The organism is Ectopseudomonas alcaliphila, from assembly GCF_900101755.1.
Taxonomy (GTDB): domain Bacteria; phylum Pseudomonadota; class Gammaproteobacteria; order Pseudomonadales; family Pseudomonadaceae; genus Aquipseudomonas; species Aquipseudomonas alcaliphila.
Genome location: NZ_FNAE01000006.1, coordinates 1 through 114,547 on the forward strand (window position 1 = coordinate 1; position 114,547 = coordinate 114,547).

Below are 114,547 nucleotides of genomic sequence, written 5' to 3' on the forward strand. Positions count from 1 at the left end.
ACGTGTTGTTCAGCCCGCAGCGCATCAGCATCGGTGGCCTCAGCTCGGTGCGTGGCTTCAAGGACCAGTCGCTGTCCGGCGACACCGGTGGTTACTGGCGCAACCAGTTGCGCTGGCGTCGCCCGGTCACCTGGGAGGCACTGCGCCCCTTCGTGCACGAGTACAGCCTGGCCTTCGCCTATGACGTTGGCGTGATCCACGGCGGCCGGCACAACCCCGAGCAACGCGGCCGCATGACGGGCAACGCCCTCGAGTTCGCCCTGCGCGGCCAACACCTGGCGGCCTCGGTGAGCTTCGCCCATGCCCTGGAGCGCCCCGACGTCATCGAGCGTGACGAGCGCCCGGTCTATTTCCGATTCGACCTGTTCTTCTGATTGCCCGGCCGGATGGCTGGTTGGAGTATCGACATGGACGTACGCAGTCCCCTGTTTCAGAACATCGCCCTGATCGTTGCTGGCGTGCTGTTTCTCAATCCCATCGTCGCCACTGCGGCGCAACTGACGGTTGACCAGGCCGCAGGCGGCAACACCGCCGTGACCCAGGCGCAGAACGGCGTGCCGATGGTCAACATCGCCACGCCCAATGGCAGCGGCCTGTCGCACAACAAGTTCACCGACTACAACGTCGGCCAGCAGGGGCTGATCCTCAACAACAGTGCGCAGAACCTGGTGCAGACCCAACTGGGCGGCTACGTGGTCGGCAACCCCAACCTGAAGAACGGTGCCGCTGGGCTGATCCTCAACGAAGTCACCGGCGGCAACGCCAGCCAGCTCAAGGGCTACACGGAAGTAGCCGGGCGTTCGGCAGCGGTCATCGTCGCCAACCCGCATGGCATCACCTGCGATGGCTGCGGCTTCATCAACACCCCGCGCGTCACCCTCAGCACCGGCACCCCGATCATCGAGAATGGCCGCCTGCAGCGCTTCGATGTCGACGGCGGGCAGATCAGCATCGAAGGCCAAGGCCTCAATGCCGGCAACGTCGACCAGTTCGACCTGATCACCCGCAGCGCGCAGATCAACGCCGAGCTGCACGCGAAGAAGCTCAACATCATCACCGGTCGCAATGAGGTGGATGCCACCACCCTGGCCGCAACCGCCAAGGCCGACGACGGTTCGAACAAGCCGATGCTGGCCATCGACAGCTCGGCCCTCGGTGGCATGTACGCCGGCGCGATTCGCCTGGTCGGCACCGAGCAGGGCGTGGGGGTGAAACTGGCCGGTGACATGGCTGCCAGTGCCGGGGATATCCAGATCGATGCCAATGGCAAGTTGAGCCTGAATCGCGTGGCCGCCAGTGGTGATGTCGCGCTCAAGGCCAACACCATCGACCTCAACGCTGACACCTACGCGGGCCGCAACGCCACGCTCGAAGCGCAGCAGGTCGAAGTGCGGGAAAGCCTGGCCGCCGGCCAGCGCCTGACCGTGCAGGCTGAGCAACTGAACAACGCCGGCATCATCGAGGCGGGTGTGCGCGCCAATGGCAGTGTCAGCAGTGCAGGCCATCTGCAGCTCGATGGCGGCAAGGTGCGTAATGCCGGAGAGATGACCAGCCATGGCAGCATGGCGACCGACCTGCAAACGCTGGACAACGCGGGCGGCAAGATCGCCACTGCTGGCAGCGCCACGCTCAAGGCTGAGCAGCTCGACAACCGCGAAGGCGAGATCGTGGCCCAGGGCAACCTGATCCTCGACACTGCAAAACTGGACAACCGCGCCGGCAGCACGCTGGCTGGCCAGGCCTTGGCTATCGAGGCCGAGGCAGTGGATAACCGCGCCGGTACCCTGGCGGCTGGCGGTGCAATCGAGGCGCGTATCACCAACGCCCTGAACAACGACGGCGGCCTGGTGGAAGCTGGCGGCCGTCTCGATGTCGAAGCCGACAGCCTGAGCAATACCGATGGCCGCCTGCGTGCCCTGGGCAGTGGCGGTGAAAGTCGCTTCGCCATCGGTACCCGCCTGAACAACGATGAGGGCGTCCTCGAAGTAGCCAGCGCGACGCTGACCTTCGACACCGAGTCGCTCAGCAACCAGGGTGGTGTCGTGCGTCACCTCGGCAGCGGCGGACTGGGCCTCGACATGCAGCTGCTCGGCCAGGCGGGCGGTGAATTCATCACCAACAGCGCGGTGAGCCTGAGTGCCGAAGAGTGGGTCAACCGCAGCCTGCTGCAGGCCGCGTCCATCGAACTCGATGTACAACGTCTCACCCAGACCGCGACCGGTGGCCTGCTGTCCGTGGCTGGCCTCGCGGTCCAGGCAGATAGCTGGACCAACGATGGCCGGATCGAGACCGATGGTGACCTGAGTCTGATCCTCAGTGGCAATTACCGTGGCAACGGTACGCTGATCAGCAAGGGGCATCTCGAGCTGGAGGCGGACAACATCGAACTGGGCGATCAGGCTCGTTTGCAGAGTGGAGGTAGTGCTCGGTTAGCTGTTCTGGGCGAGCTTGTAAGTCGCGGGAAAATGACCGCTGGCGCTTGGCTGGAGATAGCTAGCAAGTCCTTGGAAAACCGTGGAACCATAGGAGCAGGCGGTGAGCTCTTGCTCGTATCGGAGAGTGTTCGTAACGAAAATGGTTTGATCTTCAGTGGTGATGACCTTCTTTTACGTGTTGATCGCTTGACTAACCGCTTTGCCAATATCTACAGCATGGGGCAATTGAGTCTTGCTGGATCGGAATCATCTAGAGCTCAGTTGCTAGAAAACATTTCAGCGGAAATAGAAAGCGTTCAGGACATGAGCTTGAATGCCGCTGCGCTCGTAAACAGAAGAGATGCATTTTCGGTTTCCGAACGTCTTGTGTCAGGTGATATTCGTTACCAGTGCCTGGATTGCAAGGGACGTCATTACGATCTTTATTACTATGTTACTGAGAATCTGGAGCGTGTCGTTACGTCCGATTCGGCTGCCTCCGTTATCACTGCCGGCGGGAACCTCAACTACGTCGGCGTAAGCTTCGATAACCAGCAAAGCGTTTTGTCGGCGGCAGGTAATATCGATATTAATGTTGATACCTTTATCAGTCAGGGCGCCTCTCAGGAACGCGTGGTCAGGACGCGTACATTCCGTAATCCGAATGATTCTGAGCGGAGCAATGTGTTCTATGGATTGGTCCGCGAAGGTGGGGAGGTATTTAATTATAATAAATATAATTCTCTATACGTGCATCGGTACTTTGACGATAGTGATCGTGATGGTTATGTGTACTATTACTCGCCTGCTCAGCAGGTTACTAATCGATCCAATCCAAACTTCAATCCTGCTGCAGGTTATGGGGTGCCGTCGAGAATATTGGGCTATACACTGGTTAGTTCCAATGAGCAGTCTACCAATATTGGTGTTGCCGCTGATGCAGTGATACAGGCTGGTGGTAATGTGCGGGTTAACGCAGGTAGTCGTCTTGAAAATGGCGTTACTCGTGAAAATGTAACCTTCGCCGATGGTCAGCAACAGTTCGTTGAGACCAGCGTGGGTCATAATGTCAATCAGCCTATAACGTTCAATTCTCAGTTGCCACCCGATCTGGCCCAGCGCGCGGTTGACCCCATAGGTCTGCCCAGCTTCTCCTTGCCTTCAGGGCAGAACGGACTGTTTAGCCTGAATGCCAATATTCATCACCCATATTTGATAGAAACCAATCCTAGCTTCGCCGATCTCGGGAAGTTCCTCAGTTCTGATTACATGTTCGGTTTGCTGGGCATCGGCACTGACCAGATGCAAAAGCGTCTGGGCGATGGTTTCTACGAGCAGAAACTTGTTCGTGATGCTGTAATTTCCCGCACGGGGCAGCGCTTTTTGGCGGGGATAAACAGCGATGAGGAACAATTTCGATATCTGATGGATAACGCCATCGTCAGTAAGGAGTCACTTAATCTTTCTGTAGGTGTGGCTTTATCTGCAGAGCAAGTAGCTGCCTTGACGCACGATATCGTGTGGCTGGAAGAGCGTGAAGTCGCTGGGCAGAAGGTCTTGGTACCCGTTCTGTATCTGGCCCAGGCCAGCGGCCGGTTGGCACCAACTGGCGCTCTGATTCAAGGTCAGGACGTTGCGTTGATTACAGGAGGACAGCTAACCAATCAAGGAACTTTGCGGGCTCAAGACCTGAATCTTGATGCCGGCAACGTTTCCAACAGTGGTCTCCTGGAGGCCGCTGAAACCCTGAGAATCATGGCTACTGAAAGCATTCGTAACGCTCAAGGCGGCATCATCGCTGGTCGCGATATCAGTGCTATTGCGTTGTCGGGGGATGTGCTGAATGAACGCACTGTTTCGACTAATACTGGACGCTGGGGAGGGCAGCAGTGGCAACATGATTATGTTGATAGCGCTGCTAGATTCGAAGCAGCAAATGAACTGGAGATAAGTGCAGGTCGCGATGTATTGAATCGCGGTGGCGTGCTTTCCAGTGTAGGGGATATGGCTCTTGTGGCTGGCCGCGATGTTGAGTTGAGCTCAGTGAAGACTGTGCAGCGCCAAACACGAGGGAGTCACTACCAAGATGAACGCATCACCCAGCATGGCAGTGAGAACCGCGTGGGGGGCGATCTATCTATTAGTGCTGATAGAGACCTCAGCGTAATTGCCAGCCGCATCAGCTCGGGCGGTAGTCTCGATATGCAAGCCGGTAGTGACCTGTTGATAAGCTCTGCGGCCAATGAAAGCCACTTTCTATCGCGTAGCAAGAAAGTCACTCAAAGTCGTGATCAAGTTACCCAGCAGTCGAGTGAGATTCAGGCTGGAAACGACATCAGCCTCGCGGCAGGCAAGAACCTGACAGTGGTCGCCAGCAAGGTACAGGCCGGCAATGATGTAGATATTGATGCTGGAGAGGATGTACAGATTCTCTCGGCCATGGATGAAAGCGCTTCCTACTACTTCAAGAAGAAGAAGGGCTCGTTCGGACGTAGCAGCAGCAAGCAGCAGGAGAGCTATAACAGCACTAACATCGCCTCGGTGATCGAGGCGGGCAACGACCTGACGATCAACACCAGCAAGACTGATGGCGGTGGTCTGAGCATCGACGGTGGTCGTGATGTCACGGTTATCGGCAGCCAACTCAGCGCTGGCAACGATCTGCTGGTCGGCGCTACTGGCGATGTGGCGATCCTGTCCGGGGTTGAGGAGCATGGCTCCTACAGCAAGAAGACCAAGTCCGGTTTCCTTGGCATGTCGAAGAGCGGCAAGAGTCAGCTCAAGACCAGCGCCACTCAGGTCGCCAGCGAGCTGGATGCCGGTAACGACGTGGTGATCGCGGCGGGTAATGACATTCGTCTGCGTGCCAGTACCACTGAGGCTGGTAACGATGTAGAACTGCGTTCGGGGCTGATCAAGGACACCGGTGATATCAACCTGGTCTCGGCCAATGACACGGCTTACAGCCTGACGGAGCAGTACAGGAAGAAGACTGGGCTGTCGGTTTCTGGTGGCATGCTGTCTGTCTCTTCGGCCAAGAAGGCAGGGCAGGAAGCTCGTAGCAGTACCAGTGTCGGTAGCTATATCGCGGCTGAACGGGATGCCAGCCTGCTGGCCGAGCGTGATATCAACGTGATCGGCAGTTCGGTGAGCGCCGGGCGTAACCTCCTGCTCGACGCTGGGCGTGACGTCAACGTTGCCGCTGCTCAGAACCAACAGGGTAGTACCGCGTGGGAGCGTGAGCGGCGAACCGGTATCGGCCTGGACAGCGACCGTAACGGTTTCACTGCTTTCGTCGGCAACGACGTGCAGATCGAGAAGGGATTGAACACTCGGCAGACTGCAGCTGCCAGCAGCCTTGAGGCCGGCAATGACCTTGACGTGAAGGCTGGCCGGGATGCCAACCTTTCGGGTTCCGACTTCTCAGCCGGGCGCGATATCAACGTGCTTGCTGAGCGCGACATCAACCTGGATGCAGCTACGGAGCGCTACTTTCAAGAACAGCAGGAAATACACCAGCGTAACGGCCTGACCGTGAACGTCAGCCACAACTTCGGCAATACAGTCGACGCTATCAAGGGGATTGGCCAGGGCGAGAATCTTGTTAGTCAGGTCTCAGGTGTTCTCAAGGCCGCTGACGCGGTAACGCAGTTCGTCTCCGGGCCAACCACGGCGAATCACCTTGGCACTACTCGCCAGCAGACTACTACGACCGATGGTGCCCTCAGTAATCGGCCGACGACTATGGATGCGGGCAGAGACGTCAACCTGCAGGCAGGTAATGACATCAATGCCAAGGGAAGCCAGATTCAGGCTGAGCGCGATATCAACATGTCCGGGCGAGACATCACTCTGGATGTTGCCCGTGGTCAGCAGACGAGCAGTACCAAGCAAGTCATCAGTCAGAACGGTATCAATGGCGGTAGTACCTTTAACAGTGCCAGGGCCGGGGTTGGTGGTAGTCACGGTGTTCATACCGAGAAGGGAGCGCAAGGTACAGCGCTTGCGACTCAAATACAGGCGGGGCGTGACATTCACCTGGATGCCAGCCGGGATCTTGAACTGATCGGCACTCGGGCTGAAGCGGGGCGAGATATCAGCCTCGTCGCTGGAAACGATATTGATATCCGTGCTGCGCAGAACGATTCCGAGCATGAGATGCGGCGCAAGAGCGGAGGCGGCGAAGTCGGGGTTGCCCTGGGTGGCCAAGACTTCATCTCTGTCTATGCCAGCGTTGACATCGGCAAGGGCCGCCTGGATCGTGAAGCAGGAAAACAGCAGGAAGCCTACCTCTATGCCGGCAAGCAACTGAGTTTCGAAAGCGGGCGTGACACCACGGTCGCTGGTGCTCGCCTGGAAGGGCTGGATGTCGTTGGCAAGGTCGGTCGCGACCTGCTGGTCTCCTCGCTACCGGACACTGGCAAGGTTAGCGGAAAGGAGCTGGACGCAAGTTTGACTGTCAGCGTTGGTCTGTATGGCAGCGTAAGCGTCAGTGGCTCGGTCGGTGTAGGCAAAACCAACGGCTCCACCAACTGGGTGGAGAATCAGACAGGCATCGTCGCCCGTGATCGGCTCGACATTCGTACGGAAAACCACACTCAACTCGACGGTGCCCTGCTGGCATCGGACAGCGGCAATCTCAAGCTGGACACCGGTACCCTGGGCTTCCGTGATATCGAGGGACATGACAGCGAGCATGCCTGGTACATCAATGCAGGCGGTACCTACAGCTGGGGCGGTGATGGTGGCTCTGGTGGGCAGCCGGCAGACGGTAATGCCGCCGCAACGGGGGCAGTGGTAGATCCCAGTCAGCAGAACAAAGACGGCTCGAACAATTGGAACCTGAGTGGTTATGACTATCGCAAGGAACGCGAGCAGATCGTGCGGGCCACAGTGGGCGAGGGCGATATTGTCGTCAGGGCCGACGAAGAAACCGGCCATGACTCGACAGCGGGTTTGAATCGCGATGTCAGCAAGGCCTATGAGGTCACTAAGGATAAGGAAGATCGTACCGATCTGTATGTGAGCAAGTCGTCGGTGGATGCGGTATCGGATCCGGTCGTGACGCTGGAGCAGTGGAAGAATGGCGCTGAGAACTATGGGCGCAATTCGGTTGAGGCGTTTACCAATCTAGCTGCATTGAAAGAGCATGCACGCTCTGCCGCTGAACACGATAGTTTGGTTGCTGCTCTGGCATGGGCACCAGAACTGTTAGTCGATGCTATGGATGCAATGGGAACGCCGACACTAGGCATATTCCCTGGAGCAGCCAATCATGGGGGGCTGATTACACAATTGCCGGTATTGGTCGCCGGCGACTTGCAGCCTTTGCGAGTGACAGGAACATTTAAAACGGATAAGGGTAAGCTAGTACTGGAGGACGGTAAGCCGGTTTTGGATTCGGAAAGCCTGCAAGTGCAGCAGTTTGCGGGATTTAACGAGGAGGAAGATAGAATCTTCACCAACGGTATTATGAATAGCATGATAGAGGCTCTGGCTAACGGCTTAATGCAAAGCGGCAGCGCTAATGGAGACGTCAGTTTCGTCTTAGCCTACAATCCAACTCACGGTTTGATCGGAGATTTGATCGAGTCTGCCTTCGATAAAAATTTGCAAGGTGCGATCCGGTCTGGCACAGCGAGGAATTTGAATGGATTGTTTCAGCAAGGCATTGATGCCGGACCGGATACTCTACATATCTATGGCCATAGCCAGGGCGGCCTGTTGACTTGGGTAGCCATCAAGGGCTTGGATTTTTCCAACGGCGAAAGCCCTACTGCAACGCTGAACACCATCCAACTCTCCGGGGCGCCGGTGGATGCTATTCAGTTCCATAAGGATGCAGAGACTGCTGGCTTCGGAAAAGGGCAAAGCGTTTTTCAAGTGAACCGACCTGATGACACAGTATTCTTCGGTCTTTTGCCCAAGACCGATACGGTCTCCGATTTGCCGCTATTCCTGGGAGGCAATGCGCAGTATTCGGATGATCCGGTGGCGCGCACCTTGGGGGCGTTGTTTAGCGTGACCAGCTTGTTTGGCGAGGGTAGTCCGCACAGCAATTATGCGTGTGCCTCCTGCAAGCCTTCGGCACCGGGCAGTGCGGATGCACAGATCCGTGACATTGTAATCAAACCAACACTGATCGATAGTCAGGGTGACTTTAGGAAGCTTGAATGAGTAAATACTTCTTAACTTTGGGCTTTCTGCTTATGTTGCTAAGCGGTTGCAGAGGTTATCAAATGGAATATGGGGTGGTGGAGAATGGAGTGGCTTTTTATCCCCTGTGTGAAAGAGCAAAGCAGCGCATCACCGATATGCAGCGTATCAGTTTTGAGTTGCCACTCCTATTCAGGCAGGCCCCCTGCCGTAATTGGCCTGACTATAGCTATAACTCCCGAACCGACAGTCTCTCTGTAGAGGTCCCCGGCATTATTGCCAACGAGTCACAGATGTCCGTTGGCAGTGTCTATTCTATGCTCTTTCGTGCGGGACATGCACGCACAGAATACTATTTGCCACCTGAGGTTTTTTTTGAAGATTACAAGCAATATCTCAGTGAGCGCAGTTATATTTCCCGTTTGGTTACCGCAAGTTGGGTGGACTGGCAAGGTGGGCGCTGTGCGCGCTTCTACTCGGATAGCGACACCGGACTGTTTCTTCGCAGGGTGCTCGACTACTTCTGCTGGGAGTCAGTCAGCGGCTCGAATTTCCCCATCCATATTGGTGCTAGCGAGAAGCTACCGCCAGGCCGCGCTCCAACCAACCTAGACAAGGAGTTCATTGAGCCAGTACTGGCCAGTTTACAGATCAACCCTGTTCCAGAACAGCGTTTAGCACTCTGGGATAATTATAGAAATGATTTTTGTAAGGAACTGAAAGGGAGTTACGATAATAAAACAGCTATGCGCAGATTTCGCGACAACCTCAATCGTCAGCGCGCTATCCTTTTCTTGCGCGAGTGCGGTTATCAAATGCCAGATCCGGTCGGGCCAAGAAGTTGGGCAGAAATTTTAAGGCCCAATGGGCAATTGATTGGTAGAGCCGATGGCGAGCGAACGCTGCGCAAAGTAACTCATGCTCAGTTTGCCGAGTTGGAGGCCAAATTGATGTCCTTGCAACTCAAACGAGGTGAGCGCCCAGAAATCCGATCTTCTCGATTGTCACGAGATGGTAATGTTCTGGTGGAGAACTATAGGGCTACTGGTTCCTATGCTGGCGAGTGGTACAGGGTTCCACCCTCTTACAGCGAGCAGAACGGAGTCGGTATTCGTAATGATCCGGTATTGGGTCGAGTGATAGATGTGCACTTAATGGATTTTCCTGCAGGCTTGAGGGTTGTAGGTGAGTAAAAATGGTTGTTGCAGAGTTTGGCAGCGGTCGCCCCTCTTTTGCGGGTTTCGAATGAGTGGCTTTTGAAGGTTATAAATTTATCTTTCGAGCAAATTTGTTGAGGGTTGTAATCGAAGTTTAATGTGGCTTTAAAATAAGGTGCCACTAGATGGAAAAACACCCATCAGTCGGCTCAACCTCAAAGTGATCCGCTGTGCTTTAGCGTCAGAGAGAATAATAGAGGGCAAAAGTAATAGGGGTAGGCTATCCCTCTGTTCGCCGAGTCTCTATAATTTACGTTTACTTGATTTTCCAAGGTGTTAGTGCATGGACGCTCGCAATAGTCACACTTCTCTCACGCTCGCACTGAGCGTCTCGTTGTTTTCTCTGGCTTTGGCCGGCTGCAGTTCCACACCCAAGGCGCCAGCGGTTCACCCGGGGCTTTCGGTGTTTGACAAGGCTATTGGCTTACCTGCGAACCCTCATTCCATTGTGCGTGAAGGCGATCAGGTGACTTATGTGGTCACGAGCCCAGACGAGCAGTTGCTTTATGCCCGCTTCGATGCGTCTTGCAGTCAAGGGCTAGCCAGCATGCGCTTCCCGACCAGTATGGGCATGGTCCCTTTCTCGGAGCGTTCTGCGCAAAGCGATTCCTTACCGGCCCCTCAGCTTCAGCAATTTTTGAGCAGTGCTCAGCTACGAGATGTCTGTGCGCAAAGGCCTTCACCTGACTGGCGTGCCCTGGAGCAGGCTCAAGATAGCGACTGGCTGTCGCTGGATCGCAACAGCCTGCAGCGTGATGACGGTCTGCTGTATGTCTGGGTCGAGCAGAATCCGCTGCATTACAGGGTTGGTTCAAAGGGTATGGGATTGAAGGGGCGCAGCCAGGAGCGCCTGGCACTGGACTGTCAGCAGAGCACCCTGATGCAGGTCAGCCAATTCTACTTTGGCATTCAGGGCGGTGTTGCAGGTGGCCAGATCCCGCGTCAGGTGAAGATGCAACCGCTCGCTGCGGCGCCCGACTATCAGCAAAAAGTGTTCAAAGCTGCTTGTCTGCCGGAAGCGGAACAGCTCCGGTTACCGATAGCTTTACCCCGCACGCCATTGCCAGCCGTGCTCCAGACGCCCGAGGTAGCCCCTCAGGTAATCGCAACTATCGATGATCTGAAACTGCCTGCCCCTGATCATGTGATGCGCAAGCTGCGTTACAGCTACGATGCGCATGTCTTGAATCGGGTGCAGGCGAAAGACTTGCCACAAGAGGTCTTCATCTCTACCGACGAGGCGTCCGGGCAGGTATTGCAGCATGTCCAGGATCCCACGGTAGACCCGGCTTCGCTTCACCTGACCTTTCGTGGCTTGTTCGATTTAGCTGCCCGCTCTATCAACAAAGAAAGTGGTGAGGAGGTGGCTGATGGTCGTCCGTTGATCGGACTGAGCTTCGCCGGGGACTGGCATGCCATGCCGTCCGGGAGCGAGGTCAGCTATACCCGTACGTTCAGCAAAGTGCCGCCGGCGCATGACGGGGCAACGAGCGACTCCAACACGGTTACCTGTCGCATCGGTCTTGAACGCCCCGCCAGCAGCATTCATCCAGCGCTCCTGGGTGCGGCCAAACCGTTCAACTGCATCAGGATCAAGACCAAGAGGATGACTTGGACCGTGGACTATTGGTATCTGAGTGATTATCAGTTGTTCGTCAGGGCCGCCGAGAACAGTCCTTTGGGCCGCTGGCAATGGCGAGTGGATTCGATTGAGTGACGTTCCGGGTCGGAGAAACGTGGCGGGGCTTTTCAGTTACGCATCAGTAGCGCAATTGATTGGCCCTCTAGATCTGTTTCCTGGAAACGGGTCGCCCACTGGTCAGTCCGGCCTCAGGGCTCAGAGGAGCCGGTAATCCCCCTCAGATCGCTACGCACCCAGTCTCGTGTGGCTCTAGTGACCCGCCACCATCCTCATCTGCACTTGTAGGGGCTTTCGCTTTTCAACTCTTCACCGCTTTTCAGGTCGCGAATGATGACCGTGGCATTCGGGTAAGTCGCGCACATGGCGTTACGCATGGTGTAGATGCCGCCGCCCTCGGCGACCATGGTCATGTTCTTGGCCATAGGCTGGCCGTTGGCGTCCTGCAGCGAGAGCTGGTAAGTGCCGGAGAGGGTCATGCAGCCGCCGAGCAGGGCGCTGGCGCTTAGCAAAACAAGCAGGTTTTTCGTTGGGTCCATCCTTGGAGGGCGGGCGCTACCAAGCCGTGTCGGCAGCGCCCGGTTTTTTAGCGTCCTACGCGGTGCTCGGTGAAGCGGTAGTCGGCCTGGCAGTCTGCAGTCGGGTCGGCCTTGATGCTGACGTATTCGACGGTATCAGCATCGACGAAGCGATAGTCGTACACCTCGGTGGTTTTCACGCCGTCGGTGGTCAGGTGGTTCTTGCCGTAGTGGGCTGTCCAGGTGCCGCGTTCTGTCTGGATCAGTCGCGTTCTCTGCTCGTCAGCGAAGAAGCTGATTTCGAAGCGACCATCGGCACGGAAACTGGAATTCCAGGTGAAGAACTGGCAGGGACCATTCTTGTCGCGTGTGCCTTGCCACTCGCCGAGCAGGCGTTGATCCAGAGGCTGGGCAGGGTGGCTGGAGCAGCCAGCGAGGAGGGCGGCAAGGCTTGCGCCGATCAGAAGTGGTTTAAGCATGGTGACATTCCTTTATCGCGATACTTCCAGGGCGTGATGGGTTGAATCACGCCCGGTTTGGCCGCCGCATGGTAGCGAAAAGCTCGTCTTGCCGACCAGTTCGACGGTCAAGTGCATGCGTATTCCGTGAACCAGGTAACCGCCGTCAAGATCGATGAGGCGTTGACCTTTCTAGCGTTTTTTCATAATTTCCTGCTTACGCAAACGTTTGCGTGTTGATAAAAACGACAATAACCACGGAGTTCGCCCATGTCCGGTTTCCGTCCTGCCCGTCTCTGCGCTGCCATTGCCCTTGGCGCCGCTGCCCTCGTCAGCTTCTCCAGTGCTCATGCCGCCGAAGGCGATACGCCTCGCGTCGCGCTGGTGATGAAGTCCCTTGCCAACGAGTTCTTCCGTACCATGGAAGACGGTGCCAAGGAGTACCAGAAAGAACATCCCGACCAGTTCGAACTGATCGCCAACGGCATCAAGGACGAAACCGATACCTCGGCGCAGATCCGCATCGTCGAGCAGATGATCGTCGCCAAGGTCGATGCTCTGGTCATCGCACCGGCCGATTCCAAGGCGCTGGTGCCGGTGATCAAGAAGGCCAGCGATGCCGGCATCAAGATCGTCAACATCGACAACCGCCTCGACCCCGAGGTGGTGAAGAGCAAGGGCCTGGACGTGCCGTTCGTGGGCCCGGACAACCGCAAGGGCGCACGCCTGGTGGGTGAGTACCTGGCCAAGGAAAAGCTCAAGGCCGGTGACGAAGTCGGCATCATCGAGGGTGTGTCCACCACCACCAATGCCCAGCAGCGCACGGCGGGCTTCAAGGAGGCGATGGAAGCGGCTGGTATGAAGATCGTCGGCGTGCAGTCCGGCAACTGGGAAATCGACCGTGGCAACGCGGTGGCCTCGGCCATGCTCAACGAATACCCGAACCTCAAGGCGCTGCTGGCCGGTAACGACAGCATGGCCCTCGGCGCCGTATCGGCCGTGCGCGCAGCCGGCAAGAAGGACCAGGTGCAGGTGGTCGGCTACGACAACATCAACGCCATCAAGCCGATGCTCAAGGACGGCCGCGTGCTTGCCAGCGCCGACCAGTTTGCCGCGCAGCAGGCGGTGTTCGGTATCGAAGCGGCGCTCAAGCTGGTCAAGGGTGAGCCCACCGACGCCAAAGACGGTGTCATAGAAACCCCCGTCGAACTCGTGACCAAACCGTGACCCAGGCCATAGCGGCCGGCGAGACCGTTCTCGCTGCTCGCAATATTGGCAAGACCTACGTCCAGCCCGTGCTGGGCGGGGTCGAGCTGGAGCTGCGCGCCGGTGAAGTGCTGGCGCTGACCGGCGAGAACGGCGCCGGCAAAAGTACGCTTTCCAAGATTTTCTGTGGGCTGGAGCAACCGACTACCGGCTCGCTGAGCTTTCTCGGCCAGCCCTATGCACCGGCCAGCCGCCGGGAGGCCGAGCGCCTTGGCGTGCGAATGGTGCTGCAGGAACTCAACCTGCTGCCCACCCTGACCGTGGCCGAGAACCTGTTTCTCGATAACCTGCCCAGTCGCGGCGGCTGGATCTCCCGTGGCCGCCTGCGCGAGATGGCGAGCCAGGCCATGGCCCAGGTCGGCCTCGAAGTGGTTGATCCGGATACACCGGTTTCGGCGCTGGGCGTCGGCCATCAGCAGATGGTCGAGATCGCCCGCAACCTGATCGGCGAGTGCCGTGTGCTGGTGCTCGACGAGCCGACGGCGATGCTCACCGCCCGTGAGGTCGATCTGCTGTTCGAGCAGGTCCAGCGCCTGCGCGATGCCGGTGTGGCCATCGTCTACATCTCCCACCGCCTGGAAGAGCTGGCCAAGGTGGCGCAGCGCGTCGCCGTGCTGCGTGACGGCCAGTTGGTGGCGGTGGAACCCATCGACCGCTACAGCAGCGACGAGCTGGTCACCCTGATGGTCGGCCGCGAGGTCGGTGAAGCCATCGATCTGGGTGAGCGGCAGATCGGCGCGCCGCTGTTGCAGATCAGCAATCTGAGCCGTCGCGGCAAGGTCGACGACGTGTCGTTCAGCGTGCGGGCAGGGGAGATCTACGGTATTTCCGGGCTGATCGGTGCCGGCCGCACCGAGCTGTTGCGCCTGATCTACGGCGCCGACCGCGCCGACAGCGGCGAGGTGGCCATCGGTAATCCGCCGGTGCCGGTGCAGGTGCGTTCGCCCGCCGAAGCGGTGCGCAACGGTATCGCGCTGATCACCGAGGACCGCAAGGGCGAAGGCCTGCTGCTTGGCCAGCCGATTGCCGCCAACCTGGCGCTGGGCAATATGCCCACCGTTTCCAAACACGGCGTGATGCGCCCGGCGGCCGAACAGGCCCTGGCGCAACGGCAGATCGACGCCATGCGCATTCGTTGTAATGGCGCGCAGCAGGCGGTGGTCGAGCTGTCCGGCGGCAACCAGCAGAAGGTGGTGATCGGCCGCTGGCTGGAGCGCGACTGCCAGGTGCTGCTGTTCGACGAGCCGACCCGCGGCATCGACGTCGGCGCCAAGTTCGAAATCTATGGCTTGCTCGGTGAGCTGGCGCGCCAGGGCAAGGCATTGGTGGTGGTGTCCAGCGATCTGCGTGAGCTGATGCTGATCTGCGACCGTATCGGCGTGCTGTCCGCTGGCCGCCTGATTGAAACCTTCGACCGCGACGACTGGAGCCAGGACCGTCTGCTGGCTGCCGCTTTTGCCGGCTATCGCAGCCGCGAAGCCATGCTTGGCGAGGTCGCCCCCCCGTTACAGGAGCTTTGCCAATGACCACTCCATCCGCCACGCCGGCCAAGCGCAGCGGCACTTATCAGGGCCTGGGCACCTACCTCGGCTTGGCCGGTGCGTTGCTGGCGATGATCGTGCTGTTCTCTTCGCTGAGCAGCCATTTTCTGTCCTATGCCACGTTCACTACCCTGGCCAACCAGATTCCCGACCTGATGGTGCTGGCGGTGGGCATGACGCTGATTCTGATCATCGGCGGCATCGACCTCTCGGTGGGCTCGGTGCTGGCTCTTGCTGCCGCGGTGGTCAGCGTGGCCACCCTCGGCTTCGGCTGGGGCATCCTCCCCGCCGCAGTGCTGGGCATGGCCTGCGCGGCGCTGGCCGGCAGCGTGACCGGGATCATCACCGTGGCCTGGGGCATTCCCTCGTTCATCGTCTCTCTCGGCGTGCTTGAGATGGCCCGCGGTTTGGCTTATCAGCTCACCGACTCGCGCACCGCCTATATCGGTGATGCCTATGCCTGGCTGTCGACGCCGTTCGCCGCGGGCATCTCGCCGTCGTTCGTCATCGCCTTGCTGGTGATCGCCGCCGCGCACCTGCTGCTCACCCGCACGGTGTTCGGCCGCTACCTGGTGGCCATCGGCACCAACGAGGAGGCGGTGCGCCTGGCCGGCATCAACCCCAAGCCATACAAGGTGTCGGTGTTCGCCCTGATGGGCCTGCTCGCCGGCCTGGCGGCGTTGTTCCAGATTTCCCGCCTGGAAGCGGCTGACCCGAACGCCGGCTCCGGCCTGGAACTGCAGGTGATCGCTGCCGTGGTAATTGGCGGCACTAGCCTGATGGGCGGCCGTGGTTCGGTGATCAGCACCTTCTTTGGTGTGCTGATCATTTCCGTGCTGGCCGCCGGGCTCGCGCAGATCGGTGCGACCGAACCGACCAAACGCATCATCACCGGTGCGGTGATCGTGATCGCGGTCATTCTCGACACCTACCGCAGCTACCGCGCCAAGCGCCGGACCTGATCCTTCATGGCCACCATCAAGGACGTCGCCGCGCGTGCCGGCATTTCCTACACCACGGTTTCGCACGTGGTGAACGGCACTCGGCCGGTCAGCGACCAGGTGCGTAGCAAGGTCGAGGCGGCCATCGCCGAGCTGGGTTACGTGCCCAGTGGCGTGGCCCGCTCGCTGCGAGCACGCGCCACCGGCACTATCGGTCTGCTGGTGCCGAACGCCAGCAACCCGTATTTCGCCGAGCTGGCGCGCGGCATCGAGGATCACGCCGAGCGCAACGGCTACAGCGTGATCCTGTGCAATTCCGACGACGACATCGACAAGCAGCTGCGCTACCTGCGCGTACTGCTGGAGCGGCGCATCGATGGGCTGATCGTGGCGACGGTGGCGAGCGACGCGGCCTTCGCTCAGGCGCTGGCTGGTTTGAAGGTGCCGCTGGTGCTGGTCGACCGCTCCCTCGACGGGGTAATGGCCGACCGCGTGCAGGTGGACCACGAGCGCGGCGCCTACCTGGCGACGCGTCACCTGCTCGAACTGGGTCATCGGCGGATCGCCTGTATCGGCGGGCCGGCCAGCACTCAGGTGGTCCAGCTGCGTGCGGCGGGTTACCGACGGGCGTTGGGCGAAGCAGGGGTCCAGGCGCTGCCGGTGGTGGATTGCGCTTTCACCAGCCCGGCAGGGCACACCGCTGCGCTGGCGCTACTGGAAGACGATGAAGTGCCAACGGCGATTTTCGCCGGCAACGACATGATCGCCCTGGGCGTGCTGCGCGCCGCTGCCGAATGCAGGGTGAACGTGCCGCAGCAGCTCTCGGTGGTCGGTTTCGACGACATCGAGGTGAGCCGCTACCTGCACCCGGCATTGACCACGGTCGGCCAATCCATCGGCCAGCTCGGGGAAACTGCCGCCGCCCGGTTGCTGGCGCGTATCCGAACGCCCGGCCTGGAGGCCGAGCACCAACTGATCGAACCCACACTGGTGCTGCGCGAGTCCAGCGCAGCGCCACTTGTTTGAACAGGTCTGAGCGCGTGAGCGCCCTGGCTGACTGAGAGGAACCCCGGTAATGCACGCAAAGGTAGTGGTGGTAGGCAGCCTGAATATGGACCTGATCGTCCGCACGCCGCGCTTTCCGGTTGGCGGTGAGACGTTGGCCGGGCACGGCTTTGCCACTGCGCCAGGTGGCAAGGGCGCCAACCAGGCGGTCGCCGCCGCACGGCTCGGCACCACGGTGGCGATGGTCGGTTGCGTGGGGGGTGACGCCCATGGCGCCGAGCTGCGTGCCGGCCTGCTGGCCGAGGGCATCGACTGCTCGGCAGTGGCGAAGGTGCCGGGGGTGGCCACCGGTATCGCGACCATTCTGGTCGACGATGCCGGCCAGAACGCCATCGTCATCGCGGCTGGCGGCAACGCTGAAATGACGGCCGAGCGTCTGGCGGACCACGATGCACTGCTGCAAGCAGCCGATATCGTCATCGCCCAGCTGGAGGTGCCCATGGCCACCGTCGAGGCGACGCTGGTACGTGGCCATGAGCTGGGGCGCACGGTGATCCTCAACCCGGCACCCGCCGTCGGGCCCTTGCCGGCGCACTGGTACGGGCTGGTCGATTACCTGATTCCCAATGAGAGCGAGGCCGCGTTGCTCACCGGCCTGCCGGTGGACTCACCCGAAACCGCACTGCAGGCAGCCCAGCGCCTGCTTGAGGCTGGCGCCCGACGTGTGCTGGTCACCCTGGGTAGCCAGGGCGTTCTCTACGCCGATGGCGAGCGCCATATGCACCTGCCGGTCGAACCTGTGGTGGCTGTCGATACCACCGCTGCCGGTGACACTTTTGTCGGTGGTTTCGCCGCCGGCCTGGCCGAAGGCCTGCCGTTGGAAGCCGCCATCCGTCTTGGCCAGCAGGCCGCCGCCCTTGCCGTTACCCGCCCGGGTGCGCAACCCTCGATTCCCCATCGCCACGAGCTGCCCGCATGAAGAAGACGTCACTGCTCAACGCCGAACTCTCGGCGGCCATCGCTCGACTGGGCCATGGCGACATCATCGTGATTGGCGACGCCGGCATGCCGATACCGCCCGGCACGCCGTGCATCGACCTGGCACTGACCGCCGGCGTGCCGGATTTCGTCACCACGCTCAAGGTGGTGCTCAGCGAAATGCAGGTGCAGGGTCATCTATTGGCTCGTGAAACCCTGGAGGTGACGCCCTATTGCCTGAAGGCCATCGAAGCGCTGAGCGCTGAAGGTGAGCTGGGCGAGCGGCAACTGGTCAGCCACGACGAACTCAAGGCAGCGTGCCGCACGGCGCGGGTGCAGATCCGCACCGGCGAGTGCCGGCCCTACAGCAATATCGCGCTGATCGCGGGTGTCACCTTCTGAGTCTCGCAGCGCCACATTGCGCAACGCTGTGCCGCATGTCGTTATTGTTCGGTAAGGTGCTGAAGGGGCGTGCACGCTAGCAGGGGCGGGCAAGCGCGCCATTCGTGGCGGCGACATTGGTTACCAGGGAGCCGTCCTGCTGGCGATTGCTGTGCTTTGTTACAGAGTGCGCGCGGGCTTCGGCTGTGTGGCGGGGGCAGAGGCATGGGAAAGAGCTACCTCAGGTGGGCGGCAATTTTTCCAGGAAGCGCATCAACAGGTTTTCTTCGGCGCGCAGGCCCTTGCGCGATGTCGATAGGCGGATACCAGCCAACTAGATGATTCTCAGATTTGAATGGCACTTACTTAGCTCTTCTTGGATGCCCCTCTTTCTGGATTTCCGTGTGTTCCGCTTGGTGCGGTCGGGTCGGTAGTGGATAGGGGTTTGGCCTTAGTTTGAGCGCTCGCTGTTCCTGTCGACCAGGCTGGCCACCTAACACGTTGCTGGGCTATGAGCATCAGTAACTGCTGGAGGCGGCCGTCAATATCCGAATCACCCAATTGCCGCCAGGCAAGCCATATCTGTTCCTTTCTTGCGAAAGCATCTGCTGTGAAGCAGCTAAATGGCTTTCTGCTCCTCTTCTAACACAAAGAGGACGGGGACATGATTCGTTAGCCAGACTCCATTCTCGGCCTGAAAAAACTTGAAGCCCTGTTGGTGCATCCGCAGGGCTTCGATCTTTAGCACCACCGGCTTTCCATAGCGCTGTCCGACATCGATGGCGGTTGGTATATCTTGCGACAGATGCACATGATGACGTGATCCTGCAATTAGTCCTTGCTGACGAATCGAATCCAGAAACCGCCTGGCGGTGCCGTGGTAAAGAAACTCGGGTGGTTCCTTCTCTATGTGTTGCAGGCTCACGTTGGGCGTTGAATGGCCCTGCACGGCTCGGATGCGCAGGCCGTCATCCGAAATGCTGAAGCGTTTCTTATCGCTGCTGCTGACCACTGCCTGTATCAATGCAATATCCAAGGCTCGTCTATCTTTGGCTGCCCCGGCTATTAGCGCCCCGATATCTGCCCACCCTTCGCTGTCTAGCTGCAAGCCGATTGCTTGTGGTTCATGCCGGAGAACATAGCTAAGAAACTTGCTGGTCTCTTGGAGTTGCTTGGTATCCATACTGCTTTATGCTCCCAGTTGCACTCATTGGCCGGCAGTCACCGCCGTTTTTATTGATAAGTAAATTTGGCTTTTTTGAGGCATATGGAGCAAGAAGTTTTGTCGTTCATTCGTCCTCCAGCGACGACTCCTCTCGCGGGTCGGCAAGCATAAAACTCTCCCCCGTAACCGCCGTTATCCGCGCAGTGCCCAGATTGAGTAGTTGCCACTGCCACTCACCATAACGAGTGCTTAGCGTGCCATGGGCCTGGCAGGGGCCGTAGAGGTACCAGTCGTGTTCCTGGCGATGGGTGATGAGAATGGCGTGACGCAGGAAGTCGGCGACCATTGCTTCGCTGACCTTGAAGTTTTGGCAGTTTTCTTGCTCCGGGCCGAGTCCATCTTCGATTACCACGATATGGCTGACCGGGCCGATCAGGCTGGGAATTGTCTCTGCGCTGGCTGTAGCGGTTGCCAGTAGCAACAAACTGAGGCCGAGTATTCGTCTGTCCATGTTCTGCGCGCTCCCTTTTCGGTCGGTTGCGCAATTCTAGATCGTCGGTGTGCTGTCCTTGACAGCCTTTTGCCAACTTTGTGCGCCGGCTCTGATCAGCCAGCAGGCGAGGATGAAGGGCATGGTCAGGGCCGGCAGGCCGAGGGCGCTGAAACCGGGCTGCAGCAGCAGGGCGAGCAGGATGCCGAGGGCGGGCACCCAGAGGTTGCGGTGTACTTGGGCCAGGGCAATGGCCGCCAGAGTGGCGTTGTAGCCGTAGAGACCGGCCAGCGCACCCTCGCCGGGCCAGCCGGAGAAGAGCGCCAGGGCGAAGCCGCCGCTGGAACCCAGCAGCGCCCACAGCGCCATGCGGCCATCGGCCAGGCGCAAGCCGAGCAGCAGGCACAGGCCGGCCAATGGCGAGTCGAGGAAGATGACCTGACCCAGACCGCGCAGCACGGCGAGTATCAGCTGCAGGATGTTTAGCTCCGGCGCGTCGGGCGCGCTGGCTGGCGGTGCAGCTGGCAGCTCCAGCTGAGCGAGCAGTGCCAGCAGCAGCCAACCCAGCAGCACGAAGGGAAAGGTGAAGGCGGGCAGCCAGCCATGTTGGCGCATGCGGCGTATCCAGGGCGCCAGCAGCAGGCTGGAAAGGGCTGCGCTGATGATGATCAGCACGGGTAGCTGCGGCGTCCACGGCAGTTTCAGGCTGAGCAGCAGACCGAGCAGGACGCCGTTGTAGCCGTACAGACCGATGGCGATATCCGCCTTCGGGTAGCCGCGGCGCTGCGCCACCCACGTCGAGGTCAGGCCGCCGAGCAGGGCGCCGGGCAGGAGCTCGGGTGCGCCGACAAGGATGGCGAGCAGTACCAGCACGCCGCAGCCGGGGTGCTGTTGCAGGAATATCTGGGCGAAGCCGCAGAGCAGGGCGCGCAGGCTTTGCAGGGCAGGGTGTGAGGTTGGTAGTGGGGGCATGATGTATGCGCCAAGAGCCCTCTCCCCCAGCCCCTCTCCCGCAAGCGGGAGAGGGGAGCCGTCCGTGTCGCTTGGGGGAGTCGTGTAGGGTGCGCCGTGCGCACCAAAATCGCCTTGCCATAGCAGGTGCGCAAGGCCTAGGCGGCCCCGCGACATCCTGCGTTGGCTATATGCGTAGCCCGGATGAAATCCGGGAATCAGGAGTCGAGCATTCCCCCGGACTTCATCCGGGCTACGGTTTTTTATTGCGCTGAGAACCTCCGGCTCAATGCAGCGTTTCGATCCTCAGGCTGTTGGTGCTGCCGGGTTGGCCGAAGGGTTCGCCGGCGGTGATCACCACGGTTTCGCCCCGCTTGGCCATGCCCTGGGCCTGGGCGATTTCCAACGCGGTGCTGGTGACTTCCTCGACCCGGCGCAGGCGCTCGTTGACCACCGAGTAGATGCCCCAGGCCACGGTCAGGCGGCGGGCCGTGGTCAGGCTCGGCGTCAGGCTCAAGATCGGCGCCTTCGGTCGTTCACGCGAGGCACGCAGGCTGGAGCTGCCGGATTCCGTGTAGTTGACCAATGCCGCCACCGGCAGGATCGAGCTGATACGGCGGATGGCGCAGCTGATGGCGTCGCTGGCGGTGGCCTCTGCCTGCGGGCGACCGACGTCGAGCTGGCTCTGGTAGTCCGGGCCGTTCTCCACCTGGCGGATGATCTTGCTCATCATCTGCACGGTTTCCAGCGGGTAGTCGCCGGAGGCGGTCTCGGCCGACAGCATCACCGCATCGGCGCCTTCGGCCACGGCGTTGGCTACGTCGGTGACCTCGGCGCGGGTCGGCGCCGGGGAGAAGCGCATGGATTCGAGCATCTGCGTGGCGACCACCACCGGACGGCCGAGCTGGCGGCAGGTGCGCACGATGTCCTTCTGGATGCGCGGCACGTTCTCGGCCGGCACTTCCACGCCCAGATCGCCGCGCGCCACCATGATGGCGTCGCACAGACGGGCGATTTCTTCGAGATGCTGCACTGCCGAGGGCTTCTCGATCTTGGCCATCAGGAAGGCCTTGCCCTGGATCAGCTCGCGCGCCTCGACGATGTCCTCGGGGCGCTGCACGAACGACAGCGCCACCCAGTCCACGCCCAGCTCCAGGCCGAAGGCCAGGTCGCGGCGGTCCTTTTCGGTCAGCGGCGACAGTTGCAGTACCGCCTCGGGCACGTTGACGCCCTTGCGGTCGGACAGCTCGCCACCGGCGATGACGCAGGTGTCTACGGCATCGGCCTGTTTGCCGGTCACCTTCAGGCGCAGGCGGCCGTCGTCCAGCAGCAGGCTCATGCCCGGCTGCAGGGCTTCGATGATTTCCGGGTGGGGCAGGTTGACGCGGCTGGCGTCGCCTGGCGTGGCGTCCAGATCCAGGCGCAGGCTCTGGCCGTTGACCAGCTGTACCTTGCCTTCGGCAAAACGGCCGACGCGCAGCTTCGGCCCCTGCAGATCCATGAGGATGCCGATGGGCTGGTTCAGCTCGCGCTCCACCTCGCGCACCCACTGGTAGCGCTGGGCGTGGTCGGCGTGCTCGCCGTGGCTGAAGTTGAGGCGGAACAGGTTGACCCCGGCTTCCACCAGCTGGCGGATATGCGCGGCATCGCGGATCGCCGGCCCGAGGGTGGCGAGTATCTTCACTTTCTTGTCGGCGTTCATTGGTCGTTCTCAAGAATCAGAATGGCGCGGAAATCGTTGACGTTGGTACGGGTCGGCCCGGTGACGATCAGCTCGTCGAGGGCAGCGAAGTAGCCGTAGCCGTTGTTGTTGTCCAGTTCGTCGCGAGCGGACAGGCCCTTGATGCCGGCACGGGCGTAGCTGTAGGGCGTCATGATGGCGCCGGCGTTGTCTTCGGAGCCGTCGATGCCGTCGGTGTCGCCGGCCAGCGCGTAGACGCCAGGCAGACCCTTGAGGCTCTCGGTAAGGCTGAGGAGGAATTCGGCGTTGCGACCGCCGCGGCCGTTGCCGCGCACGGTGACGGTGGTTTCGCCGCCGGAGAGAATCACGCACGGCGGCTTGATCGGCTGGCCGTGCAGTTGCACCTGACGGGCGATGCCGGCATGCACCTTGGCCACGTCGCGCGACTCGCCTTCCAGGTCGCCGAGGATCAGCACCGGCAGGCCTGCCGCTTCGGCTTTGGCCGCAGCAGCGTCGAGCGATTGCTGTGGGGTGGCGATCAGCTGGAAGTGGCTGCGGGCGAGTACCGGATCGCCCGGCTTGACCGTTTCCGAGCGCGGGTCCTGCAGCCAGGCGCGCACGTTGGCCGGGATGTCGATGGCGTAGCGAGCGAGAATCGCCAGGGCTTCGGTCGAGGTAGTCGGGTCGCCCACCGTGGGGCCGGAGGCGATCACAGTGGCCTCGTCGCCGGGCACGTCGGAGATGGCGTAGGTGTAGACGGTGGCCGGCCAGCAGGCCTTGGCCAGACGGCCGCCCTTGATTGCCGAGAGGTGCTTGCGCACGCAGTTCATCTCGCCGATGGTGGCGCCGGATTTGAGCAGCGCCTTGTTGATCGCCTGCTTGTCCTGGAGGCTGATGCCTTCGGCCGGCAGCGCCAGCAGCGAGGAGCCGCCGCCGGAGAGGAGGAAAATCACCCGGTCGTCTTCGGCCAGGTTCGACACCAGCTCCAGCACGCGGCGGGCGACGCGCTCGCCGGCATCGTCCGGCACCGGGTGCGCGGCTTCCACCACCTCGATCTTCCTGCAATCGGCGCCGTGCTCGTAGCGGGTCACCACCAGGCCGCTGACCTCGCCCTGCCATTCCTGCTCGATCACCTCGGCCATGGCCGCAGCGGCCTTGCCGGCGCCGATGACGATGACACGACCGCTGCGGTCGGCGGGCAGATGGTCGGCCAGCACCTGGCGCGGATGGGCGGCGGCGATGGCGGTGGCGAACAGGTCGCGCAGCAGGCGTTGCGGGTCGAAGGTCATGGCGGTGTTCTCTTGTTCTTGGCTTGAGAGTCGCGTAGCGAGGCGGGCAGGCCGCGTAGGATTCGATGCGTCGGGGTGCCTGCGCGGCATGCCCGTCAGGGTGACGCAGGGTCGATTCCAGTCCGCAGGCGCCGCATGGCAGCGCCTGGGGAGTGGAATCGACCAACCTGGCAATCGGGCCGTGACACCTCCTGCCAGGAAGGTCGAAAGGGTGGGCGAAGCGCGAGGCCTTCAGGAATTGTGGGAGGCGCTTCAGCGGCGACGGTCGCGGCTAAAGCCTCTCCCACAGATCCCCTTAGAGGGCGCTCTGTTACTCGCCGCGGATATTGAAGTTGGCCATATGCTCCAGTCCCTTGATCAGGCCAGAGTGGTCCCAGCCGCTGCCGCCGAGGGCCGCGCAGGTGCTGAACACCTGCTGGGCGTTGGCGGTGTTGGGCAGGTTCAGGCCCAGCTCGCGGGCGCCGGACAGCGCCAGGTTCAGATCCTTCTGGTGCAGGCTGATGCGGAAGCCCGGATCGAAGGTGCCCTTGATCATGCGCTCGCCGTGCACTTCGAGGATCTTCGAACCGGCGAAACCGCCCATCAGCGCCTCACGAACCTTGGCCGGGTCGGCGCCGTTCTTGGCGGCGAACAGCAGGGCTTCGGCCACCGCCTGGATGTTCAGCGCGACGATGATCTGGTTGGCCACCTTGGCGGTCTGGCCGTCACCGTTGCCGCCGACGCGGGTGATGTTCTTGCCCATGGCCTGGAACAGCGGCAGGGCGCGTTCGAAGGCGTTCGGGCAGCCACCGACCATGATCGACAGGGTGGCGGCCTTGGCACCGACTTCACCGCCGGACACCGGGGCGTCCAGGTACGCCGCGCCGGTGGCCTTGATCTTCTCGGCGAAGGTCTTGGTCGCGGTGGGGGAGATCGAGCTCATGTCGATTACCACCTTGCCGGCGCCAACGCCCGAAGCGACACCGCCTTCGCGGAACAGCACGTCTTCGACCTGCGGGGTGTCCGGGACCATGACGATGATGAATTCGGCTTCCTGGGCGACTTCCTGCGGGTTGGCCAGGGCGATGGCGCCAGCGGCGACCAGATCGGCCGGGGCCGGGTCATGATGCTCGGACAGGAACAGGGTGTGACCGGCTTTCTGCAGGTTCTGCGCCATGGGTTTGCCCATGATGCCGGTGCCGATAAATCCGATTTTAGCCATGAGAGATAACCTCGTTGTAGGTGGTGAACCAGTTGCTGCAGAGCCTGTAGGAGTGGGTTTACCCGCGAAGCAGACACCGCGGTGAGTGGCACCGGCTTCGCCGGTGTTCGCGGGTGAACCCGCTCCTACAGATGTCGCTCGTCAGATTGCGTTGTGCGCTTTCATCCAGCCGAGACCGGCAGCGGTGGTGGTTGCCGGCTTGTATTCACAGCCGATCCAGCCCTGGTAGCCGATGCGATCCAGGTGCTCGAAGAGGAAGCGGTAGTTGATCTCGCCGGTGCCCGGCTCGTTGCGGCCCGGGTTGTCGGCCAGCTGCACGTGGTTGATCGCGGCCAGGTTGCTCTCAACCGTGCGGGCCAGGTCACCTTCCATGATCTGCATGTGGTAGATGTCGTACTGCAGGTACAGGTTGGTGCTGCCGACCTTGTCGCGGATGTCCAGGGCCTGCTTGGTGGTGCTGAGGTAGAAGCCGGGAATGTCGCGAGTGTTGATCGCCTCCATCACCAGGCGGATGCCGGCACCGGCCAGCTTGTCGGCCGCGTAGCGCAGGTTGTCGACGAAGGTCTTTTCCACGGTCGCGCAGTCCAGGCCCTGCGGACGGATGCCGGCCAGGCAATTGATCTGCTTGTTGCCCAGCACCTTGGCGTAGGCGATGGCCTGGTCGACGCCGGCGCGGAATTCTTCGACGCGATCCGGGTGGCAGGCGATGCCTCGCTCGCCCTTGCCCCAGTCGCCGGCAGGCAGGTTGAACAGCACCTGTGTAAGCGCGTTGGCGTCCAGGCGGGCCTTGATCTCTTCCACCGGAAAGTCATAGGGGAAGAGGTATTCCACGCCGCTGAAGCCGGCTTCGGCGGCGGCGGCGAAACGGTCCAGAAAGTCCACTTCGGTGAACAGCATGGACAGGTTGGCGGCAAAACGGGGCATGGTGTGCTCCTTGTCGTAGCCCGGATGCAATCCGGGGCGTGTTGCGGTCTTCCCGGATTGCATCCGGGCTACGTCGTGGTGGCCAGGTGCACGTGGCGCACCCGGCGGACGGATCAATCCAGCAGCGAGATGGCGGTCGGGGCGTCGACGCCGCGCTCGGCCAGTTCCTCGAACTCGTTGATGGCGTTGATCTCGGTGCCCATGGAGATGTTGGTGACACGCTCCAGGATGATCTCCACCACCACCGGCACGCGGTGCTCGGCCATCAGGCGCTTGGCTTCGGCGAAGGCGTTCTGCAGCTCGTTCGGGTCGAACACGCGGATCGCCTTGCAGCCCAGGCCCTCGACCACGGCGACGTGGTCGACGCCGTAACCGCCCAGCTCCTCTGCGTTGATGTTCTCGAACGCCAGCTGCACGCAGTAATCGATGTCGAAGCCGCGCTGCGCCTGACGGATCAGGCCCAGGTAGGCGTTGTTCACCAGCACGTGGATGTACGGCAGGTTGAACTGCGCACCGACGGCCAGCTCCTCAATCATGAACTGGAAGTCGTAGTCACCGGACAGCGCGACGACCTGGCGTTGCGGGTCGGCCTTGACCACGCCGAGGGCCGCCGGAATGGTCCAGCCCAGCGGGCCGGCCTGGCCGCAGTTGATCCAGTGGCGCGGCTTGTACACGTGCAGGAACTGCGCGCCGGCGATCTGCGACAGCCCGATAGTGCTGACGTAGCAGGTGTCCTTGCCGAAGGCTTCGTTCATTTCCTCGTACACGCGCTGCGGTTTGGCTGGCACGTTGTCGAAGTGGGTCTTGCGCTGCAGGGTGCGCTTGCGCTCGCGGCAGGTTTCGACCCAGGCGCTGCGGTCCTTCAGCTTGCCGGCGGCTTTCCATTCGCGGGCGACTTCAAGGAAGGCGTCCAGCGCGTTGCCGGCGTCGGAGGCGATGCCCAGGTCCGGGTTGAATACGCGGCCGATCTGGGTCGGTTCGATATCCACGTGGATGAACTTGCGGCCCTCGGTGTAGACCTCGACCGAACCGGTGTGGCGGTTGGCCCAGCGGTTGCCGATGCCGAACACCAGGTCGGAAGCGAGCAGGGTGGCGTTGCCATAGCGATGCGAAGTCTGCAGGCCGACCATGCCAACCATCAGCTTGTGATCGTCAGGAATCGCGCCCCAGCCCATCAGGGTCGGTACTACCGGTACGCCGGTCAGCTCGGCGAACTCCACCAGCTTGTCTTGCGCATCGGCATTGAAGATGCCGCCGCCTGCGACCAGCAGCGGGCGATCGGCTTCGTTGAGCATGGCGATGGCTTTCTCGGCCTGGATGCGGCTGGTGCTCGGTTTGGCTACCGGCAGTGGCTCGTAGGCGTCGATGTCGAATTCGATCTCGGCCATCTGCACGTCGAACGGCAGGTCGATCAGCACCGGGCCTGGGCGGCCGCTGCGCATTTCATGGAAGGCGCGCTGAAAGGCGCGCGGTACCTGGCCGGGTTCCATCACGGTGGTCGCCCACTTGGTGACCGGGCCGACGATGCTGGTGATGTCGACTGCCTGGAAGTCTTCCTTGTGCATGCGGGCCCGCGGCGCCTGGCCGGTGATGCACAGGATCGGGATGGAGTCGGCGGAGGCCGAGTACAGGCCGGTGACCATGTCGGTGCCGGCCGGGCCGGAGGTGCCGATGCACACGCCGATGTTGCCGGCATTGGTGCGGGTGTAACCCTCGGCCATGTGCGAAGCGCCTTCGACGTGACGGGCCAGGACGTGATCGATGCCACCGAGTTTCTTCAGGGCGGCATACAGGGGGTTGATGGCAGCGCCGGGGACGCCGAATGCGGTATCGACGCCTTCGCGGCGCATCACCAGTACGGCTGCCTCGATTGCTCTCATTCTGGCCATGACCATTGTTCTCCGAGTCAGTGGTTTTTCTTCTTGGGAGCAAGGATGACGGCTGTACCGGTGCGGCGGAATTGTTGGATACTTCAGTTCTGTCGATACCTGGAGTACCGAATGGACCGTCATACCCTCATCCGCAGTTTCGTTCTGGTAGCCGACAACGGCAGCTTTGCCGCAGCTGCGCTGAGCGAAGGCGTCACCCCGGTGGTCATGGGGCGCCGCCTGGACGCGCTGGAGCGCCACCTGGGCGTCAAGCTGATGCATCGCTCCACGCGTGGCCTGCAGTTGACCGACCTCGGTGAGCAGTACCTCGATCGCGCCCGCGGCCTGCTCAAGGACTTCGACGAGGCCGACGCCAGTGTGGCCCGTGGGGGCAGGTCGGTGCGCGGGCACCTGGTGGTATCCGCGCCTGCCGCGTTCGGCAGGCGGCATATCGCGCCGCATGCGCCGGCATTTCTCAAGCGCTACCCGGACCTGAAACTGTCGTTCAACTTCACCGACAGCCTGGTCGATCTGGTGCGCCAGGGTTACGACATGGGCATTCGCATCGGCGAGGTGACCGATCCCAACTACGTCGCGGTCAAGCTGTTTCCCAATCGCCGCGTGGTCTGTGGCGCACCCAGCTACTTCGAGCTGCATGGTGTGCCGCGTACCCTCGAAGACCTGGCGCGGCACAACTGCCTGGCGTTCAACCTGCAGGGCGGCCAGCAGCGCGGCTGGACCTTCCTGCGCGACGGGCGCCAGGTGGCGGTGAAGGTGGCCGGTAACCTCGACTGCAACGACGGCGAACTGCTCTACGACTGGGTCAAGCAGGGGCTGGGAATAGGCTGGCGCTCGACCTGGGAAATCCAGGCGGAGTTGAAGGCCGGCGAGCTGGTCACGGTGCTCGATGACTACGAAATCCCGGCCTACGACATCCAGGCGGTATACCCACAGCAGCGTTACCTGCCGGCTAAGGTGCGCTTTTTCATCGATTATTTGAAAGGCATCTACAACACCCCAGGCTACTGGGAAGCCCGTAGTGGGTGAGGTTTACTCGATACTTTTATTGAGTTATTTTATTCTAATTTTTGTGCACAAAAATAATTTTAATTGTATTCATTGATTGTAATCAGTGTCTCCTTCGGCTATTTCATAGGGCGTTTCTGATGCCGCGCACTTTCGTGTGTGGATGCCCGTATCTGCAGTTTTGGAGATTGCCTCTGTGAGCAGCCTTAACCTGAATGTCGCTTTGAACATCACCCTCAATGCCCTGTTGGCGGGTCGTGACCGATCTGCTGCGCCGCTGACCGTCGCGGTGCTGGATGCTGGCGGGCATCTGATCAGCCTGCAGCGCGAGGACGGTGCCAGCCTGCTGCGCCCGCAGATTGCCATCGGCAAGGCTTGGGGCGCGCTGGCCCTGGGCAAGGGGTCGCGGCTGATTGCCGCCGACGCGCAGCAGCGCCCGGCGTTTATCGGTGCGGTAAACAATCTGGCCGGCGGGAATCTGGTGCCGGCGCCGGGCGGGGTATTGATTCGTGACGAAAGCGGCGAGGTGATTGGCGCCGTCGGTATCACCGGCGACACCTCGGATATCGACGAGCAGTGCGCAGTCAGTGCGCTGGAGTCGCTGGGCCTGCAGGCGGATGCGGGGGCGTAGAGTGTTGCGGGGCCGCCTAGGCTGTGCGCACCGGCTTGATCGCGGCTGCGCGATGCCCCGGATTACATCCGGGCTACGACTGTGGGAGGGGCTTCAGCCGCGACTGCGGCATTGAAGCGTCGCCGCTAAAGCGCCTCCCACGGTTTTCGGCTTTGCGTAGGGTGGATGTCGCTTTTTACATCCACCAGTCTGTAGGGGGCGCCGTGCGCACCAAGGATTCCCGAGCGTCCGTTTCGTAAACTCGATGGGCGCAGCGCACCCGACGAGTTCGGCGTATGCCGCTGACTCTAAGGGGTTAGGCGCTGGTCACCAGCCCGGAAGCCATCGACGGCATGGGGCTGACGTCGCAGCCTTTGAGCACTAGGCGAATGATGGTCTGTGCGGCGGCTTCGTAGTCGGCATCGTCCAGGCTGGCCTTGCCGGTGACGGTGGAGATCTGCCAGTCGAAGTCGGCGTAGGTCTGGGTCGCGGCCCAGATGCTGAACAACAGATGGTGTGGGTCGACCTGCGCCATCAGCCTTTGATCGATCCAGCGCTGGATGCAGGCGATGTTGTGTTTGGCCTGGGCGTTGAGCTGCTCGGTCTGTTCCAGCGACAGGTGCGGCGCACCGTGCATGATCTCGCTGGCGAACACCTTGGAGGCATGCGGCAGTTCACGGGAGATGCGGATCTTCGAGCGGATGTAGGCAGTCAGCACTTCGCTCGGGTGGCCCGGCTGGTTGAAGGGGGCAGAGGCGGCCAGCAGCGGCTCGATGATGCTTTCCAGGACCTCGCGGTAGAGGTTTTCCTTGGACTTGAAGTAGTAATAGACGTTGGGCTTGGGCAGGCCGGCCTTGGCCGCAATGTCACTGGTCTTGGTGGCGGCGAAGCCCTTGTCGGCGAACTCTTCGCTGGCTGCGCGCAGGATGAGCTCTTTGTTACGCTCGCGAATGCTGGTCATAAGGCCCTGTGGTTTCCTCTGCCGCCGGACGGCGGTCGGGCATGGTAGCACCGGCCTTGCGCGAGGCTCAAGGCAGCGGCCATGGGCTGCGCAGCTGCTATCTGACTCTTGGGTCAAATTTCTGTATACAAGAAAACGCTTTTCTGTTTCTATCGCGCACAGCGTTATCCATGACACAAAGTCTCGGCGCGTGACGCTGCAGGAGACCCACCGTGAGCACCCATCAGCTCGTCGATCCCTTCGGTCGGCGCATCACCTACCTGCGTTTGTCGGTGACCGATCGCTGCGATTTTCGCTGCACCTACTGCATGAGCGAAGACATGGTCTTCGCCCCGCGTCAGCAGATTCTCAGCCTGGAAGAACTCTACGCCGTGGCCGATGCCTTCATCGGGCTGGGCGTGCGGCGTATTCGCATCACCGGCGGCGAACCGCTGGTACGCAAGAACCTGCTGAGCCTGCTGCAGCGCCTCGGTGAACGTGACGAGCTGGATGACCTGGCGATCACCACCAATGGCTCGCAGCTGATGGAGATGGCAGCGCCCTTGCGCGCGGCAGGCGTACGGCGCCTGAATATCAGTCTGGATTCCCTGCAGCGCGAGCGCTTCGCCGCCTTTACCCGACGCGACAGGCTCGATCAGGTGCTGGCCGGTATCGAGGCGGCGCGTGCGGCCGGCTTCGACAGGATCAAGCTAAACAGTGTTGTGCAGAGCGGGCGCAATGACGACGAGGTGCTGGACCTGGTCGAGTTCGCCATCGAACGCGGCTTGGATATCAGCTTCATCGAGGAGATGCCGCTGGGCAGTGTGGTCAGCCATAGCCGCGAGCAGACCTTCTGCTCGAGCGACGAGGTGCGCCAGCGTATCGAACAACGCCATGCGCTGTTGCGCAGCAGCAAGGTCACCGGCGGGCCGTCGCGCTACTGGCAGGTGGTCGGCACGCAGACCCAGGTGGGGTTCATCTCGCCGCACAGTCACAATTTCTGCGGCGACTGCAACCGTGTGCGGGTCACCGCCGAAGGCAAGCTGGTGCTCTGCCTCGGCCACGACAACGCGCTGGATCTCAAGCGCCTGCTGCGTGCGCATCCGGGAGACGGCGAGCGCCTGCGTCAGGCGCTGATCGAGGCTCTGCGCCTGAAACCCGAGCGTCATCACTTCAGCCATGACGAGCAGGTGCAGGTGGTGCGTTTCATGAGCATGACCGGGGGCTGATCCTCGCGATTGATTTTCCCAGAACAACAATAAGGAGGCTCTTTATGAAGCCGGTACGACTGTGTCTGCTATCTGCCGTTCTGCTGGCGCCCACGGCCCTGGCCCAGAACTATGTGGTCGGGGTGGAGGAGCTGCCGTTTGCCCCGCACTACAGCCTCGATGCCCAGGGCGACTATCGTGGCTTCGCCCGCGAGGTACTGGATGCCTTCGCCGCCGACAGCGGTGTCAGCCTGAGTTACAAGGCGCTGCCGGTGGAGCAGTTGCTGCCGGCGCTGCAACGCGGCGAGATCGATTTCAAGTACCCGGACAGCCCGCACTGGGCGCAGGCCGAGAAGGCGAGCATGACGCTGCACTACAGCCAGGCGGTGGTCGATTACGTCGACGGTGTACTGGTGGCACCGCAGCGTCAGGGCCGGGCACTCGACGATATCCAGCGCCTGAGCCTGGTGCAGGGCTGGACGCCGCGCGGCTACGAGCAGCGCATCGGCAGTGGGCAGATTCAGTTGGGTTACAGCGACGACCTGCGACAGATGATCCGCCAGGCGCTGAAGCAGGACACCGATGGGGCCTATTTCAACGTGGTGGTCGCGGCCTACTATCTCGACAACATCCGCGCCCGGCCCGGGGCGCTGGTGTTCGACCCCACGCTGCCGCACACTCGTGGCAGTTTCCATCTGTCCAGTAGTCGCCACCCTGCGCTGCTGGCGCGTTTCGATCGCTATCTCGGCGAGCGTGCTGTCCAGGTGGCCGAACTGAAGCGCCAGCACCGGGTCGAGGCCAACCTGGATTCGGACTACCTGGGCCTGGAGCAGTGGAAGGTGGACTTCCTCGAGCGGCGCAAGACCCGCGTGCAGTACTGAGTCAGACGCGCGTTTGCAGCGCCTGGGCGGCGTGCTCGGCCAGGCCTGTACCTGCCTCGCTCATGGTCAGGTAGGTGCGGTCGGCGCCGGCCTCCTGGATACGCAGGGCAATGTCCTCGTACATCGCGTGGGAGAGGATCAGGCCGCCGAAGCCGCGGGCACGCAGCTTTTGGGTGGAGATGATCTTCGCCTCCGGGTCGTTCATCGCCAGGATCACCGCTTGCACGTCTTGCATCTGCAGGTTCTGCCAGAACATCTGGTCCTCGGCGTCGGCGAACAGTACGTTGCGCCCAGCCCGTCGACTTTGCTCGATCACCACCGGGTCGGAATCCAGGCTGACCAGCTTGAGGCCTTTGTCGGCCAGGCGGTCGTATGCGGCGCGGCCGGTGCGGCCCATGCCCATGATCAGCACCTGTGCATCGCCGAGAGAAATGGGTTGCTCGTCCGGGTGACGGGTCGCGCGCTCCATGCGGGTCAGGCGTGGTCCCAGGCGCTCGTACAAGGGATGGGCGAAGCGATTCAGTGGTGCGGAAATGACGAAGGACACTGCCACCGTGATTGCCAGCGGTATCAGCCACTGCGGCATCACCACACTGGCGACGATCAGGCCGAATTCGCTGTAGTTGGTCAGGCTCACCCCGGTGAGAAAGGCGCTGCGTGCGCGCAGGCGTAGCAGGACGAACAGCAGAAAGAACAGCGCGCCCTTGAGCGGTAGAAGCAGCGCCATTATGCCGGCGAAGAGCAGGGCGTCGGTGTCTGGCAGGCCGCCGATGCCGATCTGCAGGAAGAAACCGATAAGGAAGACTTCCTTGATACTCCACAACGAGTTGGACAGCTCACCTGCGCGCGGATGTTTGGCCAGCATGGCGCCGAAGGCCAGTGCGCCCAGCTCCGAGCTCAGGCCCACCGATTCGAAGCCATAGCCCCCGACTACCAGCGCCAGCAGCAGGCCCAGCAGCACCATCAGTTCCTCGTGGCCGCTGGCGTCGAGCAGACGAAACAGCAGCGGGCGCAGCAGGGGCAGCCCCAGCACCAGCAGTGCCCAGGCCGACGGCACCTTGCCACTGGCCAGGCTCATCACCACCAGGGCGAGCAGGTCTTGAATGATCAGTACGCCGATCGCCACGCGGCCGTGAAAGGCGCGCAGCTCGCGCTTGCTCTCCAGCACCTTGGCCGCCAGCACGGTGCTGGAGAACGACAGGGCGATGGCCAGTAGCAGTGCCTGACGCCAGTCGAGATCCAGCAGCAAGACGATGGCTGGGGTCATCAGCAGGCCGGAGATGGCGAAGTGCAGCAAGCCGCCGCCGATCACTTCGCGACGCACCAGGTTGCCAAGTTTGAGCTTGAGACCGACGGTGAACAGCAGAAGAAGCACGCCCAGGTGCGCGATATGGGCGAGGATCTGGCTGTCCTCGATGCCGACTCCGACCCGTGCGCCGAGGCCGGCCAGCGCGAACCCAGCCGCCAGATAGCCCACCAGGGGCGGCAGGCCGATGAAACGGGCGAGTAGCCCGAGAACGAAAGCGAAGGCGATCCAGGTAGCTTCGATCATCGATGATCCCTGACAGGAGGCGGCGGCGCATTGTAGCGGCAGTGCGCCTGCATCTGTCGAGGGTGAATAGTGCGGGGAGCCGGCCGGGCTCCCCGTGAACTGCCGCTCAGCTCAGAGCGGTGGCGTTGCTGGGGGCGCTCACGCTACCGCGCATCAACAGGTAATGCAGCGTAGCGCCGAGCAGCGCGCCGAGGATCCAGGCGTAGCCGGACAGCTGGGTGAGCCCTGGAGTCCAGACCGAGGCGACGGAGAACACCGAGGCGATGGCGAAGGCGATCAGCGCCTTGCGGTTCCAGCCACCGTCGAAATAGTAGGCCGAACCGACCTCGGCGCTGAACAGCTGCTGCAGGTCGAGCTGGCGCCGGCGCACCAGGTAGTAGTCGACGACGATGATGCCGTACAGCGGCGCCAGCACGGCGCCGAGGGTGTCGACGAAGGCGGCGATGCCGACGTTGCTGATGAAGGCCACCCACAGCGCGCCGATGAAGAAGGCGATACCTGCGGTGATGAAGCCGCCGGTGCGCGCGCTGATGTGCGCCGGGGCCAGGTTGGCCAGGTCATAGGCCGGCGGGATGAAGTTGGCCACCAGGTTGATGCCCACGGTCGCGGCGAAGAAGGTCAGCGCGGCGATGATGGTCAGGGTCAGGTTGTCCACCCGCGCGACGATGTCGGTGGGGTTGGTCAGCGTCTCGCCGAACACCACCACGGTACCGGCGGTGATCACCAGGGCGATCAGCGAGAAGATCGCCAGGCTCACCGGCAGGCCGAGAAAGTTGCCGATGGTCATCTGCCTTTCGTTTTTGACGAAGCGGGCGAAGTCGCCGTAGTTGATCACCACTGCGGCGAAGTAGGCGACCATGGTGCCAACTACCGCGAAGAACGCGGCTACCGGGCCAGCGGCATACTCACCGCTGCCACGGAAGATGTTGCCCAGCTCACCCAGCAGGCTCGGGCCGGCCTTGTACCAGATCAGGCCCATCAGCACGATCATCACCACGTAGACCAGCGGCCCGGCCCAGTTGAGGAAGCGGGTGATCCAGCTCATGCCGCAGACGAACAGCGCCACCTGGAACAGGCAGACGATCACGTAGGACAGCCAGCCGATGGCGGTCAGCCCCATGTATACGGCAGGGTCCTGCGGTTGCAGCAGCGAGTTGAGCAGCAGGGCCACTGCAGTGGAGGCGAAGTAGGTCTGCACGCCGTACCAGAAGATGGCGACGATACCGCGCACCAGGGCGGGGAAGTTGGCGCCGCGCACACCCATGCTGGCGCGGGCGAACACCGGGAAGGGGATGCCGTACTTGACGCTGGGTTTGCCGGTCAGCTGCACCAGGCCCATGACGATGCAGCCGGCGAGGACGATGCCGGCCAGCACCGCCCAGCCATTGAGCCCGTAGGAAATGAACAGCGTGGCCGCCAGGGTATAGCCGAACAGGCTTTGAATGTCGTTCGACCAGACGTTGAAGATCTCGAACCAGCCCCAGGTGCGTTTCTCGGGAGCCAGTGGGGCGAGATCCTCGTTGTGTAGCGAGGGATCGATGTGCTTGATGCGAAAATCTTCGGTGTTAGACATGGACAGCTCCCAGTTTTGTTCTTGCGCCGCGGCGATCTATGAGGAGATTTGTCTGCAGGTTTCGTTCCGATTTTGTATTCGCGTCATGACTGAATCTATGTATACAGCCATTTCGACAGTGTTTCGGTAGGAACCTGATCGTCTTGTACACAGAAATTACGTTGCTGAATATGGCTTTCGGATAAATTGCACACAAAAAATAGATATTTTGTGATCAAAAACTTGACCTTGCGGTCAGTTGCGTGCTTGCAAGCCGTTGATGAAAAAGCCGGATAGGGCGGCCCGATTCTGCACCGATACGGTGCCAGGTCTTGTTCGAGGGGATTAGGTTGGTGCGTCTCGCTCGGTGCTGGGCAAGGGCCGGTTGAGCCGGACTGGCAAATAAGTGTGTGCTTTTGGTGCTGGCCCTATCCATTAACGCGTCGCCTGACCTGACCGATTTCGCCCCTTACGGGCGACTCACTTTCTTTGCTTGTGCAAAGAAAGTAAGCAAAGAAACACACCCCTGCATATGGCCCCGGCTGCGCCGGGGTTCCCTCCTTCCATCACCACTCCAGGGGCACGCCGTGAAGGGCCATCCCTGGCCCATCACGGCTCTCGCGACATCCATGTCGCTCAACCCCTTCCACGGCGATTCCACTCGGCCTCCTGAAGGGGACTTGAGCGTCGTCTGTGAGATCGCAGCTGAAGAGCAAAGGCAAAGGCCAGACGCCGCCAATTCCAATTCCGCAAAGATTACGCAAGCTCGCGACCTGGTCCCCTTCAGGAGGCCGAGTGGAGGTGTTGCGTAGGGGGACGAGCCGCATGGATGCGGCGAGAGGCTTAAAGGGCCAGGGACGGCCCTTGTAAGCCGGCCCCCGGAGCAGCACCGGAACGAGGGAAGTTTCGCGTAGCGAAACCCGGATGTCGGGATGCCCTTCTTTGGCACACCTTTCTTGGGCAAGCAAGAAAGGTGTGGCGCCCGTAAGGGGCGCAACCCAAACGCTCAGCGGACTCGATAACGGATAGTGCTAAGCCAGTGAACGGTATGTACACAGAATTGCCAGTCCGGTCTCAAGCGCACCGTGCATGGAAAGACGACGATCAAAGAAAAAGGGGAAAGGGCGCGAACGCCCATCCCCCTTTTTACCCGGCCGCCGTCCCTACCGACGTTGGCCAAGTGCGTTACAGCAGCGGTCAGAAGTGATACTTGACCAGTGCCTGCAAGGCGGTCTGGTCGAAGCGATCGCCCGAACCATCCACCGGTTTCACGCCGTACTTGGCGCGCCACATGTTGATCTCGGTACCCACGTAGAGCTGACGCTCCTTGCCGAACAGGGCCTTGCCCGCATCCCACTTGACCTGGATCGAGGAACCCACCGAGGTCTGGGTGCCTGCGTCGCTGGATGGCGAGCGCCAGTCGAGAAAACCGTCCACCAGGAAGTCCTGCTGGCCAAGGCTGAAGGGATAGGCGGCGGAAACGGTCAGTTGGGTGGCGTAGCCGTTGCTGTCGGCATCCTTGAAGAAGGTGTGGTTGTTGATCTTCACCTGATACAGGTTGGTCTTGAAGTAATTGAAACCTGGCACTTCCCAGTCCAGGCCAACACCGTACAGGTAGTTCTCCGGGCCCGGGCCGCCTTCGCCCTTCTCGTAGGTGAAGGCGGCGTAGACGTCCTTGATCGGACCGGCGGCCAGCTTCTGTCCGGTCAGCCAGCTCAGGCTGATGCGCGGGGAGAACTCCATGTAGTAGAAAGAATTCTTGTCGTGCTGGCGGAAGGTGCCGTTGTCGAAACTGCCGCGCGACTGCACGTTGTCGGCGCGGATGTAGTCGAGGAAGTAGAAGACGTCGCCCCAGGCCCAGCCGCTGGCGTGCTCGAAGGTGAAGGTGGTCTGGGTGCGCTGTTCTTCACCATTGAAGTTCATGCGCTGGAAGTTCTCGCCATACAGGTACGACAGGCTGTTGTCCTGCCAGTGCAGCAGGTCGCCGGCGAGGGCCTGCTGGCCAGAGAACAGTCCGGCTGACAGGGCGAGGCAGTGGGGCAGATGCTTGATTTTCATGGGTTTTCCTTATTGTTGGAGTGCAAGCGGCTGCCTCCCGGCGATGTTCGCCGGGAGTTGTGTTGTGGTGGGGGGCAGCTTGGCCGGGCGGCCGGGTCGAGGTCGCGGCTTAGGGTCTTGAGGTTGTTATCGTCGACGACTTCATCGTCCGGACGGTTCTGCAGCACGGTGTGCAGGTGCGCCTCGGGGTCGTATTCGCTTTCATCCTCTTCTTCCAGTTGCGGATCATCCGGCAGGAAGAGATTGAGCAGAATGGCGCTGAACGCACCGATGGTGATGGGTGAGCCAAAGATGTTCTTCAGTACGTCCGGCATGTGCGACAGCACCTCCGGCACGCCAGCCACGCCCAGTCCCATGCCCAGGGAAATGGCCACGATCAGTACGTTGCGACGGTGCAGGCCGGCTTCGCTGAGAATCTTGATGCCGGCCACTGCAACGGTGCCGAACATGATCAGGGTGGCGCCACCGAGCACCGGCTTGGGCATCATCTGCAACACCGCGCCCACCACCGGGAACAGGCCCAGCAGCACCAGGATGCCGGCGATGTAGAAACCTACATGGCGGCTGGCCACGCCGGTGAGCTGGATCACCCCGTTGTTCTGGCTGAAGGTGGTCATCGGCAGGCTGTTGAACATGGCGGCGACTGCCGAGTTGCAGCCATCGGCCAGCACACCGGATTTGATCCGGCGCATGTACAGCGGACCCTTGACCGGCTGCTTGGAGATGATCGAGTTGGCGGTCAGATCGCCTGCTGTTTCCAGTGGGGTGATCAGGAAGATCACGGCGATCGGCACGAAGGCGATCCAGTCGAAGCCGAAGCCGTATTTGAACGGTTGCGGCACGCTGATCAGCGGCACCTCGGCCATGTTGGCGAAGTCCACCCGGCCGGTGAACCAGGCGACCGCGAAGCCCAGGGTCAGGCCGATGATCACCGCAGAAAGGCGCAGCACCTGCGAGGACGCACGGTTGAGCACGACGATGGTGCCCAGCACCAGGCCGCCGAGGGCCAGGTGGTGCAGGGCGCCGAGATCTGGCGCGCCATAGCCGCCGGCCAGATCGGTCATGCCCACCTTGATCAGTGACAGGCCCATCAGGCAGATGATGGTGCCGGTCACCACCGGTGTGATGACCTTGCGCAGCTTGTTGATGAACTGACTGAAGGCGATCTCGACGAAGGCGGCGCAGAAGCAGATGCCGAACAGCGTGGCGAGAATCTCTTCTTCGCTGGCGCCGCGCCCCTTGACGATGAAGCCGGCGCTGAGAATCACGCTGAGAAAACCGAAGCTGGTGCCCTGCAGGCACAGCAGGCCGGAGCCGATCGGACCGATGCGTTTGGCCTGGACGAAGGTACCGAGACCGGAGACGAACAGTGCCATGCTTACCAGATAGGGCACATGGGCGCCGAGGCCGAGGGCGCTACCGACGATCAGAGTCGGGGTGATGATGCCGACGAAGCTGGCCAGCACATGCTGCAGCGCCGCGAAGATGGCAGGGGCGAAAGCTGGCGTGTCGTCCAGCTGATAGATCAGGTCGCTGTTGCCGACGGGCGCAGCCGGGGCTTGGGTGTTGCTGTCTGTGGTCATGTCATAGCCTGCCAGTTGTTTTTATATGGTCATGGGCTTACACGAGGCTTCACGGCACCTCTGTTCCGATCAATCGAAAAATTGTCCGATCGGTCAGGATGGGGCCGACTATAGCAACTTGTGGACATGGTTAAAAACAATTTATTTTAAGATTGTGCACAAAAAATGAACCGCCGGTCAGCTTGCGCTGCCGGCGGTTCATGGGTGTAAAAAATGCCGCGCCCAGTCACGGGCGCGACATGTGTGGCAATCAGTTGATCTGAGCGCCTTTGGCGATCCAGCTGCCGATGAGGTCGCGCTCGTCCTGAGTCATCTGGGTGATGTTGCCCAGCGGCATGATCTGCGTGGCCACGGTCTGCGCGTGGATCTTCGCTGCCTGCGCCTTCATCTGCTCAGGCGTATCGAGCACGAAGCCGGCCGGTGCGGTGCTGAACATCGGGCTGCTCGGGCTGACCGAGTGGCACACGGTGCAGCGTTCCTGAATCACGCTCTCGACCTTGGCGAAGTCACCGGCAGCTGGTGCGACGTTTTCACTGGAGGATTGCTCGGCAGGCGTGGCTTCGCCGACTTCCTCGACCTTGGCCAGGGTTTCGCTGGCCGGCTGCTCGACAGCGGCCACCGGGGCGGCGCTCGGTGCACGATGCGCCGGGGCGGTGACGTAAGCCAGGCAGATCATGCCCAGTGCTGCGGCCGGCAGGGTCCAGACGTATTTGCTGCTGTCGTGGCGGGTGTTGAAGTAGTGACGCACCAGCACCGCCAGAATCGCGATACCGGCCAGGATCAGCCAGTTGTATTGGCTGCCGTAGGTGCTCGGGAAGTGGTTGCTGATCATGATGAACAGCACTGGCAGGGTGAAGTAGTTGTTGTGGCGCGAGCGCAGCAGGCCCTTCGCCGGCAGGGTCGGGTCCGGCGTGGTGTTGTCTTCGATGGCTTTAACCAGCGCACGCTGGGCCGGCATGATGGTGAAGAACACGTTGCCGACCATGATGGTGCCGATGATGGCGCCGACATGGATGTACGCCGCGCGGCCGCTGAAGATCTGGCTGAAGCCGTAGGCCGCGGCGATGATCAGCACGAACAGCACGGCGCCGAGCAGGGCCGGGCACTTGCCCAGCGGCGAATCGCAGAGCAAGTGATACGCCACGTAGCCGGCGATCATAGAGCCGAAGCCGATGACGATGCCCATGGCCGGTGACAACTCTACGCCCGGTTTGATCAGGTACAGACTGGGGTTGAGGTAGTACACCACCAACATCAGGGCGATGCCCGACAGCCAGGTGGCGTAGGCCTCCCATTTGAACCAGTGCAGGTTCTCCGGCATTTTCGGCGGAGCCAGCTTGTACTTTTCCAGGTGGTAGATGCCGCCGCCGTGAATCGCCCAGAGGTCGCCCGACAGGCCCTCGCGGGGATTACTGCGGTTGAGGTTGTTCTCCAGCCAGACGAAATAGAAGGATGCGCCGATCCAGGCGATACCGGTGATCATATGGATCCAGCGGATACCCAGGTTTAGCCATTCGGTGAAATGTGCTTCCACGATCTGTACCTCTTTCCCGGGGGAGGCACGCCAGCCCCGGGCTTCTCTTATTGGTGGGGGTTGAGGAGAAGAAGCTCGTCCTCATTGAAGAAATGCTCATCGCAGTTGTTGCCGGAACCACTGCGATCAACCACCAGGAAGTCATCCCGCTTTTCGATCGTCAGCACCGGGTGGTGCCAGACGCCGCGATGGTAATTGATGCCCTGCCTGCCATTGCTGAGGAAGGCACGGACGGACCCTGATACAGGTACATCGCCAACTGGCGCGACCACGATCAGAAAGGGGTTGCCGAGCAGCGGGATGAAGGCCTGGCTGCCCAGCGGATGGCGTTCCAGCATGCGAACGGTCAGCGGCATCTGCAGCGCCTCGGCGCTGAAGATGCTGATGATGGCCTGATCCTCCGGCTGTGCGGTCTGCACCGTGGCCAGCTTGTGATAGCGGCGGGTGGAACCGTTGTTGATCATGAAGAAATCGCTGCTTTCGGTTTCGATCACGTCACCGAAAGGGGCGAAGGCTTCTTTGCTCAGGGGCTCGATGGTCAGGCTACGCATGGCTGTTCTACTTGTTCTGTTCGATTGAATGGACGGCTGTCTTACAACTGCTGCAGGCGGAATAGGGCGATCTTGTTGATCTCGGCCAGTGCGGTGGCGAATTCCTGCTCCGGCGTGTTGTGAATGCGCTCCTCGAAGGCGGCCAGGATCTGGTGGCGATTGCTGCCCTTGACGGCCTTGATGAAGGGGAAGCCGAACTTGGCCTTGTAAGCGTCGTTGAGTTCGGTGAAACGGGCGAACTCCTCGGCGGTGCATTCGTGAATGCCGGCGCCGGACTGCTCGGCGGTGCTGGAGGCGGTCAGCTCGCCGCGTACGGCAGCCTTGCCGGCCAGATCCGGGTGCGCGTTGATCAGCGCCAGCTGCGCCTCATGACTGGCGGACAGGAGGATGTCAGCCATGCGCTGCTGCAGGCCGTCGATGTCGTCCACGCTATCGTCCAGGCCAAGGTCATAAGCCTTCTCGGCGACCCAGGGCGAGTGCTCGTAGATATCGGCGAAGGCGGTGACGAAGGCGTCGCGGCTCAGCGTGGAAGGGGTCAGGGTCTGGAAACGGCTCATGGGCTGCTCTCTCATTCGGTCGCGCGGAAGGGATGGGTGGCGTGCCAGTGCCTGGCGATGTCGACCCGGCGGGCGCACCAGACCTTGTCGTGGCTCTTCACGTAGTCGATGAAGCGCGCCAGCGAGGCCAGACGGGCCGGACGGCCGAGCAGGCGGCAGTGCATGCCGATCGACAGCATCTTCGGCGCGCCGGCCTCGCCTTCGGCGTAGAGCACGTCGAAGGCGTCCTTGAGGTATTCGAAGAAATCGTCGCCCTTGTTGAAGCCCTGCACCTGGGTGAAGCGCATGTCGTTGGTGTCCAGGGTGTAGGGGATCACCAGATGCGGCTTCTCCGCGGTGCTGGCCGGGTCCCAGTAGGGCAGGTCGTCGTCGTAGGTGTCGGAGTCGTAGAGAAAGCCGCCTTCCTCGCGCACGAGGCGTCGGGTGTTCGGGCCCAGGCGGCCGGTGTACCAGCCCAGCGGACGCTCGCCGGTCAGTTCGGTGAGGATGCGGATGGCCTCGAGCATGTGCTCGCGCTCGGTGGCTTCATCCATGTTCTGGTAGTCGATCCAGCGATAGCCGTGGCTGCAGATCTCATGCCCGGCGGCGACCATTTCGCGGATCACATCAGGGTGGCGCTGGGCGGCCATGGCCACGGCGAAGATGGTCAGCGGAATGTCGTGCTTCTTGAACAGGTTGAGCAGGCGCCAGACACCGGTGCGGCTGCCGTACTCGTAGAGCGACTCCATGCACAGGTTGCGCTGGCCCTGCAGCGGCTGGGCGGCGACCATCTCGGAGAGAAAAGCCTCGGACTCCTTGTCGCCATGCAGGATGTTGCGCTCGCCACCTTCTTCGTAATTGAGCACGAAGGACAGGGCGATGCGGGCATCGTCCGGCCAGTGCGGGTGGGGTGGGTTTGCGCCGTAGCCGATCAAATCTCTTGGGTAATCAGCGTTCACTGCAGTCTTCCTATCTGGAACGTTGCGGTCACTGCGTGCCGGATAATCGACGGCTACGCGACCGGGATGGCTAATTGTATACAAAGTTAGTTGCCGTTTGTAAATCGACTTTTCAGCATTTTCTTCTCTGCGCGCGAACGACAAAAAATTGCCTAGGTGGTCAGCAATGCACGCTGCTTGTGCCGTGGCTGCTGGCTGGCGATGGCGTGGGTGATGAGCCGCTTTGGTGCGTGCATGGCATCTGCATTGGATTTATTGTGTACAATTTGTGCTTAAAGTGTTTTATATTCGCTCTGCGTGCTATCCTGCGATTGCGTCGGAGCACTGCGACGAGCCGATTTCAACAGAGTAGAGGAGGTGTGGTGTTCGTAGGGCGCTGATCGCCACGAGCATCCGAGACCCATGGGACGTTTGACTACACATGTACTGGACGCCGCGCACGGCTGCCCAGGGAGTGACATCAAGGTCGAGCTGTACCGCGTCGAAGGCGCGCAGCTGGAACTGATCAACAGCGTTACCACCAACCACGACGGCCGTTGCGATGCGCCGGTGCTGCAAGGTGACGACTACCGCACGGGGGTCTACCAGTTGCATTTCCATGCTGGCGACTACTACCGCGCTCGTGGCGTGAAACTGCCCGATACGGCATTTCTCGACGTGGTCGTCCTGCGCTTCGGCATCGATGCCGGCCAGGAGCACTACCATGTGCCATTGCTGATTTCTCCCTACAGCTACTCCACCTACCGCGGTAGCTGAGTGACTGGCAGGCCAACAGCCTGCCAGACGAATGCTTGTCACCCTCAGACTCGTTTGAGTCCTTATGCCCGCTCACACTGCGGGCTTTTTTTCGTCCGCGTGTAGGGTGCGCCGCGCGCACCGGAACCCCACGCGGCACCGTGCAGCGCGTCGAAACTGGTGCGCGCGACCCGTAGCCCGGATCAAATCCGCGGCCGGCGATATGCATGCGAGGCGCGCGTCTGCCTGCGGTTGATGGACCAAACGAAAAGCCCCGGCACAGGGCCGGGGCTTCGATCAGCGTGGAGCGTTTGCCGTCAAAGGAAGGCGAACTTGGCGATGAAGATCAGGCACAGCACGTACAGGCTCAACGAGACCTTGTCACTCTGGCCAGTCAGCAGTTTCAGCGTCGCGTAGGTGAGAAAGCCCAGGGCGATGCCGTTGGCGATGGAGAAGGTCAGCGGCATCATCACCACGGTGACGATGGCCGGGATGGTGTCGGTATGGTCCTTCCAATCGATGTGCGCCATGCCGCTCATCATCAGCATCGCCACGTAGATCAGCGCACCAGCGGTGGCGTAAGCCGGGATCATGCCGGCCAGCGGAGCGAAGAACATCGCGGCGAGGAACAGCATGCCCACGGCTACTGCGGTCAACCCGGTACGGCCACCGGCGGCGACACCCGAGGCGCTTTCCACGTAGCTGGTCACTGGCGGGCAGCCAACCATGGCGCCCACCACGCTGGAAGTGGAGTCGGCTTTCAGTGCCTTGGACAGGTTGTGGATCTTGCCGTCTTCATCCACCAGGTTGGCGCGATGGGCCACGCCCATCAGGGTGCCGGCGGTGTCGAACATGTTCACGAAGAGGAAAGCCAGAATCACGCTGATCATCGCCACGTTGAACGCGCCGGCGATATCCATGGCCAGGAAGGTCGGGGCCAGGCTCGGTGGCATCGACACCAGCCCATTGTATTCCACCAGGCCCAGGGCCCAGCCCAGCGCAGTGACGCCGAGCATGCTGAACAGAATGGCGCCGAACACGTTGCGGTGGCTGAGCACGGCGATCAGCAGAAAGCATACGGCGGCGAGCAGCGCAGAAGGATTGCCGAACGAGCCCATGGTCAGCAGGGTCGCCGGGCTGTCGACGACAATGCCGGCGGTCTTCAGGCCGATCAGGCCGAGGAACAGCCCGACCCCGGCACCCATGGCGAAGCGCAGGCTCATCGGGATGCTGTTGAGCAGCCACTCGCGGATCTTCGACAGGCTCATGATCATGAACAGCACGCCGGAGATGAATACCGCGCCCAGTGCGACCTGCCAGCTGTAGCCCATTTCACCGACCACGGTGTAGGTGAAGAAGGCGTTCAGACCCATGCCCGGTGCCAGACCCACCGGCCAGTTGGCGTATAGCCCCATCAGGAAGCAGCCCAGGGCTGCGCCGATGCAGGTGGCGACGAAGGCGGCGCCATGATCGATGCCGGCGCCGGCCATGATGTTGGGGTTGACGAAGATGATGTAGGCCATGGTGACGAAGGTCGTCAGGCCGGCCAGCAGTTCGGTCTTGATGGTGGTGCGGTGCTCGGTCAGTTTGAAGAAGCGGTCGAGCAGGCCGCCCCTTGCCAGTTGATTCGCGTGTTGTTCTTGTTTGACGCTTTCCACAGCGGGTACTCCTCATCTCTCTTGTTGTGTACCGCCCAGAGCGTTGCGCAAGAACAATGCTCTATGAGGCAGGCGGTGTTTTCGACGGTGCTTCCTGGCTAAGTTGTTGACCGAGCGGTCAGGAAGTCACTCAGGCGCGATTATGCTGTTGTATACAAAAAATGCAATTAATGTTTTTAATGTTGCATTGATCGCACCAACTGGCTGCGCTGACATGGATGCGTGGAAATTTGGCGGCAATCCCCTCGCTCTTGAGGGGTAAGTTCTTTTAAAACAAAAAGATATGCCTGCAGTCGGTTGAGATCCCTCTACTGGCTGAGCCCCGATTCGTTCTTCGCTGAAGGCTCTTAGCCGCTAATGGACTGAAACGGTGGCTGTATATAAGGAAAGAATTTGTTGTTCTGCGCTCAGCTTCAGGCGATGAGGTGCCGATAGTCAGCTATGACGTCATACAACGAATGGTGTGGTGGCTGTTTGATTTGTGTACAATTGCCCGAATTTTTTTCTGATGTTTTTTTGCTTGGAGCTTGTCAGCTACCGGGTAGAACACAGTAGAGTCGCAGTGTCGCCGACTCTCATTGACGCGAGCCAGAATGAACGATCAATTGCAGCCTCTTAAGAAGCAGCCGCGCGTGGGCAAAAGCAGCCGCAGCGGGACTCAGGACGATGTCGTATATGCCCACATTTTCGATGCCATTCTCGAGCAGCGCCTGGCGCCCGGCACCAAGCTGAGCGAAGAGGCGTTGGGTGAGATCTTCGGCGTCAGTCGCACCATCATCCGTCGCGCGCTGTCGCGCCTGGCCCACGAGGGCGTGGTGCTGCTGCGCCCTAACCGTGGGGCTGTGGTCGCCAGCCCGAGCGTCGAAGAAGCAAGGCAGATCTTCTATGCACGTCGCCTGGTCGAACGTGCCATCACCGAACTGGCCGTCGAGCACGCGACAGCCGAGCAACTGGCCGAACTGCGCCAGATGGTCAAGGACGAGCAGGACAGCTTCTCCCGCGGTGATCGTGGTGCCGGTATTCGCCTGTCCGGCGAGTTCCACCTGAAGCTGGCCGAAGCTGCGCGTAATGCGCCGCTGGTGAGCTTTCAGCGCAGCCTGGTGTCGCAGACCTCGCTGATCATCGCCCAGTACGAAAGTGGCAGCCGCTCGCATTGCTCCTACGACGAACACAACCAGCTGATCGACGCCATCGAGGCGCGCGATTCCGAGCGTGCGGTGCACCTGATGATGCATCACATGGATCACATCGACAGCAAGCTGAACCTGGACGAGGAAAGCGCTTCGGACGACCTGCACGCGGTGTTCTCGCACCTGCTGCAGACCAAGAAGAAGCCGGGCCGCAGCGCTGCCAATCGCTGATTTGCTGCGTGTAATGAGAAAGCCCCGCTGCGCGAGCATCGGGGCTTTTTCGTTGGCGTGTCTGCGTTGAGGCGTATTTTTGTAGGAGCTGGCTTGCCAGCGATGCGCTAGTGAGTTGATCGCCGGCAAGCCGGCTCCTACAAGGCGATCAGGCTGTTCGTTTCAATCGCGCTGGTGCACCGACACGCCCGCGGCGAAGGTCTCTTTCACGGCACGGTCGTCGCCGAGCATGGTCATGGCGAACAGGCGTTCTTCCAGGCTCCTGGCCTGCTGCATGCGGTAGCTGATCAGCGGTGTGGCGTTGTAGTCCAGCACCAAGAAGTCGGCGTCCTTGCCAGGCAGGAAGTTGCCCAGCTTGTCGTCCAGGTACAAGGCGTTGGCGCCGCCCAGGGTGGCCAGGTATAGCGACTTGAACGGGTCGAGCTTTTTGCCCTGCAGCTGCATGATCTTGTACGCCTCGTTCAGCGATTGCAGCTGGCTGAAGCTGGTACCGGCGCCGACATCGGTACCCAGGCCGACACGCACGCCATGCGCTTCCAGCTTGTTCAGGTCGAACAGGCCGCTGCCGAGGAACAGGTTGGAGGTGGGGCAGAAGGCGACCGCCGAGCCGGTTTCGGCGAGGCGCTTGCACTCGTCGTCGCACAGGTGCACACCATGGGCGAACACTGCGCGCGGGCCGATGAGCTTGTGGTGGTCGTAGACGTCCAGGTAACCCTTGCGCTCGGGGAACAGTTCCTTGACCCACTCGATCTCCTTGCGGTTCTCGGACAGGTGGGTGTGCATGTACAGGTCCGGGTACTCGCCCAGCAGCTTGCCGGCCAGCTCCAGTTGCTCCGGCGTGCTGGTAGGGGCGAAGCGCGGGGTGACCGCGTAGTGCAGGCGGCCCTTGCCGTGCCAGCGCTCGATCAGTGCCTTGCTCTCGGCGTAGCCGCTTTCCGCCGTGTCGGTCAGGTAGTCCGGGGCGTTGCGGTCCATCAGCACCTTGCCGGCGATCATGCGCAGGTTGAGCGCCTCGGCCTGCTCGAAGAAGGCGTCCACCGACTGCGGGTGCACGCTGCCGAACACCAGGGCGGTGGTGGTGCCGTTGCGCAGCAGTTCCTTGAGGAAGATCGCCGCCACGTCGCTGGCATGGGCCTTGTCTTCGAACTGTCGCTCGGTGGGGAAGGTGTAGGTATTGAGCCAGTCCAGCAACTGCTCGCCGTAGGAGGCGATCATGCCGGTCTGCGGGTAGTGGATATGGGTGTCGATAAAGCCGGGGGTTATCAGCGCGTCGCGGTACTCGGTGATTTCGACGCCGGCCAGCTTCGGCAGCAGCTCGGCAGCCGCGCCGACCTGGGCGACCTGGCCGTTTTCGATCAGCAGGATGCCGTCTTCGAAGTACTGGTAGGACTGCTCGACACCGACCACGGCCGGGTCGGCGAGGCTGTGCAGGATGGCGGCGCGGTAGGCTTTGATATTGGTGGTCATCTATATACGTCTCGATTGAGCGGGCAGTGCGTAGGGTGCGCTGTGCGCACCACGGGCAATGCGGTGTTATTGGTGCGCGCGGCGCACCCTACTGGGCGCGCTGCGAATTAGGCAGAGTCAGGACCGACGCGAGGCCGGCAGCAGCTTGGCGACGCTGGATTCGCCTTTCTTCACGTCTTGGCCAAAGCTGGCGTTGTAAGTGGCGATCACTTCACCGGCGATGGAGACCGCGATCTCCACCGGCAGCTTGCCTTTTACTTCTGCCAGGCCCATGGGGCAGCGCATACGCGCCATCAGGGTTTCTTCGAGGCCGCGTTCGCGCAGGCGATGCTCGAACTTGACGCGCTTGGTCTTCGAACCGATCAGGCCGTAATAGGCAAAGTCGCCGCGCTTGAGAATCGCCGCGGTCAGCTCCAGATCGAGCTGGTGGTTGTGGGTCATGACGATGTAGTAGCTGCCGGGCGGCATGTTCTCCACCTCGTCGACCACCTCGTCGCCCACGATCTTCTCCACGCCGGCGGGGATGTGCTCGGGAAATTCGTTTTCCCGCGAGTCGATCCAGCGCACCTTGCACGGCAGGCTGGCGAGCAACGGCACCAGCGCGCGGCCGACATGGCCGGCGCCGAACACGGCGATCTGCGCCTGCGCCTGGCCCATCGGCTCGAACAGCAGCACGGTGGCGCCGCCACAGCACTGGCCGAGGCTGGCGCCAAGGGAGAAGCGCTCCAGGTGGGTGTCCTGGCTACGGCTGGCGATCATCTCGCGGGCCAGTTGCATGGCCTTGTATTCCAGGTGGCCGCCGCCGATGGTCTCGAAGATGCGATCGGCGGTGACCACCATCTTCGAGCCGGCATTGCGCGGCGTCGAGCCGCGTTCTTCGATGATGGTCACCAGAACGCAGGCTTCACCTTTTTGCTGCAGCTCGGCGAGAGCGCTGATCCAGCTCATTTGCTCAGCCTCCAGGAAGGCGTGGTCTGTCCCGGGCGCGGCAGGCGCCAGTTGCTCGGCGACGGGTCGAGAATCGGCACCGGTGCCGGGCGAGCGGGTGGATTATTCGGTTCGGTGTGTTTTGTCATTGTTGTACACCCATTAATCATTCGTTCGCAGTCTGTGGGAGGCGCTTCAGCGGCGACAGTCGCGGCTATAGCCCCTCCCACGGCAGCCTGAGGCTGTATCGGCGTCAGGCCGGCTCGACCTCGGCAGGGCTGGCAGCCTTGGCCGTCGCCTTCAGTTTGCGCATCTGCTCCACACCCCAGAGCACGCGCTCGGGCGTGGCCGGGGCGTCGATCTGCGGTTGCACCTTGTAGTCCGCCAGGCTGGCCACGGCGTCCTTGAGGGCGCACCAGGCGGCGATGCCGAGCATGAACGGCGGTTCGCCCACGGCCTTGGAGTGGAACACGGTGTCTTCCGGGTTCTTGCGGTTCTCCACCAGCTTCACCCGCAGGTCGATGGGCATGTCGGCGATGGCCGGGATCTTGTAGCTGGCCGGGCCGTTGGTCATCAGTTTGCCCTTGGCGTTCCACACCAGTTCTTCCATGGTCAGCCAGCCCATGCCCTGGACGAAGGCGCCCTCGACCTGGCCGATGTCGATGGCCGGGTTCAGCGAGTCGCCGACGTCATGCAGGATGTCGCCGCGCAGCATGCGGTATTCGCCGGTCAGGGTGTCGACCAGCACTTCCACGCAGGCCACGCCGTAGGCGTAGTAGTAGAAGGGACGGCCACGCGCTTGGTCCCTGTCATAGAAAATCTTCGGCGTGCGGTAGAAGCCGGTGGAAGACAGCGAGACCTGACCGAAGTAGGCCTTCTGGATCATCTCCTCGAAGGACAGGAAGTGCTCGCGCACGCGCACCTGGCCGTTGCGAAATTCCACGTCTTCCGGGGTGACCTTGTACTCGCGCACCAGGAAGTCCACCAGGCGCTGCTTGATGATCTCGGCTGCGTTCTTCGCCGCCATGCCGTTGAGGTCAGCGCCGCTGGAGGCCGCGGTGGGCGAGGTGTTGGGCACCTTGTCGGTATTGGTGGCGGTGATCTGGATGCGCTCGATATCGACCTGGAACACCTCGGCGACGACCTGCGCCACCTTGGTGTTGAGGCCCTGGCCCATCTCGGTGCCGCCGTGGTTGAGGTGGATCGAGCCGTCGGTGTAGATATGGATCAGCGCGCCGGCCTGGTTGAGGAAGGTGGCGGTGAAGCTGATGCCGAATTTCACCGGGGTCATGGCCAGGCCTTTCTTCAATACCGGGCTCTTGGCATTGAAGGCGCGGATTTCTTCGCGGCGCTTGGCGTACTCGCAGCTTTGCTCCAGCTCCGCGGTCATTTCGTGAATGACGTTGTGCTCGACGGTCTGGTGGTAGTGGGTGACGTTGCGCTCGGTCTTGCCGTAGTAGTTGAGCTTGCGTACTTCCAGCGGGTCCTTGCCCAGGCTGCGCGCGACAGCGTCCATCACTTCCTCGATGGCGACCATGCCCTGCGGGCCGCCGAAGCCGCGGTAGGCGGTGTTCGAGGCGGTGTTGGTCTTGCAGCGATGACCATTGATGGTGGCGTTGCCGAGGAAGTAGGCGTTGTCCGAGTGGAACATGGCGCGGTCGACGATGGAGCCGGACAGGTCCGGCGAGTAGCCGCAGTTGCCGGCCAGGTCCATCTCGATGCCGTGCAGCAGGCCGTCGTCATCGAAGCCCACGTCGTACTCGACGTAGAAGGGGTGACGCTTGCCGGTCATGCTCATGTCTTCCATGCGCGGCAGACGCATCTTGGTCGGCCGGCCGGTGAGATGGGCGATCACTGCGCACAGGCACGCGGGACCTGCGGCCTGGGTTTCCTTGCCGCCGAAACCGCCGCCCATGCGGCGCATGTCGATGACGATCTTGTTCATCGGCACGCCGAGCACTTCGGCCACCAGCTTCTGTACCTCGGTGGGGTTCTGCGTCGAGGTGTAGACCAGCATGCCGCCATCTTCGGTGGGCATTACCGAGGAAATCTGGGTTTCCAGGTAGAAGTGCTCCTGGCCGCCGATATGCAGGGTGCCCTGCAGGCGACGCGGGGCGTTTGCCAGTTTGCTGGCCGAGTCGCCAATGCGGTGGGTGTGGCTGGCGAGCACGAAGTGCTTCTTGCGGTAGGCCTCGACCACGTCGAGCACCGGCTCCAGGTCCTCGTATTCGACGATGGCGGCCATGGCCGCCTTGCGCGCGGTTTCCAGGCTGTCGGCGGCTACCGCCAGTACCACCTGGCCGACGTACTCGACCTTGCCGTCGGCCAGCAGCGGGTCGCCGGCGACCACCGGGCCGATATCCAGCTGACCGGGTACGTCATCCTTGGTGATGGCGATGGCCACGCCCGGAAATTCGTAGCAGGGGCGGGTGTCGATGCGCAGGATGCGCGCATGGGCGCGATCCGACTGGCGCGCATAGACGTGCAACTGGTTGGGGAATTCCAGACGGTCGTCGACATAGACCGCCTCGCCGGACACGTGCTTGTCCGCGCTCTCGTGCTTGACGCTCTTGCCGACGCCGCTGGTCATGCCGGCGCGAAACAGGGCGGCCAGCTCTTCCTGGGATTTGTGTTCGATATGACTGGACATCTTCGTCTCCAAAAATCTCTGCGCTTAGGCGTAGGCCGTGACCCGGGTTTCGATCTCGGGCGACTGCTGCTCGAGGAAGAACTTGCGCAGCAGGTTCTGGGCAGTGAGCAGGCGGTATTCCTTGCTGGCGCGGAAATCCGACAGCGGAGTGAAGTCCTCACCCAGCGCCTCGCAGGCGCGTTCGATCACGCCGGGATACCAGGCCGAGCCGACCAGGGCCGCTTCGCAGGCATTGGCGCGTTTGGGGATGGCGGCCATGCCGCCGAAGGCGATGCGCGCGTCTGTCACCACGCCGTCGACGATGCTCAGGTTGAAGGCCGCGCAGACGGCGGAGATGTCGTCGTCCAGGCGCTTGGACACCTTGTAGGCGCGGAACGCCTGGTTCGCCTGCTTGCGCGGCACGATGATCTTCTCGATGAATTCGGCTTCCTGGCGGGCAGTCACCTTGTAGTCGAGGAAGTAGTCCTGCAGCGGCAGGATGCGCCGGGTGTTGCCCTGGCGCAGGGCGATCTGCGCACCGAGGGCGATCAGAAGGGGTGGGGCGTCACCGATGGGCGAGGCGTTGCCGATGTTGCCGCCCAGGGTGCCCTGGTTGCGGATCTGCAGGGAGGCGAAGCGGTGCAGCAGCTCGCCGAAATCCGGGTATTCGGTAGATAGCGCTTCATAGCAGTCGGACAGCGCGGCGGCGGCGCCGATCTCGATGGCTTTGTCGGTCACTTCGATGCGCTTCATGTCCTCGATATGGCCGACGTAGATCATCACCGGCAGTTCGCGGTGGAACTGGGTGACTTCCAGGGCCAGGTCGGTGCCGCCGGCCAGCAGGCGTGCCTCGGGGTTGGCGGCGTAGAGGTCGGCCAGGTCGGCTACGGTCAGCGGCACCAGGCAGCGCTTGTCGCCACTGTTGAGCTCGGCGGTCTCGCGCGGGGCAATGGCCTGGAGCTGGGCGACAGTGGCGCTTTCGAAGGCATCGAACTGATCCGGCTGCTTCTGGCAGCAGGCCTGCTCGGCGGCGTCGATGATCGGTCGGTAGCCGGTGCAGCGGCACAGATTGCCGGCCAGGGCTTCCATGGTCTGGCCCTTGTCATAGCCGCTCGAGTTCTTCTGCAGGGCGAACAGCGACATGATGAAGCCCGGGGTGCAGAAGCCGCACTGCGAGCCGTGGCAGTCGACCATCGCCTGCTGCACGCTGTGCAGCTTGCCCTGATGCTTGAGGTCTTCGACGGTGATCAGTTGCTTGCCATGCAGGCTGGAAACGAAGGTGAGACAGGAGTTGAGGGTGCGATAGCGCACGCGGTCGCCATCGAGCTCGCCTACCACCACGGTGCAGGCACCGCAGTCGCCGGAGGCGCAGCCTTCCTTGGTTCCGGTTTTGCCGACGTGCTCACGCAGGTAGTTGAGCACGGTGACGTTGGGGTCCAGGGCATGCTCGGTGCGCAGCTCCCGGTTGAGTAAAAACTGGATCAAGGACGACCTCCAGGCACTTTATTGTTATGAATCGTTTGGCTCGCCGGGTATGTGCACGCGTTGCAAGGCCCTGGCGTGATTGGCCATGGAGGCAATCTAGGGTTTTCTGACTTTTGGGTCAATAAATATTTGACCTCGTGGTCAGCTGCTTGTCATGCGCTTCGGTTATGAGCGCGGCGGGCAGAATTCATTGCCTGAGATTAGCGGCTTTCGTGCCAGGTAGGCCTCTGCTGTGGGCCTTTCGTGGAGGCAGCATGCAAAAGAAAACCCCGGAAGCTGGAGCTGCCGGGGTTGTCTGGGAGTGCTCGAACAGAGTGCTCAGGTCAACTGCGATTCACTCAGTTGGTGCTCTTCGCCTGCGTAGTAGGCGCGCACCTTGGGGTCCATCACGGCGCGCCACAGCGGTGGGAACACTGCGAGCACGATCATTCCGGCATAGCCATTGGGCAACTGCGGGCTGTCGTCGAAATGGCGCAGCACCTGATAGCGGCGTTTGGCGTAGGCATGGTGGTCGGAATGGCGCTGCAGGTGGAAGAGAAACAGGTTGGTCAGCAGGAAGTTGCTGTTCCAGGAATGGTGCGCATTGGTGCGCTCGTAGCGGCCGTTGTGCAGTTTGCGCCGGTGCAGGCCGTAGTGCTCGACGTAGTTGACGATCTCCAGCAGGGTAAAGGCGATAACCGCCTGGCCGAGGAAGAACAGCGCGCCCAGCCAGCCGAAGGCGAGGGTGAAGCCGAGCAGCATGAGCGCGCTGATGGCGTACCACCAGATCAGCTCGTTGCGCCAATGCAGGGCCGGCAGGCCGCGCCGCTTGAGGCGTTCGGCCTCGAGTTTCCAGGCGTTGAGGAAGTTGTGCTTGTAGGCATGGGGTAGGAAGGCGTACAGGCTCTGGCCGAAGCGTGAGGAGGAGGCGTCCTCGGGCGTGGATACGTGAACGTGATGGCCGCGCACATGTTCCACCTTGAAGCCGGCGTAGCACACCGCTGCCAGCAGCAGCCCGCCGGCGTTCTGCTCCAGTTTCGGGTCCTTGTGGATCAGCTCGTGCGACACGGTGATGCCGATGGCGCCCATCACTGTGCCGACTGACAGCACCCAGCCGAGCTGGCCGACCCAGCTCCAGCCCTCGTAACTGGCGAATATCCAGCCACTCCAGACCAGCATCGCCAGCAGCAAGGGCACCGTGGCCAGGCTCAGCAGGCGGTAGTAGCCCTGAGCTTCCAGCACCGGTACCTCGTTGCGCTCATCCGGGTTGGCCGGGTCGCGACCGACGACGAAATCCAGCAGGGGAATCACGCCGAACACCACGCTGATCACCAGCCAGGGCCAGGCGTCGGCGTGAGCGCTGCCCTGTGACCAGTAATAGCTCAGGGGGATGCCCAGTACCGGGATCAGCCAGATCCAGTAGCCGACCTTTTTCAGGGCGAGCATCCAGCGCGACGGCAGGCGTTCGAACATCGGATTCTCCAAGTCATTATTGTTCTGGGTTTTACCTAGGATTGTAGGACGAATCCATTTTCGTGGCCAGACTTCCACGGCCAACCTTTAGAACGGAAGTGCCCCGCAGGGACGCTTGGCGGGGTAACACCCTGTGTTACACTCGCCGCCAGATTTTCTTGCTCCCGCCCAGCCGTGGCGGGGCTCCCAGACTCGACCGCCTGCCCCCGCATCGACGCAAATAAGGAATGTCATGACGTTCAAGGCCCCGGACAGCCTCGCCGAGCAAATTGCCCATTACCTGGCCGAACGCATCATTCGCGGTGAGCTCAAGGAACGTGAGCGCATTCAGGAGCAGAAAGTCACCCAGGCCCTCAACGTCAGCCGCGGTTCGGTGCGCGAAGCGCTGCTGATTCTCGAGCGTCGCCACCTGATCGTGATCCTGCCGCGTCGCGGTGCCCAGGTCAGCGAACTGACGCCGCACCACGTCACCAGCCTCTACGCACTGAGCATCGAGCTGTACGCCATGCTGGCCCGCGCGGTGATCGAGCGCTGGAAGGTGGAAACCGACCTGGCGCCCTTCATCGACATCCAGCAGCGCCTGCTGGCCAGTCTGGAGCGTGGCGATATCGGCGCCTTCGTCGAGAACAGCTTCGACGTGATGCGCGCGGCCTTTCCCTTCGCCGACAACCCGTACCTGCAGGAAACCCTGGAGAACCTGCTGCCGGCGATCAGCCGCACCTACCACCTGGCACTGGAGCGGCGCAAAGGCGAGATGGGGCAGTTCATGGGCACCTTCGCCAGTCTGCTGCAGGCGATCATCGCCCGTGACCATGTGCGTGCCCGTGAGGTGCTGCTGGCCTATGGCGAACACAATTGCCAGCTGGTGCTGGCAACCCTGGCCGAGCGCTAAGCCCCGATGCGCCTGAAAAGCATCAAGCTGGCCGGCTTCAAGTCCTTCGTCGACCCGACGACGGTGAGCTTTCCCAGCAACATGGCGGCGGTGGTCGGGCCCAACGGTTGCGGCAAGTCCAACATCATCGACGCCGTGCGCTGGGTGATGGGCGAGAGTTCGGCGAAGAACCTGCGCGGCGAGTCGATGACCGACGTCATCTTCAACGGCTCCAACACGCGCAAGCCGGTGACCCAGGCCTCCATCGAACTGATCTTCGATAACAGCGACAACTCGTTGGTGGGCGAATACGCCGCCTTCGCCGAAATTTCCATTCGCCGCCGGGTGACCCGCGACGGCCAGAACACCTACTTCCTCAACGGCACCAAATGCCGCCGCCGCGACATCACCGACATCTTCCTCGGCACCGGCCTGGGGCCACGCAGCTACTCGATCATCGAGCAGGGCATGATCAGCAAGCTGATCGAGGCCAAGCCCGAGGAGCTGCGCAATTTCATCGAGGAAGCCGCCGGCATCTCCAAGTACAAGGAGCGCCGCCGCGAGACCGAAAACCGCATCCGCCGGACCCAGGAGAACCTGGAGCGCCTGAGCGACCTGCGCGAAGAGCTGGAGCGCCAGCTCGAACGCCTGCACCGCCAGGCCCAGGCGGCGGAGAAATATCAGGAATACAAGGCCGAGGAGCGCCAACTGAAGGCGCAACTGCTGGCTCTGCGCTGGCAAAGCCTGAACCTGCAGGTCGGCAGCCGCGAGCAGGTGATCGGCGACCAGGAAGTGGCATTCGAGGCCCTGGTGGCCGAGCAGCGCAGCGCCGATGCCAGCATCGAGCGCCTGCGCGATGGTCACCACGAGCTGAGCGAGCGTTTCAACCTGGTACAGGGGCGCTTCTACTCGGTGGGCGGCGATATCGCCCGCGTCGAGCAGAGCATCCAGCACGGTCAGCAGCGCCTGCGCCAGTTGCAGGATGACCTGCGCGAGGCGGAAAAGGCGCGCCTGGAAACCGAGTCGCACCTAGGCCACGACCGCACCCTGCTGGCCACCCTCGGTGAAGAGCTGGAGATGCTGCTGCCCGAGCAGGAGATGACCGCCGCCGCTGCCGAGGAGTCCGCTGCCAGCCTGGAAGAGGCCGAAACTGCCATGCACGGCTGGCAGGAGCAGTGGGACGGCTTCAACCAGCGCAGCGCCGAGCCGCGTCGCCAGGCCGAGGTGCAGCAATCACGCATCGCCCAGCTGGAGCAGAGCCTGGAGCGCCTGGCCGAACGCCAGCGCCGTCTCAACGAAGAGCTGCAGCAACTGGCCGCCGACCCCGAAGATGCCGCCATTCTCGAACTGAACGAACAGCTGGCCGCCGGCGAGCTGGAGCACGAAGCGCTGCAGCTGGGCGAAGAGCAGCAGGCCGAGCGTCTGCAGCAACTGCGCGATGAACTGCAGCAGGCCGGCCAGGCGCAGCAGCAGGCGCAAGGCGAACTGCAGCGGCTGAACGGCCGCCTGGCTTCGCTGGAGGCGCTGCAACAGGCTGCGCTCGATCCGGGCCAGGGTGCTGGCGAGTGGCTGCGCGAGCAGAACCTGCTGCAGCGTCCGCGTCTGGCCGAAGGGCTGCGTGTGGAGGCCGGCTGGGAACTGGCGGTGGAAACCGTGCTCGGCGCCGACCTGCAGGCGGTGCTGCTGGACGATTTCACCGGGCTGGATTTTTCCAGCCTGGAGCAGGGCGAGCTGCGCCTGGCCAGCCCCGCGAGCGGTGGCGCTCGCCGCGCCGGCAGCCTGCTGGACAAGGTCGAGTCGAGCCACGACCTGTCGCCCTGGTTGGCCAGTGTGCGCCCGGTGGAGTCGCTGGAGCAGGCCCTGGCGGCTCGTGCGCAACTGGCGGATGGCGAGAGCCTGATCAGTCGTGACGGCTACTGGGTCGGTCGGCATTTTCTGCGCGTGCGGCGTGCCGCTGAGGCGGACAGTGGCGTGCTGGCGCGCGGCCAGGAACTGGAGCGCCTGCAGCTGGAGCGCGAGGAGCGTGAAGCGGCACTGGCGCAACTGGATGAACGCCTGCTGGGGCTGCGTGACGAACAGCGCCACCAGGAAGAGCTGCGCGAGCAGCAGCGCCGTCAGGGCCAGGAACTGGCGCGGCAGTTGAGTGAGCTAAAGGCAAAGCTGTCCGCCAGCCAGGCCAAGGCCGAGCAGTTGGGCCTGCGCCGTCGCCGTCTGCAGGACGAGTTGCAGGAAGCGGCCGAGCAACGCGAGATCGAGCAGGAGCAACTGGGCGAATCGCGCCTGCAATTGCAGGATGCACTGGACGCCATGGCGCTGGACAACGAGCAGCGTGAAAGCCTGCTGGCCAGCCGCGACAGCCTGCGTGAGCGTCTCGACCGTGTGCGGCAGGAGGCGCGTCAGCACAAGGATCACGCCCATCAACTGGCAGTACGGGTCGGTTCGCTCAAGGCGCAGCACGACTCCACTCGCCAGGCGCTGGAACGTCTGGAAATGCAGGCCGAGCGCCTGCATGAGCGGCGTGAGCAACTGTCGCTGAACCTGGAGGAGGGCGAGGCTCCGCTGGAAGAGCTGCGCATCAAGCTCGAAGAACTGCTCGAACGGCGCATGGCGGTGGACGATGAACTGCGTCAGGCACGCCTGGCGCTGGAAGATGCCGACCGCGAACTGCGCGATGCCGAGAAGCGCCGCACCCAGGCCGAACAGCAGGCGCAACTGCTGCGCAGCCAGTTGGAGCAGCAGCGCATGGACTGGCAGTCGCTCAACGTGCGGCGCAAGGCGTTGGCCGATCAGCTCGCCGAGGACAACTACGACCTGCACGGGGTGATTGCCACGCTGCCGGACGAGGCCTCCGAGGGCGCCTGGGAAGAAGAGCTGGAGCGCATGGCCGCGCGTATCGCCCGGCTCGGGCCGATCAACCTGGCGGCCATCGACGAGTATCAGCAGCAGTCCGAGCGCAAGCGGTATCTGGATGCGCAGGACGCGGATCTGGTCGAAGCGCTGGAGACTCTGGAAAACGTCATTCGCAAGATCGACAAGGAAACGCGCAATCGTTTCAAGGATACCTTCGATCAGATCAACGGCGGTTTGCAGGCGTTGTTCCCAAAAGTTTTCGGTGGCGGCAACGCTTATTTGGAACTCACCGGCGAAGATTTACTCGATACCGGTGTGACCATCATGGCGCGGCCCCCGGGCAAGAAGAACAGCACCATTCATTTGCTCTCCGGCGGAGAGAAAGCATTGACCGCCTTGGCGCTGGTGTTTTCCATCTTCCAGCTCAATCCGGCGCCGTTCTGCATGTTGGACGAAGTGGATGCACCGCTGGACGACGCCAACGTCGGGCGCTACGCGCGCCTGGTCAAGGAGATGTCGGCAACGGTGCAGTTCATCTACATCACCCACAACAAGATCGCCATGGAAATGGCCGATCAATTGATGGGGGTTACCATGCACGAGCCGGGTTGCTCGCGTCTGGTGGCGGTGGATGTCGAGGAGGCGCTGGCGATGGTGGATGCGTGATGGCAGAGTGCTGCGAGATTAACTGAATATAGGTAAAACCTTATGTGGCTCCCTGTGTAAAGTTGCCTTTCGTCGTGCTAGCTTATTGCCCACTTTTGTTACACGCGGAAAACGTCAGATAGAACATCAAGTTGGCGTCGCGTTTTATAGTTGAGTTGTGATCCGGTTGATTGGATCTTTTTTTCACCAGAATTGTTAAGGGTCAGGTATTTCATGGAATTCGGTCTGCGCGAGTGGCTGATCGTTATTGGCATCATCGTTATCGCTGGCATCCTTTTCGACGGCTGGCGCCGCATGCGCGGTGGCAAGGGCAAGCTCAAGTTCAAGCTCGACCGCAGCTTCGCCAACATGCCCGACGACGACAGTGACCCGGATCTGCTCAGTACGCCGCGCGTGGTGCAGCATGACCACGAACCGCAACTGGATGAAGACGACCTGCCTTCGATGACTGCCAAGGACCTGCCGCGTCGTCCACGCAACGAGCCGCAGCAGGGCGACCTCAATCTGGCCGTCGATGAGCCGGTACCGACCTTGCTCAACCCGGTCGATGACGAACCCGTCGAGCCGAAGAAAGCCGCCAAGCCGGCTAGCGATGCTGCTCCGGTCGAAGAAGTGCTGGTGATCAACGTGGTCGCCCGCGACGATTTCGGCTTCAAGGGCCCGGCGCTGCTGCAGAACATCCTCGAAAGCGGTCTGCGCTTCGGTGAGATGGACATCTTCCATCGCCACGAGAGCATGGCCGGCAATGGCGAGGTGCTGTTCTCCATGGCAAACGCGCTCAAACCGGGTACTTTCGATCTGGACGATATCGAAGGCTTCAGCACCCGCGCGGTGAGCTTCTTCCTTAGCCTGCCCGGCCCGCGCCATCCCAAGCAGGCCTTCGACGTCATGGTCGCTGCCGCGCGCAAGCTGGCCCACGAACTGGGCGGCGAGCTGAAGGACGACCAGCGTAGCGTGATGACCGCGCAAACCATCGAACACTATCGTCAGCGCATCGTCGAATTCGAGCGCCGGCAACTGACCCAGAAACGCTGAAACACCAGTGCATTGCAAAAGAGCAGCCAAGGCTGCTCTTTTCGTTTGAGAGACCGAGCATGACCGACGCCGCCCAACGTATTTCCGAACTGCGCAACGAACTGGACGCGCACAACTACCGTTACTACGTGCTGGACGAGCCGAGCGTGCCGGACGCCGAGTACGACCGCCTGTTCCGCGAACTGCAGGCGCTGGAAGCCGAGCATCCGGAGCTGGTCACGCCCGAGTCGCCGACCCAGCGCGTCGGTGGCGAGGCGCTCAGCGCCTTTGGCGAGGTGCGCCATGAAGTGCCGATGTTAAGCCTCGGCAACGCCTTCGAAGAGGACGATTTGCGCGCGTTCGACCGTAGCGTGCAGAGTGGCCTCGGCGTGCCGGGTGGTGATCTGCTCGGCGGCGGTGCCGAGATCGAGTATAGCTGCGAGCCCAAGCTCGACGGCCTGGCCGTCAGCCTGCGCTACGAGAATGGCCAACTGGTGCGCGGTGCCACTCGGGGTGACGGCAGCACTGGCGAGGACATCACCAGCAACGTGCGCACCATCCGCAACGTACCGCTCAAGTTGCAGGGCGATGGCTGGCCGCAGGTGCTGGAAGTACGTGGTGAAGTGTTCATGCCCAAGGCCGGCTTCGAGGAACTCAATGCGCGCCAGGCCGAGAGTGGTGGCAAAACCTTCGCCAACCCGCGCAACGCCGCTGCCGGCAGCCTGCGCCAGCTCGATCCGAAGATCACCGCCAGCCGCCCACTGGAGTTCTGCTGCTACGGCGTCGGTCAGGTCAGTGGTGAACTGCCGGGCACCCAGGTGGCCATGCTGCAGCAGCTCAAGGCCTGGGGCGTGCCCATCAGTCGCGAGCTGAAGCTGGCCAAAGGCGTCGAGGCCTGTCTGGATTACTACCACGACATCGGCCAGCGGCGCATGAGCCTGGCCTATGACATCGATGGCGTGGTGTTCAAGGTCAACAATATCGAGGACCAGCAGCAGCTGGGCTTCCGCGCGCGTACCCCGCACTGGGCCATCGCCCACAAGTTCCCCGCGCAGGAAGAACTGACCGAGTTGCTCGACGTTGAATTCCAGGTCGGCCGTACCGGTGCCGTTACCCCGGTGGCGCGTCTGAACCCGGTCAAGGTGGCGGGCGTGATGGTGGCCAACGCCACCCTGCACAACATGGATGAAGTGGCGCGCCTCGGCGTGATGATCGGCGATACGGTGATCATCCGCCGTGCCGGAGACGTGATCCCGCAGGTTATGGCGGTGGTGCCCGAGCGTCGCCCGGAGAACGCGCGCCCGGTGCATATCCCCGAGCAGTGCCCGGTGTGCGGCTCGGCGGTGGAGCGCACGCAGCTGGTCAAGCGCAGCAAGGGCAAGGAGTCGTTAAGCGAAGGCTCGGTGTACCGCTGCGTTGGTCGCCTGAGCTGCCAGGCGCAGCTCAAGCAGGCGATCATTCACTTCGTCTCGCGTCGCGCCATGGACATTGAAGGCTTGGGCGACAAGACCATCGAGCAACTGGTGGACGAGAAGCTGATCGCCTCACCGGCCGACCTGTACAAACTGACCTTCGAGCAGATCATCGGCCTGGAAGGCTTCGCCGAGGTCTCCAGCAACAAGCTGCTCAAGGCCATCGAAGACAGTAAGCGGCCGACCCTGGCGCGTTTTATCTACGCCCTCGGTATTCCTGATGTGGGCGAAGAAACTGCCAAGGTGCTGGCGCGCTCTCTGGCCTCGCTGGAACGTGTGCGCCAGGCGCTGCCGCAGGTACTCACCTATCTGCCGGATATCGGTCTGGAAGTCGCGCACGAGATCCACAGCTTCTTCGAGGACGCGCACAACCAGCAGGTGATCAGCACCTTGCTCGGCGAGTGCGGCCTCGAGTTGCAGGAGGAGGGCGAACTGAGCGCCGAGTTCTCGGCCGTCGCCACCCTCGGCGGCATGCTCGACAAGCTGAACATCCCCAGTGTCGGCCCAGGTGCGGCGCAGAAGCTGGCCGAGCGCTTCGGCAGCCTGGAAGGCGTGCTGAATGGCGACTGGCTGGACATGCGCCAGGCACTGCCGGAGAAGCAGGCCAAGGCCGTACGGGAGTTCTTCGACAACGCTGAAAACGCCCAGCTGGCTCGTGCCATCGAGCAGCAGTTGCGTGAGTTCGGCATGCACTGGCAAAGCGAGAAGAAAGTTGCCGAAGGCCTGCCCCTGGCCGGGCAGACCTGGGTGCTGACTGGCACCCTGGAGGTGATGAGTCGCGACGTGGCCAAGGAGAAGCTGGAAAGCCTGGGCGCCAAGGTGGCCGGTTCGGTATCGGCCAAGACCCACTGTGTGGTCGCAGGACCGGGCGCCGGCTCGAAGCTGGCCAAGGCCAGCGAGTTGGGGGTGAAGGTATTGGACGAAGCGCAGTTCCTCGAGCAGCTCAAGGTCTACGGCATCGAACTCTAGCGAGCTATTCGCGAGCAGAGCTCGCTCCTACAGAGGCAGGCGAAGAGACGCCGATCTTGTAGGAGCGGCTTCAGCCGCGATACGGGTAGCACCACTCGAGCGATCCCGGATTGCATCCGGGCTACGGTCCTGAAAGCCTACAGGGCTGGACGAAGTTTAGGTGTCGAGCTCTGAACCTGTAGGAGCCGGTTTGCCGGCGATCCGTTACGCCGAAGCATCGCCGGCAAGCCGGCTCCTACGAAAAGCTTGGTTCAACTCGCGAAGCGCTGATCCAGATAAGCGATGATCGCCTTGGACTCGTACAGCCAGGTGCTCTGACCGTTTTCCTCGATGCGCAGGCACGGCACCTTGATGCGGCCGCCGTGCTGCTCCAGCGCCTGCCGGTGTTCGGCGTCGTTCTTGGCGTCGCGCAGCTGCACCGGCAGATTGAGGCGGTGCATGTTGCGCCGTACCTTGACGCAGAACGGGCAGGCGTGGAACTGGTACAGCGCCAGGTTGGCCGTAGCGCGCTCGACCTCGGCTTGCGCCTCGGGGCTGCGCTTGAGCTTGTGCGGACGGCTGATCCAGTCGGCGAACACGACCAGTTGGCCCAGGCCGATACGAAGGGCTTTGAGTAACATCTTTCTAACTCCTGAAATGCCGACGGCCGTTCACCGAAGTGAGCGGCCGTCGTCTTGAGCGGGATCAGCGAACCAGATTGAGGAATTCGCCGCGGGTCGCCGGGTTGCTGCGGAATTCGCCGAGCATCACCGAGGTGACCATGGAGGAATTCTGCTTCTCCACACCGCGCATCATCATGCACATGTGCTGCGCTTCGATGACCACCGCCACACCCAGTGCGCCGGTGACTTGTTCGACCGCTTCGGCGATCTGCCGGCTGAGGTTCTCCTGAATCTGCAGGCGACGTGCGTACATGTCGACGATGCGCGCCACCTTGGACAGGCCGAGCACCTTGCCGTTGGGGATGTAGGCGACATGAGCCTTGCCGATGAACGGCAGCAGGTGATGCTCGCACAGCGAGTACAACTCGATGTTCTTGACCAGCACCATTTCGCTGTTGTCGGAGCTGAACAGCGCGCCGTTGGTGACTTCCTCCAGCGTCTGCTGGTAACCACGGCAGAGGTACTGCATGGCCTTGGCGGCGCGCTTGGGCGTGTCCAGCAGGCCTTCGCGGGAAACGTCCTCGCCAAGCTGGCCAAGGATCGCGGTGTACTGTTGTTCCAGGGACATGGAAAATCCTGTTGGGTATCGAATGGGCGCAGGGTAGGGCGCCGACAAGGGCCTGACAAGAGCGTCAGGCGCCAATGCGAGTCTCTCGTTAGTCGTCGCGACCATCCATCATGGTGCGCTTGAGGATGACGTACACCGCGCCGGTGCCGCCATGCTTGGCCAGGCAGGAGCTGAAACCCAGCACCTGCGGATGCTGGCGTAGCCAGGTGTTCACATGGCTCTTGATCATCGGCTTGCGCCCGTCCATGCGCACCGCCTTGCCGTGGGTGACGCGCACGCAGCGAATCTCCAGCTTGGTGGCTTCGGCGAGAAACTCCCACAGGGTGTCGCGTGCCTTCTCGACGCTCATACCGTGCAGGTCGAGGCTGCCGTCGAAGGGAATCTGGCCCAGCTTGAGCTTGCGCATCTGGCCGTCCTGCACGCCGTTACCGGCCCAGTACAGTGGGTCTTCGGCGCCGACGTCGATGACGAACTGGTCAGACAGCCCGTCCACCTTGATCTCGCCCTGGCTGATGGTCGCAGCCTGGCGCAGGGTGTTGAACTGTTTACGGTCAGCTTTGGGTTTGCCGGTGTCGGCGCGGTCGTGCTTGATCGGCCTGACGCCGCGCAGCTCGGCCTGGAACAGGGAAAAGTCGTCGTCTTGCATCGGTGGCTCCGCGAAACAGGCGGGCATTTTACCCAAATGCCGGCCGTGTAAGCGTAGAAAGACGAATTTGTAGGAGCCAGCTTGCGGGCGATCATTGCTCCTGTCGCTGCAAAGCATCGCTGGCAAGCCAGCTCCTACAGTTATGGGCGCTGTGTTTTTGGGCGATCAGTCGCGCTTTTTCATCAGTGATGGCGACAGGCTCAGATCGCTGGGGCGACGCAGGCGTCTGCGGCAGCGACGCCAGAAGGCGATGCCGGCCCACAACAGGAACAGGCCGAGCAGCAGCAGGACAATGGCCTCGCCGGTGGAATCGTTGAGCGTACCCAGCACCGGCGCGCGGCCTGCCAGCGAGGCGACGCCCGCCATCGACAAGAGAACGCCGAAGGCGGCGAGCAGGGCGCCCAGGCCGGCTCCGATACGCAGGCGCCAGTTTTTCGGCCGGCGGGGGCGCAAGCGGCGTGCATCGAAATCGTCGGACAGCTTCATTCCGATTTCCTTTGGCTTATCGGCGGTATGACCGGCTGGTCGCGTTCGGGTTCCACAGCGCTGGCGATACTGCTACAGGTTTCACACCAGCGATTTGGCGTTAGGCACCAGAGTAGCGAAGTTGTCGCCCAGGGCGATCATCTCGATGCGATGTACCTCGGCCGCGGCAATCACGCTGCCATCCGGTGCGGGCAGGTCGCGGGTAGCGCAGGCAGCATCGACCAGCGTGCAGCGATACCCGTAGTCCTTGGCGGCGCGCACGGTGGTGCTGACGCTGGAATGGGTCATGAAGCCGCAGACGATCAGATCGAGATGGCCCAGCGCCTGCAGGCGGTCATGCAGCTCGGTGCCGGCGAAGGCGTTGGGCAGGCGTTTCTCCACGACGATCTCGCCCGCCAGCGGGGCTGCTTCCGGCAGGTGACGACCACGCGGGCCGCTGGGGTCGAGCAGGCCGCCGGGAATGCCGAGGTGTTTGACGTGAACGATGTCGGCACCGGCACTGCGCGCTGCTGCCAGCAGGCTGGCGATCTCTGCCAGCGCGGGGTCCAGGCCCGGCAGCGCGAGTACGCCGCTGCGGTACTCTTCCTGGGCGTCGATGATCAGCAGGGTCGCATTGTTCAGGCTGGCCGGCGCGTGGCCACGACCGGTGAGCTGGAACATGGTTTGCGGATGGGACATCTCGGGCTCCTGGCTGATGGTGATGATGTGCCATTGTCCGCTTGCCAGAGCGCTCTGTGAACCTCTATCTGCGCCAACGCTTGCTCAGTGCATTTTGCCGGAGCAGAATCGGAACTGCTCTGAAGGAGTCAGGGTCGTAAGCAAAAGGAGTTGCCATGTCACTTTTGTCTCAGCTTTCCCCGCATTTCTGGCTTTTGTTCTCCATCGCCGTGGCCATCGCTGTTCTGCGCGAGCTGCGCCGTCCTGATGACGATGCAATGCGCAAGAAACGCGAAGGTTCATGAGCGCTGGTTAACCCGTCGTTCATGCGCTGATCACCCGCACTGGGCTAAACTTCCGCACTTTTCACCCGGAGGCCGCCCGTGACTGTTCTCACTACCCGTTTACGTACCCTGCGTGACTACATCCGTTGGGCCGTCAGCCGCTTTCAGGCCGAGCAACTGTTCTTCGGCCACGGCACCGACAATGCCTGGGATGAAGCGCGTCAGCTGGTGCTCGGTGCGCTGCACCTGCCTTGGGAAATCTCCGACGCCTATCTCGATTGCCGTCTGGAAGATGACGAGCACGCCCACCTGCAGGCGCTGCTCAAACGCCGCATCGAAGAGCGCGTGCCCACCGCCTACCTGCTCGGTGAGGCCTGGTTCTGTGGCCTGCCTTTCGTGGTCGATGAGCGTGTGCTGGTGCCGCGCTCGCCGATTGCCGAGCTGATCGATCGTCATTTCTCACCCTGGCTGCCGACCGAGCCGGCGCGCATTCTCGATCTGTGCACCGGCTCCGGCTGCATCGGCATCGCCTGCGCCTACGAATTTCCCGAAGCCGAGGTGGTGCTGGGCGATCTCTCCTTCGACGCACTGGAAGTGGCCAACCTCAATATCGAGCGTCATGGCCTGGAGGAGCGCGTCTACTGCGTGCAGGGCGATGGGTTTGCCGGGTTGCCGGGGCAGCGTTTCGACCTGATCGTCTCCAACCCGCCTTATGTCGACGCCGAGGATTTCGCCGACATGCCGGCCGAATACCAGCATGAGCCGGCGATGGGCCTGGCTTGCGGCAATGATGGCCTGGATCTGGTGCGACGCATGCTGGCCGAGGCGGCCGATCACCTCACCGAGCGTGGCGTGCTGATCGTCGAGGTTGGCAACAGCCAGGTGCATGTCGAGGCGTTGTACCCGGAAGTGGAGTTCACCTGGATGGATTTCCAGCACGGCGGCCACGGCGTGTTCCTGCTGGCGGCCAAGCAGTGCCGCGAGCATCAGGAACTGTTTCGTTCGCGTATCGAAGGCTGATTGGTTTTTTCGCGGCTGAAGCCGCTCCTACAGAGAGGTGAACGTAGGAGCGGCTTCAGCCGCGATATCTATCAGCGCGTTGCGATCCAGATCAGCAGCCCCGCCTGAAACAGGCTGAACGCCACCAGGCAGGTGATGGTGAAGCGCAGGCCGCTGTCCTCACGCTTGAGGCGCTCGACCCGATCTTCCAGCTTGCGCAGCTTGACGTCCTGCTCCTGCAGCGTCTGATCCGCCTGCTGCAGCATCGCGGCGGCATCCAGCAGCTCGATGATCTGCACCTTCTCGGCATGCCAGTCGCCATGCAGCGAGCTGACCCGCGGGGCGCTGTAGAAAGGCTTGAGCTGCAACGGGTCGCTGTACTCGATGGTGAAACCCTGCGCCTTCACTGCGTGGTCACGGCGGGCGCGGGCGGCTTCATTGAAGTTGTCCTTGGTCGGCAGGGCAGCGCCCTCGATCTGGTAGTGCGCGTACTGCTTGCGCGCCCAGGCAATGCCCTGAGCCATGAGAAAGCGCCCCAGGCCGCGATTGGCTGGTTCGACGCTCAGGCCCTTGTCCGGGCCGAAGCGAACCTCCTTGCGCTGATGGTCGGCCCAGACTTCCAAGAGGTTGTTCTGACGATGCAGGCGTTGGCCGGGCAGTTGGATGGTCAGGCGCAGCAGGCTCATGTCTTTGGCGTGACGCTCCACCCGGCCAAGCTGGACGAAGCGCAGTGGCCTCGGACCGGTTTCCCGGTCAACGGGCAGCGGCGCCAGACGCAGCAGGCTGAATTGCTCGGCTGGCAGGTCCGTCCAGGGATGCGGCGCGGCGGGCGTTTCGCCTGGCGCAGCATCGGCATCTGGGGCTTGTGCCTCCGGGGCTGGGTTTTCGCTCATGGGCGTCCTGTGTGCTCGATTGAGTCGTCAAGCCTGTTATCGACCGTTTTTCTCGGCACTGGAGCGAATAAAGGAGACGATCCGCTCGCCCAGCGCACGGGCCAAGGGTAGCTGTGGATCGTCATAGGACGCCAGCTGTTCGTTCCAGGGCGCCGGGGTGATACGCATGACATGGTTCATGCCGGGAATCAGCGCCAGTTCGGCATCGGGCCTGGCCTGCTTGAGCGCTTCGGCGTTGTCCGGGCTGACCTGGGCGTCGTGGGTGCCCTGCACGATCAGCGCGGGAATCTGCAGCGCGGCGAAGTTTTCCGCCGGGTCCTGGCGCAGCAGGCTGATCAGATAGGGCTGCACGCTGGGGCGGTAGACCACCTGCAGCTCCTTGGGTACCTTGGGCTGCAGCTTGCCGCGGATCAGGTTGGCAAGAATGTGCCGGCTTTCGGCGAGCAGTGGCGGTGGCAGGCGCATGGCCAGTTGCATGTCCAGCACCTGGCCGATGGGGTAGGCGGGGCCGGCTATCGAAACCAGTGCATCGGCCTGGCTACCAGGCGCGGCCAGGCTGGCGATCAGCGCACCTTCGCTGTGGCCGATGAGGATCAGACGGTCGAAGCGCGGATCGTCCCTGAGCAGCCTGGCCCAGCCTTCGGCATCGGCCACATAGTGTTCGACGCTGAGGTCGCGCTCGTCCGGCGTGGCGGCGCGGCTGGCAGCCACGCCGCGCTTGTCGTAGCGCAGGCTGGCGATGCCGTTGCGCGCCAGGACCTGGGCCAGCTTCTTCAGCGCGTCGTTATGGCCGCCCTCGGGGTTGTTGCCGTCGCGGTCGGTGGGGCCGGAGCCGGCGATCAGCAGTGCCACCGGCACCGGCTTGTCGCTTTGCGGCACCAGCAGGCTGCCGTACAGGGTGCCCTGGTCGGTATCGAGGCTGACGGGTGATTGTCGGGTGGCGCTGGCCTGGGCCAGGCCGGTGAGCAGGGTGAGGGACAAGAGCAGGGCTCGCAACATGATAAGGGCAGGGTAGTGGCAGGTTGGCATTGGACGTTCGCCGTCGCCCAAGGTTCGGGCACTTCTAAAAACTAGCTGCGTTGTCATCACTGCGTTAGAAAACAGGCTCAAATGCTCATTTACAGCCTGTAAACTCCGCTTTTCGCCTGTTTTCAGCCTTGTGCTGACTGCCTCGCTTACGTTTTTAGAAATGCCCGTTCGGGGTGAACTGCAAGAAGGTGGCAGGTATACTCGCCCACCTTGTGAATCGGGCCTGCGCAGTGCCGGGCCTGAGCTGAATCTCGCGGAGTGTCTTCCCATGTCCGGCAATACCTACGGCAAGCTGTTCACCGTCACCACCGCAGGCGAGAGCCATGGCCCGGCGCTGGTCGCCATCGTCGACGGTTGCCCGCCCGGTGTCGAGATTTCCCTGGAAGACCTGCAGCGCGACCTCGACCGGCGCAAGCCGGGCACCAGCCGCCACACCACGCAGCGTCAGGAAGACGACGAGGTGGAAATCCTCTCCGGTGTGTTCGAGGGCAAGACCACCGGTTGCTCCATCGGCCTGCTGATCCGCAACACCGACCAGAAGTCCAAGGACTACTCGGCGATCAAGGATCTGTTCCGCCCGGCCCACGCCGACTACACCTACCACCACAAGTACGGCATCCGCGACTACCGTGGCGGTGGCCGCAGTTCGGCGCGCGAGACCGCCATGCGCGTGGCGGCCGGCGCCATCGCCAAGAAATTCCTGGCCAGCCAGGGCATCGTCATCCGTGGCTACATGAGCCAGCTCGGGCCCATCGAGATTCCGTTCAAGACCTGGGATTCGGTGGAAGACAACGCCTTCTTCAGCCCCGATCCGGACAAGGTGCCGGAGCTGGAGGCCTACATGGATCAGCTGCGCCGCGATCAGGATTCGGTCGGCGCGAAGATCACCGTGGTCGCCGAAGGGGTGATGCCGGGTCTCGGCGAGCCGATCTTCGACCGCCTCGACGCCGAGCTGGCTCATGCACTGATGAGTATCAACGCGGTCAAGGGTGTGGAGATCGGCGCTGGTTTCGCCTGCGTGGCCCAGCGCGGTACCGAGCACCGCGACGAGCTGACCCCGGAAGGTTTTCTGTCCAACAACGCCGGCGGCATCCTCGGTGGCATCTCCAGTGGCCAGCCGATCGTCGCCCACCTGGCACTGAAACCGACCTCGAGCATCACCACGCCGGGGCGTTCCATCGACGTCGACGGCAACCCGGTGGATGTGATCACCAAGGGCCGCCACGACCCCTGCGTGGGCATCCGTGCCACGCCGATCGCCGAGGCGATGATGGCCATCGTGCTGATGGATCACCTGCTGCGTCACCGCGCGCAGAACGCCGACGTGCGCGTCACCACACCGGTGCTGCCACAACTGTGAACCGGGCGGTAGCATGAGTGCGGCCTTGCCTTACTGGCGGCTGTCCGGCTTCTACTTCTTCTACTTCGCCCTGCTCGGGGGTACGGCGCCATTTCTGGCGCTGTACTTCGATCACCTGGGCTTTTCACCCGCGCGTATTGGCGAACTGATCGCCATTCCCATGCTGATGCGCTGCGTGGCGCCGAACCTGTGGGGCTGGCTGGGTGATCACACCGGCCAGCGCCTGCTGATCGTGCGCTTCGGCGCGCTGTGCACCCTGGTCTGCTTCGCCGGCATCTTCTTCAGCCAGAGCTACGCCTGGTTGGCGCTGATCATGGCCACCCATGCCTTCTTCTGGCATGCGGTGCTGCCGCAGTTCGAGGTCATCACCCTGGCCCATCTGCGCGAGCAGTCCGCGCGCTACAGCCAGATTCGCCTGTGGGGCAGCATCGGTTTCATCGTCGCCGTGGTCGGCCTCGGCCTGTTGTTCGAATGGCTGAGCCTGGATGCTTATCCGGCGGCGCTGGTGGTGATCATGGCGGGTATCGTCGCTGGCAGCTTCTGGGTGCCCAATGCGCAGCCGCTGCAGCGCCCGAGCACGCCGGAGCAGGGCGGCTTCATGCGCCAGCTGCGGCGTCCCGGGATTCTCGCGTTCTACATCTGTGTCGGGCTGATGCAACTGAGCAACGGCCCGTACTACACCTTCCTCACTCTGCACCTGGAAGGCGTCGGCTACAGCCGTGGCGCCATTGGCCTGTTCTGGGCGTTGGGGGTGGTAGCGGAGATTCTGCTGTTTCTGGTGATGGCGCGCCTTCTGCAACGTTATTCGCTGCGTGCCGTGCTGCTGGCCAGTTTCCTGATCACCGCCGTGCGTTGGCTGCTGTTGGGCAGCCTGGCGCAATACCTGCCGGTACTGCTGCTGGCGCAGTGCATGCACGCCGCCACCTTCGGCGCCTTCCACGCCGCCTGCATCCACTTCGTGCAGCGCAGTTTCGCTGATCGTCAGCAAGGCCAGGGGCAGGCGCTCTATGCCAGCCTGGCCGGCATCGGCGGTGCGCTCGGCGCGCTGTATGCCGGTTATAGCTGGAAGGGCCTGGGCCCGGCCTGGACTTTCGCCATCGCCAGTCTGGTAGCCTTGCTCGCAGCCTTCATCATTGCCACCCGTCTGCCGCCCGAGCGGCCCTGAATCGAGTGAACCCTTCATGAGCAGCCTCGCCGTCCATTTGCACACCTCACCGGAACTGCCGAACAAGGTGCTTAACCACGCCGATGACATCGCCAGTACCCTGGCGGCGGTGGGCATCGATTATCGCCAGGTGGAATTGCCGGCTGCGTTGCGCCCTGGTTGCGAGCAGGCCGAGTTCGACGCAGCCTATGGCCTGTGGCTGCAGGCGTTCATGGGTAACGAAGGGCATGTACAGCAGGAGCTGTTCAACCTGCAGCGCAACCACCCGCAGAAACTGGAGCTGCGTGCTCGGTATCTCGATGAGCAAGCGCAGCCGAGCGTCAGTGCCTGGTTGTTCATTGGCGGGTTTGCCCAGCTCAGCGTGCATCTGGATGGCTACGTGTACGTGCTGCAGGGCGAGCGCGGTGACCTCCTGACCTTGCCGGCCGGCACGCGTCACTGGTTCGACCTGGGTGAGGAGCCGCATGTGCTGGCGCTGCGCCTGAGCGTGAGCGACGAGGCACCAGAGCGCACGGGGGACGATATCGCCAGGCGTTTTCCGCGTCTGGGGGACTGAGGGAACCCCGGTCATTAGCCGACTATCCTATGCAGGCAACCTCTCAGACAGGAGTGTCGTCATGGGTTCTACCTTCAATGGGCTGATTGGCCTGGTCATCCTGGCCCTGGATATCTGGGCCATCATCAATGTGGTCAAGAGCAACGCGGAAACGGGAATCAAGATTCTATGGATTCTGCTGATCGTGCTGTTGCCAGTGATCGGTCTGATCATCTGGGCGCTGATGGGGCCGCGCGGCAACGTCAGAATATGAGGTGTCTGTGGCTGCTGGCTTTGGTGCTGCTGCCGCTGTTCAGTGTGGCAGCAGATACCACCGACGCCTGGCAGGCACTGCGCGAAGGCCGTGCGCTGATACTCATGCGTCACGCAACGGCGCCGGGTACGGGCGACCCGGCGAACTTCCGTCTGGGGCACTGCGAAACCCAGCGCAACCTCAACGCTCAGGGGCGTGCCGAGGCCCGGCGCTGGGGCGAACTGCTCGCGCGCCAGGGGATCGAGCAGCCGCGTTTGCTCAGCAGTCGCTGGTGCCGCGCGCTGGACACGGCCAGCCACATGCAGCGTGGCCCGGTACAACCATTCGCAGCGCTGGATTCATTCTTCGGGCAGCCCACGGATGGTGCCGAGCAGACCGCGGAGCTGATTCGCTCGATCAATCAACTGCCTGCTGGCGCGCCGTTGGTGCTGGTTTCCCATCAGGTCAATATCACCGCCTTGACCGGTATCTTTCCCGCTTCGGGCGAGGGACTGATCCTGGCTTTGCCGCTGCGGCCACGTGCCGAGCCTCTGGCGCGCATACCCGCGCCCTAGGCTACAAAGCCAGTTGCGCCTGAGCCGGCTGCAATACACCCTCGAGTTCCAATAGCTGCTGCTTGCGCGGCAGGCCACCGGCATAACCGGTCAGGCTGCCGTCCCGGCCGATCACGCGATGGCAAGGCACGATGATGGAGATTGGGTTGGCGCCATTGGCGGTTCCCACCGCGCGCACGGCCTGCGGCCGACCGATGACGTTGGCCAGCTCCGAATAGCTGCAGGTGCGGCCATAAGGGATGGCCAGCAGCGCCTGCCAGACCGCCTGCTGGAATGCCGTACCCCTCGGAGCCAGACGCAGCTCGAACTGACGACGCTTGCCGGCGAAGTATTCATCGAGCTGGCTGCACACGGCGTCCAGCTCACGGCCAGCGGGCTGCCAATGGTCTTCGATGCGCCAGGGCCGGCTGTCCAGCTCCATCAGCAGCAGTTGCAGGCCGCTGTCGTCGGCTGCGATCAGCAGCGGACCGACTGGGCTGTCGTGGTAGCGGTAATGCATGACTCAGCCTCCCGAATAGTTATGCCACAGATGCGCCGCTGCATAAGCGCGCCATGGGCGCCAGGCCTCCGCGCGCGCTTTCAGGCGGCGCGCATCGATACCTTCCGTTCCCCATACCGGCGCCTTGAGTAAACCCAGATCGCTGGCGGGAAAGGCGTCGGCCTCACCGAAGGCACGCAGGGCGATGTATTCCGCCGTCCATGGACCTATGCCGGGCAGGGCACATAGCTGCTCGATCAGTGCCGCGCTGCCGTCGGCCAGATGCAGTTTCAGGCTGCCATCGGCAATGCGCGCGGCGAAATGCTGCAGGCACTGCACACGTTTGCCGGGCATGCCGATGCCGCTCAGGTCGGCCTCGGCAAGCGCTTGTGGCGAGGGGAACAGATGGCTGATGCCCAGCGTTTCCGGTGTTTCGATCCGTGTGCCGACGCGTTCCACCAGGCGCCCGACTATGGTGACCGCGGCCTTGACCGTGACCTGCTGGCCGACGATGGCGCGCACCGCCTGTTCGAACGGGTCGAACGCCACCGGCAGGCGCAGACCGGGATTGCGCAGCAGCAGTGGCGCGAGCAGTGGGTCAGTGCTCAGGTGAAGGGCAATCACCTCCGGCTCGCTGTCGAGATCGAACATGCGTCGCACGCGTCGTTCGAGTTGATCGAGATGTGCAGGCAAGGCCAGGCGGCAGCGCAGTTCCAGTGCGTTCTGCCCCGGCAGCGGCGCAACCCTGAACCAGCCGGTTGTGCCGCCGATGCTGAAGCCGCGGCTGTAGCTGTCCGCGCTCAGCGACTCCAGGCCGGGAATCGCGCGCAGTGCGAAGTGGCCGTGGAACTGTTGCCAGTCCCAGGGCGGTTGATAGGGCAGGAGCAGCGTGATGATGTTCATGGCTGGCACCCTAGCTCGCTGTCGGCGAGTTGTCAGCGCGAAGATGACTTTCAAACTGCAACGACCTGCCTGTGTGCGGGTGCGCGGTGCGCACGGCGCACCCTACATGAGTCGAGTACCACGGACCAAGGTCCAGGCGCGCGGGCTTTTGGTGGGGTGCGCCGCGCGCACCAGGTGGCTCCACGGCACCCTAGGCGCCACGCTGATAGCGCCCCGGCGTCGTGCCTTTCCAGCGCTTGAAGGCGTGGATGAAGTTGGACAGCTCGCCATAACCCAGGCGTTCGGCGATTTCTTCCAGGCTCAGGCCACCCGCAGCCAGCAGGTCTTCGGCCAGGGCCAGGCGCACCTCGTCCTGCAGGGCACGAAAGCGGGTGCCTTCTTCGATCAGTCGACGCCGCAGGGTGCGGCTGCTCAGGTGCAGACGGTCAGCGACCTGTTCCATATCGGCGATCTGCCCCGGCGATTGCAACAGCAACTGGCGCACCCGTCCGGCCAACCCCTGGTGCCATTGATGACGCGCCAGCAGGGCCTGGCATTGCCGCTCACACGCGCTGACCAGTTGTGGGTTGGCCCGTGGCAGTGGGTTGTCCAGCAAATCGGTGGCGAACCCAAGTCGATTTTGTGCCGCGCCGAAGAGCGGTGTCTGGCCGAAGGCGCTGATGAATGGCGAAACGTCAGCCGGCGCTGCCTGGCGCAGTTCCACGTTCAGCAATCGCAGCGTGCTGCCGAGCAGCTCGCGCACGACCACCAGGGCGCCGAGCATGTCGCGCTGCACGATGAAATCATGCAGTGCCGGGGGCAGGGCGCTGTCGTCGAAATTCAGGCTGGCCATCGCGTTATCCACGTTCAGGCTGATGCGGGTGAAGGCATAGGTCAGGCCGTGATAGCGCAAACCCAGTTCGGCGGCCTGGCGCACCGTGGCACTGCTGAGAATGGCGTAACCCCAGGCCCCGTAGGTGGTCAGGTGGTAGCGCCGACCCGCCTGCAAGCCAAGGTCGCTGACGTCGGGCAACGCCTCGATCAGGTTGGCGATCAACTGCAGTTCGCGCTGCGCTTCGATCTCCCCGTTCAGGCTGGCCAGCTGCACCGGGCTGAGCCCGGTTTCATGCAGGCATCTGTCCAGGCTCAGGCCCAGATCGAGCCCCAGCTGGGTGAGCAGCTGGATGCTGATGATGCTGCGTCGGGCGGGCCAGGGCGCTGACATAGATTGTCCGAAAATCACAATATCCTGACCGACTATGCCATAACCTGGGCGCTGCGAGGCAAGTAGCATCTGCTCATCGCCATACACGGGTCGGGGAGACCACAATGAACAACAACCCCCGTACGAACGCGCCCTGGCGCGTACTGATCATCGGCAGCGGCTTTGCCGGTCTGGGCCTGGCCATGCAGTTGCGCAAGGCCGGCGAGGACGACTTCCTGTTGCTGGAAAAGGCCGGCGAGGTCGGCGGTACCTGGCGCGACAACAGCTATCCGGGCGCTGCCTGCGACGTGCCTTCGCACCTGTATTCCTTCTCCTTCGAAGCCAAGCACGACTGGTCGCGCAAATTCGCGCCGCAGGCGGAAATCCACGCCTATATCCTGCAGTGCGTGGACAAGCACCGCTTGCGTCCGCATATCCGCCTCAACAGCGAGGTGCTCGGCGCCGAGTTCGATGCTGCGCGCGGTATCTGGCGCGTCGAGCTGGCCGCAGGCGAGGTGATCGAGGCACAGGCACTGGTCAGTGCCTGCGGCCAGCTCAATCGACCGGCCTACCCGAAGCTGCCAGGGTTGGAAACCTTTCGTGGCGAGGCCTTCCACTCGGCGCGCTGGCGGCACGATATCGATCTGGCCGGCAAGCGCGTGGCGGTGATCGGTACCGGCGCCTCGGCGATCCAGTTCGTGCCGCAGATCCAGCCGAAGGTCGCCAGCCTGAGCCTGTTCCAGCGCTCGGCAGCTTATGTGCTGGCCAAGCCGGATCGCGCCTATCGTCCGTGGGAGATTGCCCTCAAACAGCGTTTGCCCCTGCTGCAACGCGCCGACCGCCTCCTGCAATACCTGCATCACGAGGGCCGGGCGCTGGCCTTTATCCGCTTTCCCTGGCTGATGCGCCTGTTCCGCCACAGCTTCACCCGCCACCTGCAACGGCAGATGCCCGATGCCGGCAAGCGTGAGCGCTTGCAGCCGAACTACCCGATGGGCTGCAAGCGTATCCTGATCAGCAACGACTACTTCCCGGCGCTGGCGCAGGCCAATGTCGAGATCGTCGACTCGGCGATTAGCGAGGTGCGCGAACATTCCCTGGTGACGGCCGATGGCTGTGAGCATCCCTGCGACGTGCTGATCTACGGCACCGGTTTCACCGCCACCGATTTCCTCGCGCCGATGCGTATTCGCGGCCTCGATGGGCTGGAACTTAATCAGGCCTGGAAGGAGGGCGCCGAGGCCTACAAGGGCATCAGCGTCAGCGGCTTTCCCAATCTCTTCCTGCTCTACGGGCCGAACACCAACCTCGGCCACAACTCCATTCTCTACATGCTGGAGAGCCAGTACGCCTACGTGCTGGGCTGCCTGCAGGCGCTGCGCGAGCAGGGGCTGCGCTATCTCGATCTGCGACCGACGGTGCAGCGGCACTACAACATCGAATTGCAACGGGCGACTCATCGAACGATATGGGAACAGGGCTGCGACAGCTGGTACAAGACCGCTACCGGCAAGCACACCAACAACTGGCCGGGGTTCACCTTCACCTATCGCCTCATGACCCGCACTCCGGAGCTTGCCGACTATGACTGCGTCCGCTGATTTCAAGGCCCCAGCCGCCGAGCAGATGTTGCTGCGCGGCCTGTTGCGTGGTTTTCTGCGCCTGTTCTTTCGCGGCCTGGTACGGCCGCCGATGCCGGTGGCCGGGCAGCGTCGTGTGCTGCGTGCACTCACCGCCATCACCCTGACGCCGCGCGGGGTCAGTCGCAGCGCCGATACCCTGGCCGGGCGTCCGTGCGAATGGCACCGGCCGCCTGTCAGCAGCGGCAGCGTGCTGCTCTATCTGCACGGCGGCGCCTTCATGATCGGTGGGCCGGACACGCACCGGGGCATCTGCGCCAGCCTGGCCAAGCGCGGTGCCCTGGAGGTCTGTGCGCTGGACTATCGCCTGGCGCCGGAGCATCCCTATCCGGCGGCGCGCGATGATGTGGTAGCCGCCTATCAGGCCTTGCTGGAGGCAGGGTATCGGCCGCAGCAGATCGTCATTGGTGGCGACTCGGCTGGAGGCAACCTGAGCCTGGTCGGCTGCCTGCGCATCCTCGAACTCGGCCTGCCGGGGCCTGCCGCACTCGTGTGCTTCTCGCCGGTCACCGATTTTACTGGCGAGCAGATGCATGAGCCGCCAGCCGGCGACCCGCTGCTCCACCCTCGCTGGATCGAACAGGCCGCAGAGCTGTATTGCCCCGCCGACCTGCCACGCGATGATCCGGGTTTGTCGCCGCTGTTCGCCGACCTCAGCCGTTTGCCGCCGACGCTTATTCAGGTTGGCGAAGATGAGCTGCTACTCAACGACAGCCTGCGCCTGGCCGAGCGCGCCAGGGCGGCTGGGGTGAACCTGCGCCTGGAGCGTTATCCGGGGCTGTGGCACGTGTTCCAGGCGCATGTCGGCATGTTGCGTGCGGCGGATTACGCCATCGCCCGCGTGGTGGCCTTTCTCCGTGAGCGGGGGGTGTGATGAACAATATCCTCATCAGCGGCGCCGCATCGGGCATCGGCGCGGCCACCGCGCGGCTGTTTCACGCGCGGGGCTGGCGCGTCGGGTTGCTCGATGTCGATGAAAATGCGTTGGCAGCATTGGCCGCCGAGCTGGGCGGCGCCTGGCACACCCAGCTGGATGTGGTCGATGCTGCTGCAGTGAAAGCCGCGCTGGCCGACTTCTGCGCGCAGAGCGGTGGCCAGTTGCGCCTGCTGTTCAATGGCGCCGGCATTCTGCGTACCGGCGCCTTCGCCGGGATCGAGCTGGAGCAACATGCGCGCCTGATAGAGATCAATGTGCTCGGTGTGCTCAACCTCTGCCATGCGGCCTTTGCCTATCTCAAGGCCACGCCAGAGGCGCAGGTGATCAACATGGGCTCGGCCTCGGCACTCTATGGCGTGCCACAGCTGGCCAGCTACTCGGCCAGCAAGTTCGCCGTGCGTGGGCTTACCGAGGCGCTGGAGCTGGAGTGGCGCGCGCACGGCATTCGCGTAGGCGACCTGATGCCACCGTTCGTCAATACGCCGATGGTTCGCAGCCAGGCACAGCGTCCACCCGTGATGCGCCGTCTGGGCGTGCGTCTGGAAGCCGAACAGATCGCCGAAGTCGCCTGGAAGCAGGCACATAAAAGCACCGTGCATCGCCCGGTAGGGTTGCAGTTCGGGCTGCTCTTCAATCTCGGGCAGATCACGCCGGGGTGGATCAACAGGCTGCTGATGGGCTGGCTCAGTCGCCCCTAGTTCCTGGCTTCTCGCTGCGGCTGGCCAATTGCCGCTGGTCGCCGGCTTTGTCACAAAGGCTTTCCGAGGGGCGCGAAACCCTCGCGAAGTGGCTACTCTAGAGAAGACGGTTTCAGTTCGGCGTTCTGCCGGGCAGTCGTCGATACGCTTGCAGTAGACACATCGAGCATCTGCTCGATTCTCGGGGCGGCGCCAATTGGGTGTCTCAAAAACGTAAGTAGTTTTCTGAGGTGCCCAGCAGAGGCCGCGACACCGTCCACAGGACGGCAGCATTGGGAAAGTGGTTAATCCATCCATAGCCTGAGAGGGGGTCGTTTATGAGCACAGCCTTCCACGAAGACTCCAGCACCTCGGTGCTGCGTCGGATGAAAGAAGGGGGATTCGACTTCGCCCAGTTTCACCCGATCGAGTTCTACGCCATCTTCCCCGACGAAGAGCGGGCCAGAATGGCGGCCAGAAACTTTCGCGGCGAGTCGCTCAACGCCCAGATATCCGCCCGCGAGGACGGCATCTGGCACCTGCAAATCAGCAAAGTGATGTACGCCACCCATGCCGGTATCGGCGAGTTCGAACATGACCTGGAGTCCATCGTCGTCCCGCTGGGCGGCAAGATGGATGGCTGGGGCGTTACACAGGAGGTGAAAGCGTCAGCCATGCGTTAGGGAAACACTGAAAAAGCTGTCATGCCTGCGCAGGCGGGCATCCAGAACCAGCGAGTTGTCTGGGCTCCCGCCTTCGCGGGAGTGACGATAAATGGCTTTTTCAGAACATCCTCAAGTGCGGATGCGGCGGCGTCCGTCAGCACAGACCATCGGCCGGTTGTCCGGCCGATGGCTTCAACTCCCAGCCCACCTCGACTTGCCAATCCTTCTCGCGCAGGCTGCGCGGCGGAGGTAGCTATGGCCGATGTTCTGATCCTGACTCATATCGATTATTGCCCGCCAGCCCATCTGGCGCAGGTGCTGCAGGCGCGTGGCTGCAGTTTCGACGTGCTGCGCGTCGACTTGGGCGAACTGCACGGCTACGACCTGGAGCGGCCCAAGGCGATTGCCGTGATGGGCGGGCCGATGAGCGTCAATGACCCGCTGCCCTGGATCGCCGACGAAGTGGCAGCGTTGCAGCGCTTTATCGAGCGTGACATTCCCATCATCGGTCACTGCCTGGGTGGCCAACTGCTGGCCAAGGCACTCGGCGCCACCATCCGCCGTATGCCGTACACCGAGGCCGGCTGGCAGCGCATGCAGCGCCGTTCAAAGGCGACGGACAGCCCCTGGTTGGCGCATTTGCCTGAAGCGTTCAGCATCTTCCAGTGGCATGGCGATACCTTCGCGCTGCCTGACGGCGCCCAGCCTCTGCTGAGCAGCCGCTGGTGCGACAACCAGGCCTTCGCCTGGGGTGACAAGGTGCTGGCGCTACAAGGGCACCCGGAAATGACCGAGGCGCTGATCGAGCTCTGGCTCGATGACTGGGCGCATCTGCTCGATGCCAGCCAGCCCAGCCAGCAGAGCATCGCCGACATGCGCGACGATCTGGGCGGGAAGGTCAGGGCGCTGAACCAGGTCGCTGAGGGCTTCTACGCGCATTGGCTGAAACTGGCTGGGCTGTGAAGGCCCCAAAGAGCTGGCAACAATAACTCTGTTGCTTCTGACCTGGCAGGAGATCTCTCGTCGTTTGGAGACAGGGCATTGTCGCGCGGTTAACCGACTCATCGCCGTCACGCGAGAGCCTATGCACCGCGAGGCGCGGCTCCTACAACGGTGATTGGACTCTATGCAGTAGGAGCTTCGCACCGGGACGAAGCCTTTGAAGCGCCAGGATGCAGAGCCGTGAGCACTGGTGTTGGCAGTTTCTACGGCCCCCAATAATCGAAATAGTGGATGTTGCCGGGTTTGATCTCGATCGCTATCTCTGTGCCGCATCTTATCGTGCGTGTCCCCGGCGCTATTTCCCCCGCCTTGTTAAGCCGGTATGGCCAGGGTTTGCCGTCTACTGAAAGCGTGCCGCAGCCACCACCGTTATCGTGTTCGATTACCAGGTACGTCTTGCCATCGGTGCTTGGTTTATAGCGGCCTCTGAGCTCATAAGTGGCATCGGTATCCGTGGCGACGATGTTGGGCAGCAACCAAGCACCTGCAATAAAAAGAACGGAGCACAGTGCTGCACCAAGGATGATCAGCAGGTACTTGAGCGCTCGTATCACGTGTTGGGTTTCTTCTTCGGTTTCATAGCGCTTCAGGGATCAGCGCCAGCAAATCGGTCACCCCAACATCCACGCCTGCCTGGGCCAATAGCGTCGTGGCCTGGCCACGGTGATGAGTCTGGTGGTTGAACAGGTGCATCAGCAGGGCGAAGAAGTGCTTTTGCGCTGCCACGCCCTTCATGTTGCTGTAGCTCAGCGGCTGATCCAGGTGCTCTTCGTCAATCTCGGCTGCCAGCGCTTCGATGCAACTGTCCAGCAGCTTGCGCAGTACCGCCAGTTCGCGAATGTCCGCCGCCATCGGCTGATCCAGGCGCGTGGGTTTTTCCAGGGTGGCGAGCGCCTGCAAGGCAGGAAAGTTTGCCGGATGCGCGGCATAGCGCCCAAGCCAGATGCGGTCAGCCACTACCAGATGATTCAGCGTGCCCAGGATCGAACCGAAGAACGCGCCACGCTCGGTGCTCAACGCCGCGTCGGACAAGCTGGAAGCAGCTGTGTAGAGCCGTTCGTTCATCCAGCTGTTGTAGCGCGCCATCAGGCGGATATGGTCGATTCTCTGCATGGTTTCACCTGTTGCGCACGACTTACCGGTGATTCTGGCGGCTGCGCCAATCTTCGCTCAGCAGCCCGTAGAGTGCCGAGTCCGATACCTGTCCATCGATGATCCAGCGTTGGCGCAGCAAGCCTTCCTGGCTGAACCCCAAACGTTCAAGAGCGCGCCCGGAGGCTGTATTGGTCGGGTCGATTTCCGCCTCGACCCGATTGAGCCTCAGGGTTTCGAACCCGTGGCACAACAACTCGCTGGCCGCCTCCTGAACGTATCCCTTGCCCCAGGCGCAAGAGGCAATGCCAAAGCCGATCTCTGCGCGACGCGATTGCGGCTGGTAGTTGAACAGCAGGCATTTGCCGATCAGCTCGGCGCTTTGCCTGTCTACGATAGCCAGCGTCAGGCGCTGGCCTTCGCACATGGCCTGCTGTTCTGCGCGAATGTAATCCTGCGCAACGGCCTCGGCATCCCAAGGCGGGGTGTTCCAATACTGCATGACCTGCGGATCGGAAAAGATCGCGAACAGCGCCGCAGCATCCGCTGCTTGCAGAGGGCGCAGGACAAGACGTGGCGTCGTCAGAGTGACGGAAAGATCGGGCATCGGGTTTCCTCGCGTGCTCAGGTGTTCAAAAGCGCTCGTCGGCGATGGCAGGCAGCACCAGTTCGCGCACGTAACTGGCATCGGACAGGCTCAGCAGCGTTCTCACCAGTGCGACGACATCGTGCAGCGGAATCAGCTGACCTTCACCATTTTGCGCAGCCTGTTCGACTGCGGTCTGCAAGCCATCCTGGGTATTGAGGTAGCCCAGTTGCAGACAGGTGACGGCCAGGCGCTGATCGCGAAAACCTTCGCGCAGGGTCTCGGCGATGCCTTTGAGGGCAAACTTGCTGGCGCCGAAGGTGACTTCCGGGCGGCCGCTCTGTGGCAGGGCCGAGGTAGAACCGGTCAGGATCAGCTGCGGCTTCGCGCCGCCAAGCAGGCGCGGTAGCAGGCGTTTGAGCAGCAGCAGGGTTGCGCCGATATTGACGCTGACCATTTCGAGAATCTGCGCGTCGTCGTCCTGCAGAAAGCTGTAGTCATCCTCGAACGCGCGAGCTTCCCAGATGCCCAGGTTGTAGATGATCGCATCCAGCCGCTGCGGTGCCTGGGCCTCGATGGCTTCTACTGCCCGCAGCGGATCGCTCATATCCGCTTCGATCCACTGGATATCCGTAGCGAGGTCGGCCGGACGGCTGCGTGAAATCCCGATCAGCTCGTGGCTTGTCGCCAAACCCTCTACCAACGCACGGCCGAGACCTCGGCTCGCACCGATCACCATGATTCGCATCCTGTGCCTCCTTGATTCCTGCAGGGATCTTCCATGGCTCCGGCGAGGGCAACGCTCGCCCGAGAGGAAGACTGGGACGTTAAGTGGGGCGCTGGCGGTGGGTCAAACGGGATATGCCAGGCAAGCACTTATCGTGTGGGGGATTGCTCTCGCCGTCACTCCCGCGAAGGCGGGAGTGACGGCGAGCTGTTCTGGGTTCCCGCCTGCGCGGGAACGACGGTCGCTGCAGGTGATGAAGGCTCGCAGGTGGTGGCGACTACTGACCGTCCGGCTCCGACCATACGGCAAACTCGTTGCCACCCGGTTCGACGAAGTGAAAGCGTCTGCCGCCGGGGAAGGAGAAGACCGGTTTGACGATTTCCCCACCGGCAGCCTCGACCTTGGCCAGAGTGTCTTCCAGCTTTGCGCTGTAGAACACGATCAGTGCGCTGCCGTTGTCGCTGCGCGCGGACATCTCGGCGCTGAAGAAACCGCCATCCAGGCCCTCGTCGGCGAAGGCAGCGTAATCAGGGCCGTAGTCCGTGAAACGCCAGCCGAAAGCGGCCTGGAAGAAGGCTTTGGTGGCTGGCAGGTTGCGGGTGGGATATTCGACGTAATTGATCTTCTCGTGGACAGGCATACCGGATTCCCTGGCAATGAAGGTGGTGGTGCTTACTGACGCGATTTGGCCAGATCGATGGCCGCCTGAATAGCCGCCCGTGCTTGCGGGCTGTTCTTCCAGCAGGTTGAGCCAAGCTGACCGGCTACCGCGGTGACGATATCGCCAACGTTGGAGTCTGCCAGCTCCTGCAAGGAGTTGATGCCGATCTGTTCGAGTCGCTGCACGACGGTAGGGCCTACGCCTTTAACGTCTAGAAGGGCTTGGTGTTCATCGGTTGGGAAGGGCATTGCATGTCTCGTCGAATGGTTAATCAAGAGCGGTCAGAGGTGTGTCGGCGAGTGGCGTTTGGGAGATTGGTCAGAGTGGGTGACTCTCGCACTGGAGCAAGACCGAGGACACTGGCTATCCCTATTCGCCACGACGGAGTCAGCCGTTGATGTCGCTACAGTCCATCGGGATCGGGGTGCCCAGCAGTTTGCTGAAGTAGCTTACTTGTTCTACTCGCCAAGCCTCGGCCTGGTCACGAATCGCAGCGTTGTGAGCTGTGGGATCTTCATCGTTTTCCAGCACAGATTGGGTGACGGGTATGATCCATTCGGATGCTCCATCCAGATAGCGATGTTCTCCAGATACCACGAATTGAGACTGCTCTTCATTCCATTGCCAGCGCTGGTCAACGTCGTTTCCCCACGTGATCCAAGCGATCAGCTCGCCATGGGCGCCGTAATCGAGCTGGCCGCCAGAGGGTTGTTCGCCAGTGCGTGTTACCTTCAGATGGAAGCCTGAGAGCATCCCGCCTTCTATCGGTTGATAAGCTATACCGCCGAAGAAGTCGGCGGCGCGCAGAACCTCCCGGTTTTTCGCCGCGTAGATTTGGCAGGGAGAGCTGTGCTGGTTTTGTCGGTAGAGAATTACGCTGACTCCGTTACCACTCTCCGGTTTTTCGCCGAAGTCGTAGGAGTAGTCACGCCCCAGTATCGTCAGCAACCAGGGACACGGGCCGTAGGAGGAGCTGAAGCGTTGGGCCTGGCGGCATCTGGGATGAATTTTTCCTGTCAGAGTCACTCCGTCAGCCCCGACATAACGCCAGTTTCCGTAGGTAGGGGAGTAGATGATTGAGAAAGTGAGTAAGCCCATCAGCCCTAACAGGGTGGCGAGATTGGTGTATTTCATGAGTTGTTCTCCTTCACAACTTTAGCTCCGTATCATCGCAAATATCACCTGATGCAGTCGCTGGTGATATGGACATGCAGTTTTTGCTTCTTATCGGCAGGGGCTTTCCAGGGCGGTGGAATCCCGGTTACGTAACCCCGGCCAAGTCAAGGGAGCGCTCAGCAAGTAATGGGCGGAGGAAGCTGCGTTCGTAGCCGATCACGCGGTGTGTTTTTCGGCGTAGCTTCGGGCGGCCTGGGACTGTGGATCCTGTATGGCGTCGCTGCGGCACTGCTGGTGGAGCGCCAGGCTCAGGGCGAGCGCGATATGGTTCGCCCGTCCTATGGCAGGAAAAACCATGATGTTGCCCGCCGAATTTCTCGGCGAGAGTCAATCAGATTTGTGTTGTTCATGGCTGGCCAGCAGTGCGCTTTACGGCTGCGAGATTTATCGCGACCTCAGGCGCCGGATGACTTTCAGGATTCCGCCATAGCCCAGCAGCAGCCACGCGGCCAGGGCCAGTTGCACCAGCGTTGCGGCCATGCTGGCCAGATCCTGCATGGGGATTACTTGCAGGCCCCATTCGTTGTTCAGCGCGGCGATCAGCGTGGCGATCCAGTAGGTCGTATCCGACAGCGACGAGGCCAGCAGCCAGAGCCCGATGAGGATGCAACCGATCTCCAGTGCCGGAACTGTATTGGTCGAGAGGGCTGTGGACCGCTCGTTAACGCCTGGCAAGAGTATTGCGGCGATATGCAATGGCAATAACCAGAGCAGTGCGGCGATGAGCAGCGGAAAGATGATCGAGAGGACAATGGCCGCGATCAGGCTGCTGGTCGGGAGGTTTATGTCCGTGGCAGAGGCCTGCCCCACAAGCTGCAGGGCGCCGATCACGAGGTAGATGGCAAACAGACGTAGCGCAACAGTGAGAATGTCTTCTCGAGACATGCTTTGGTGTCCTTTCTCTCGGGTTGATGAGCCTGTGAGCCCGAACGGCATTGCCCGGTAGCGGGCCAGCATCCATGCCATTGTGTTCTCGACTGGGTGACGTCAACTGACGTTCTTTCGGGGCGGGGAGTTACAAGTGAACGAAGAAAGGCGCAGAGGTTTGGGCCCTGCGCCTTTCGTGTGTTCAGCGGTTGAAGCGTTCAACCAGGGCGTATTGACCCTGTGCGGTGTTGGTCAGGGCTTCGCTGAGTTTGGCGGTGCTTTGCGCTTCGCCAGCGGTCTGGTCGGCCAGTTGGGCAATGGTGGTGATGTTCTGGTTGATCTCGTCGGCCACGGCGCTTTGTTCTTCCGCCGCCGCAGCGATCTGGTTGGCCATGTCGGCGATATTGGCCACCGAGTCGCTGATGCCGGCCAGGGCTTGGTCGGCTTTGAGTACTCGCTCGACGCCTTCATCGGCCTGCTTGCGGCCGATTTCCATGGTCAGCACGGCTTCTTCTGCGGTGCGCTGTAGCTTGGCGATCAGGGTATGGATCTGTTCGGTCGACTCGGCGGTGCGTTGCGCCAGCGAACGCACTTCGTCGGCCACCACGGCGAAGCCACGGCCCATTTCGCCGGCGCGGGCGGCTTCGATGGCGGCGTTGAGGGCGAGCAGGTTGGTCTGGTCGGCGATGCCCTTGATCACGTCGACCACGCCGCCGATTTCATTGCTGTCCTGGGCCAGGCGGGTAACCGTCTCGCCGGTATCGCCCACCGATTGCGACAGGCGCTGGATGGCTTCGCGGGTTTCCGCGGCGATGGTGCGGCCTTCGCCGGTCAGCCGGTTGGCTTCCTGGGTGGCGATGGCGGTACGGGCGACGTTGCTGGCGACTTCCAGGGTGGTGGCGGCCATTTCGTTGACGGCGGTGGCGACCTGTTCGGTCTCGCTGCGCTGGCGCTCGAGGCCGGCCGAGCTGTTGTGCGCGAGCTTGTCGGCTTCTCGCGCTTGCTGAGTCAGTTGTTCGGCGGTGTCCTGCAGGCGGGTGAGGCAGGTTTTCAGGCGCGCTTCCTGGCTGAGCATGGCCATTTCCAGGCGTGCTTCGGCGCCGCGGCTGTCGGTGTACATCTGTGCGATCAGCGGGTCGGAGGTGGTTTGCTCGGCCAGTTTCAACAGGCGTTTGACGCCACGCGTCTGCCAGGCGATGCCGGCCAGGCCCAGCGGCACGGAGAGCACGGCAGCGAGGATGAAGCCCCAGTTGCTGCCCATCCAGTGGCCGATCATGAAGCCGATCTGGCTGACCAGGATGAAGGGCATCCACGCCTGGACGATGGGTAGCCACTGGTTGCTGGCCGGGATGGCTGATTTGCCCGCGTTGATGCGGGCGTACAGCGTTTCGGCGCGGCGTACCTGCTCGGCGGTCGGCTTGACGCGGACGGATTCGTAGCCGACGACCTGGTTGTTTTCGGTCACGGGTGTGACGTAGGCGTTGACCCAATAGTGGTCACCGTTCTTGCTGCGGTTCTTGACGATGCCCATCCACGGGCGGCCCTTTTTCAGGGTCGTCCACATATGCTCGAACACGGCTGCCGGAACGTCCGGATGGCGCACGATGTTGTGTGGCGCGCGCAGCAGTTCTTCACGACTGAAGCCGCTGATGTCGACGAAGGCGTCGTTGCAGTAGGTGATCTGCCCCTTGGTGTCGGTGGTAGAGATCAGGCGCTGCTGAGCAGGAAAGGTGCGCTCGCGCTGAGTGACCGGCTGGTTGTTACGCATGGCAGGTATCCGTCGTTGTAATGCCCTGTCATCGGCCGACAAGCGGCGAAGTTGAGGGCTGAATCCGTTTTGGCGAGTTTAATCGCTTTTTGAATGACGTCACATTTTTGTCACGGCATGAGCCGTCCGTGGCCCGACGGGGAAGCCCTGCCGCCAGGTGCGGCAGGGCAGGTCCATCAGTTGGCGATCATCTGGCGCAGCACGTAGTGCAGGATGCCGCCGACTTTGAAGTACTCGACCTCGTTGAGGGTGTCGATGCGGCACAGCACTTCGACTTCCTCGTGCTGGCCGTCTTCACGGGTGATGATCAGTGTCAGCGGCATCTGGGGGCGCAGTTCCACGCCTTCCAGGCCCTCGATGGCCAGTACTTCCTTGCCGGTGAGCTCGAGGCTGGTGCGGTCGGTGCCGGGTTTGAATTGCAGCGGCAGCACGCCCATGCCCACCAGGTTGGAGCGGTGGATGCGCTCGAAGCTCTCGGCGATCACCGCCTTGACCCCCAGCAGGTTGGTGCCCTTGGCTGCCCAGTCGCGGCTTGAACCGGTACCGTATTCCTTGCCGGCAATGATCAGCAGTGGCGTGCCTTCAGCCTGGTAGCGCATGGCCGCATCGTAGATCGCCAGCTTCTCGCCGCTTGGCACGTGCAGGGTATTGCCGCCTTCTTCGCCGCCGAGCATCTCGTTGCGGATGCGGATGTTGGCGAAGGTGCCGCGCATCATCACTTCATGGTTGCCGCGGCGTGAGCCGTAGGAGTTGAAGTCGGCCTGGGCCACGCCGTTGTCGCGCAGGTATCGCCCGGCTGGGCTGTCGGCCTTGATGTTGCCGGCCGGCGAGATGTGGTCGGTGGTCACCGAGTCGCCGAGCAGGGCGAGGATGCGCGCCTGGCGGATATCGGTGATGCGGGGTGGGTCGCCGGCGATGTCTTCGAAGAACGGCGGATGCTGGATGTAGGTGGAATCAGCCTGCCAGGCATAGGTATCGGCTTTGGGCACGTCGATGGCCTGCCATTTCTCGTCGCCGGCGAAGACTTCGGCGTATTCCTTGCGGAACATGGCGGTGTCGACGTGGGCGATGGCCCGGGCGATCTCGGCCTGGGTCGGCCAGATGTCCTTGAGGTAAACCGGCTGGCCATCCTTGCCGGTGCCGAGGGCGTCGTGGGTCAGGTCGAGGCGCACGCTGCCGGCCAGGGCGTAGGCGACCACCAGGGGCGGCGAGGCCAGCCAGTTGGTTTTCACCAGCGGGTGCACGCGGCCTTCGAAGTTGCGGTTACCGGAAAGCACCGAGGCAACGGTCAGGTCGGCCTGGGTGATGGCTTTCTCGATGGGCTCGCGCAGCGGCCCGGAGTTGCCGATGCAGGTTGTGCAGCCGTAGCCCACCAGGTCGAAGCCGAGTTGCTCCAGATAGGGCGTCAGGCCGGCGGCGTCGAAGTATTCGGTGACCACCTTGGAGCCGGGGGCCAGCGAGCTCTTCACCCAGGGTTGACGCTGCAGGCCTTTCTCCACGGCTTTCTTGGCCAACAGGCCGGCGGCCATCATCACGCTGGGGTTGGAGGTGTTGGTGCAGGAGGTGATCGCGGCGATCACCACGGCACCGTCTTTCAGGCGATGGGTGTGACCGTCGTCCTCGTAGTCGACCTCGCCACTCTGTTTGTCGCCACCCACGGCAGTGCCACCGCCGCCCTCATTGAGCATGCGACCTTCTTCCTTGGCCGAGGGCTTGAGCTGGAGGCCGACGAAGTCGTCGAAGGCCTGGCTGACCTGGCCCAGCGAGACGCGATCCTGCGGGCGCTTGGGCCCGGCCAGGCTGGCTTCGACGCTGCCCATGTCCAGGCTCAGACTGTCGGTGAACACTGGCTCGGCGCCTGGCTCGCGCCACAGCCCCTGGGCCTTGCTGTAGGCCTCTACCAGTTGCACGGTAGCGTCCGGGCGGCCAGACAGGCGCAGGTAGCCAAGGGTGATCTCGTCGACCGGGAAGAAACCGCAGGTGGCGCCGTATTCCGGGGCCATGTTGGCGATGGTGGCGCGGTCGGCCAGCGGCAGGTCGGCCAGGCCGTCGCCGTAGAATTCGACGAATTTGCCCACCACGCCTTTCTTGCGCAGCATCTGAGTGACGGTGAGTACCAGGTCGGTGGCGGTGATGCCTTCCTTGAGTTTGCCGCTGAGCTTGAAGCCGATCACTTCGGGAATCAGCATCGACACCGGCTGGCCGAGCATGGCCGCTTCCGCCTCGATGCCGCCCACGCCCCAGCCGAGCACGCCGAGGCCGTTGATCATGGTGGTGTGCGAGTCGGTGCCGACCAGGGTGTCGGGGTAGGCGAGGGTGACGCCGTCTTCTTCCTTGGTCCACACGGTGCGCGCCAGGTACTCGAGGTTGACCTGGTGGCAGATGCCGGTGCCCGGCGGTACCACGCTGAAGTTGTCGAAGGCGTGCTGGCCCCAGCGCAGGAAGGCGTAGCGCTCGCCATTGCGCTGCATTTCCAGCTCGACGTTGTCGTGAAAGGCGCTGGACGAGGCGTAGCGATCGACCATCACCGAGTGGTCGATGACCAGATCCACCGGCGAAAGCGGGTTGATCCGCTGCGGGTCGCCGCCGGCCTTGGCCATGGCGTCGCGCATGGCGGCGAGGTCGACCACCGCCGGCACGCCGGTAAAATCCTGCATCAACACGCGCGCGGGGCGGTACTGGATCTCACGGTCGGAGGCGCGCTGGTCGAGCCAGTCGACCATGGCTTGCAGGTCCTGCGGCTGTACGGTCTTGCCGTCTTCGTTGCGCAGCAGGTTTTCCAGCAGCACCTTGAGCGACTTGGGCAAACGGTCGATGTTGCCGAGGCGCTGGGCGGCTTCGGGCAGGCTGAAGTAGTGGTAGGTGGCGTCGCCGATCTTCAGTTCGCGGCGGCAGTTCAGGCTATCGAGGGAGGGCATTGCACATCTCCTTGGGCCCGCACGGTTCGGGCTGTATCTGATGGCGGCAGACCTTCAAGCTAGTTCGGCTTGGGCGGTCTGGCTAGCGCATATCCTTTATCGGTTGCTATGCGCTGCCTGTGTTGGATGACCGGATCTCATCGAGACGCGATGGCCAGCGGCTCCGTAATCTGTGGGCAGCACATATGTAGCTGGACAGGTTTAGCGGCTCTGGGTTCCGGTCTCGGGTATCATGCGCGGCCTGAGGAGACCCTTTGATGAATACCCTGTTTCTGCATTGCCGCCCCGGTTTCGAGGGGGAGGTTTGCGCCGAGATCACTGACCTTGCGGCGCGTCTGGATGTACCGGGCTACTCCAAGACCAAGCCCGGCAGTGCTTGCGCCGAGTTCGTCTGCAGCGAGGCGGACGGCAGCGAGCGCCTGATGCGTAGTGTGCGCTTCAACCATCTGATTTTCCCGCGGCAATGGGCGCGCGGTGATTTCGTCATGTTGCCGGAGAGCGATCGCATCAGCGTGCTGCTCGACGCTTTGGCCGATTACCCGGTGTGCGGCAGCCTGTGGCTGGAAGTGGTGGATACCAACGACGGCAAGGAGCTCTCGACCTTCTGCAAGAAGTTTGAGGCGCCGCTGCGCAAGGCCTTGCTCAAGGCCGGCAAGCTGGTGGACGACGCCAGGAAGCCGCGCCTGCTGCTGACCTTCAAGAGCGGCCGCGAGGTGTTCGCCGGCATCGCCGAGGCGGACAACCAGGCGATGTGGCCGATGGGCATTCCGCGCCTGAAGTTTCCGCGCGAGGCGCCGAGCCGCTCCACGCTCAAGCTGGAGGAGGCCTGGCATCATTTCATCCCCCGCGAACAGTGGGATCAGCGTCTGGCGCGTGGCATGACTGCCGTGGATCTGGGTGCCGCGCCCGGTGGCTGGACCTGGCAGCTGGTCAATCGGGAAATCCGCGTCACCGCCGTGGACAACGGGCCGATGGCCGAAAGCCTGATGTACTCCGGTTTCGTCGTGCACCAGCGCGCCGATGGTTTCACCTTCCGCCCACGCCATCCGGTGCACTGGATGGTCTGCGATATCGTCGAGAAGCCGGCACGCACGGCGGCGATGATCGAGACCTGGCTGGGCGAGGGGCTGTGCCGCGAGGCGGTGGTCAACCTCAAGCTGCCGATGAAGCAGCGCTACGCCGAAGTGCGGCGCCTGCTCGATCGCATCGAGTCGGGGCTGGCGGAGCGAGGCTTGAAGGTCAGTATCGGTTGCAAGCAGCTGTATCACGACCGTGAAGAGGTGACCTGCCACCTGCGTCGGCATGGCAAGTGATGATTTGCGCGTAGGCCATCCAGGCTGTGCGCGCAGGTGACCTGAAGGTCAGCTTTGCGCGACAATGCGCGCCTGTTTGTGGAGCCCCTTATGTCCGAAGCCCTGACCCTCAATCACGATGACCTGCTCGACGCCAGCGGCCTGAACTGCCCGGAGCCGGTGATGATGTTGCACAACAAGGTGCGCGACCTGTCGCCGGGCGGCCTGCTCAAGGTGATCGCCACCGATCCCTCGACCCGTCGTGATATCCCCAAGTTCTGCGTGTTCCTCGGTCACGAACTGCTCGGTCAGGCCGAAGAAGACGGCACCTACCTGTACTGGATTCGCAAGAAGGCAGATTAGGCAGCGCTTGCCGCATGTAGGGTGCGCGGTGCGCACCAGTGCTGTGCCTTGATCTGTGTTTGCCCGTGGTTATAGGGGCGCGCGGCTCACCCTACGGGTCTTCATCGTTCTCCGCGCCATTCCAGCCTGCCTGTCCCGGCGCCAGGCCGCAGCTGTTGAGCAGGCTCTGCCAGGCCTTGACGTGACGCGCCGTGGCCGTGCGGAAATCCTGCCATAGCGAATCCTGCTCGCCTGCCAAACGTTGCAGGTGCTCGCGTGTGGCCGCGGGAATGCTATCAATGCGCTGCAATTGCAGCAGCGTCGCCTGCCACTGCTGGCCACGCTGATCGACCTGCGCGAGATAGGGCTGCAGGCTGCCGGCGTAGAACTTGATGAAGATGTTCTGCAGGATGCGTCCGCGCGGCGTCGCCTGGCCCAGCGGGCAGAGCGGGCGGTTCTGCTGGCGTTGCTCCAGCAGTTCGCTGCCGACGTCCAGGTTGTGGCGCAGGCTGGCCAGGCTGGTGATCAACTGGCCGCCCTGTTCGCTGGCATAGAGGGCGAAGAACAGGGGTTCCAGCTCGTCAGCGCTCGGCGGCAGCTGCGCCGGCAGGGCGGCGCCAATGCTTGCCAGTCGCTGCAGTGCGTCCAGTGCGGCGCTGTCTTCCTGGGTATCGACCGGCAAGGCCTGGTCGGCGAAACGCAGGTAGTTCTCGAATTCCGGGCTGCCGTTCAGCGCATTCCAGAACACTGCTTGCAGTTGCTGGCGCTTGTCGTTGGCCAGGCGCTGCAGGGTGGCTTTGAGGCTGGAGTCGTCCTGCAGATGGGGCAGGCAGTCGTCGATGGTGCGCAGCAGATCGCCCTCGTAGCCCAGGCGTTGGCTGGGCATCAGCTGTTTGCCCAAGCTGCTGTTGCGCTGGCTGATCAGCTGCTGCAGGCGAGGACAACGCCGCGCATCGATCACCAGATCGAGCAAGCCGATACGCAGTTCGGGGATATCTGAAAACCGCTCGCGTCGGGCTGGCAGGCGGTACTGGCTGATGCTGCGATTGTCGAACGAGCTGACGTCCGGCGCATCGAGCGAGCGCTGCAGGCGTTCGAGGTAGTCGCGTTGCAGGGCCAGGCCGTCGTTGGCCGGGCCACAGCCTGCGAGCAGGAACGAGCAGAAGAGTAGGGCGAGTCGGGTCATGTGCTCAGTCTAGAGCTGATGCCCGACCTATCCAATCACTCAGGCAGCCCGGCGAATGCGCTTGCGCGCGCTGCGTGCCAGGCGCACGGTGAGCATCGCCGCGGCGCAGGTCAGCCCCACGACCAATCCCTGCCACAGGCCACTGGGGCCACTCGGTTCGCCGAAGAGGTCGGACAGCCCCAGCGCATAGCCCACTGGCAGGCCGATGCCCCAGTAGGCGAACAGCGTCAGCAGCATGGTGATGCGTGTGTCCTGATAACCGCGCAGCGCACCGGCGGCGGTTACCTGAATGGCATCGGAGAACTGGAACAGCGCGGCATAGACGATCAGCGTCGCCGCGACCGCGATCACCGTCTTGTCCGGGGTGTAGATCTGCGCGATCTGTTCGCGCAGCAGGAACATCAGGCTGGCCGATATACAGGCGTAGCCGAGTGCTGCGGCCATGCTCACCCCAGCAGCGAAACGCGCCTCACGCGGTTGGCCACGGCCGAGCGCCTGGCCCACGCGTACGGTGGCGGCCATGGCCAGCGAGTAGGGAATCATGAACACCATGGAGCTGAAGTTCAGGGCGATCTGGTGCCCGGCCACCACGGTGGCGCCGAGGCCGCCGATCAGCAGGGCGATCACCGCGAAGATGCTGGACTCGGCGAATACCGCGATGCCGATCGGTACGCCAATGCTCAGCAGGCGCTTGATCACCGTCCATCGTGGCCATTCGAAATGGGTGAACAGCGCGCTGGCGCGGTAGTAGGGCGCCCACTTCACCCAGACCAGCATGCCGATCAGCATGAAGCCCATCACCAGTGCGGTCGCCCAGCCGCAGCCAACGCCGCCCATGGCCGGCAGGCCGAACTTGCCGTAGATGAAGATGTAATTGGCGGGAATGTTCAGCAGCAGACCGAGAATGCCCAGCACCATGGCCGGGCGGGTATGACCGAGGCCGTCGCTGAAACAGCGCAGCACGTGGTACAGCGCCACTGCCGGGAAGCCACAGGCCACTGCGCGCAGATAACCCATTGCTGGGGTGATCAGCTGAGGGTCGATGTTCATGGTGCGCAGGATGAACTCGGCGTTCCACAACAACGCCGCGGCGCTGCCGCCGACGGCCACTGCCAGCCATAGCGCCTGGCGCACCAACGGGCCGATTTCTGCCTCCTCGCCGGCGCCGAAACGCTGCGCGACCTTGGGCGTGGTGGCCAGCAGGATGCCGGTCATCAGCAGGAACACCGGCACCCATATCGAGTTGCCCAGTGCCACTGCGGCGAGATCCTGCGGGCTGACGCGCCCGGCCATCAGCGTATCGACGAAGCCCATGGCGGTATGCGCCAGTTGGGCGATGATGATGGGCGTGGCCAGGATGAGGAGGTTGCGCAGTTCCGTGCGCACGCGGCCAAGGCGGGTGTCGGTGGACATTTCGATTCTTCGGGATAGCAGGAAACCGCGTAGTCTACGCCTTGACGTGTCGGTCAGGAAAGTGCGATCTGCCCCTCTGTCTGGCGGCTCCTGGGGCGACGCTGGCGGTCGTGCTGGCTTAGAATGGCCGCCTGCCCGATGGAGCCCACCATGCACATAGTCGCCGACGAAAACATTCCCCTGCTCGATGAGTTCTTCGCTGCGTTCGGCAGCATCCGCCGCTTGCCCGGGCGCGGCATCACGGCGGCTGATGTGCGTGATGCCGACCTGCTGCTGGTGCGCTCGGTGACGCAGGTGAACCGGGCACTGCTCGAAGGCAGCCGGGTACGTTTCGTCGGCACCTGCACCATCGGCACCGACCATCTGGATCTCGATTACTTCGCCGAGGCCGGCATCGCCTGGAGCAGCGCGCCGGGCTGCAACGCCCGTGGCGTGGTGGATTACGTGCTGGGCAGCGTGCTGACCCTGGCCGAGCGCGAGGGCGTCGACCCGGCTGCGCGCGTCTACGGTGTGGTCGGAGCAGGGCAGGTCGGCGGGCGTCTGGTCAATCTGCTGCGTGGTCTCGGCTGGCCGGTACGGGTGTGCGACCCGCCGCGGCAGGCCGCCGAGGGTGGTGATTTCGTCAGTCTGCAGCGGATCATCGACGAGTGCGATGTGATCAGCCTGCACACGCCACTGGATGCTTCGACGCGCCATCTGTTCGATACGACTCGCCTGGCGGCATTGCAGCCAGGAACCTGGCTGATCAACGCCAGTCGTGGTGCCGTGGTGGATAACGCTGCGCTGCGCACCCTGTTGCCGCAGCGGCCTGATCTGAAGGCGGTGTTGGACGTCTGGGAAGGCGAGCCGCAGGCCGATGTCGAACTGGCCGCCCTGTGCCAGTTGGCGACGCCGCATATCGCCGGCTACAGCCTGGACGGCAAGCTGCGTGGTACGGCGCAGATCTACCAGGCCTGCTGCCGCGTGCTGGGCGTGGCCGAGCAGGTGAGTCTGGCCGATCTGTTGCCTTCGCCCTGGCTGAGCGAACTGAGCATCGATGGCAGCGCGGACCCGGCCTGGGTCCTGGCCAGCCTGTGCCGCGCGGTGTACGACCCGCGCCGCGACGATGCGGATTTTCGCCGTAGCCTGGTCGGCGATGCCGATACTCGTCGCGCCGGGTTCGACCGCTTGCGCAAGCATTACCCGATGCGCCGCGAAATCGATGGTTTGCGCGTGCGTATTCAGGGTGATTCAGCGCCGCTGGCTGCTCTGGTACGAGCCCTGGGCGCCACCGTTTCGTAGGGTGGGTTAGCCGCCTGTCACGTTTGCAGAACAGTTTGCTAAGCCCGGTGCGGCGTAACCCACCATCGGCGCAACGCGATCCGTCGCCCGGTGGGTTACGTGGGGCGGCCATCCGAGCGCGCGGAGTTTATCTGCGTCTGGAAGCTCGGCACTCTGCGCCGCTAACCCACCCTACGAGATAGCGTGTATTCGCATGCCTTATTTTGCATTAATTAAATTGCATGCAATTTAATTGCTCGCTACTTTGTTCGTCACTTTCAGCCCATCCAGGACGATTCCCCATGAGCAACGCACTTTTCGATATCCCGGTCACCACCATCAAGGGCGAGCAGAAGACCCTTGCCGACTTCGGCGGCAAGGCCGTACTGGTGGTCAACACCGCCAGCAAGTGTGGCTTCACCCCGCAGTACAAAGGTCTGGAAAACGTCTGGCAGCAATACAAGGACAAAGGCCTGGTGGTGCTCGGTTTCCCCTGCAACCAGTTCGGCAAGCAGGAGCCGGGTGACGAGGGGGCTATCTCCGAGTTCTGCGAACTGAACTTCGGTGTCAGCTTTCCGCTGTTCAAGAAGGTCGACGTCAATGGTGCGGATGCCCATCCACTGTTCGTTCAGTTGAAAAAGCGTGCGCCCGGCCTGCTGGGTAGCCAGGGCATCAAGTGGAACTTCACCAAGTTCCTGATCGGTGAAGATGGCCAGGTGGTCAAGCGCTTCGCCCCGACCACCAAGCCTGAAGAGCTGAGCAGCGAGATCGAAGCCCTGCTGAAATGAGCGCTTTCGATACCGCCGGGCTGCAGTTGGACAACCAGCTGTGCTTCAAGCTTTACGCCGCCTCGCGCGCGGTGATCCGCGCCTACAAGCCGATGCTCGACGCCCTCGGCCTGACCTACCCGCAATACCTGGCGATGCTGGTGCTGTGGGAGTGGCAGGAGCAGGCGCCCGAGCAGCCGACGCTCAAGGCGCTCGGGCAACGCCTGCAGTTGGACTCCGGGACCCTGACACCGCTGCTCAAGCGTCTGGAGCAGATGGGCCTGGTGGTGCGTCGCCGCGCACAGGCGGATGAGCGCGAGGTGCACCTGGCGCTGAGCGACGCTGGCAGGACACTGCAGGCGCAGGTAATGCCGCTGAAGGCGCAGTTGCTCTGCCAGTTCGGCGATCAGGATCTGCTGGAGATGGAAGGGCTGCGGCGCAGCCTTGACCGTCTGCTGGCTCGGCTCAGCGATTGACCTCATCGGGCAGCCAGGTGTCGAGCATGGCTGCCAGTTCTTCACGGCGGAAGGGCTTGGCCAGGTAATCGTTCATGCCGGCAGCGCGGCAGCGCTCGCGCTCGTCAGACAGCGCATTGGCCGTCAGTGCCACGATGGGCAGCTCGGGCCAGCGGCCATTGCTGCGGATGCGCCGACTGGCCTCGTAGCCATCCATCACCGGCATGTTGCAGTCCATCAGGATCAGGTCGATGGGTTCCTGCTCCAGTATTTCCAGCGCTTCAGCGCCGTGGCCGGCGACCAGCACCTGGTAGCCGAGCTTGGCCAGCATGCCCTTGGCCACCATCTGGTTGACCGGGTTGTCTTCGACCAGCAGTACGCGCGCCGTACTTTCCCGCGCGGCTTGCGTCTGGGCGCTGCTGTGCGGGTCACCGTCGTCACTGTGCAAGATGTGCCGCAGCACCTGCAGCAGGCCATTGCGCGCCAGCGGACGGGCGATCTGCAGCAGCGGCATGAGGCGCTGCGCCTGGTCGTGCGGCAGGAAGTTGCCATAGGCGGTGACCAGCAGTACCGGCGTGCTGATCGCGGGGCGAATGCCCAGCAGGCATTCCGGGCAATCGCTGATCAGCAGGTCGGCATCCACGCCGTGCAGGCTGGCGTCGGTATCCAGGCGCTGATAACCCAGGCCCCAGACTGGCAGCCACTGGCTGAGCATCTGCTGCAGGCCGCTACTGGCCGGGGTCATTGCCACGATGCGGCCCTGCAGCGACGGTTGTGAGCTGGCTTGAGCATGGGCGGGCAGCGGCAGTTCGGCGCAGAACTCGCTGCCGAAGCCTTCTTTCGATTGCAGGGTCAGCTTGCCATGCATCGCTTCGCACAGGCGTCGTGTCAGCGCCAGGCCGAGCCCGGTGCCGCCGTACTCACGGGTGATGCCCACTTCGGCTTGAGCGAAGGGCTGGAAGATGCGCGCCTGAGCATCTTCGGCGATGCCGATGCCGGTATCGCGCACGCGAATGCTGACGCCCTCTGTGCTGCAGGCGACGATCAGGTCGACGCGGCCGAAACGGGTGAATTTGAGCGCATTGGACAGCAGGTTGCTGACGATCTGGCGCACCCGCGTCGGATCGCCCAGCACTTGGGTGGGCAGTGCCGGATCGATCAGGCAGGTCAGCTCTACCGCGCTGGCGGCGTTCTGTGACAGCAGGCTGGCGGTCTCCTCGGCCAGGGCACTGACATCGAAGGGGATTTCTTCCAGCACCAGCTGGCCGGCTTCGAATTTGGACAGGTCGAGAATGTCGTTGAGCAGCTCCACCAGCACCTTGCCAGAGTCATGGGCGATGCCCAGTTGCTGGCGTTGTTCGGCGCTGAGTGGGCCGTCCAGGGCCAGCGCGAGCATGCCGAGCAAACCGTTGAGCGGCGTGCGGATTTCATGGCTCATGTTGGCCAGGAAGGCCGAGCGTGCCTGGGCCATGTTCAGGGCGGTGGTGCGCGCTACCTCCAGTTCGCGGTTGGACTGGCTGAGGCGGGCATTGGTGGCCTTGAGCTCGGCAGTGCGCGCCGAGACGATGTTTTCCAGTTCGTTCAGGTACTGGGTCAGGCGATCTTCGGCGTTGCGCCTTTGCTCGATCTCCTGGGCGATGCTCGACAGCTGGCGATTGGTAACCTCGACCAGGGTGCCGATCTCGTCGCGCTCGTGGCCCTTGGGGCAGGGCACGGGGCGGTGCTGCGGGTCTTGCGGGTTGCGTTCGCTGAGCGCACGAATCACCCCGGTCAGGGGCTTGGTCAGCATGAAGTAGAACAGCACCAGCAGGATCAGCGACAGCAGCAGGCTGCGCGCGAAACCGGTGAGCAGGGTCAGCAGCGAGCGTCTGAGAAAGTGACTGCCGAAGGCGTAGGTATCGACCTCAAGACGCAGAACACCTAGGGCTTCATCGGGCGCGTGGCTGACGTGGAGCGGGTCCTGGAACTGGCGTTGGGCCCCGAACAGGCTGTCACTGAAGACGCGGTAGCGGCTTTCCCGGCGTGGGCGGCTGACGCTGGCCAGCACCAGGCCGCTGTTGTCGATCAGTTCGGCACGGGTCACCGCTGGCGAGCGCAGCAGGCCGAGGACCAGTTCCTGCGCCAGTTCCGCGTCGATGTTGTAGGCGATGCGGGCGGCGGGGTTGTGGCTGATTTCCAGCAGCGCGCGAATCTCGCGATTGATGGAGGCCTCTTCGCTGGCATAATCGACCGCCACCTGGGTGACGCTCAGCAGCGTACCAAGGATAAACGCCACCAGGACGGTCAGGCCGGCCTGTTTGAACGACAGGCGATTGGTGAGCGAAATATCCATAAATGCGTGCGTGGTCTCTGATCCTTGGGCGCCTGCCAAGCATAGCTGATAGCGACCCTGTACCGGCAGAGGCTGCAACGTGCGGCTCTGCGCAAAAGGAGTAGTAGATCGTGGATTCCCGATTGCTGGATTTTCTCGCCCGCGCCGAGCAGGTGCTGGAGCGCATCGAACCCTTGCTGCCCGCGCTGCGTCCGCACGTGGACTGGAGCGCGTGCGTGGCGGCGCGCTGGGTGCGTGATGGTCGCAGCGGCTACCTGCTGCCGCTGGATGTCAGCCTCGACCTGTCGCTGAGCGACCTGCTGGGTGTGGACGCCCAGCGCGAGCAACTGGCGCGCAACACCCGTCAGTTCGTCAGCGGGATGCCGGCCAACCACGCCTTGCTCTGGGGCGCGCGGGGTACTGGCAAGTCTTCGCTGGTGCGTGCTCTGCTCGCCGAGCATGCCAAGGCCGGCCTGCGTCTGATCGAGATCGAACGCGATCACCTGGCCGACCTGCCGCGTGTGGTGGAGCTGCTGGCCGGGTTGCCGCAGCGCTTCGTGCTGTTCTGCGATGACCTGTCGTTCGAAGCAGGCGAGGGTGATTACCGGGTGCTCAAGAGCGTGCTCGATGGTTCGCTGGAGCAGGCGCCGGATAACGTGCTGCTGTACGCCACGTCTAACCGTCGTCATCTGGTGCCCGAGCACCAGAGCGACAACGAGAACTGGAAGAGGGTCGACGGCGAGCTGCACCCCAACGAGGCGGTGGAGGACAAGATCGCGCTGTCCGACCGTTTTGGCTTGTGGCTGTCGTTCTATCCCTTCAGTCAGGATCACTTCCTGCTCGTCGTGCGTCACTGGGTCGAGGTGCAGGCGCGTCAGGTCGGGCTCAGCTGGAGCTGGGACGAGGCGCTGGAGAAGGCCGCCATTCGCTGGGCGCTGGGCCGCGGTAATCGCAATGGCCGCTGCGCTTATCAATTCGCCCGCCACTGGGTCGGGCTGCAACTGCTGGAGCAACAGACATGATCGATCTTTCCCAAACTGGTGGCGATCTCAACGGCTATCCGCTGCTGAGTGCGCAATTGCAGGCACTGCTCAGTGGCGAGCGCGACTTCATCGCCAATGCCGCGCAGTTTTCCGCCTTCCTGTTTCACGAGTTGGCCGACCTGAACTGGGCCGGCTTCTATCTGGTGAAGGATGGCGAGCTGGTGCTTGGCCCGTTCCAGGGCAAGGTGGCCTGTGTGCGCATCGCCTTCGGTCGCGGTGTCTGCGGCGCGGCGGCGGCCAGCCTGCAGACGCAGCGGGTCGAAGACGTGCATGCCTTTGCCGGGCATATTGCCTGCGACAGTGCGTCGAATAGCGAGCTGGTGGTCCCATTGTTGAAGGATGGTCGCCTGATCGGCGTGCTGGATCTGGACAGCCCCTCGGTGGGGCGTTTCACCGAGGCCGATCAGGCCGGTATCGAGGCGCTGGCAGCGATCTTCCTGGCCGCCAGCGACTGCTGAATACGCCTTTGGCGTGGCTCTGCCTGTGACGATGCGGCGGTTTGGGCACGATCCGGTAGGGTGCGCCGCACGCACCGTTGGTTTGAGGTGTTGCCTAAGCTGATTTCGCAGCCGGTGCGCACGGCGCACCCTACGGAAAAGCCGGGCCTGCGTGTTCAGCGCTTGGCGCCGATCTTCTCCAGTGTACGCAGTTCACGCGGCAACAATTGCTGCGTGGACGCACGAGCCTTGATGCGCGCGTAGTGCGCCAGCAGGTTCGGCCAGCGGGCGGCATCCAGTGTTTCCCCGCCGTGCTCCATGTTGATCAACTGGCTGGCCAGCGCCAGGTCGGCCATGGACAGTTGTTCGCCAAGGAAGTAGGGCGCATCACCCAGCGTGGTCTCGAAGTAGTCGAAGTGACTGGGCAGCTTTTCCCTGAGTGCCTGCTGCACCTTGTCCTCGTCGCATGGCTGGCCCATGGTGGCTTTCAGCACGCGGTTGCGGAACACGGTGAAGGTGCACAGCGGCGCCAACTCGTAGTCCGCATATTTTTCCAGCCAGCGTACCTTGGCGCGTTGCTCGGCGCCGTCGCCATACAGCGGCTTTTGCTCTGGGTAGCGCTCTTCCAGGTACTGGCAGATGACGCTGGAGTCCGCCAGTTTGAGGTCACCATCGCGAAAGGCGGGAATCCGGCCTAGCGGGTTGAGTTCACGAAACCACTCTGGCTGGCCGAACGGCATGACCACTTCGAGTTCGTAATCCAGGCCCTTTTCGATCAGGCACAGGCAGAGTTTGCGGACGAAGGGGGACAGGGGTGCCCCGTAAACGGTCAGGCTCATTGCAGCTCCTATCGGCGGCCAGCATGGTCGGCTGAGCGAGGGCGGTCGAGGGCTCTGCTTCTGCTCAGTCGTAGATGTTCTTCTTCTTCCAGTCGTCTTCCAGGTCCTTCAGACCTTCGGTCAACTGGCTGGGTTCTTCCGCTGTGGGCGCGCTGTTGTTAAGAACCATGGCATTGGCGCGCGCCAACTGTTCTTCGAAACGCTTGAGTTGCGCCTGGTAAGGCGCAGGTTCAGGTTGCTTGCGCAGGTACTGCACGCCACGTTCGAAGGCCAGGCGCGCCTGGCCGGGCTGATTCTGCTGGATTGCCGTCTGGCCCAGGGTGTTGAAGAATTCGATATGCACCAGCACCAGCATCTGGCGAATCTGTTTGAGCCAGTGCTTGCCATCGTTAGCGGGCAGCAAACCGCCCTGTACCGAGCTGGTGATCAGGGCGTGCAGGTTTTCCAGCAGGAAACGTACGTCCTTGGCCTTCGCTTCATTGGCGATGGCCTGGGGTGGGTTCTTCACCGGGATGGATTCGCCCTGAGCGATCTGGGCCTTGAGGGTATCGATATCGTTCTGCAGTTTGGCGTTCTGCTTTTCCAGCGGGAGCAGGCGCTCGCTGACTTGCAGCTGCAGCCGGCTCAGCAGAAGCTTCAGCTGCGGTGTCATCAACTGCCCAGGCATGCGCTCGGAGATATCCTGGCAGCGACGAATGCGGTCGAGCAGATCAGCGCGCTGGCGCGCTTTTTCCAGCTTGCTGTTCTCGACGGCGTGGTTGATATAGGCAATCACCATCAGCAGGACGATGCCACCGACGATCAGCATGGTTATCACGAGTGCGGACACTGCTTGGGACCTCTCGAGAATCGACTTTTCGACCGAGTGTAGTGGCTTGGCTGCATGGCTCCTAGTGGCATATCGATTTATGGGCTGAAGTCTTTGATTTTAAAAATTTTTTAGAGAGAGGTTGACGACCCTCGAAAGGGTCCATAGAATGCGCGCCACTTCCAGAGCAATGCTAGAAACAGAGCGAAGGAAGCCGGAAAGTTGCTTGATGTTCCGGGGTGTGTCCCCTTCGTCTAGTGGCCTAGGACACCGCCCTTTCACGGCGGTAACAGGGGTTCGAGTCCCCTAGGGGACGCCACTTTCAAGCTGTAATGCGGGAATAGCTCAGTTGGTAGAGCACGACCTTGCCAAGGTCGGGGTCGCGAGTTCGAGTCTCGTTTCCCGCTCCAAAATTTGGAAATGCTGCTTCGGCAGGGTTTCAAACGAAGTTCCAGGTCCCCTTCGTCTAGTGGCCTAGGACACCGCCCTTTCACGGCGGTAACAGGGGTTCGAGTCCCCTAGGGGACGCCACTTCAAGTTGTACCGCGGGAATAGCTCAGTTGGTAGAGCACGACCTTGCCAAGGTCGGGGTCGCGAGTTCGAGTCTCGTTTCCCGCTCCAAATAAACGAAAACGCCGCTCAATCGAGCGGCGTTTTCGTTTCTGTCGTTTGCCTTTCAGGTCATCTGCGCCAGATACAGCAGCGCATAGCCCAGCCCACACAAGCCCCAGCCCAGCCAGGGCGAGAATACGGCGCGCCACAGCCAGTGGCGCGGGGCGAAGCCGACGCCGTGGATGAAGGCGTTGGATACACCCCACATCACCAGCATCAGCAACGAATGGCTGTAGCGCCCCTGGCTGTCGAGCATCGCACCGGGGTGGATCAATAACAGCAGCGCCAGAGGCGTGGCCAGCAGCCAGGAGAGCACGCGCATCGGCGCGCGCTCGTTCAAGGTGATGTCACTCATGCTCGCGCTCGGTGTCGAGATCCTGCGTGGTTTCCAGCCACAGTGCATTGATGATGCCGAAGCTGCTGGCCAGCAGTACGCCGAGAATCCAGGTGAAGTACCACATCGCGTTTCTCCTCAATACAGGCCGTGGGGGTTGGCTTCGATGCTGCTGTCGTTCAACTTGCCCCACATGCGGACATAGCTCCACAGGGTATAGAGCAGGATGATCGGCACGAAGATGCAGGCGACCACGAACATGATGCCCAAGGTCTTGTGGCTCGATACCGCATCCCAGACCGTGAGGCTGGAGGCCGCATCAAGGCTCGACGGAAAGACGAAGGGGAACAGCGCGAAGCCGGCGGTGCAGATGGCGCCGACGATCATCAGGCTGCTGCCGATGAAGGCCAGGCCGGCGCGGCGCCAGGTGCTAGCGAGGATGGCCAGCAGTGCGCCGAGCACGCCCAGCACGGGGGCGCCCATGGTCAGCGGGTAGCGACCGTAGTTGCCGAGCCAGCCGGCGTTGTCGGCGAGTACCTGCTTGTGCAGCGGGTTCAGCGCAGCCCCTGCATCCACGGCGCCGATCAGACTCATGCCTTTAATACCCAGTGCCAGCCAACTGCCGGCCAGCAGGAAACCGATCAGGAACACCAGGGCACTGAGGTAGGTGGCCTGGCGTGAACGCGCGGCCAGATCCCCTTCGGTGCGCAGCATCAGCCAGGCGCCGCCATGGGCGCAGAGCATGCTCAGGCTGACCACGCCACAGAGCAGGGCGAAGGGGTTGAGCAGGGCGAAGAAGGAGCCGTGGTAGCTCGAGCGCATCATGTCATCGAGCTGGAACGGCAGGCCGAGGAACAGGTTGCCGAAGGCCACGCCGAACACCAGTGCCGGCACTGCGCCGCCCACGAACAGCGCCCAGTCCCAGGCGCTGCGCCAGCGAGTGTTGTCCAGTTTGCTGCGGTAGTCGAAGCCCACCGGGCGGCAGAACAGGGCGAAGAGCACCAGCAGCATGGCCCAGTACAGCCCGGAGAAGGCCACCGCGTAGACCATCGGCCAGGCGGCGAACAGCGCGCCGCCAGCGGTGATGAACCACACCTGATTGCCGTCCCAGTGTGGGGCGATGGTGTTGATGGCGACGCGGCGCTCGTTGTCGGTCTTGCCGACGAAGGGCATCAGCGCCATGGCGCCCATGTCGAAGCCATCGGTGAGGGCGAAGCCGATCAGCAGCACGCCGATCAGCACCCACCAGACGAGTTTCAGGGTTTCGTAGTCGAACATGGCGAAGTCCTCAGGCGTGGGCCGGCTGCTGTTGCTCGAAGTGGTAGCGTCCGCTGTGCAGGCTCGATGGGCCGAGGCGGGCGAACTTGATCATCAGGTACATCTCCACCACCAGCAGCAGGCTGTAGAAGGCAATCAGCGCGATCAACGAGCCCCAGACGTCACCGGCCGACAGGCTGGAGGCAGACAGGTGGGTCGGCAGCACTTCACCGATGGACCAGGGCTGGCGGCCATGTTCGGCCACGTACCAGCCGGTTTGCGCGGCGATCCAGGGCAGCGGCAGGCTCCATAACGCCCACTTGAGCAGCCAGGGCTTGCTTTCTTCGTTCTTCTTCGCCGAGGCCCAGAAGGCGCAGGCGAACAGCGCCAGCATGAGGAAGCCGCTGGCGACCATGATGCGGAAGGTCCAGAACAGGCTGAACACGTTGGGAATGGTGTCCAGCGCGGCCTGCTTGATCTGCGCCTCGCTGGCATCGACCACATTGGTGGTGTATTTCTTCAGCAGCAAGCCGTAACCCAGATCGCCTTTCACTTCATTGAAGGCAGCGATGGTCTCGGCCGACTTGTCGCCGCCGCGTAATTGCTCCAACAGTGCATAGGCCTGCATGCCGGTGCGGATGCGCGCCTCGTGTTCGATGAGCAGGTCCTTGATGCCCTTGACCTCTTCATCCAGCGAGCGGGTGGCAATCAGCCCCAGTGCGTAGGGAATCTTCACCGCATAGTCGGTGCGCTGCTCCTCCTGGTTGGGCAGGCCGAACAGGGTGAAGCCCGCCGGTGCCGGGTGGGTTTCCCACTCGGCCTCGATGGCGGCCAGCTTGGTCTTCTGCACGTCACCGATCTCGTAGCCGGACTCGTCGCCGAGCACGATCACCGAGAGAATCGAGGCCAGGCCGAAGGCCGAGGCTATGGCGAAGGAGCGACGGGCAAAGCCCAGATCGCGTTTCTTCAATAGGTAGTAACTGGAGATGGCCAGGACGAAGATCGAGCCGGTGACGTAGCCAGCCGCCACGGTATGCACGAACTTGACCTGCGCCACCGGGTTGAACAGCAGGGCGCCGAAGTCGGTCAGCTCCATACGCATGGTCTCGAAGTTGAACTCGGCACCCACCGGATTCTGCATCCAGCCGTTGGCGATGAGGATCCACAATGCCGAGAGGTTCGAGCCAATCGCCACCAGCCAGGTCACGGTCAGGTGCTGCAGCTTGCTCAGGCGATCCCAGCCGAAGAAGAACAGGCCGATGAAGGTGGATTCGAGGAAGAAGGCCATCAGCCCCTCGATGGCCAGCGGCGCGCCGAAGATGTCGCCGACGTAGTGGCTGTAGTAGGCCCAGTTGGTGCCGAACTGGAACTCCATGGTCAGCCCGGTAGTGACACCCAGGGCGAAGTTGATGCCGAACAGCTTGCCCCAGAACTTGACCATGTCCTTGTAGACCTGTTTGCCGGTCATCACATAGACCGACTCCATGATCGCCAGCAGGAAGGCCAGGCCCAGGGTCAGGGGGACGAAGATGAAGTGATACATCGCTGTCATGGCGAACTGCAGGCGTGACAGATCGACGACTGATTCCGAGATCATCTCGGTGTCTCCTCGGTGGATGTTGAAGAAGGTGCGCTGGGCTGGCCTAGCAGGTGGCTCTCGACGCGTTGCTGGCCGTCCTGAGGCACTGTTGGTGCATCGAACCAGATGGCCTTGATGCCGAGCAGCAGAGTCAGTTTGATCAGCAGGATCGCGGCGACTTCGCGTACCAGCGGAATGCGCCAGGGGGAGGTGGGGTCGCGTTCGGGCATCTCGATGCTCCGGATTTACCGGCGCTGGCCGTGAGGTCGCGCCGGTAGAATGGGTGTTTCTTAATGTTACAGGGTACTCATGGGGGTATGTGGTCGCTGGAATTGATGCAGGTCAGGGGAATGATGATTAGTCGGGGATTTCTGCGCCGAACGCCCTCGGTGAGCTAGTCGAACGCCGGCAGCTTTGGTGCCAGCAGCTCGTGTCCAGCGGCTTGCCAGGCCTCGATGCCGCCACTCAGCGACAGTACGTTGCGATAGCCCATTTCTCGTAGCGCGTCGGCAGCCAGGGCCGAGCGACCGCTGTTCTTGCAATACAGCACCAGCTTGAGCGTGCGCTCGCTCAGTTGCGGGTCGTTGCTCAGCTTGAACTCCAGTAGCCCACGGGGAATGTTGATGGCGCCGGGGATGTGCGCAGCGGCATATTCGTCCGCTTCGCGCACATCGATCAGCAGATCGGCGTCGCGGATGGCGGCTTCGGCTTGCTGCAGGTCGACCTCGGCGATACGGGTCTTGGCAGCGAGCACCAGGTCATGAGCGCTTTTCATGGGGATTACCTTGCGTGGGCAGTGGTTGGGAAGATGCCGCAGGCACTGGGGCGAGCTGCTTGAGCGCCTCGAACTGGCTGATGAACACCTGGCCGCCGAAGCACTGCAGGAAGTCGGAGCGGCGCAGGCGATCCATTACCGGCCCTTTGACCTCGGACAGGTGCAACTGCACGCCAGCGGCATGCAGACGCTCGACGATGGCATTGAGTGAATCCAGCGCGCTGGCATCGATCAGGTTGACCCCCGAACACATCAGCACCAGATGGCGTACTTGCGGTCGGCTGGCGATCAGCTCGCCGATGCGGTCTTCCAGATAGCGGGCATTGGGGAAATACAGGCTCTCGTCGACACGCAGCGACAACACGTTGGGCGTCTCGATCACGGCGAAACGTTCGACGTTGCGAAAATGCTCGCTGCCCGGCACCTGGCCGACCACGGCGATATGCGGTTGGCTGGTGCGCCAGAGAAACAGCAGCAGCGACAGGCCGACGCCAAGCAGAATCCCAGCTTCGACGCCGATCAGCAGTACGCCGAGCAGGGTGGCGATCTGTGCGGCGCCGTCCTGGCGCGAATAACGCCAGGTGTGGCGCAGCGACTTGAGGTCGACCAGGCTGAGCACGGCGACGATGATGGTCGCCGCCAGCACGGCTTGCGGCAGGTCGTGCAGCAGTGGGGTCAGCAGCATCACACTGAGGCCGATACCGAGGGCGGTGAATACCCCGGCCATGGGCGTACGTGCGCCGGCATCGTAATTGACCACCGAACGGGCGAAACCGCCGGTAACCGGGAAGCCGCCGCTGAGCGCCGCGCTGATGTTCGCCGCACCGAGGCCGAGCAGTTCGTTGTCTGGCTGGATGCGTTGTCGGCGTTTGGCTGCCAGGGTCTGGCCGACCGAGACCGATTCGACGAAGCCCACTAGGCTGATCAGCAATGCCGCTGGCAGCAGTTGTATGGCCAGATCGAGATCCAGGGTGGGCAGGGTCAGCCCCGGCAGCCCTTGCGGCACCAGGCCGACCACCCTGACGCCGGCTTGTTCCAGCTGCAGCAGGTCGACAGTGGCAATCGCGACGATAATTGCCAGCACGGGCCCGGCCTTGGCCAGGTTGTTTGCCAACTGAGCCGACAGGCCGAGGTGTTGCAGTGTCTGCTTGAGGTGGGTTCTGGCCCACCACAGCCATGCCAGGCTGAGAACGCCGATGAGCAGGGTTGGCCCGTGCGTGCCTGGTAGCGCCTGGATCAGTTTTGGCAGTAACTGCGGCAGATTTTCGCCGGAAGCCGAGACGCCGAGCAGGTGTTTGAGCTGGCCGACGGCGATGAGAATGCCCGAGGCGCTGATGAAACCCGACACCACCGGATGACTGAGAAAGTTGGCGATGAAGCCCAGGCGCAGCATGGCCATCGCGGCCAGCAGCACGCCCGACAGCAGCGCCAGGAGCATGGCCGCACCGACGTAGGCCGGGCTGCCGGCAGGGAACAGCGGTGCCAGGGTGGCGGCGGTCATCAGCGAGACGACCGCCACCGGGCCGACCGCCAGGGTGCGACTGGAGCCGAACAGGGCATAGGCCAGCAGCGGCAGGATGCTGGCGTATAGGCCGGTCACCGGCGGCAGGCCGGCGAGCATGGCATAGGCCAGGCTCTGCGGAATCAGCATCAGAGTGACGATCAGAGCGGCGAGGCCATCCTGGGCAGCGCTGCCCCGGTCGTAGCCTCGGCCCCAGTCCAGGCAGGGTAGCCAGTGACTCGGCTTCATTTCTGTTCCTTGCCGAAGTCACAGGCTGCGGGAGCCTCGACCGCCAGCGGCGGGTGCGGCAGATGTCTGGGTTCGGCCAGCCACTCGCGGCCACGCAGCATCAGGTCGAAATAGATGCTCGGCATCATCCGTACCTTGAGATCCCAGGCCAGGCGCCGGGGTACCGCCGGATCCAGCGGGAAGGTGGGCAGCAGCTTGCCGCCATAACCGAACTCCGCCAGCACCACTTTGCCCCGCTCGACCGTCAGCGGGCAGGAACCATAACCATCGTAGATCGCCTGCGGGCCTTTGCCGCCCAGCACCGAGAGGACGTTCTCGGCAACCACCGGCGCCTGCTTGCGCACGGCGGCGGCGGTTTTCGCATTCGGTGCGGCGCAGACGTCGCCCAGGCTGAAAACATTGCCGAAGCGCGGGTGGCGCAGGGTTTCGTGATCGGCCTCGACCCAGCCGTCGGCGCCGGCCAGCGGGCTCTGACGAATGAACTCCGGCGGTCGTTGCGGGGGTACGGCGTGGAGCAGGTCGAAGGTCTCCTCGATGGTCTTGCTTTCGCCGCGGGCATCGGTCTGCTTGAACCAGGCGCGACGCGCAGGGCCATCGACGGCGATCAGGTTGGTGTTGAAGTTGAGCTGCGCGCTGTAGCGTTCGATGTACTGCATCAGCGGCGGTACGAAGGTGGGCACGCCGAACAGCACGGCGCCGGCCGAGCAGAACTCGACGTCTATCTGCGGCAGCACGCCCTGCCTCAGCCACCAGTCGCAGGACAGGTACAGGGCTTTCTGTGGTGCGCCGGCGCACTTGATCGGCATCGGCGGTTGGGTGAACAGCGCCCGGCCCTTGCGCAGGTTCTGCACCAGTTGCCAGGTGTAGGGCGCCAGTTCGAACTGGTAGTTGGACGTCACGCCGTTCTTGCCGAGGGTTTCCCTGAGACCGTCGATGCCGTCCCAGTGCAGGCTCAGGCCAGGGCAGACGATCAGGGCGCGATAGTTCACCCGGTTACCGTCTTCCAGCACCACGCGTTGCTGATCCGGCTCGAAGCCGGCCACCGCCGCGCGAATCCAGTGTGCGCCGTGTGGGATGCAGCGCGCCATGGGGCGTTCGGTGCGGGCGCGGTCGAAGATGCCGGCGCCCACCAGCGTCCAGCCTGGCTGGTAATAGTGCTGTTCGCTTGGCTCGATCACCGCGATGCGCAATTCGGCGTTGCGCTTGAGCAGGCTGGCTGTTACCGCGCAGCCCGCCGCGCCGCCGCCGACCACCACCACGTCATAGCGTTGAGTCGGTGTCCCGCCCGTTTGTGCCTGGGTGACCGTAGCCTGCTGCCAGCGTTGCTGCAGGCGAGGCGTAAGGCCACTGAGGTCGTAACCCTGAGCGCCAGCGGTGCTCAACAATGCCTGCGGATCGAGATGATGAGCTTCGCTCAGTGCCCATAGGCTGGTGGAGCGGGTGCCGGTACGACAGAACGCCAGCAGGGGGCCGCGTATCTGCCCGAGCAGGGTGGTGAAGGCGCTGACGTCTTCATCGCTGATCTGGCCGGACACCACTGGCAGGTAGTGATAATCCAGGCCGCTGTCCTTGGCGGCAGCGGCCATTTCAGCAGAGCTGGGCTGGCCTTCACCTTCACCGTCGGGACGGTTGTTGATCACGCTGCGAAAGCCGGCGGCGGCGAGCATGCCCATGTCGCCAGGTTGTAACTGAGCGGCCACGGCAATGAAGGGTGTCAGGCGCTTGATCGATTCCATGATGATGACCTCAAAGCACGTCGAGAGGGATCTTCAGGTAGCGGGTGCCGTTGTCTTCGGCCGGTGGTAGTTGCCCTGCACGCATGTTGACCTGTACCGAAGGCAGAATCAGGGTGGGCATGCCCAGGGTGGCGTCGCGCTTGCGGCGCATGGCGACGAAGTCGGCCTCGGAGATGCCCTGATGGACGTGGACGTTGTGTACACGTTCCTCGGCGACGGTGGTCTGGTAGCGAAAATCCTCGCGCCCGGGTGCCTTGTAGTCATGACACATGAACAGGCGGGTTTCGTCGGGCAGGGTGAAGAGTCTCTGGATCGACTGGTAGAGGATGTGCGCGTCGCCGCCGGGGAAGTCGCAACGGGCGGTGCCGTAGTCGGGCATGAACAGGGTATCGCCGACGAAGCCGGCATCACCGATCAGGTAGGTCATACAGGCCGGAGTATGGCCTGGGGTGTGGATGGCTCTACCGTGAAGTTCGCCAATATGGAAGGTATCGCCATCGTGGAACAGACGGTCGAACTGGCTACCATCGGTGGCGAACTCGGTGCCGGCGTTGAACAGCTTGCCGAAGGTGTTCTGCACCACGGTAATGTGCTCGCCGATGGCCAGCTTGCCGCCCAGTTCACGCTTGATATAAGGCGCAGCGGAAAGATGGTCGGCATGTACGTGAGTTTCCAGCAGCCACTCGACGCGCAGACCGCGCGCCTTGACGAAGGCGACGATGCGCTCGGCACTGGCATGTGAGGTGCGCCCGGAGGCCGGGTCGTAGTCCAGCACCGAGTCGACGATGGCGCAGTGCTGCGTGGCGGGATCGATAACGACGTAGCTGTAGGTGTAGGTGGCAGGATCGAAGAATTCGACGACATCAGGGCGCATGGTCAGGCTCCTCTCATATACCCATGGGAGTATTCAATTAAGAGCAAGCGTAACTGTTTTTTGGTTCTATGCTTAGATTTAAATGGAATAAAAGAGGAGGCCTTGTTCAGCTCGGCTATAACCGTCATGCAAGCCTTTTGCAGTGCCTGGCTTCCGGTGGATTAGCCGGATGCCAGGACGCGCGAGGGGCGCGCCGGGAGGGCTTCAGGTGTACTTGGTAAATATCTCGCGAACGCGCTGCAGCGAGGCGTCGGTGTCCTGCTCGGGGTCAAGCATGGCCTCTTCGATCAGGCAGGTGAGCATCAGGCGGTAGGATTTGTCCAGGGCGCTACGAGCTGCCGAGAACTGCTGGGCGATGGCTGCGCAATCCTCGCCACGCTTGATCATCGCCTGGATGCCACGTATCTGGCCTTCGACACGGGCCAGGCGCTTGAGCATCGCTTGCTGCTGTTCGAGCATGCGTAGCTGCAGGTCGGTAGTCTCGGTCATGGCGTTTCCTGTGCAATGGGGCGACGGAGGGTAAAGGCGCCGCGTAGTTCGCCGACCTGGTAGCCGCGTGCCTGATCCTGCGGATAGTACTGGTCAATGGCGTCTTGTACCTCTGCTTTGATCGCCGTGCCGTGACAAGCCATGCAGGGTTCACCTACGGCAATGGCCTGCATGTAGCGGTACTGGCCGTCGACCTCTTCGCCATGGCGTAGCTCTTTCACCGGAGTGCCAGCCTCGGCCGCGCTGGCGAAGCGTTCGAGCACGGCTCGCTCCCAGGCATCAGGAACGTTATCCGGGTTGCGTACCTTGAGCGATGTGCGGCCCACCTGCCAGGCGTGCTGGCTGTGTTCGCTGGCGATCTGCGGCGCCACAGCCTGGCAGGCCTGCACGGCTGCAATCGGCCCGCCCTCAGTGATGGCCTGGCGCACGGTGCCTAGCAGCTGTTCGGCGAATGGCGGGATCTGCGCAGCTGCCTCGTTTTGCCAGGGCGTGGCGGCGTGTGCGTCAGTGCAGGCGAGCAATGTGGCGAGCAGGAGTGGGCGCATGGTCGGACCTCATAAATACTGGTGGGGGTATTTATGCATGAAACGCAAAGTCTGTCATCGCAGTTGCCTGCGACATTCTGACCAGTGGTCTGTCAGGCGTGGGTCAGTGCTTGGAGCCGTCGGTGGGCAGGGCCAGCAGCTGTTTTTCCTGGTTCCAGTCGAAGGGCTCGTCGTTTTCTTCGGCTTCGAAGCGGCGCTCGTCGAGGGCTTGATACAGGGCGATTTCGTCGTCCGGCATGAAGTGCAGGCAATCGCCGCCGAAGAACCACAGCAGATCGCGCGGTACCAGGTGGGCGATCTGCGGGTAGCGGTGGAACACCTGGCTGATCAGGTCCTGGCCCAGGTATTGGCTGGATACCGGATCAAGCGGCAGTTCGGCGAGCAGTTCGTCGTAGCGCTCGAGGAACAGGGCGTGGCTGTCGTCGAGCACCTGTTCGGCTTCGCCCAGGGCGACGAGAATGCCGCGCAGGTGGTTGAGCAGGGCGAGGTGGTGTTCGAGATGGCTGGCCATGGTGCAGGTTCCTGAAGGGTAAAACGGGCGCAGGAGTATAAAGTTCCTGGCGCCCGCTGTCCTGCATAGCGGGCCTTCGTGGGAGGGGGCTTTCGGCTCGGGCATCCTGCTTCGCTCTACCTCCTGCATCCCAGCAGTCGTAGCCGCGACGCAAGAAACTCGCGGCTAAAGCCCCTCCCACAAGCGGTTCGACTCAGCGCACCTTACCGCGGCTCAGCTTGAGCTCTTCCTTGGCGAAGTCGTCGACATCGATCACCCGGCGACGCGCCGCTTCGGCCGCTTGCAGGCGTTGGCCCTGCTCGCCGTCGAGAATGCCGGCGGCAATCGCCGCTTCGATGGCGTCCTGGCCCGGAGCCGGTTGCAGGCTGCCATCCTTGAGTGCCTGATGCAGACGCTTGCGTGCGTCCTGGCTGGCCTGCACCAGATTCAATGCATGTTGCAGTGCGCCGACCGAATCCTGATCGGCCTGCGGGCGGTAGCAACCTTCCAGCACCGACTCCAGGGCTGGATCGCCGGCCTGGCGGCCGATGATTGCGGCCACTTCGGCATCCAGCGCGTCGCTCGGGCCGTGATGACGGCGGCCCAGCGGGAATACCAACACCTTCAGCAGGCAACCGAACAGGCGGTTAGGGAAGTTGCTCAGCAGATCATCCAGCGCTTGTTCGGCGTGATGGAGGTTTTCCTCCATGGCCCAGCGCAGCAGCGGACGAATGGCCTCCGGGTAGTCCAGATCGTGGTAGCGCTTGAGCGCGGCCGAACCCAGGTAAAGGTGGCTGAGCACATCGCCCAGGCGCGCAGACAGGCGCTCGCGACGTTTCAGGTCGCCGCCGAGCAGCATCATGCTGCTGTCGGCGCACAACGCAAAAGCCGCGGCCAGGCGGTTGAGTGCGCGGTAGTAAGGTTGGCTGAGGTCGTCCCCGGGCACCTGGCCCAGACGGTTGAGGGTCAGCCCCAAGAGGAAACTGCTGGCGGCGTTACCGACTGCGAAGCCGATATGGCTCATCAGCAATGAGTCGAACTCTTCCAGCGCCTGATCCTTGTCCTCACGATCGGCCAAGGCCATTTCCTTGAGCACGTAGGGATGGCAACGGATGGCACCCTGGCCGAAGATCATCAGGTTGCGCGAGAGAATGTTGGCGCCCTCGACGGTGATGAAGATCGGCGCGCCCTGCCAGGAACGGGCCAGGTAGTTGTTCGGGCCCATGATGATGCCCTTGCCGCCGTGCACGTCCATGGCGTGGCCGATACACTCGCGGCCGCGCTCGGTCAGGTGGTATTTGAGGATCGCCGACAGCACCGAGGGCTTCTCGCCCAGGTCGACGGCGTTGGCGGTGAGGATACGCGCGCTGTCCATCAGCCAGGCGTTACCGCCAATGCGCGCCAGGGCTTCCTGAATACCTTCGAAGGCCGCCAGCGGCACGTTGAACTGCTCACGCAGTTGCGCGTACTGGCCGGTGGCGAGGCTGGTGAACTTGGCCGCGCCGGTGCCGACGGCTGGCAGAGAGATGGAGCGACCGACCGACAGGCAGTTCATCAGCATCATCCAGCCCTTGCCGAGGTACTCCTGGCCACCGATCAGGTACTCCAGCGGAATGAACACGTCCTTGCCCGAGTTCGGGCCGTTCATGAAGGCAGCGCCCAGTGGCAGGTGGCGACGGCCGATTTCCACGCCGGGGGTATCGGTGGGGATCAGCGCCAGGCTGATACCCAGGTCTTCCTTGTCGCCCAGCAGATGATCCGGGTCGTAGGCCTTGAAGGCCAGGCCGAGCAGGGTGGCGACCGGGCCGAGGGTGATGTAGCGCTTCTCCCAGTTCAGGCGCAGGCCGATCACTTCCTCGCCGTTGTACTGGCCCTTGCAGATGATCCCGGTGTCCGGCATAGCGCCGGCGTCGGAGCCGGCCAACGGGCCGG

General features: G+C 62.6%; 102 protein-coding genes and 4 tRNA genes (1 of these 106 cut by a window edge). 43 read left to right on the plus strand and 63 right to left on the minus strand.

Translation table 11 applies throughout. The features are described 5' to 3' along the window. The 4 genes from BLR77_RS25545 to BLR77_RS17755 all read left to right on the plus strand — a co-directional run. A partial coding sequence (locus BLR77_RS25545; protein WP_139203030.1) for a ShlB/FhaC/HecB family hemolysin secretion/activation protein occupies positions 1-374 on the plus strand: 374 nt, incomplete at its 5' end. Positions 375-407: 33 nt separating this feature from the next. Further along, a complete protein-coding gene (locus BLR77_RS17750) occupies positions 408-8,591 on the plus strand; it encodes a hemagglutinin repeat-containing protein (RefSeq protein ID WP_074680281.1) in 8,184 nt (2,727 codons plus the stop codon). After that, complete coding sequence (locus BLR77_RS25170) at positions 8,588-9,763, plus strand: hypothetical protein (RefSeq protein ID WP_139203032.1); 1,176 nt, start codon at positions 8,588-8,590, stop codon at positions 9,761-9,763. The genes BLR77_RS17750 and BLR77_RS25170 overlap by 4 nt, the downstream gene beginning before the upstream one ends. 307 nt (positions 9,764-10,070) lie before the next feature. Beyond that, complete coding sequence (locus BLR77_RS17755; RefSeq protein ID WP_074680284.1) at positions 10,071-11,504, plus strand: hypothetical protein; 1,434 nt, start codon at positions 10,071-10,073, stop codon at positions 11,502-11,504. Between the two features lie 194 nt (positions 11,505-11,698). On the opposite strand, the gene BLR77_RS17760 is transcribed toward BLR77_RS17755, so the two are convergent. Both BLR77_RS17760 and BLR77_RS17765 read right to left on the minus strand, forming a co-directional pair. Continuing rightward, positions 11,699-11,938 carry a hypothetical protein gene (locus BLR77_RS17760; RefSeq protein ID WP_238380590.1) on the minus strand — a complete coding sequence of 80 codons (240 nt, stop codon included), beginning with the start codon at positions 11,936-11,938 and terminating at the stop codon, positions 11,699-11,701. Positions 11,939-12,012: 74 nt separating this feature from the next. Further along, entirely contained in the window at positions 12,013-12,423 is a 411-nt protein-coding gene (locus BLR77_RS17765; RefSeq protein WP_074680289.1) for a hypothetical protein, read from the minus strand. Positions 12,424-12,672: 249 nt separating this feature from the next. Between BLR77_RS17765 and BLR77_RS17770 the strand changes: the two genes are divergently transcribed. From BLR77_RS17770 to rbsD, 6 genes are read left to right on the plus strand one after another with little or no spacing between them, the layout of a single operon-like run. Further along, complete coding sequence (locus BLR77_RS17770; RefSeq protein ID WP_074680292.1) at positions 12,673-13,629, plus strand: sugar ABC transporter substrate-binding protein; 957 nt, start codon at positions 12,673-12,675, stop codon at positions 13,627-13,629. Further along, positions 13,626-15,194 (plus strand): sugar ABC transporter ATP-binding protein, encoded by a 1,569-nt coding sequence (locus BLR77_RS17775; protein ID WP_174578085.1) that lies wholly within the window; start codon positions 13,626-13,628, stop codon positions 15,192-15,194. The genes BLR77_RS17770 and BLR77_RS17775 overlap by 4 nt, the downstream gene beginning before the upstream one ends. Next, positions 15,191-16,171, plus strand: a complete 981-nt coding sequence (locus BLR77_RS17780) for an ABC transporter permease (RefSeq protein ID WP_074680295.1) — start codon at positions 15,191-15,193, stop codon at positions 16,169-16,171. The genes BLR77_RS17775 and BLR77_RS17780 overlap by 4 nt, the downstream gene beginning before the upstream one ends. 6 nt (positions 16,172-16,177) lie before the next feature. Next, on the plus strand, positions 16,178-17,176 hold the full coding sequence (locus tag BLR77_RS17785; protein ID WP_074680298.1) for a LacI family DNA-binding transcriptional regulator: 999 nt from the start codon (positions 16,178-16,180) through the stop codon (positions 17,174-17,176). Positions 17,177-17,225: 49 nt separating this feature from the next. Then, positions 17,226-18,134 carry a ribokinase gene (gene rbsK, locus BLR77_RS17790; protein ID WP_074680301.1) on the plus strand — a complete coding sequence of 303 codons (909 nt, stop codon included), beginning with the start codon at positions 17,226-17,228 and terminating at the stop codon, positions 18,132-18,134. Further along, the gene (gene rbsD, locus BLR77_RS17795) at positions 18,131-18,535 is read left to right on the plus strand and encodes a D-ribose pyranase (RefSeq protein WP_074680304.1); all 405 of its coding nucleotides are present in this window, start codon (positions 18,131-18,133) and stop codon (positions 18,533-18,535) included. The genes rbsK and rbsD overlap by 4 nt, the downstream gene beginning before the upstream one ends. Positions 18,536-19,133: 598 nt before the next feature. On the opposite strand, the gene BLR77_RS17800 is transcribed toward rbsD, so the two are convergent. The 8 genes from BLR77_RS17800 to gcl form a co-directional block, all read right to left on the minus strand. Then, entirely contained in the window at positions 19,134-19,697 is a 564-nt protein-coding gene (locus BLR77_RS17800; protein WP_074680306.1) for an RNA 2'-phosphotransferase, read from the minus strand. Between the two features lie 106 nt (positions 19,698-19,803). Further along, on the minus strand, positions 19,804-20,190 hold the full coding sequence (locus BLR77_RS17805) for a hypothetical protein (protein WP_074680308.1): 387 nt from the start codon (positions 20,188-20,190) through the stop codon (positions 19,804-19,806). Positions 20,191-20,226: 36 nt separating this feature from the next. Then, a complete protein-coding gene (locus tag BLR77_RS17810) occupies positions 20,227-21,141 on the minus strand; it encodes an urea transporter (RefSeq protein ID WP_074680310.1) in 915 nt (304 codons plus the stop codon). 265 nt (positions 21,142-21,406) lie between these two features. Further along, positions 21,407-22,822 carry a pyruvate kinase gene (pyk, locus tag BLR77_RS17815; RefSeq protein ID WP_024307753.1) on the minus strand — a complete coding sequence of 472 codons (1,416 nt, stop codon included), beginning with the start codon at positions 22,820-22,822 and terminating at the stop codon, positions 21,407-21,409. Further along, entirely contained in the window at positions 22,819-24,090 is a 1,272-nt protein-coding gene (locus tag BLR77_RS17820; RefSeq protein ID WP_074680312.1) for a glycerate kinase type-2 family protein, read from the minus strand. Before BLR77_RS17820 ends, pyk begins: the two co-directional genes overlap by 4 nt. A gap of 310 nt (positions 24,091-24,400) precedes the next feature. Next, on the minus strand, positions 24,401-25,291 hold the full coding sequence (locus tag BLR77_RS17825) for a 2-hydroxy-3-oxopropionate reductase (protein WP_074680315.1): 891 nt from the start codon (positions 25,289-25,291) through the stop codon (positions 24,401-24,403). Positions 25,292-25,432: 141 nt separating this feature from the next. Continuing rightward, positions 25,433-26,215 (minus strand): hydroxypyruvate isomerase, encoded by a 783-nt coding sequence (hyi, locus tag BLR77_RS17830; protein WP_074680317.1) that lies wholly within the window; start codon positions 26,213-26,215, stop codon positions 25,433-25,435. 113 nt (positions 26,216-26,328) lie between these two features. Continuing rightward, the gene (gcl, locus tag BLR77_RS17835; RefSeq protein WP_074680743.1) at positions 26,329-28,104 is read right to left on the minus strand and encodes a glyoxylate carboligase; all 1,776 of its coding nucleotides are present in this window, start codon (positions 28,102-28,104) and stop codon (positions 26,329-26,331) included. Between the two features lie 111 nt (positions 28,105-28,215). Between gcl and BLR77_RS17840 the strand changes: the two genes are divergently transcribed. Then, entirely contained in the window at positions 28,216-29,130 is a 915-nt protein-coding gene (locus BLR77_RS17840) for a LysR family transcriptional regulator (protein ID WP_074680319.1), read from the plus strand. A 175-nt stretch (positions 29,131-29,305) separates the two neighbouring features. Beyond that, positions 29,306-29,740 (plus strand): GlcG/HbpS family heme-binding protein, encoded by a 435-nt coding sequence (locus tag BLR77_RS17845; RefSeq protein ID WP_074680321.1) that lies wholly within the window; start codon positions 29,306-29,308, stop codon positions 29,738-29,740. Between the two features lie 295 nt (positions 29,741-30,035). On the opposite strand, the gene BLR77_RS17850 is transcribed toward BLR77_RS17845, so the two are convergent. Next, positions 30,036-30,680 (minus strand): TetR/AcrR family transcriptional regulator, encoded by a 645-nt coding sequence (locus BLR77_RS17850; RefSeq protein WP_074680323.1) that lies wholly within the window; start codon positions 30,678-30,680, stop codon positions 30,036-30,038. A 212-nt stretch (positions 30,681-30,892) separates the two neighbouring features. On the opposite strand from BLR77_RS17850, the gene moaA reads away from it, so the two are divergent. Continuing rightward, positions 30,893-31,888 carry a GTP 3',8-cyclase MoaA gene (moaA, locus tag BLR77_RS17855; RefSeq protein WP_074680325.1) on the plus strand — a complete coding sequence of 332 codons (996 nt, stop codon included), beginning with the start codon at positions 30,893-30,895 and terminating at the stop codon, positions 31,886-31,888. 44 nt (positions 31,889-31,932) lie between these two features. Continuing rightward, positions 31,933-32,748 (plus strand): substrate-binding periplasmic protein, encoded by an 816-nt coding sequence (locus BLR77_RS17860; protein WP_074680327.1) that lies wholly within the window; start codon positions 31,933-31,935, stop codon positions 32,746-32,748. A gap of 1 nt (position 32,749) precedes the next feature. On the opposite strand, the gene BLR77_RS17865 is transcribed toward BLR77_RS17860, so the two are convergent. The 8 genes from BLR77_RS17865 to puuE form a co-directional block, all read right to left on the minus strand. Next, positions 32,750-34,300 carry a cation:proton antiporter family protein gene (locus BLR77_RS17865; protein ID WP_074680329.1) on the minus strand — a complete coding sequence of 517 codons (1,551 nt, stop codon included), beginning with the start codon at positions 34,298-34,300 and terminating at the stop codon, positions 32,750-32,752. Positions 34,301-34,406: 106 nt separating this feature from the next. Next, positions 34,407-35,873: an NCS1 family nucleobase:cation symporter-1 gene (locus BLR77_RS17870; protein ID WP_074680331.1), complete on the minus strand. Its 1,467-nt coding sequence runs from the start codon at positions 35,871-35,873 to the stop codon at positions 34,407-34,409. 1,176 nt (positions 35,874-37,049) lie between these two features. Continuing rightward, positions 37,050-37,910, minus strand: a complete 861-nt coding sequence (locus tag BLR77_RS17880) for an outer membrane protein OmpK (RefSeq protein WP_074680333.1) — start codon at positions 37,908-37,910, stop codon at positions 37,050-37,052. Then, positions 37,907-39,493 carry a nucleobase:cation symporter-2 family protein gene (locus BLR77_RS17885; RefSeq protein WP_238380591.1) on the minus strand — a complete coding sequence of 529 codons (1,587 nt, stop codon included), beginning with the start codon at positions 39,491-39,493 and terminating at the stop codon, positions 37,907-37,909. Before BLR77_RS17885 ends, BLR77_RS17880 begins: the two co-directional genes overlap by 4 nt. Positions 39,494-39,743: 250 nt before the next feature. Continuing rightward, a complete protein-coding gene (locus BLR77_RS17890; protein ID WP_074680335.1) occupies positions 39,744-41,027 on the minus strand; it encodes a urate hydroxylase PuuD in 1,284 nt (427 codons plus the stop codon). 47 nt (positions 41,028-41,074) lie between these two features. After that, complete coding sequence (locus tag BLR77_RS17895) at positions 41,075-41,578, minus strand: ureidoglycolate lyase (RefSeq protein ID WP_074680337.1); 504 nt, start codon at positions 41,576-41,578, stop codon at positions 41,075-41,077. A gap of 41 nt (positions 41,579-41,619) precedes the next feature. Then, the gene (gene uraD, locus BLR77_RS17900) at positions 41,620-42,135 is read right to left on the minus strand and encodes a 2-oxo-4-hydroxy-4-carboxy-5-ureidoimidazoline decarboxylase (RefSeq protein WP_074680339.1); all 516 of its coding nucleotides are present in this window, start codon (positions 42,133-42,135) and stop codon (positions 41,620-41,622) included. Positions 42,136-42,146: 11 nt separating this feature from the next. Further along, entirely contained in the window at positions 42,147-43,073 is a 927-nt protein-coding gene (puuE, locus tag BLR77_RS17905; RefSeq protein WP_074680341.1) for an allantoinase PuuE, read from the minus strand. Between the two features lie 402 nt (positions 43,074-43,475). Between puuE and uraH the strand changes: the two genes are divergently transcribed. Then, the gene (uraH, locus tag BLR77_RS17910; RefSeq protein ID WP_003460854.1) at positions 43,476-43,829 is read left to right on the plus strand and encodes a hydroxyisourate hydrolase; all 354 of its coding nucleotides are present in this window, start codon (positions 43,476-43,478) and stop codon (positions 43,827-43,829) included. Positions 43,830-44,125: 296 nt separating this feature from the next. Here uraH and BLR77_RS17915 read toward each other — a convergent pair whose 3' ends face one another. Continuing rightward, positions 44,126-45,466 carry an NCS2 family permease gene (locus tag BLR77_RS17915; protein ID WP_074680343.1) on the minus strand — a complete coding sequence of 447 codons (1,341 nt, stop codon included), beginning with the start codon at positions 45,464-45,466 and terminating at the stop codon, positions 44,126-44,128. Between the two features lie 593 nt (positions 45,467-46,059). On the opposite strand from BLR77_RS17915, the gene BLR77_RS17920 reads away from it, so the two are divergent. After that, complete coding sequence (locus BLR77_RS17920; protein ID WP_074680345.1) at positions 46,060-46,827, plus strand: GntR family transcriptional regulator; 768 nt, start codon at positions 46,060-46,062, stop codon at positions 46,825-46,827. Positions 46,828-46,989: 162 nt separating this feature from the next. Here BLR77_RS17920 and guaD read toward each other — a convergent pair whose 3' ends face one another. The 5 genes from guaD to BLR77_RS17945 all read right to left on the minus strand — a co-directional run bounded on the left by guaD (position 46,990) and on the right by BLR77_RS17945 (position 54,787). Next, complete coding sequence (gene guaD, locus BLR77_RS17925; protein WP_074680347.1) at positions 46,990-48,294, minus strand: guanine deaminase; 1,305 nt, start codon at positions 48,292-48,294, stop codon at positions 46,990-46,992. A 117-nt stretch (positions 48,295-48,411) separates the two neighbouring features. After that, the gene (gene xdhC / locus BLR77_RS17930; RefSeq protein ID WP_074680349.1) at positions 48,412-49,242 is read right to left on the minus strand and encodes a xanthine dehydrogenase accessory protein XdhC; all 831 of its coding nucleotides are present in this window, start codon (positions 49,240-49,242) and stop codon (positions 48,412-48,414) included. Between the two features lie 232 nt (positions 49,243-49,474). Continuing rightward, positions 49,475-51,871 carry a xanthine dehydrogenase molybdopterin binding subunit gene (gene xdhB, locus BLR77_RS17935; protein ID WP_074680351.1) on the minus strand — a complete coding sequence of 799 codons (2,397 nt, stop codon included), beginning with the start codon at positions 51,869-51,871 and terminating at the stop codon, positions 49,475-49,477. 24 nt (positions 51,872-51,895) lie between these two features. Then, positions 51,896-53,335 carry a xanthine dehydrogenase small subunit gene (gene xdhA, locus BLR77_RS17940; RefSeq protein ID WP_074680353.1) on the minus strand — a complete coding sequence of 480 codons (1,440 nt, stop codon included), beginning with the start codon at positions 53,333-53,335 and terminating at the stop codon, positions 51,896-51,898. Positions 53,336-53,653: 318 nt separating this feature from the next. Further along, positions 53,654-54,787, minus strand: coding sequence for an alkane 1-monooxygenase (locus BLR77_RS17945; RefSeq protein ID WP_074680355.1), 1,134 nt, complete (start codon positions 54,785-54,787; stop codon positions 53,654-53,656). Between the two features lie 232 nt (positions 54,788-55,019). On the opposite strand from BLR77_RS17945, the gene BLR77_RS17950 reads away from it, so the two are divergent. From BLR77_RS17950 to ligA, 4 genes are all read left to right on the plus strand, one after another. After that, positions 55,020-55,679, plus strand: a complete 660-nt coding sequence (locus tag BLR77_RS17950) for a GntR family transcriptional regulator (RefSeq protein ID WP_074680357.1) — start codon at positions 55,020-55,022, stop codon at positions 55,677-55,679. A gap of 6 nt (positions 55,680-55,685) precedes the next feature. Beyond that, complete coding sequence (gene smc / locus BLR77_RS17955) at positions 55,686-59,174, plus strand: chromosome segregation protein SMC (RefSeq protein WP_074680359.1); 3,489 nt, start codon at positions 55,686-55,688, stop codon at positions 59,172-59,174. Positions 59,175-59,387: 213 nt separating this feature from the next. Then, complete coding sequence (gene zipA, locus BLR77_RS17960) at positions 59,388-60,209, plus strand: cell division protein ZipA (RefSeq protein ID WP_074680361.1); 822 nt, start codon at positions 59,388-59,390, stop codon at positions 60,207-60,209. A gap of 59 nt (positions 60,210-60,268) precedes the next feature. After that, positions 60,269-62,629, plus strand: a complete 2,361-nt coding sequence (gene ligA / locus BLR77_RS17965; protein ID WP_074680363.1) for an NAD-dependent DNA ligase LigA — start codon at positions 60,269-60,271, stop codon at positions 62,627-62,629. Positions 62,630-62,880: 251 nt separating this feature from the next. Here ligA and BLR77_RS17970 read toward each other — a convergent pair whose 3' ends face one another. From BLR77_RS17970 to BLR77_RS17990, 5 genes are all read right to left on the minus strand, one after another. Next, complete coding sequence (locus BLR77_RS17970; RefSeq protein ID WP_074680365.1) at positions 62,881-63,249, minus strand: glutaredoxin family protein; 369 nt, start codon at positions 63,247-63,249, stop codon at positions 62,881-62,883. Between the two features lie 64 nt (positions 63,250-63,313). After that, positions 63,314-63,859, minus strand: coding sequence for a GTP cyclohydrolase I FolE (gene folE, locus BLR77_RS17975; RefSeq protein WP_074680367.1), 546 nt, complete (start codon positions 63,857-63,859; stop codon positions 63,314-63,316). 88 nt (positions 63,860-63,947) lie between these two features. Further along, positions 63,948-64,505: a Smr/MutS family protein gene (locus tag BLR77_RS17980; RefSeq protein ID WP_074680369.1), complete on the minus strand. Its 558-nt coding sequence runs from the start codon at positions 64,503-64,505 to the stop codon at positions 63,948-63,950. 165 nt (positions 64,506-64,670) lie between these two features. Next, complete coding sequence (locus tag BLR77_RS17985; protein WP_074680371.1) at positions 64,671-64,991, minus strand: hypothetical protein; 321 nt, start codon at positions 64,989-64,991, stop codon at positions 64,671-64,673. A gap of 81 nt (positions 64,992-65,072) precedes the next feature. Then, positions 65,073-65,669, minus strand: a complete 597-nt coding sequence (locus BLR77_RS17990) for a cysteine hydrolase family protein (RefSeq protein ID WP_074680373.1) — start codon at positions 65,667-65,669, stop codon at positions 65,073-65,075. Positions 65,670-65,824: 155 nt separating this feature from the next. Between BLR77_RS17990 and BLR77_RS25825 the strand changes: the two genes are divergently transcribed. Continuing rightward, positions 65,825-65,953 (plus strand): hypothetical protein, encoded by a 129-nt coding sequence (locus BLR77_RS25825; RefSeq protein ID WP_274379661.1) that lies wholly within the window; start codon positions 65,825-65,827, stop codon positions 65,951-65,953. Between the two features lie 78 nt (positions 65,954-66,031). Beyond that, positions 66,032-66,952 (plus strand): 50S ribosomal protein L3 N(5)-glutamine methyltransferase, encoded by a 921-nt coding sequence (prmB, locus tag BLR77_RS17995; RefSeq protein WP_074680375.1) that lies wholly within the window; start codon positions 66,032-66,034, stop codon positions 66,950-66,952. 71 nt (positions 66,953-67,023) lie between these two features. Here prmB and BLR77_RS18000 read toward each other — a convergent pair whose 3' ends face one another. Beyond that, on the minus strand, positions 67,024-67,824 hold the full coding sequence (locus tag BLR77_RS18000) for a hypothetical protein (protein WP_074680377.1): 801 nt from the start codon (positions 67,822-67,824) through the stop codon (positions 67,024-67,026). Between the two features lie 36 nt (positions 67,825-67,860). Next, positions 67,861-68,853, minus strand: a complete 993-nt coding sequence (locus tag BLR77_RS18005; RefSeq protein ID WP_074680379.1) for an alpha/beta hydrolase — start codon at positions 68,851-68,853, stop codon at positions 67,861-67,863. Between the two features lie 268 nt (positions 68,854-69,121). On the opposite strand from BLR77_RS18005, the gene aroC reads away from it, so the two are divergent. The 5 genes from aroC to BLR77_RS18030 all read left to right on the plus strand — a co-directional run bounded on the left by aroC (position 69,122) and on the right by BLR77_RS18030 (position 72,741). Beyond that, positions 69,122-70,213: a chorismate synthase gene (gene aroC, locus BLR77_RS18010; RefSeq protein WP_074680381.1), complete on the plus strand. Its 1,092-nt coding sequence runs from the start codon at positions 69,122-69,124 to the stop codon at positions 70,211-70,213. A 13-nt stretch (positions 70,214-70,226) separates the two neighbouring features. Next, positions 70,227-71,378 carry an MFS transporter gene (locus tag BLR77_RS18015; RefSeq protein WP_074680383.1) on the plus strand — a complete coding sequence of 384 codons (1,152 nt, stop codon included), beginning with the start codon at positions 70,227-70,229 and terminating at the stop codon, positions 71,376-71,378. Positions 71,379-71,394: 16 nt separating this feature from the next. Beyond that, positions 71,395-71,934: an acireductone dioxygenase gene (locus BLR77_RS18020; RefSeq protein WP_074680385.1), complete on the plus strand. Its 540-nt coding sequence runs from the start codon at positions 71,395-71,397 to the stop codon at positions 71,932-71,934. Positions 71,935-71,995: 61 nt separating this feature from the next. Then, positions 71,996-72,187 carry a PLDc N-terminal domain-containing protein gene (locus BLR77_RS18025; RefSeq protein ID WP_037002762.1) on the plus strand — a complete coding sequence of 64 codons (192 nt, stop codon included), beginning with the start codon at positions 71,996-71,998 and terminating at the stop codon, positions 72,185-72,187. Next, complete coding sequence (locus BLR77_RS18030) at positions 72,184-72,741, plus strand: histidine phosphatase family protein (RefSeq protein ID WP_074680387.1); 558 nt, start codon at positions 72,184-72,186, stop codon at positions 72,739-72,741. Before BLR77_RS18025 ends, BLR77_RS18030 begins: the two co-directional genes overlap by 4 nt. Before the next feature lies 1 nt (position 72,742). Here BLR77_RS18030 and BLR77_RS18035 read toward each other — a convergent pair whose 3' ends face one another. The 3 genes from BLR77_RS18035 to BLR77_RS18045 all read right to left on the minus strand — a co-directional run bounded on the left by BLR77_RS18035 (position 72,743) and on the right by BLR77_RS18045 (position 75,326). Continuing rightward, the gene (locus tag BLR77_RS18035; protein ID WP_064495544.1) at positions 72,743-73,240 is read right to left on the minus strand and encodes a methylated-DNA--[protein]-cysteine S-methyltransferase; all 498 of its coding nucleotides are present in this window, start codon (positions 73,238-73,240) and stop codon (positions 72,743-72,745) included. A gap of 3 nt (positions 73,241-73,243) precedes the next feature. Further along, entirely contained in the window at positions 73,244-74,122 is an 879-nt protein-coding gene (locus tag BLR77_RS18040; protein ID WP_074680389.1) for a DNA-3-methyladenine glycosylase family protein, read from the minus strand. Between the two features lie 190 nt (positions 74,123-74,312). Next, complete coding sequence (locus BLR77_RS18045; RefSeq protein ID WP_202907452.1) at positions 74,313-75,326, minus strand: AraC family transcriptional regulator; 1,014 nt, start codon at positions 75,324-75,326, stop codon at positions 74,313-74,315. Positions 75,327-75,430: 104 nt separating this feature from the next. On the opposite strand from BLR77_RS18045, the gene BLR77_RS18050 reads away from it, so the two are divergent. The 5 genes from BLR77_RS18050 to BLR77_RS18070 all read left to right on the plus strand — a co-directional run bounded on the left by BLR77_RS18050 (position 75,431) and on the right by BLR77_RS18070 (position 80,187). Next, positions 75,431-76,906 carry a flavin-containing monooxygenase gene (locus BLR77_RS18050; RefSeq protein WP_074680393.1) on the plus strand — a complete coding sequence of 492 codons (1,476 nt, stop codon included), beginning with the start codon at positions 75,431-75,433 and terminating at the stop codon, positions 76,904-76,906. Then, the gene (locus tag BLR77_RS18055) at positions 76,890-77,819 is read left to right on the plus strand and encodes an alpha/beta hydrolase (RefSeq protein WP_074680395.1); all 930 of its coding nucleotides are present in this window, start codon (positions 76,890-76,892) and stop codon (positions 77,817-77,819) included. The genes BLR77_RS18050 and BLR77_RS18055 overlap by 17 nt, the downstream gene beginning before the upstream one ends. Further along, a complete protein-coding gene (locus tag BLR77_RS18060; protein WP_074680397.1) occupies positions 77,819-78,580 on the plus strand; it encodes an SDR family oxidoreductase in 762 nt (253 codons plus the stop codon). Before BLR77_RS18055 ends, BLR77_RS18060 begins: the two co-directional genes overlap by 1 nt. 317 nt (positions 78,581-78,897) lie before the next feature. After that, on the plus strand, positions 78,898-79,242 hold the full coding sequence (locus BLR77_RS18065) for a ribonuclease E inhibitor RraB (RefSeq protein ID WP_061242478.1): 345 nt from the start codon (positions 78,898-78,900) through the stop codon (positions 79,240-79,242). Positions 79,243-79,479: 237 nt separating this feature from the next. Then, positions 79,480-80,187 (plus strand): type 1 glutamine amidotransferase, encoded by a 708-nt coding sequence (locus tag BLR77_RS18070; protein WP_074680399.1) that lies wholly within the window; start codon positions 79,480-79,482, stop codon positions 80,185-80,187. Positions 80,188-80,429: 242 nt separating this feature from the next. On the opposite strand, the gene BLR77_RS18075 is transcribed toward BLR77_RS18070, so the two are convergent. From BLR77_RS18075 to acnA, 10 genes are all read right to left on the minus strand, one after another. After that, positions 80,430-80,780, minus strand: coding sequence for a hypothetical protein (locus BLR77_RS18075; RefSeq protein WP_074680401.1), 351 nt, complete (start codon positions 80,778-80,780; stop codon positions 80,430-80,432). A gap of 22 nt (positions 80,781-80,802) precedes the next feature. Beyond that, positions 80,803-81,339 (minus strand): DinB family protein, encoded by a 537-nt coding sequence (locus BLR77_RS18080; protein ID WP_074680403.1) that lies wholly within the window; start codon positions 81,337-81,339, stop codon positions 80,803-80,805. Positions 81,340-81,361: 22 nt separating this feature from the next. Beyond that, a complete protein-coding gene (locus BLR77_RS18085) occupies positions 81,362-81,925 on the minus strand; it encodes a GNAT family N-acetyltransferase (RefSeq protein ID WP_074680405.1) in 564 nt (187 codons plus the stop codon). Between the two features lie 25 nt (positions 81,926-81,950). Next, complete coding sequence (locus tag BLR77_RS18090; protein WP_074680407.1) at positions 81,951-82,652, minus strand: SDR family oxidoreductase; 702 nt, start codon at positions 82,650-82,652, stop codon at positions 81,951-81,953. A gap of 256 nt (positions 82,653-82,908) precedes the next feature. Further along, complete coding sequence (locus BLR77_RS18095) at positions 82,909-83,271, minus strand: VOC family protein (RefSeq protein WP_074680409.1); 363 nt, start codon at positions 83,269-83,271, stop codon at positions 82,909-82,911. 32 nt (positions 83,272-83,303) lie between these two features. Next, entirely contained in the window at positions 83,304-83,540 is a 237-nt protein-coding gene (locus tag BLR77_RS25175) for a helix-hairpin-helix domain-containing protein (protein WP_074680411.1), read from the minus strand. 139 nt (positions 83,541-83,679) lie between these two features. Next, entirely contained in the window at positions 83,680-84,426 is a 747-nt protein-coding gene (locus BLR77_RS18105; RefSeq protein WP_074680413.1) for a hypothetical protein, read from the minus strand. A gap of 426 nt (positions 84,427-84,852) precedes the next feature. Next, on the minus strand, positions 84,853-85,353 hold the full coding sequence (locus BLR77_RS18110; protein ID WP_074680415.1) for a hypothetical protein: 501 nt from the start codon (positions 85,351-85,353) through the stop codon (positions 84,853-84,855). Between the two features lie 184 nt (positions 85,354-85,537). Further along, the gene (locus BLR77_RS18115) at positions 85,538-87,103 is read right to left on the minus strand and encodes a methyl-accepting chemotaxis protein (protein WP_074680417.1); all 1,566 of its coding nucleotides are present in this window, start codon (positions 87,101-87,103) and stop codon (positions 85,538-85,540) included. Positions 87,104-87,279: 176 nt separating this feature from the next. Continuing rightward, positions 87,280-90,021 (minus strand): aconitate hydratase AcnA, encoded by a 2,742-nt coding sequence (acnA, locus tag BLR77_RS18120; protein WP_074680419.1) that lies wholly within the window; start codon positions 90,019-90,021, stop codon positions 87,280-87,282. Positions 90,022-90,278: 257 nt separating this feature from the next. On the opposite strand from acnA, the gene rlmM reads away from it, so the two are divergent. Beyond that, positions 90,279-91,334, plus strand: a complete 1,056-nt coding sequence (gene rlmM, locus BLR77_RS18125) for a 23S rRNA (cytidine(2498)-2'-O)-methyltransferase RlmM (protein ID WP_074680421.1) — start codon at positions 90,279-90,281, stop codon at positions 91,332-91,334. A gap of 90 nt (positions 91,335-91,424) precedes the next feature. Beyond that, a complete protein-coding gene (gene tusA, locus BLR77_RS18130) occupies positions 91,425-91,676 on the plus strand; it encodes a sulfurtransferase TusA (protein WP_003460892.1) in 252 nt (83 codons plus the stop codon). 91 nt (positions 91,677-91,767) lie between these two features. On the opposite strand, the gene BLR77_RS18135 is transcribed toward tusA, so the two are convergent. Further along, the gene (locus BLR77_RS18135) at positions 91,768-92,841 is read right to left on the minus strand and encodes a DUF3080 domain-containing protein (RefSeq protein ID WP_074680423.1); all 1,074 of its coding nucleotides are present in this window, start codon (positions 92,839-92,841) and stop codon (positions 91,768-91,770) included. Positions 92,842-92,880: 39 nt separating this feature from the next. Then, a complete protein-coding gene (locus BLR77_RS18140) occupies positions 92,881-94,254 on the minus strand; it encodes an MATE family efflux transporter (protein WP_074680425.1) in 1,374 nt (457 codons plus the stop codon). Positions 94,255-94,404: 150 nt separating this feature from the next. Here BLR77_RS18140 and pdxB point away from each other — a divergent pair, with 150 nt between their 5' ends. The 3 genes from pdxB to BLR77_RS18155 all read left to right on the plus strand — a co-directional run bounded on the left by pdxB (position 94,405) and on the right by BLR77_RS18155 (position 96,757). Continuing rightward, complete coding sequence (gene pdxB / locus BLR77_RS18145; RefSeq protein WP_074680427.1) at positions 94,405-95,535, plus strand: 4-phosphoerythronate dehydrogenase PdxB; 1,131 nt, start codon at positions 94,405-94,407, stop codon at positions 95,533-95,535. 281 nt (positions 95,536-95,816) lie between these two features. Continuing rightward, complete coding sequence (locus BLR77_RS18150; RefSeq protein WP_074680429.1) at positions 95,817-96,302, plus strand: glutathione peroxidase; 486 nt, start codon at positions 95,817-95,819, stop codon at positions 96,300-96,302. After that, entirely contained in the window at positions 96,299-96,757 is a 459-nt protein-coding gene (locus BLR77_RS18155; protein WP_074680431.1) for a MarR family winged helix-turn-helix transcriptional regulator, read from the plus strand. The genes BLR77_RS18150 and BLR77_RS18155 overlap by 4 nt, the downstream gene beginning before the upstream one ends. On the opposite strand, the gene BLR77_RS18160 is transcribed toward BLR77_RS18155, so the two are convergent. After that, entirely contained in the window at positions 96,747-99,068 is a 2,322-nt protein-coding gene (locus BLR77_RS18160) for a response regulator (protein ID WP_074680433.1), read from the minus strand. The genes BLR77_RS18155 and BLR77_RS18160 overlap by 11 nt on opposite strands. A 110-nt stretch (positions 99,069-99,178) precedes the next feature. Between BLR77_RS18160 and BLR77_RS18165 the strand changes: the two genes are divergently transcribed. Together BLR77_RS18165 and BLR77_RS18170 are read left to right on the plus strand one after the other, a co-directional pair. Continuing rightward, positions 99,179-100,069, plus strand: a complete 891-nt coding sequence (locus BLR77_RS18165; RefSeq protein ID WP_074680435.1) for an ATP-binding protein — start codon at positions 99,179-99,181, stop codon at positions 100,067-100,069. Continuing rightward, positions 100,066-100,548 carry a GAF domain-containing protein gene (locus tag BLR77_RS18170; RefSeq protein WP_074680437.1) on the plus strand — a complete coding sequence of 161 codons (483 nt, stop codon included), beginning with the start codon at positions 100,066-100,068 and terminating at the stop codon, positions 100,546-100,548. The genes BLR77_RS18165 and BLR77_RS18170 overlap by 4 nt, the downstream gene beginning before the upstream one ends. A gap of 155 nt (positions 100,549-100,703) precedes the next feature. Here the strand turns inward: BLR77_RS18170 and BLR77_RS18175 are convergent, their stop codons facing one another. Both BLR77_RS18175 and BLR77_RS18180 read right to left on the minus strand, forming a co-directional pair. Continuing rightward, entirely contained in the window at positions 100,704-101,366 is a 663-nt protein-coding gene (locus BLR77_RS18175) for a glutathione S-transferase family protein (RefSeq protein ID WP_074680439.1), read from the minus strand. A 64-nt stretch (positions 101,367-101,430) separates the two neighbouring features. Continuing rightward, the gene (locus tag BLR77_RS18180) at positions 101,431-102,174 is read right to left on the minus strand and encodes a hypothetical protein (protein ID WP_074680441.1); all 744 of its coding nucleotides are present in this window, start codon (positions 102,172-102,174) and stop codon (positions 101,431-101,433) included. A gap of 243 nt (positions 102,175-102,417) precedes the next feature. On the opposite strand from BLR77_RS18180, the gene BLR77_RS18185 reads away from it, so the two are divergent. The 4 genes from BLR77_RS18185 to BLR77_RS18200 all read left to right on the plus strand — a co-directional run bounded on the left by BLR77_RS18185 (position 102,418) and on the right by BLR77_RS18200 (position 102,795). Then, positions 102,418-102,493 (plus strand) — tRNA-Glu (locus BLR77_RS18185). A 15-nt stretch (positions 102,494-102,508) separates the two neighbouring features. Continuing rightward, positions 102,509-102,584, plus strand: a tRNA-Gly gene (locus BLR77_RS18190). Positions 102,585-102,629: 45 nt separating this feature from the next. Next, positions 102,630-102,705, plus strand: a tRNA-Glu gene (locus tag BLR77_RS18195). Between the two features lie 14 nt (positions 102,706-102,719). After that, positions 102,720-102,795: transfer RNA gene (locus BLR77_RS18200), tRNA-Gly, on the plus strand. A 55-nt stretch (positions 102,796-102,850) separates the two neighbouring features. Here BLR77_RS18200 and BLR77_RS18205 read toward each other — a convergent pair. The 13 genes from BLR77_RS18205 to BLR77_RS18265 form a co-directional block, all read right to left on the minus strand. Continuing rightward, the gene (locus BLR77_RS18205) at positions 102,851-103,141 is read right to left on the minus strand and encodes a cyd operon YbgE family protein (protein ID WP_074680443.1); all 291 of its coding nucleotides are present in this window, start codon (positions 103,139-103,141) and stop codon (positions 102,851-102,853) included. After that, positions 103,134-103,247, minus strand: coding sequence for a cytochrome bd-I oxidase subunit CydX (gene cydX / locus BLR77_RS18210; RefSeq protein WP_074680445.1), 114 nt, complete (start codon positions 103,245-103,247; stop codon positions 103,134-103,136). Before cydX ends, BLR77_RS18205 begins: the two co-directional genes overlap by 8 nt. An 11-nt stretch (positions 103,248-103,258) precedes the next feature. Then, positions 103,259-104,398 (minus strand): cytochrome d ubiquinol oxidase subunit II, encoded by a 1,140-nt coding sequence (gene cydB, locus BLR77_RS18215; protein WP_074680447.1) that lies wholly within the window; start codon positions 104,396-104,398, stop codon positions 103,259-103,261. 10 nt (positions 104,399-104,408) lie between these two features. Beyond that, positions 104,409-105,974 (minus strand): cytochrome ubiquinol oxidase subunit I, encoded by a 1,566-nt coding sequence (locus tag BLR77_RS18220; protein WP_074680449.1) that lies wholly within the window; start codon positions 105,972-105,974, stop codon positions 104,409-104,411. Then, positions 105,971-106,186: a cytochrome oxidase putative small subunit CydP gene (gene cydP / locus BLR77_RS18225; protein WP_074680451.1), complete on the minus strand. Its 216-nt coding sequence runs from the start codon at positions 106,184-106,186 to the stop codon at positions 105,971-105,973. The genes BLR77_RS18220 and cydP overlap by 4 nt, the downstream gene beginning before the upstream one ends. A 164-nt stretch (positions 106,187-106,350) precedes the next feature. Next, complete coding sequence (locus BLR77_RS18230; protein WP_074680453.1) at positions 106,351-106,731, minus strand: rhodanese-like domain-containing protein; 381 nt, start codon at positions 106,729-106,731, stop codon at positions 106,351-106,353. Continuing rightward, positions 106,715-108,481 carry a SulP family inorganic anion transporter gene (locus BLR77_RS18235; RefSeq protein WP_074680455.1) on the minus strand — a complete coding sequence of 589 codons (1,767 nt, stop codon included), beginning with the start codon at positions 108,479-108,481 and terminating at the stop codon, positions 106,715-106,717. The genes BLR77_RS18230 and BLR77_RS18235 overlap by 17 nt, the downstream gene beginning before the upstream one ends. After that, positions 108,478-110,217: a bifunctional protein tyrosine phosphatase family protein/NAD(P)/FAD-dependent oxidoreductase gene (locus tag BLR77_RS18240; RefSeq protein ID WP_074680457.1), complete on the minus strand. Its 1,740-nt coding sequence runs from the start codon at positions 110,215-110,217 to the stop codon at positions 108,478-108,480. The genes BLR77_RS18235 and BLR77_RS18240 overlap by 4 nt, the downstream gene beginning before the upstream one ends. A 10-nt stretch (positions 110,218-110,227) precedes the next feature. After that, positions 110,228-111,091 carry an MBL fold metallo-hydrolase gene (locus BLR77_RS18245; protein WP_074680459.1) on the minus strand — a complete coding sequence of 288 codons (864 nt, stop codon included), beginning with the start codon at positions 111,089-111,091 and terminating at the stop codon, positions 110,228-110,230. A gap of 204 nt (positions 111,092-111,295) precedes the next feature. Then, positions 111,296-111,580 (minus strand): metal-sensing transcriptional repressor, encoded by a 285-nt coding sequence (locus BLR77_RS18250; RefSeq protein WP_074680461.1) that lies wholly within the window; start codon positions 111,578-111,580, stop codon positions 111,296-111,298. Further along, a complete protein-coding gene (locus BLR77_RS18255; protein WP_074680463.1) occupies positions 111,577-112,125 on the minus strand; it encodes a Tll0287-like domain-containing protein in 549 nt (182 codons plus the stop codon). The genes BLR77_RS18250 and BLR77_RS18255 overlap by 4 nt, the downstream gene beginning before the upstream one ends. Before the next feature lie 103 nt (positions 112,126-112,228). Continuing rightward, positions 112,229-112,636: a PA2817 family protein gene (locus tag BLR77_RS18260; RefSeq protein WP_074680465.1), complete on the minus strand. Its 408-nt coding sequence runs from the start codon at positions 112,634-112,636 to the stop codon at positions 112,229-112,231. Between the two features lie 193 nt (positions 112,637-112,829). Continuing rightward, a protein-coding gene (locus BLR77_RS18265; RefSeq protein WP_074680467.1) for an acyl-CoA dehydrogenase crosses the window boundary here: on the minus strand, positions 112,830-114,547 show its 3' portion. 730 nt of this gene lie beyond the right edge of the window; only the last 1,718 of its 2,448 coding nucleotides appear in the window; the start codon falls outside the window, past its right edge; its stop codon occupies positions 112,830-112,832.

Coding starts and splice junctions, on each gene's coding strand:
- tusA (WP_003460892.1), top strand. CDS start 91,425: ATGTCCGAAGCCCTGACCCTCAATCACGATGACCTGCTCGACGCCAGC.
- BLR77_RS17980 (WP_074680369.1), bottom strand. CDS start 64,505: ATGCAAGACGACGACTTTTCCCTGTTCCAGGCCGAGCTGCGCGGCGTC.
- BLR77_RS25825 (WP_274379661.1), top strand. CDS start 65,825: ATGTCACTTTTGTCTCAGCTTTCCCCGCATTTCTGGCTTTTGTTCTCC.
- gcl (WP_074680743.1), bottom strand. CDS start 28,104: ATGGCCAGAATGAGAGCAATCGAGGCAGCCGTACTGGTGATGCGCCGC.
- BLR77_RS18000 (WP_074680377.1), bottom strand. CDS start 67,824: ATGAGCGAAAACCCAGCCCCGGAGGCACAAGCCCCAGATGCCGATGCT.
- BLR77_RS18255 (WP_074680463.1), bottom strand. CDS start 112,125: ATGCGCCCACTCCTGCTCGCCACATTGCTCGCCTGCACTGACGCACAC.
- BLR77_RS17920 (WP_074680345.1), top strand. CDS start 46,060: ATGAACGATCAATTGCAGCCTCTTAAGAAGCAGCCGCGCGTGGGCAAA.
- pyk (WP_024307753.1), bottom strand. CDS start 22,822: ATGAACGCCGACAAGAAAGTGAAGATACTCGCCACCCTCGGGCCGGCG.
- BLR77_RS17850 (WP_074680323.1), bottom strand. CDS start 30,680: ATGACCAGCATTCGCGAGCGTAACAAAGAGCTCATCCTGCGCGCAGCC.
- BLR77_RS18050 (WP_074680393.1), top strand. CDS start 75,431: ATGAACAACAACCCCCGTACGAACGCGCCCTGGCGCGTACTGATCATC.
- BLR77_RS18260 (WP_074680465.1), bottom strand. CDS start 112,636: ATGGCCAGCCATCTCGAACACCACCTCGCCCTGCTCAACCACCTGCGC.
- xdhC (WP_074680349.1), bottom strand. CDS start 49,242: ATGAGCTGGATCAGCGCTCTCGCCGAGCTGCAGCAAAAAGGTGAAGCC.
- BLR77_RS18140 (WP_074680425.1), bottom strand. CDS start 94,254: ATGTCCACCGACACCCGCCTTGGCCGCGTGCGCACGGAACTGCGCAAC.
- xdhB (WP_074680351.1), bottom strand. CDS start 51,871: ATGTCCAGTCATATCGAACACAAATCCCAGGAAGAGCTGGCCGCCCTG.
- BLR77_RS17810 (WP_074680310.1), bottom strand. CDS start 21,141: ATGCCCCCACTACCAACCTCACACCCTGCCCTGCAAAGCCTGCGCGCC.
- BLR77_RS18115 (WP_074680417.1), bottom strand. CDS start 87,103: ATGCGTAACAACCAGCCGGTCACTCAGCGCGAGCGCACCTTTCCTGCT.
- BLR77_RS18060 (WP_074680397.1), top strand. CDS start 77,819: ATGAACAATATCCTCATCAGCGGCGCCGCATCGGGCATCGGCGCGGCC.
- BLR77_RS18065 (WP_061242478.1), top strand. CDS start 78,898: ATGAGCACAGCCTTCCACGAAGACTCCAGCACCTCGGTGCTGCGTCGG.
- BLR77_RS18005 (WP_074680379.1), bottom strand. CDS start 68,853: ATGCCAACCTGCCACTACCCTGCCCTTATCATGTTGCGAGCCCTGCTC.
- rlmM (WP_074680421.1), top strand. CDS start 90,279: ATGAATACCCTGTTTCTGCATTGCCGCCCCGGTTTCGAGGGGGAGGTT.
- BLR77_RS18235 (WP_074680455.1), bottom strand. CDS start 108,481: ATGAAGCCGAGTCACTGGCTACCCTGCCTGGACTGGGGCCGAGGCTAC.
- BLR77_RS25170 (WP_139203032.1), top strand. CDS start 8,588: ATGAGTAAATACTTCTTAACTTTGGGCTTTCTGCTTATGTTGCTAAGC.
- BLR77_RS17800 (WP_074680306.1), bottom strand. CDS start 19,697: ATGGATACCAAGCAACTCCAAGAGACCAGCAAGTTTCTTAGCTATGTT.
- BLR77_RS17755 (WP_074680284.1), top strand. CDS start 10,071: ATGGACGCTCGCAATAGTCACACTTCTCTCACGCTCGCACTGAGCGTC.
- ligA (WP_074680363.1), top strand. CDS start 60,269: ATGACCGACGCCGCCCAACGTATTTCCGAACTGCGCAACGAACTGGAC.
- BLR77_RS18170 (WP_074680437.1), top strand. CDS start 100,066: ATGATCGATCTTTCCCAAACTGGTGGCGATCTCAACGGCTATCCGCTG.
- BLR77_RS18180 (WP_074680441.1), bottom strand. CDS start 102,174: ATGCTGATCGTCGGTGGCATCGTCCTGCTGATGGTGATTGCCTATATC.
- cydP (WP_074680451.1), bottom strand. CDS start 106,186: ATGCCCGAACGCGACCCCACCTCCCCCTGGCGCATTCCGCTGGTACGC.
- BLR77_RS18085 (WP_074680405.1), bottom strand. CDS start 81,925: ATGCCCGATCTTTCCGTCACTCTGACGACGCCACGTCTTGTCCTGCGC.
- BLR77_RS18090 (WP_074680407.1), bottom strand. CDS start 82,652: ATGCGAATCATGGTGATCGGTGCGAGCCGAGGTCTCGGCCGTGCGTTG.
- BLR77_RS17765 (WP_074680289.1), bottom strand. CDS start 12,423: ATGCTTAAACCACTTCTGATCGGCGCAAGCCTTGCCGCCCTCCTCGCT.
- BLR77_RS18080 (WP_074680403.1), bottom strand. CDS start 81,339: ATGCAGAGAATCGACCATATCCGCCTGATGGCGCGCTACAACAGCTGG.
- BLR77_RS18020 (WP_074680385.1), top strand. CDS start 71,395: ATGAGCAGCCTCGCCGTCCATTTGCACACCTCACCGGAACTGCCGAAC.
- BLR77_RS18110 (WP_074680415.1), bottom strand. CDS start 85,353: ATGTCTCGAGAAGACATTCTCACTGTTGCGCTACGTCTGTTTGCCATC.
- rbsK (WP_074680301.1), top strand. CDS start 17,226: ATGCACGCAAAGGTAGTGGTGGTAGGCAGCCTGAATATGGACCTGATC.
- rbsD (WP_074680304.1), top strand. CDS start 18,131: ATGAAGAAGACGTCACTGCTCAACGCCGAACTCTCGGCGGCCATCGCT.
- BLR77_RS18230 (WP_074680453.1), bottom strand. CDS start 106,731: ATGAAAAGCGCTCATGACCTGGTGCTCGCTGCCAAGACCCGTATCGCC.
- hyi (WP_074680317.1), bottom strand. CDS start 26,215: ATGCCCCGTTTTGCCGCCAACCTGTCCATGCTGTTCACCGAAGTGGAC.
- BLR77_RS18135 (WP_074680423.1), bottom strand. CDS start 92,841: ATGACCCGACTCGCCCTACTCTTCTGCTCGTTCCTGCTCGCAGGCTGT.
- uraD (WP_074680339.1), bottom strand. CDS start 42,135: ATGAGCCGTTTCCAGACCCTGACCCCTTCCACGCTGAGCCGCGACGCC.
- BLR77_RS17895 (WP_074680337.1), bottom strand. CDS start 41,578: ATGCGTAGCCTGACCATCGAGCCCCTGAGCAAAGAAGCCTTCGCCCCT.
- BLR77_RS17950 (WP_074680357.1), top strand. CDS start 55,020: ATGACGTTCAAGGCCCCGGACAGCCTCGCCGAGCAAATTGCCCATTAC.
- BLR77_RS18205 (WP_074680443.1), bottom strand. CDS start 103,141: ATGAGTGACATCACCTTGAACGAGCGCGCGCCGATGCGCGTGCTCTCC.
- BLR77_RS17820 (WP_074680312.1), bottom strand. CDS start 24,090: ATGACCTTCGACCCGCAACGCCTGCTGCGCGACCTGTTCGCCACCGCC.
- BLR77_RS17840 (WP_074680319.1), top strand. CDS start 28,216: ATGGACCGTCATACCCTCATCCGCAGTTTCGTTCTGGTAGCCGACAAC.
- BLR77_RS17985 (WP_074680371.1), bottom strand. CDS start 64,991: ATGAAGCTGTCCGACGATTTCGATGCACGCCGCTTGCGCCCCCGCCGG.
- BLR77_RS18040 (WP_074680389.1), bottom strand. CDS start 74,122: ATGAACATCATCACGCTGCTCCTGCCCTATCAACCGCCCTGGGACTGG.
- BLR77_RS18175 (WP_074680439.1), bottom strand. CDS start 101,366: ATGAGCCTGACCGTTTACGGGGCACCCCTGTCCCCCTTCGTCCGCAAA.
- BLR77_RS17970 (WP_074680365.1), bottom strand. CDS start 63,249: ATGTTACTCAAAGCCCTTCGTATCGGCCTGGGCCAACTGGTCGTGTTC.
- aroC (WP_074680381.1), top strand. CDS start 69,122: ATGTCCGGCAATACCTACGGCAAGCTGTTCACCGTCACCACCGCAGGC.
- BLR77_RS18055 (WP_074680395.1), top strand. CDS start 76,890: ATGACTGCGTCCGCTGATTTCAAGGCCCCAGCCGCCGAGCAGATGTTG.
- BLR77_RS18220 (WP_074680449.1), bottom strand. CDS start 105,974: ATGATCTCGGAATCAGTCGTCGATCTGTCACGCCTGCAGTTCGCCATG.
- BLR77_RS18245 (WP_074680459.1), bottom strand. CDS start 111,091: ATGCGCCCTGATGTCGTCGAATTCTTCGATCCTGCCACCTACACCTAC.
- BLR77_RS18025 (WP_037002762.1), top strand. CDS start 71,996: ATGGGTTCTACCTTCAATGGGCTGATTGGCCTGGTCATCCTGGCCCTG.
- BLR77_RS17780 (WP_074680295.1), top strand. CDS start 15,191: ATGACCACTCCATCCGCCACGCCGGCCAAGCGCAGCGGCACTTATCAG.
- zipA (WP_074680361.1), top strand. CDS start 59,388: ATGGAATTCGGTCTGCGCGAGTGGCTGATCGTTATTGGCATCATCGTT.
- folE (WP_074680367.1), bottom strand. CDS start 63,859: ATGTCCCTGGAACAACAGTACACCGCGATCCTTGGCCAGCTTGGCGAG.
- BLR77_RS18155 (WP_074680431.1), top strand. CDS start 96,299: ATGAGCGCTTTCGATACCGCCGGGCTGCAGTTGGACAACCAGCTGTGC.
- BLR77_RS17885 (WP_238380591.1), bottom strand. CDS start 39,493: ATGACCACAGACAGCAACACCCAAGCCCCGGCTGCGCCCGTCGGCAAC.
- BLR77_RS17870 (WP_074680331.1), bottom strand. CDS start 35,873: ATGTCTAACACCGAAGATTTTCGCATCAAGCACATCGATCCCTCGCTA.
- BLR77_RS17770 (WP_074680292.1), top strand. CDS start 12,673: ATGTCCGGTTTCCGTCCTGCCCGTCTCTGCGCTGCCATTGCCCTTGGC.
- BLR77_RS17750 (WP_074680281.1), top strand. CDS start 408: ATGGACGTACGCAGTCCCCTGTTTCAGAACATCGCCCTGATCGTTGCT.
- BLR77_RS18030 (WP_074680387.1), top strand. CDS start 72,184: ATGAGGTGTCTGTGGCTGCTGGCTTTGGTGCTGCTGCCGCTGTTCAGT.
- cydB (WP_074680447.1), bottom strand. CDS start 104,398: ATGTTCGACTACGAAACCCTGAAACTCGTCTGGTGGGTGCTGATCGGC.
- guaD (WP_074680347.1), bottom strand. CDS start 48,294: ATGACCACCAATATCAAAGCCTACCGCGCCGCCATCCTGCACAGCCTC.
- acnA (WP_074680419.1), bottom strand. CDS start 90,021: ATGCCCTCCCTCGATAGCCTGAACTGCCGCCGCGAACTGAAGATCGGC.
- BLR77_RS18240 (WP_074680457.1), bottom strand. CDS start 110,217: ATGGAATCGATCAAGCGCCTGACACCCTTCATTGCCGTGGCCGCTCAG.
- BLR77_RS18250 (WP_074680461.1), bottom strand. CDS start 111,580: ATGACCGAGACTACCGACCTGCAGCTACGCATGCTCGAACAGCAGCAA.
- BLR77_RS18035 (WP_064495544.1), bottom strand. CDS start 73,240: ATGCATTACCGCTACCACGACAGCCCAGTCGGTCCGCTGCTGATCGCA.
- BLR77_RS18160 (WP_074680433.1), bottom strand. CDS start 99,068: ATGGATATTTCGCTCACCAATCGCCTGTCGTTCAAACAGGCCGGCCTG.
- BLR77_RS17990 (WP_074680373.1), bottom strand. CDS start 65,669: ATGTCCCATCCGCAAACCATGTTCCAGCTCACCGGTCGTGGCCACGCG.
- pdxB (WP_074680427.1), top strand. CDS start 94,405: ATGCACATAGTCGCCGACGAAAACATTCCCCTGCTCGATGAGTTCTTC.
- BLR77_RS25175 (WP_074680411.1), bottom strand. CDS start 83,540: ATGCCCTTCCCAACCGATGAACACCAAGCCCTTCTAGACGTTAAAGGC.
- BLR77_RS18015 (WP_074680383.1), top strand. CDS start 70,227: ATGAGTGCGGCCTTGCCTTACTGGCGGCTGTCCGGCTTCTACTTCTTC.
- uraH (WP_003460854.1), top strand. CDS start 43,476: ATGGGACGTTTGACTACACATGTACTGGACGCCGCGCACGGCTGCCCA.
- cydX (WP_074680445.1), bottom strand. CDS start 103,247: ATGTGGTACTTCACCTGGATTCTCGGCGTACTGCTGGCCAGCAGCTTC.
- BLR77_RS17880 (WP_074680333.1), bottom strand. CDS start 37,910: ATGAAAATCAAGCATCTGCCCCACTGCCTCGCCCTGTCAGCCGGACTG.
- BLR77_RS17865 (WP_074680329.1), bottom strand. CDS start 34,300: ATGATCGAAGCTACCTGGATCGCCTTCGCTTTCGTTCTCGGGCTACTC.
- BLR77_RS18070 (WP_074680399.1), top strand. CDS start 79,480: ATGGCCGATGTTCTGATCCTGACTCATATCGATTATTGCCCGCCAGCC.
- BLR77_RS17825 (WP_074680315.1), bottom strand. CDS start 25,291: ATGGCTAAAATCGGATTTATCGGCACCGGCATCATGGGCAAACCCATG.
- smc (WP_074680359.1), top strand. CDS start 55,686: ATGCGCCTGAAAAGCATCAAGCTGGCCGGCTTCAAGTCCTTCGTCGAC.
- BLR77_RS17860 (WP_074680327.1), top strand. CDS start 31,933: ATGAAGCCGGTACGACTGTGTCTGCTATCTGCCGTTCTGCTGGCGCCC.
- BLR77_RS17805 (WP_074680308.1), bottom strand. CDS start 20,190: ATGGACAGACGAATACTCGGCCTCAGTTTGTTGCTACTGGCAACCGCT.
- BLR77_RS18095 (WP_074680409.1), bottom strand. CDS start 83,271: ATGCCTGTCCACGAGAAGATCAATTACGTCGAATATCCCACCCGCAAC.
- BLR77_RS17945 (WP_074680355.1), bottom strand. CDS start 54,787: ATGTTCGAACGCCTGCCGTCGCGCTGGATGCTCGCCCTGAAAAAGGTC.
- BLR77_RS18045 (WP_202907452.1), bottom strand. CDS start 75,326: ATGTCAGCGCCCTGGCCCGCCCGACGCAGCATCATCAGCATCCAGCTG.
- BLR77_RS18150 (WP_074680429.1), top strand. CDS start 95,817: ATGAGCAACGCACTTTTCGATATCCCGGTCACCACCATCAAGGGCGAG.
- BLR77_RS17785 (WP_074680298.1), top strand. CDS start 16,178: ATGGCCACCATCAAGGACGTCGCCGCGCGTGCCGGCATTTCCTACACC.
- BLR77_RS18105 (WP_074680413.1), bottom strand. CDS start 84,426: ATGAAATACACCAATCTCGCCACCCTGTTAGGGCTGATGGGCTTACTC.